Genomic DNA, 115343 nt, shown 5'->3' with positions numbered 1-115343 from the left:
CCCGACCCGGGCCACCCGCAGTTGGCTGCATCCCACCGGCTACGGCACCCTGGGCTACGGCTTGCCGGCGGGCATCGGCGCCAAGCTCGGTGCCCCGGAGCGTCCCGGGCTGGTGCTGGTGGGCGACGGCGGTTTTCTCTACACCGTGCAGGAACTGGCCACGGCGGTGGAGGAGCTGGACAGCCCGCTGGTGGTGCTGCTGTGGAACAACGACGCCCTGGGGCAGATCCGCGACGACATGCTGGAGCTGAACATCGAGCCCATTGGCGTGCTGCCGCGCAATCCGGATTTTGCCGCCCTGGCCCGCGCCTTTGGTTGCAGCGTCAGCCAGCCCGCCAGCCTCGACGAGTTGCAGCAGGCACTGCGCAGCGGCTTTGCCCGCAACGGCGTGAGCCTGATCGAGCTCAAGCACGCCTGTGCGCGCTGACCATCCCTTTTTGCCTGGAGCCTGAGCATGCGCTTTTCTCAACTGACCCAACGTATTGCCGGAGACGGCGCCGCCGCCTGGGACATTCATTACCGGGCCCTGGCCAAACGCGAACGCGGCGAGCAAGTCTGGTTGCTGTCGGTGGGCGACCCGGATTTCGACACCCCCCAGCCCATCGTCCAGGCGGCCATCGACAGCCTGCAGGCCGGCCACACCCATTACGCCGATGTGCGCGGCAAGCGCGCCTTGCGCCAGGCCATTGCCCGGCGTCATCAGCAGCGCAGCGGGCAAGTGGTGGATGCCGAGCAAGTGGTGGTGCTGGCCGGTGCCCAGTGCGCCCTCTACAGCGTGGCCCAATGCCTGCTGGACCCGGGGGACGAAGTGATAGTGGCCGAGCCGATGTACGTTACCTATGAAGCGGTGTTCGGCGCCTGCAATGCCCAGGTGGTGCCGCTGCCGGTGCGGGCCGAGGACGGCTTTCGGGTGCAGCCCGAGGCGGTGGCCGCGCGTATCACCGGCAAGACCCGGGCCCTGGTGCTCAACAGCCCGCACAACCCCACGGGCGCCAGCATCCCCCGGGCCACCTGGGAAGCCCTGGCGGCGCTGTGCATCGAGCATGACCTGTGGCTGATCTGCGACGAGGTCTACAGCGAACTGCTGTACGAGGGCGAGCATGTCAGCCCGGCCAGCCTGCCGGGCATGGCCGAGCGCACCGCGACCCTCAACAGCCTGTCCAAGTCCCACGCCATGACCGGCTGGCGCCTGGGCTGGGTGGTGGCGCCGACGGCCCTGGCCGCGCACCTGGAAAACCTCGCCCTGTGCATGCTCTACGGCTCGCCGGAGTTCATTCAGGACGCCGCCGTGGTGGCCTTGGAACAGCCTTTGCCGCAGTTGCGGGACATGGCCGAGGCCTATCGCCAGCGCCGGGATCTGGTCTGCGACTGTCTGGCCGATTGCCCCGGCGCCCGGCCGCTGAAGCCCGACGGCGGCATGTTCGTCATGGTCGACATTCGTGCCACCGGGCTCAGCGCCCAGGCCTTCAGCGAGCGCCTGCTGGACGAGCAGGGGGTTTCGGTGCTGGCCGGCGAGGCCTTCGGCCCCAGCGCCGCCGGGCATATCCGCCTGGGGCTGGTGCTGCAGCCGGATGACTTGCGCGAAGCCTGTCGGCGCATTGCCCTGTGCGCCGAGCACTGCCTGAGCCGCCGCGTTGCCCCCGCCACTTTGCCCACTGTTTGAGGAGTCTTCATGAAGGTACTGATTGTTCACGCCCACCCCGAGCCGCAATCCTTCACCGCCGCCTTGCGCGACCAGGCCCGCAGCACCCTGGAGGCCCAAGGGCACCAGGTGCAGGTCAGCGACCTGTACGCGATGAACTGGAACCCGGTGGCCAGCGCCGCGGATTTTGCCGCCCGGGACAATCCGGATTATCTGGTGTACGCCCTGGAGCAACGTCTGGGGGTGAAGAACGCCAGCATCGCCGCGGACATCCAGGGCGAGCTGGACAAGCTGCTGTGGGCTGACCTCTTGATCCTCAACTTCCCGGTGTTCTGGTTCTCGGTGCCGGCCATGCTCAAGGGCTGGATCGACCGGGTGCTGGTGTCCGGGGTGTGTTATGGCGGCAAGCGCTTCTATGACCAGGGTGGGCTGGCGGGCAAGAAAGCCCTGGTGACCCTGACCCTGGGCGGGCGCGAGCACATGTTTGGCGAGGGCGCGATCCATGGACCGCTCGAAGAAATGTTGCGCCCTTTGCTGCGGGGCACATTGGCCTATGTTGGCTGTGACGTACTGGAACCGTTCGTGGCCTGGCACGTGCCTTACATCAGCCAGGAAGCCCGAGAAGAGTTCCTGCACAGCTACCGGCAGCGGCTGGAGCATCTTGCAGACGAGCAACCGCTGGTTTTCCCCCGCCTGGAGCAATTCGACGAAGCCCTGCATCCCCTCCCAGCCTGAACGGCCCTGCGGTGGCCCGTTTCACTGCCCCCCGTAGGCGCCGGCTTGCCGGCGAAGAGGCCCGTAAGGCTTGCAGCGCCTGGGCCGACGCCTTCGCTGGCAAGCCAGCTCCTACAGCAGACAGATAGACCGTGCCGTTCCCTGTAGGAGCCGGCTTGCCGGCGAAGAGGCCCGTGAGACATGCAGCGCCTGGGCCGACGCCTTCGCTGGCAAGCCAGCTCCTACAGCAGTCAGATACACCGTGTAGTTCCCCGTAGGGGGGCGGGGATGGGGGATTGGAAAAGGTCGGGGGCTCAGAATCTCAGGGTCGCGCCGGTGGTGAGCCAGCGGTCGCGGTCTTCGGTCAGGTGCTGGCCAACGATCAGGTCCAGGTCCAGGTGCTGCCCCACGTGCAGGCGTGGGCCGGCCTGCCAGCCCTGTTCGCCGCCGCGCTGGCCATAACGCTCGGCAATCAGGGTCAGGCTCGGCATCAGGTCGTATTCCACACCGGTACCCCAGGTCCAGCGATGGTTCTGCTCGCCATCGTCGTAGGCGTGGGTCCAGCCGGCATTGAGGTTCAGCCGCAGGCTGTCGCTGGCGCTGAAGGTCAGGGGCAGGGAGAGGTCGCCGCCGTCGAAGCTGTGGTTGCGGTTCAGGGCCCAGTGGGCAGAGCCGGCCAGGGCCAGTTGCAGGCCCAGGTCTTCGCGGTTCAGCAGTTGGACCTTGATCTGCGGACTGAGCTGGGTTTCGCCGTGATCGTCGGCATGCTGGCGCTGCACCGCGGCGCCCAGTTGCACCCAGGGCAGTTGGCTGAAGGTGCAGGCCGGGGCAATCACGCTGTTGTGGCTGGAGCCTTGGTGCCGGGTGCTCTGGTACCAGACATCGACATTGCATTCCCCGGGGGCGTTGATGGCGCCGTCGTCCACCACGTAGGCGCCGCCGGCGGCCTGGGCTTTGGAGCACAGGGCCAGGGTGGCGGTGGCACCGGCGGTGAGGGCGAGGAACAGCAGGTTGCGTTTGAGCATGCGGCTTTTCGCGGCAGGCAGGGTGTGGCCCCAGGAGGCGGAACGCGAGGAGCGATGTGGGCTGTGCTTGGACATGGCGGATCTCGTTCTGTTGGGGCGCCGGACCGTTTGGTTGGGGAGCCGGCGCGGGTGGGTGCTGCGTGGGGTGTTTACTGGTCGTCGACCGAAAGGGTCTGGATGCCGCGGACCCGGGCCTGGGCCAGCAGCTCTTCGGTGTCTTCCCCGCCGGGCAGGGCGAGGACGATGTCCGGGCGACTGTCGGCCAGCATGAAGCTGTTGCGCAGGCGCTCGGCGTGTTTGCCGTGCAGTTGCCAATTGGGCGGGTAGCGGACGATGTTGGCCCCGGTTTCCCGGGCCCAGTCCTCGATGTGGGCACCGAGGAACTGGCTGCCGCCGTGGATCACCACCCGCACTTCATGCAGGCGCTGGAAGGCTTCCAGGACCCGGCGGCACAGGCGGCTGTCGGCGTAGTAGCGACCGGCGCAGATCAGGACGCGCATGCAGCGTCCTCCTTGGACCCGGCCACGGGATGCTCGGCGCTCGGCGCGTCGGCCAGGGGCTCGCTGAGGTAGCCGTGTTCGATGTCGCGTTCACCGGCCCGCTCCAGGGCCGGGTAGGCCAGGGCGGCGATGTGATGGTGGACCCGGCGATAGTCGCGCAGCAGGCGCTGGAAGATGTCGCCGGATTCGGCCCAGGCGCTCTGGTCTTCCCGCAGTTTGCGAAAGTGCTCACGGCCGGCGGCGGCTTCCAGGCGCCGCACATTTTCCTTGCGTGCCAGCAGTTGGTGGGCGGTGGGCAGGTCTTCGCGCAGGAACACGGTGATGGCCAGGCTCAGGCTGTCCAGCAACTCCTGGTGCAGCGGGTACAGGGTGCCCAGCTCGAAGGCGGAGAAGGCTTCGCCGCGGCGCAGGCGGCGCACTGCCAGTTGCGCCAGGCTGGTGCTGAGGATGTCGCCGGCGTGCTCCAGGTTGATCACCAGCAGCAGGATTTCCTGGGAGCGGTCGGCGTCCTGGTCGCTGATGCCTTCCTTGCCGATGTCCGCCAGGTAGGCGCGGATGGCTGCGCTGAGCAGGTCCAGGGACTGGTCGATGTGCCGCACCTGCTCGGCATGGACCAGGCTTGAAGTGCGAAACAGCTGCAGCACCCGGTCGAGCATGCTTGAGAGCATGTCGGCCATGCGCAGGGCTTCCCGGGCGGCGTTGGACAGGCCGATATTGGCCACTTCCAGGCCGGCTTCGTCCAGGTACAGCGGCATACCCGGGTCGGTGACCGGGGCGGGGGCCGGCAGCAGCCGGGTCAGCAGTTTGCCCAGGGGTTCGGTGAAGCCAATGAACAGCAGGCCGAGGATCAGGCTGAAGGCGCTGTGCAGATAGACCACCAGCAATTCCGCTGGCAGGGCTTGCACCGCATCCAGTTGGGCCAGGGCGGTGATCCAGGGCAGCACCAGGACCACGCCCACCAGGCGCACCAGCAGGTTGCCCAGGGGCAGGCGCCGGGCCACGTTGCCGCTGGCGCCGAGCAGGGACGGCAGGGTGCCGCCCAGGTTGACCCCCAGCACCAGGGCCATGCTGGTGGCCGGGGACAGCAGGCCGGTGCTGGCCAGGGAGGCGATCAGCAGCACCACCGCGACGCTGGAGTGGCACATCCAGGTCAGCAGCATGGCCACCAGCAGGGCCAGCAACAGGTCGCCGTCGAGGCTGGTCATCACCAGCTGGAACACCGGGGTGCTTTCCACCGCGCCCAGGGTGGCACCGAGCATGCCCAGGGCCAGGAGCATCAGGCCCAGGCCGATCAGCGCGCAGCCGATGCTTTCAAAGCGCGAGTCGTCCCGCAGTCGGAAGCTCAGGAAACCCGCCAGCAGCACCACCGGGGTCACCAGCGACAGGTCGAGGCTGAGCAGCTGGACCACCAGGGTCGAGCCGATGTTGGCCCCCAGCATCACCGCCAGGGCGGGGGCCAGGCCCAGGGTGCCGGCGGCGGTAAAGGAGCTGGCCATCAGGCTCACCGCGGTGCTGCTTTGCAGTACGCCGGTGATGCCGACGCCGCACAGCAGCGCCAGCCAGCGGTTGTTCAGGTGTTGCCCGAGCCAGTGCCGCAGCGGGCTGCCGAAGCCTCGCAGCAGTGATCCGCAGATCATTTGCGAGCCCCAGAGCAGCAGCGCGATGGCGCCGGCCAGGTTGATCAGAAGAGTGGTGCCCGACATGAGTATTCTCCCGGGACTGTGACAGGTTCAAGCAATCGCCAGCCGCAGGGAGGCGCGGGTGATGGCGGCGCTGAAACCCAGCAGAAAACGAATTTCAACGGCGCTCAGCAGGCCCCGGACATACAGCCGGATGCTCACCCGGGTAAGCAGGCGGGCGCAGGCGCTGAGGCCGATCACCAGCAGTGCGCGCAGGGCGCGTTGCAACGACGAACAGGCTTTGAGGACCATGGCGATGCTCCTTGCAGGCGAACAGCGTCGCCGTCGGCGAGGCGCTGGCCGCGCCGACGGTGGCATCGTGAATCTTGAGTGTCTGGCGCATCCGGTCTGCACCGCATGCGCCAGGGGTCAGGCCCTTAGAACCACTGCTTGAAGCGGCGGATGTACAGGGTCTTCATGGTCTGGGCGACCACGCAGTAGGCGAGCAGGGTGCCCACCAGCCAAGGGAAGTATTCCCATGGCAGCGGCACCAGGCCGACCATGCTGCCCAGGGGCGAGAAGGGCACGTAGATCCCCAGCGCCATCACCAGGCCTGTGGCCAGCATTACCGGCAAGGCGGCGGTGCTCTGGATGAACGGGATCTTGCGGGTGCGCAGCATGTGCACCACCAGGGTCTGCGAGAGCAGGCCTTCGATGAACCAGCCGGACTGGAACAGGGCGGCCATTTCCACGCTGTTGGCGGCGAACACGTACCACATCAGGGCGAAGGTGGTGATGTCGAAGATCGACGAGGTCGGCCCGATCCACAGCATGAAGCGCCCGATGTTCTTGGCGTCCCACTTGCGTGGCTTGGCCAGGTATTCCTTGTCCATCTTGTCCCACGGCAGCGCCAGTTGGGAGAAGTCGTACATCAGGTTCTGCAGCAGCAGGTGGATCGCCAGCATCGGCAGGAAGGGGATGAAGGCACTGGCCACCAGTACCGAGAACACGTTGCCGAAGTTGGAGCTGGCGGTCATGTTCAGGTACTTCATGATGTTGCCGAAGGTCTCGCGACCCTTGATTACCCCTTCCTCCAGCACCATCAGGCTCTTTTCCAGGAGGATGATGTCCGCCGATTCCTTGGCAATGTCGGTGCCGCTGTCCACCGAGATGCCGACGTCGGCATCGCGCAGGGCCGGGGCGTCATTGATGCCGTCGCCGAGAAAGCCCACGGTGTGGCCGTTGGCCTGCAGGGCCTTGAGCACCCGGGACTTCTGCAGTGGAGTGAGCTTGGCAAACACCGTGCGCTCTTCCACCAGGCGGCCGAGCACTTGGTCATCCATGTGCTCGATGTCGCGACCCAGCAGCGGTTCGCCCGCTTCCAGGCCCACTTCACGGCAGATCTTCGCGGTGACGATGGGGTTGTCGCCGGTCAGCACTTTGACGGTCACGCCGTTGTCACGCAGGGCGGCGATGGCCGGGCCGGCGGTTTCCTTGGGTGGATCGAGGAAGGTCAGGAAGCCTTCGATCACCAGCTCGCGCTCATCGCTGGCGCTGTACTGGCTGCGGGTTTCACCCTTGGGCAGGTCACGGGTGCCCAGCAGCAGCACGCGGAAGCCGTCACGGTTGTAGTCTTCGGCCAGTTGCAGCAAGGCGGCGCGGCGCTCAGCGTCGAGGCTCACGGCAATGCCGTCCTGGCGCACCTGGGTCGCGGTTTCCAGCATCTCTTCCACCGCGCCCTTGCACACCAGCAGGTGGTCGCCGCGGGCATCGGCGAGGATCACCGACAGACGCCGACGGACGAAGTCGAAAGGCAGCTCATCGACCTTGCGCCAGGCGGCGGGCGGAGTGAAGTGCGGGTTTTCCTCGGCGAAGCTGACCACTGCACGGTCCATCAGGTTCTTCATGCCGCTCTGGTGGTGGCTGTTGAGCCAGGCCAGTTGCAGCACGGCATCACAGCGGCTGCCGCTGATGTCGACGTGGTGTTCGAGGATGATCCGGTCCTGGGTCAGGGTGCCGGTCTTGTCGGTGCAGAGCACGTCCATGGCGCCGAAGTTCTGGATCGCGTTGAGGCGCTTGACCACCACCTTGCGCTTGGCCATGGCCGCGGCGCCCTTGGCCAGGTTGGCGCTGACGATCATCGGCAGCATTTCCGGGGTCAGGCCGACGGCCACCGCCAGGGCGAACATGAAGGCTTCGGCCCAGTCGCCCTTGGTGAAGCCGTTGATCAGCAGGACGATGGGCACCATCACCAGCATGAAGCGGATCAGCAGCCAGCTGACGCTATTGACCCCACGGTCGAAGGCGGTCTGGGTACGCGAGCCGACGATGGAGCGGGCCAGGGAGCCGAAGTAGGTGCGCCCGCCGGTGGCCACCACCACGGCAGTGGCGGTGCCGCTGACCACGTTGGTGCCCATGAAGCAGATGTTGGGCAGGTCCAGCAGGTCTTGCTGGTCGGCGGCCACTGCCTTGGCGGATTTTTCCTGCACGGCCCCCAGGGTGTCGTATTTCTCCACTGGCAAGGCTTCGCCGGTGAGCACCGCCTGGCTGATGAACAGGTCGCGGGATTCGATCAGGCGGATGTCGGCCGGGATCATGTCGCCGGCGGACAGCTGGATGATGTCGCCCACTACCAGTTCGCGCATCGGTACTTCGCGAACCCGGGCCTGCATGCCCATCTGCTCGCGGCGCACTACCGCTGCGGTGGTGCGGACCATGGCCTTGAGGGCCTCGGCGGCCTTGGCCGAGCGGTGTTCCTGCCAGAAGCGCATCAGGCCGCTGGCCAGCACCATCACCAGGACGATGATCACGCCGGTCAGATCAGTTTCTTCGCCGGCTTGCAGCGGCAGCCAGAAGTCGGTGAAGAAACTGATACCGGTCAGGGTCATCAGCACATAGATGAAGGGGTTGTTGAAGGCTTGCAGCAATTGCACCAGGGCGTGGGGCGGACGGTCGTGGGCGACCTCGTTGTGGCCATCCCTTTGCAGGCGGCCTTCGGCGTCCAGTTCAGTCAGGCCAGCGGTGCTGGAGTTGACGTTGGCCAGGGTCACGGCCAGGCCGTTCTGGGCTTCGCGGGCGGCACGCATCGACAGTTTGTAGCTGTCGCTGGTGGCGCTGGTGTTGCGGGAAGTTGTGGTTTTTACAGTCATTTCGTGTGCTCCTGCCGCCTGACTACGGCACGACACACCGACAACTCAACTAATTAAAGACGAGCGAAAGTATGTCGAACCGCAGGTTAGCGATCGATTCGGATCTTGGCGTTTTTCAGGTTTTAACGTTCGCTGCCCAAACAATGAAGTTGAATGGGCAGCGAACCTACTACTGGCCTCTTCCATAACTTTCTCCAGCAAGTTTGATTAATTAGAAGGCAATAAGGCGCCGTCAAACTTCCAAGTAGGAAGTTTGTGTGAAAACAACGGAAAGTGACCGTTGACTTATGGGTAAGTGCGCGCCCCGAGGTACAGGCCGAAGATCAGTCCGGCCTGCTGCAAGAGCAGGGCCGCGCCCCGACTCTGCGGGTCCTGGCTGTCATCCAGACTCCAGCGTTGCTGCAGCTGGCCGGTCATGGGGCAGACGCGCCAATTGGCCCGCAGGGCGGTGGCGGCGTTGGGTGAGGAAGAGGAGAACGGCGAGCGTGCGAGAGCCTTGGGCTCACGGCACAGCTTGACCCGCATGGTCGCGGCAAAGGCGCGTACACCGGGCATTACAGAGGAAGTGAAGTGCATAACTTGTGCCTCGCGACCGGACTGGTTCCGGGGAGGCAAGTTACGTTGGAGCGTCAAGCCCTAGCGCAGCTTACCCGACCGCGGAGTCGAGTCCCGTCATTTTCAGGGTTAAGTGCCTGGCTCTGCGCAGCGGCAGTGACCAGACAGCGTCTAGATACTGTGTCCATTGGCTTCTTTAGTGAGTTGAAAAAAGGCCGGATTTCCCGGCCCGCGCAATTTACTCAGGAGGGCCCATCGAGTCAAGGCTAAATTGCCTTGAATCTCTGTTCCGTGATGAAGTTTCAGGCGAGGTTCAGCTTAAGGGATGAGTTCAGGTGTCGGGGGCTGGAGAATATATAAGGGATATAACGAAGAAGTGCTCATGACGGATGGGGCGTCATGAGCACTGAATATAATTTCGCGGATTATCAGTTCAGCAAGTGCCGGGATATATCCTTGTAAGTATTGCTGTCAGTGGCGGCCATCAGTTGCCGCCCATCCTTGAAGGTGCCGATGAAGGTCACTTCGTTTTCCGTGCCTGCCATCAGGTAGCCGGCGATGGCGCCCACTGGCCCCAGCAACATGGCGCCGGCAATGCCATAGCCAAGCGCGTCCTTGTTGGCGATGGGACTTTCAGTCGCGATTTCCAGGCTCTTGAAGGCCGATGCCTTGATCTCGACGCCGGCGCTGTTGAGCACGGTCTTGAGCCTGAAGGTGCCGTGCCGGTACTCGCCGGCACCCTGCAGGAAATCGCCCGATAAAACTTCAATGTTTGCCATGTTGAATCATCCTTATCCAAGCATAACGAGACGGACCATTGGGCCCCTCGTCAGCGGGGGCGTCAACGGAGTTGCGATGAAGGGTGCTACCGCCAGTCAGCGATCTTCATGTCCTGAGCCTCGATCAGGATCCAGCGCTCAATGCTGATCCAGATCAGGGCTGTGAAAGGTTTTAGCAGGCGAGGGCGGGTGGACCTCGATGTTCCGACCAGTGGCGGTCGCGGGCCGTGCGCAGCGGGCTGGGAATGGCGATGTTAAAAAATGTTAGATTGAAAAATCTCTTCACATAATCCGTTCATTGGTGGATGATCGTTCACAGCCAAAGCTCAACCTGATAACAACAGCAACAGGATGGCCAAGATGATCGATTCGCTCCTGCCTCTCTCGGCACCTGTCCAGGGTGCCCTGCACCTTCCGGGCTTGCCGTCTGGCGCTGCGCCTGTTGCCGCTGCCTGTGTTGCATTTGCCGGACCTGCAATCCGGATTTCCCTGTCCTGCCCGGTTCTTGCCCGGCGCCTGTCCGGCGCGGCACAGTCCTGGTCTATTTCTGGAGTCCCCCATGAATAACAACAATGTCGGTGTCATCGGTCTTGGCGCCATGGGCCTGGGCATCGCCCGTTCGCTGTTGCGCAGCGGTTTCAAGGTGCACGCCTGCGACGTCCGTGCAGCGGTCACCGAGCAGTTTGCCGCCGAAGGCGGAGTGGCTTGCGCCTCGGCGGCGCAACTGGCGGGCGCATGCGATGTGATCGTCACCGTGGTGGTCAACGCCGAGCAGACCGAGAGCGTGCTGTTCGGCGAAGGCGGGGCGGTAGCGGCACTGCGCCCCGGCAGCCTGGTGATCGGCTGCGCCACCGTGGCCCCGACCTACGCCGTGGACCTGGGGCAACGCCTGGAGGCCCTGGGCCTGCTCTATCTGGATGCACCGATCTCCGGGGGCGCGGCCAAGGCCGCCGCCGGCGAGATGACCATGATGACCTCCGGCCCGGCGGCCGCCTACGCCAAGGCCGAAGCCATCCTCGGCGGCATGGCCGGCAAGGTCTACCGCCTGGGTGACGCCCACGGGCTGGGCTCCAAGGTCAAGATCATCAACCAGTTGCTGGCCGGGGTGCACATTGCCGCCTCCGCCGAAGCCATGGCCCTGGGCCTGCGCGAAGGGGTGGATGCCGACGCCCTGTACGAGGTGATCACCCACAGCGCCGGCAACTCCTGGATGTTCGAGAACCGCGTGCCCCATATCCTCAAGGCCGACTACACGCCACTGTCCGCGGTGGACATTTTCGTCAAGGACCTGGGCCTGGTGCTGGATACCGCCCGGGCCAGCAAATTCCCCCTGCCGCTGTCGGCCACCGCGCACCAGATGTTCATGCAGGCCTCCAGCTCCGGTTTCGGCCGCGAGGACGACTCGGCGGTGATCAAGATCTTCCCGGGCATCGACCTGCCCGTGGCCAAGCCCGATGCCGTTTGAGGAGCCTGTGATGACGACTTCCAATCCACGCCCGCTACTGGGCTGCATCGCCGACGATTTCACCGGCGCCACCGACCTGGCCAACATGCTGGTGCGCGGCGGTATGCGCACGGTGCAGAGCATTGGCATTCCCAGCACCGAGGTGGCTGCCGGCCTGGACGCCGACGCGGTGGTGATCGCGCTGAAATCCCGCACCACTCCGGTGGGCGAGGCGGTGGCCGAATCCCTGGCGGCGCTGCAGTGGCTGCGGGATCAGGGCTGCGAACAGATTTTCTTCAAGTACTGCTCGACCTTCGACTCCACGGTGGCGGGCAATATCGGCCAGGTCAGCGAAGCGCTGCTCAAGGCCCTGGGTGGCGATTTCACCTTGGCCTGTCCGGCGTTTCCCGAGAATGGCCGGACGATTTTCCGCGGCCACCTGTTTGTCCAGGACCAGTTGCTCAACGAGTCGGGCATGCAGCATCACCCGCTGACGCCCATGACCGACGCCAACCTGGTGCGGGTGCTGCAGGCGCAGACGGCACTGCCGGTGGGCCTGCTGCGCTATGACAGCGTGGCCCAGGGCGTGGACGCGGTGCGGGCGAAGATCGCTGAACTGCGGGGCAAGGGCGTCGCCATGGCGATTGCCGATGCGCTGTCCGACGCCGACCTCTACACCCTCGGCGCGGCCTGTGCCGACCTGCCGCTGTTGACCGGTGGTTCCGGGCTGGCCCTGGGCCTGCCGGAGAACTTCCGCCGCGCCGGCAAGCTGCGGGACCTGGATGCCGCGAGCCTGCCGTCGGTGGGCGGTGGCGAAGTGGTGCTGGCCGGCAGTGCCTCGGCGGCCACCAATGCCCAGGTGGACGCCTGGCTTGAGGCCGAGCGTCCGGCCCTGCGCATCGATCCCCTGGCCCTGGCGGCGGGGGAGCCCGTGGTGGCCCAGGCCCTGGCTTTTGTCCAGGCGCAGCAGGACACCGTGCTGATCTACGCCACCAGCACCCCGGAGCAGGTCAAGGCGGTGCAGCGGCAATTGGGCGTCGAGCGGGCCGGTGCCCTGGTGGAGAACGCTCTGGGCGAGATTGCCCAGGGCCTGCGGGACAACGGCGTGCGGCGCTTTGTGGTGGCCGGCGGCGAAACCTCCGGGGCAGTGGTCAAGGCCTTGGGAGTACGGCTGTTGCAGATCGGTGCACAGATCGATCCCGGGGTGCCGGCCACGGTCAGCAGCGGCGGCGAGCCCCTGGCCCTGGCCCTGAAGTCCGGCAACTTCGGCGGTCGCGACTTCTTCGCCAAGGCCCTGCGCCAACTGGCCGGAGGTCAGCCATGAGCCGCGAAAACGCCCTGCGCGAAGAAATCTGCGACGTCGGCCACAGCCTCTATCAACGGGGCTACACCGTCGGCAGCGCCGGCAACATCAGTGCGCGACTCGACGATGGCTGGCTGATCACCCCCACCGATGTCTGCCTCGGGCGCCTCGATCCGGCGGCCATCGCCAAGGTCAACCTGGCGGGGGAGTGGGTCAGCGGCGACAAGCCGTCCAAGACCCTGGCCCTGCATCGCCAGGTGTATGACCGCAATCCGGGCGTGGGCGGGGTGGTGCACACCCATTCCACTCACCTGGTGGCATTGACCCTGGCCGGGGTCTGGCACGACGACGACATCCTCCCGCCGCTGACCCCGTATCAGGTGATGAAGGTCGGGCACATTCCACTGATCGGCTACCAGCGTCCGGGTTCGCCCAAGGTCGCCGAGCAGGTGGCGCAACTGGCCAACCGGGTGCGTGGAGTGATGCTCGAACGCCTGGGCCCGGTGGTCTGGGAAAGCAGCGTGTCCAAGGCCAGCTATGCCCTGGAAGAACTGGAGGAAACCGCGCGCCTGTGGCTGATGAGCCAGCCGCGACCGGAGCCCCTGGATCAACACGCCCTGGACGAACTGCGGGACGCTTTCGGCGCCGCCTGGTAATCACTGAAAAGGCTTCATGGCAAGCGGCCCTCGGGAGCGCCATCGGGCTCTCGCGGGGAGCGGCTTGCCGGTAAAAAAACAATAACAACAGGACATCCCGAGATGAACGACTGCATAGGCTTTACGGGTTCCAGCGCTCTGTGCCACACACGCCAGCAACCTTGTGGGGGGCTGTCGCTATGAGCCCGCTGATTCTGATGATCACTGCCGGGGCCGGCATCGCCCTGTTGCTGTTCCTGGTGCTCAAGTACAAGTTCCAGCCCTTTGTCGCCCTGATGCTGGTGAGCATCCTGGTGGCCCTGGTGGCCGGGGTGAAACCGGCGGAGCTGGTGGCCACTATCGAAGGCGGCATGGGCAAGACCCTTGGCCACATCGCCATCATCATCGCCCTGGGCGCCATGATCGGCCGCATCATCGAACTGTCCGGGGGCGCCGAGGCCCTGGCCAAGACCCTGATCGAGCGCTTCGGCAACCGCCGTACGCCCCTGGCCCTGACCATGGCCGGCTTCATCATCGGCGTGCCGGTGTTCTTCGAAGTCGGGGTGATCATCCTCATGCCCCTGGCCTACGGCGTGGCCCGCAGTGCGCGCAAGCCGCTGCTGGTGTTCGCCTTGCCGATGTGCGCCGCGTTGCTCACCGTGCACGCCTTCCTGCCGCCCCATCCGGGTGCGGTGGCGGCGGCCAGCCAACTGGGCGCGGACCTGGGGCGGGTGCTGATGTTCGGCCTGCCGCTCACTGCGCTGCTGTGCTACGTCGGCTATCGCGTTGCCGGGCGCATGACCCGACGCAACTACCCGATGACCGACGATATCCGCGCTGAAGTCTACGGTCCTCACGTCACCAATGAAGACCTGGCGGCCTGGAACAACGGCGCCGAACAACCGGCCAGCGCCCAGGCAGTGGCCTCCGTGGCGCACATGGGCCTGGAAGAGTCCACCGGCAGCCTGGCGGCGAAACTGCCGCCGGCGCCGCCACCGGGTTTCGGCCTGATCGTCAGCCTGATCCTGCTGCCCATCGTGTTGATCCTGCTGGGCACCCTGGCCACGTCCTTGCTGCCACTGGAATCCACCCTGCGCGGCGTGTTGACCGTGCTGGGCGCGCCGCTGGTGGCGCTGCTGCTGGACACCTTGCTCTGTGCCTGGCTGCTGGGCTCGCGCCGCGGCTGGAGCCGCAGCCAGGTCTCCGACGTGATCGGCTCGGCGTTGCCCGGGGTGGCCATGGTGATCCTGATCGCCGGTGCCGGCGGGGTGTTCGGCAAGGTCCTGGTGGACACCGGGATCGGTGCCGTGGTCTCCGACATGCTGCGCACCACCGGCCTGCCGGTACTGGCCCTGGGCTTTCTGCTGACCATGCTGCTGCGCGCCGTGCAGGGCTCCACCACCGTGGCCCTGGTGACCACGGCCGGCATCATCGCGCCGCTGATCGCCACCCTCAACCTGAGCCCCAACCACATGGCCCTGCTGTGCCTGGCCATGGGCGGTGGCGGGCTGGCGATGTCCCATATCAACGATGCCGGGTACTGGATCTTCACCAAGCTGGCCGGGCTCAACGTGGCGGACGGCCTGCGCACCTGGACCGTGATCACCACCTTGCTCGGCACCCTGGGGTTCTGTATTACCCTGCTGATCTGGCCGTTTGTCTGACCTTGGATTCTAGGAGTTCACATGCCTCGTTTTGCTGCCAACCTCAGCATGCTCTACCCGCAACACGACTTCCTCGAGCGTTTCGCCGCCGCGGCGGCCGACGGTTTCAGCGCGGTGGAGTACCTGTTTCCCTACGACTACAGCCCCCAGGTGCTCAAGCAGCGCCTGGACGACCACGGCCTGCAGCAAGCGCTGTTCAACGCGCCCCCGGGTGACTGGGCGGCGGGGGAGCGGGGCATCGTTTCCCTGCCCGGGCGCGAGCAGGAGTTCCGCCAGGGGTTCGAACAGGCCCTGGAATACGCCGCGGTGCTGGGCAACTCACGGATTCACGTGATGGCCGGCCTGCTGCCCTCGGAAAGCGACCGCGCCCGTCATCACGCGGTGTACCTGGAGAACCTGGCCCATGCCACGGCCCAGGCGGCCAAGGCCGGGATCACCGTGCTGCTGGAGCCGATCAACACCCGGGACATGCCGGGGTTCTTCCTCAACCGCCAGGACCAGGCCCAGGCCATCTGCAAGGAAGTCGGCGCCGCCAACCTCAAGGTGCAGTTCGACTGCTATCACTGCCAGATCGTTGAGGGCGACCTGGCGGTGAAGCTGCGTCGGGACCTGGCGGGCATCGGCCATATCCAGATCGCCGGGGTGCCGGATCGTCACGAGCCGGACCTGGGGGAGTTGAACTATCCGTACCTGTTCCAATTGATGGACGAGCTCGGCTACGACGGCTGGGTCGGTTGCGAATACCGCCCCCGTGGCGACACCTCCGCCGGCCTGCAATGGCTGCGGGACTGGCAGGCGCGCTAAGCCTGTGCGGCCCCTTTGCGCCGAGCGCGCCAAGGGGCCTTTTCTCCAATAAAAAACAAGGACATTCCCCATGCAGCGTTTTGCCTGCAAGGCCGCGCTCGGCCTGATTCTTGCCCTGGGTGGCGCCTCCCTGGCAGCGGCAGCCAGCCTGCCGACGGCCACTGAGGGCGACTGGGTCGCCCCGCAGTTCAGCTTCCACAACGGTGAACAGCTCGCCAACCTGAAGCTTCACTACATCACCCTGGGCAACCCGAAGCATCCGGCCATCCTTTACCTGCACGGTACTTACCGGCCGGCCAGCGATCTCTTGAGCAAGGATTTTGGCGGTGAGCTGTTTGGCCCGGGACAACCCCTGGATGCCAGCAAGTACTACATCATTGCCACCGACGGCATCGGTGTCGGCCAGTCGAGCAAACCCTCGGACGGCCTGCGGACCCGCTTCCCCCAGTACAACTACGACGACATGGTCCAGGCCCAGTACCGGTTGGTCACCGAGGGGCTGGGGGTCAAGCACCTGCGCCTGATCATCGGCAACTCCATGGGCGGCATGCAGACCTGGATCTGGGGCCAGACCTGGCCGCAGATGATGGACGCCCTGGTGCCCATGGCTTCGCAGCCCACCGAGATGGCGTCGCGCAACTGGATGATGCGCCGCTTGCTGGTGGAGTCGATCAAGCAGGACCCGGCCTGGAACCAGGGCAACTACGTTGTCCAGCCACCGTCCCTGCGTCTGGCCAATGCCCTGTTCGCCACCGGCACCAGTGGCGGCACCCTGGCTTATCAGGCCCTGGCGCCGACCCGGGCCCAGGCCGACAAACTGGTGGATGAACGCCTCAAGGCGCCGCAGACCGCCGATGCCAATGACTTCATCTACCAGTGGCAGTCTTCGGCGGACTACAACGCCGCGCCGGGCCTGGGCAGGATCCAGGCGCCGGTGTTGGTGATCAACTCGGCGGACGATGAGCGCAACCCACCGGAAACCGGCACTCTGCAAGCGGCGCTCAAGCAAGTGAAAGATGCACGCCTGCTGCTGATTCCCGCCAGCGCCGAAACCCGCGGGCATGGCACCACCGGCATGGCCCGGTTGTATGCCAAGGAGTTGGCGCAGTTCATGGCCGAGACCGAGAAACCCCACTAACGGCCACTGCGGTCTCTGCATGGCGAGGGAGCAAGCTCCCTCGCCACGGACTGCTGGGGGTTATCGCTGACTCAGGACTGAGCCGGCAGCAGCAACTCCACCCCGTGCTTGCGAATCCCGTCCGCTGCGGCCGGCGCCAGGGCGGTGTCGCTGATGATGATGTCGAACTGCTCCAGGTCGGCGATCTTGTACATGCTGAAGGTGCCGTACTTGGAGCTGCTGGCCACCAGCACCACCTGGGTCGCCGACTGCATCGCTACCTGCTTGACCTCCACCTTCAGCGCCGACGGCGTGGTGATGCCGCGGCGCAGGTCCCAGGAACTGGTGGAGATAAAGGCCACGTCCGTCACCACTTGGCGCAGAGTCGCCACTGCCAGCCCGCCAACGCAGGAATGGTTGGAATGGTCCAACTGCCCACCGGTGTGGATCACCGTCACTTGGGGCGCGTCCAGCAACGCCTGGACCACGCCGAAATCGTTGGTCACCACGGTCATGCCCGACAGCGCCTTGATGTACGGCACGATTTCCAGGGTGCTGGTGCCGGCATCCAGATAGACCGTCATGTCCGCATGCAGCAGGCGCGCCGCCAGTTTGGCCATGGCCTGTTTCTGCGGCAGCTCCACCACGGCCTTGGACTGATGGCTGGGCTCGCTGTGCAACTGACTGGCGATGCGCACGCCGCCGGTGACCGAATAGGCCCGGCCTTCCTGTTCCAGCAGGGCGATATCGCGACGCACCGTCATGTGCGAGCAGTCGAACATCTCCATCAGCTGATGCACGCTGAGTACCTGATGCTTGCGCAACTGGCGCAGGATCTGCTCACGGCGCTGTTCCGGAATCATCGGGGCGTTGCTGTCAGTGGCGAGGTCCTTGGGACTGGGCATTGGGGCTCCGGATTGGCGGGTCGGCAAAGACAGAAATAGGCTCGTCATAGTAGCGAAACTCGCCGCGGCGGACGAGATTTACTGCCGTTCACGAGTCAGCAAATTCTATCTTGAGGCCGTCGTCAGCTGTCGCTTGAGCAGGCGGGTCAGGAGCGGCCGGGCCTTGCGGCGCCTGAACCGTGACGGGATATGCAGCAGGAAGCTGCGCCAGGGATATCCACCCGGGTCGCGCTCCGTAGACAGCAGGTAATCGTGCAGGGCCAGGGCCCCGCACTGCGGGCAGTCGAGTGCTGGCTGATGGGGCATGGGCAGCCATGGGAGAAGGCTTGTCATGGGCGACTCAATTCATTGATGGGGCGCTGCGGTCGATATGCCAGCGCTGTTTGAGCCGTTGCAGGCTGCCATCGCGTTTCATCGCGTCCAGGGCCCGCTGCCAGCGGGCTACCTGGGCGGCGTCGACTTTAGGGGAAAAGGCGATATAGGCGTCCTGGCGCATCAGCGGCATCTGGTAGCTCAACTGATCGAACGGCAGGCCCGCTTCGGCGGCAAAGGTGCTGACGCTCATGGTGTCGGCCACCAGGTATTGCACCCGTCCCACCTGCAGCAGGCGAATCATGATCTCCGGGCTGTCCACGCCCCACAGGTTGTCCAGCCCCTGTTGCTTGAGGTAGCTGTAGACCAGCCACTTGCGCGGTACGGCAATCTGTCCCCGGGTCTGGTGCAGGTCGGTGACTGCGCTGTGGTCGCTAGTGCGGGCGTAAAGCGCGGTTTCGGTCTGCATCAGCGGCCCCACCCACTGATAGCGCGACTCGCGCTCGGCCGTGCGCAAAATGGTAAACACCGCGGTGTCTTCGGCCTCGCTGGCATCGCGCAAGGCGCGCAACATCGGCCGTTGCTGCACCTGCACCGGATCGCCGGTGCGTTGCGCCAGGGCTTGCACCACCTCCACAGCGAAGCCCGTCATGTGCTGGCCCTGCTGAAAGTGCAGCGGCGGATGATTGTCGGTCAGCATGCGCAGCTCTGCCATGGCGGCGAGGCTCAACAGGGACAGCATGACACCCAGAACCCAGTTCATCGCGATCCTTGAACAGACAAATGAGCAGAGCTTAGTACGCCCCTCTGAAAGGCGTCGCCAGAGAAAATCGGTCGTCATTGGTCGGCACACTGATAGAACAGGGTTTTCGTCTCTTCACACCAACGTCGGCGCAGCAGCCGACTTTCCGTCATCAAGGCCAGGGTCGAGTACAGCCGGTCTTCGGTCAGCCCGGGTCGCCAGGCGTTGTCGGTACCGGGCAACAGGGAAACCAGGCCTTGTTCCTCGAGGCTGATGCGCAGCCTTGGCTTGGCCTCGGTCATGCGGATGGCGGCGATGCCGAAGTGCTGGCTCAGCAGGTTGTTCTCTATCAGGTTGAGGACCAGCTCCGCCAGGCTGATCTGCTGCTTGCGCTGCAGTGACCGAGCCCAGTACTGCAACGACAGCCGAGCCTGGCCGCCCTGGTCCAGATAGGCGCTGTGCTGGGGGCAGGCGCTGAGGTCCTGGGTGATGGCTGCCACCAGAAACAGCAACTGCAAGGCCTCGCTGGCGGCTTGCTCGTCGTGGTTGTCGATGTACCCCTGCAGATTGTCGATGCGCTCGAACAGATCAAGTTCGGCCACCTGCAGCCCTGCCTCCAGCAAGTTGGCTGCCTGCGCAGACAAGGCACGGTAGTGCTCCAGAGCGGCGTGTACCGAGGTGTCGGCCTGCAGTGGGCTGGCGTCGAGGCAGAGCAGTCGGTCGCGCAGTTCCTCACTGCTGTGCAGGCCCTGGGCGATATGCTGTTCCACCCAGCCGAACAGGCTTTCAAAGGCCAGGCGCTGGGCTTGGCGCAACTGCAGGACCCGCCACAGCGCCTGGGTCGGGGCCAGCCCGGCCACCTGCTCGGCCGGGAAGTCGGACATCGGCAGCAGCGCCATGGCCCGACGCAGCGCCGGCAGGCTGGTTTCGCTGCCCAGCACCTGCAACGTGGCGCGGATCAGGTCGATGGAGCACTCTCGGTGGCCGGCCCTGGGGTTCTTCGCCATTCCCGCGGGTGGGTAGAACTCATCGCGAAATACCTGCGCTTCCTTGGCGCTCGGCCGATTGCGATCCCACTGCAGATGCACGGCGCTGGCCTGTTCGACGCTGCCCTGCCGGTCCTCAAGCGAGGTCAGCCACGGATAGAACGCCAGGGTACGCAAACCTTGATCCAGGGCTCGGGCCAGTGCTTCGCCAGCCTCGGTGACGGCGTAAGTGCCGTCGGGTTGCGGCCAGGCCAGGCCCAAGCCAGTGTCGGGCTTGAACGACGGGCCGTACTGCACCGCATCGAACCAGCTGGGGCCGCGATGCCAGGCCTTGAAGTCCAGGGTGAAAGGTCCGTTGCCGGGCGGGCTGTACTGGCCATTGCCGGCCATGTAGGCACCTTCACCCACCAACTGATGGCTCCAGCCGAACAGCACCTCGATCTTTTCCCTGAACCGTTCGAAGCGTTTACCCACGGGCAGCTCGCCCGAATAGGGTTCGCGGTGCCGATTGAAGATCCACACCGCCCAGCACATCACCGAATACGGGCGAATCCACTGGGTGCGGTTGTTGATCCCCGGCATGAACTGGTCCATCAGTTCCAGGTTGGCTTGTCGCAGTCCGAGGTAATCCACGCCGCCGCTCTCACGCACGGACGGGGATACGAAAAAGGCGCGTTGAGGCAATGTGTTCATGGTTCGAGTGACACCATCAGGGCCTGGCAATACTGGCAGTGGTTGATGCGGCGTTGCTTCAGGCGGGCAAGGGCTTCGCGCTCCACCGGGGCGTAGCACCAGCGGGTGTTGGGGCAACTGCTGATGGTGCGATGGTTGACGCGGTAGTAACCCGGCCGGGAGCTGTGGGGGGAGTGGATGTGTTGCAGCGCGATGATCTCTTGCGGGGTGAAACGGTCCGCCGGCAGGCGTTGCTGACGGGCCTGTTGACGATCTTCGATGTAGCTGCAGAGTAGCGCCCGCAAGGTGCTGGTTTGCTGCACCGCGTCCAGGGCCGCCAGGGCTGCGCAGACCCCATGGTCCACCAGTTGTTGCGCCGCTTCCTGGGTGAACCAGCGTTGCGCCAGGTGCCGGGCCTGGACGAAGTCCACGGCCCCCTGGCCGTAGCGCTCCAGGTACTCATGCAACGTGGTGGTGTCCAGCGCCCCCAGGGTTGCCGGGGAAGCCAGCCTGCCCGGCAGCGCCAGGGTGGCGGCCAGGCCGTAGACCGCTTCGTCCACCAGCGGGCGATCTTCGGCGGCCAGTTGGGCGTGGTCCACGCAGTTGAGCCAGCGCTGGGCAAAATCCCGGGCATTGGCCGGCAGGTGCAGGCGACGTAAATAGAAGTCCAGGGCGACATGACACCAGACATACAGCAACTGGGCTTTCTTGCGGCTGCTCAGGCCCTTCAGGTTGACCAGGCTCTGCAGGGTCTGGTTGAACTCGTTGAGCAGGTTGGGAGAGGGCAGCGATTCGAGGTTGGGGTCCGACGCCGGATCGAAGTCGCTGTCGCGGTCTTCTCGACCACTGTCCAGTTCGATGATAGGTGCTGCATCACCGCGCCTCCCGGGTTCTTGCCCGGGTTTGGCGTGGTGCAGCAAGCCAGCGATGGCCTGGAGCAGCGCCCAACTGCCGTCGCGGCCGGCAGCGGCTTTGGCCACGGTCGGCAGCCAGTGGCGAGGGCGCTGGGGCGGCTGTGGCGCAGGCGGCTCAGTGCCGGCTGGCTCGTTGTCAGGCGAAGGGTGTGGCGTCGTGGCGGGCTCAGTGCTTATTGGCGCATCGGGCTCTTCAGGCAGTTTTTGCGCATGCACCACCAGGCAGTTGAGCAGAATCTGCAGATCGCCCTGGGCTTCGTTGCCCCCCAGCAGTCGGCCCAGGGCACCGCACAGGCTGCGAATCGGCAGGGGCATGCTCAGGTAGGCGTCGATGCAGACCCAGCCACGGGCACTCTGTGTTTCGCGCTGCAAGCGCAGTTGCAGCCCTTCGTCCAGTCTGGAGTCCAGGGCCTGCTGCAGCGGCCAGACGAAGCCGCCTTGGGCGGTCAGTTGCAGCGGCGCCACTTCGAGGACTTCTTCGGCGCACTCCAGGGTCGCCAGCCATTCTCCTGCCAGGGGTGGCTGACCGATCAGCCGGCCTTCCAGCTGTTGCTCTTGGTTGAGGCGGGCATAGACGCACAGGGCCGCCTCCTGGTCCTGGCGCTCGAAGGCATCGGCTTCAAAGTGCGGCGCCTCGACGGGCTCCCAGCATTCTTCGGTGGCGCGCTCGAGCTTGCGCAGCACCGCCACTTCCACGTTATCGGTGCTGTCCATGGAGGTCCGGGTGGCATTCACGCTGCCGGTCAGGGTCCAGCTGCCGGCGCCGCGCAACTCCAGCCATTTGGCGTGCAGCCGACGCTGGTTGTGGTCGACCCTGGGGGTCACCCAGTCGATCTCCACCGGCCAGTCCCTGGTCTGCTCCAGGGGAAAGGAGGAGACGCCGTTGCCCGGCACTCCAACGGTGAGCCGAGGGATGCCCAAGGTTTTGAGCAGATGGCCCAGGGACTGTGCATCGCGGCTGTGGAAGGGTGAAAGCAGCAGTAGGCTGTGCCAGCGCTGGCCTGCGGCGCGCTCGATCAATTGCTCGGTGATGGCGGTGTCCAGGGAGTGCAACAATTCCACCGGCTGCGCTGGAGCCTGATCATGAAACTGCTGGCTGAGGGCCCGGGCCCGTTGAATGAAGGGCAAGAGGGCGCTGTCGTCGGCGATCTGCAGGCGCGGCTGGGTGCAGAGATTTTCCAGGAAGTTGGCGAAGTCGGCGAAGGCCCCCGGCTGCTCCCCGGCGCTGAGGACTTCCAGCACCTCGACATTGCGCCCGTGGCCACCAAAGGTCAGGTTGCCGCTGCCGATCATCAGCAGGTCTTGCTCCTCGCCGCGCAGGTAGGTGATCTTCGGGTGGAAAATACCGTCCTGGACCCGCACCGGGATCAAGGCGTAGTCCTTGCCCACATGCCGCGCCCGTAACTCCATCATCGAACCGCGGTAACCCTGGATATCCACCAGCAGGGTGACTTTTTCACAGCCGGCTTCGCGCAGTCGGGGCAGCACGTAGCTTTCGAAGTAGGTCAGGCTCAGGGCATAGGTGGTGAACAGCGCCTCTTTCCAGGGGCTGTTTTCGATGAAGTGCAGTTGCGACGGTCCGTTGGGGCCTGGGGGGTTCGGGGGGGACGCCATCGTGCTCTCCAGTCCATGGGTCGAGGCTCAAGTCGGTGGCTGATTATCGGGCAACGCAGCGCTGTTGCAAGTGTCGGTGATGTCACAGTGCTGGTATGGCTGGTCATGAGGCCGGGAAGGAGGGCGCAGAGGGATTTTTTTCATGAAGGCTTCGTGAGTGAGCAGTCGACGCAGGTATTCTTGCAAAGCCTTTTTTGAATGGAATCGACCCATGTCCGCTCCCTTTGTACGTCCACTGCGGGCCAGTGGCTTGCTGTTGGCTGCCCTGGCCTGTGCCACCGCTGCCCAGGCCAGCAGTTTCGACTGCGCCAAGGCCGCCAGTGCCAGTGAAAAGGCCATCTGCGCCGACCCCTATACCGCCGGGCTGGACAGCCGGCTGGGCAAGGCCTGGACGGCCACCCTGGCCGAAACCAAGGACCCCAAGACGCTGCGCCTGAACCAGCGTGAATGGCTCAAACAGCGCGACCAGTGCCAGGCCGAGCTGGGCTGTCTGCGCAGCCAATATCTGAGCCGGCTGATGGTGCTGCGCTATGTGAATATCCCGTTCAACTGGCAGGGCACCTGGCAGCGGGTGTCGGTCAGCCCGTTCTACGGCGGTGAGCTGGTGATCCGGCGCAGCGGCGAAGATCGTCTGAGCTTCGACCTGTCGGCCATGGGCGGTGCCAATTCCGGTGCGCTCGCGGGCAAGCTGCAGCTCAAGGGCGGCGAAGCCCGCTACGGCGTCGAGGGCTGCAACCTGCGCTTCACCCCGCGCAACGGTCTGTTGCAGGTGACCCAGGAGGGCGACTCCTATGCCTGCGGTGCCGGTTCGGGGGTGTATTACGACGGGCTCTACGTGGCCTCCCGGCAAATCCTGGAAAACCAGTACGATTTGCTGTCCACCGCGCTGGTGCGCACCGAGGAGGAAGATCAGCGAGCCCGGAAGCTGCTGCAAAAGGACTACCAGACCCTGCTCGACAGCGGCTCGGTGTTCTCCCAGGACACCTCGGCCGAGCTCAAGGGCGCCGAGGTTACCGATATGTGGCTGCAGGGGCTGGCCAATACCAATGCGGCGATTTTCGTGCGGGGAACCCAGGGGCAGCTGTGGGTCGCGCTGTTGGCGGTGGTGGGGCCCAAGGATGAAGTACGGGTGCGCTACTACACCACCGAGCCGGAGTGGAAGCACAGCCTGCCGGACGTGGTGCAGAGCTGGTACGAAGAGCGCAGCAAGGGCACGCAGTTGCCCCTGGACATGATGCCTTGAGGCCGCAGCAGCCCCGGCCCGCCAGCGATGAGGCAAGAGGGCCGCAGAAATTTCGCCGGGCGGATGCTGAAGCCGGCCGGTGCAACTGCTAGAGTCTCGGCCCTGGCCGCCTGGATGGCCGCCTGAAGGGCGCGGCACTGGCGCAAGACCCCGGCCTGCCGGGCAAATTCCATTGGTTGGTGACGCGAAGCCATTGCGAGCGTCTACGACTTAGCAAGTGACACTGCCGCCGCCGTTATCGGCGCCTGGCACATTGAAATTGGGAGATTGTAAATGGTCATCAAACCCCGCGTTCGCGGCTTTATCTGTGTGACGACCCATCCGGTGGGTTGCGAAGCCAACGTCAAGCAGCAGATCGATTACGTCACCCAGCAGGGCGCCATCGACGCAGGGCCGAAGAACGTACTGGTCCTCGGCGCCTCCACCGGCTACGGCCTGGCCGCGCGGATCACTGCAGCCTTCGGTTGCGGCGCCAACACCCTCGGGGTGTTCTTCGAACGCGGCAGCGTTGACGGCAAGCTGGGCACCGCCGGCTGGTACAACACCGCGGCGTTCCACAAGTTCGCCGAAGAAAAGGGCCTGTACGCCAAGAGCATCAACGGCGACGCCTTCTCCGACGCGGTCAAGGCCGAGACCATCGAGACCATCAAGCGTGACCTGGGCAAGATCGACCTGGTGGTCTACAGCCTGGCTGCTCCGCGCCGCACCCACCCCAAGACCGGTGAAGTGCTGAGCTCGACCCTCAAGCCTCTGGGCAAGTCCGTGACCCTGCGCGGTGTCGACACCGACAAGGAAATCGTCAAGGAAACCACCCTGCAGCCGGCAACCCAGGAAGAGATCGACGGCACCGTGGCCGTGATGGGCGGCGAAGACTGGCAGATGTGGATCGACGCACTGCACGAAGCCGGTGTCCTGGCTGAAGGCGCGAAAACCACCGCCTTCACCTACCTGGGCGAGAAGCTGACCCACGACATCTACTGGAACGGTTCCATTGGCGAAGCCAAGAAGGACCTGGACCACAAAGTCATCGGCATGCGTGAGCAACTGGCCGACCTGGGCGGCGACGCCCGGGTGTCGGTGCTCAAGGCCGTGGTCACCCAGGCCAGCTCGGCGATCCCGATCATGCCGCTGTACCTGTCGCTGCTGTTCAAGGTGATGAAAGAGCAGGGCAGCCACGAAGGTTGCATCGAACAGGTCTACGGCCTGTACAAGGACAGCCTGTACAACAGCGAGCCGGTGATCGACCAGGAAGGCCGCCTGCGCGCCGACTACAAAGAGCTGCAACCGGCGGTCCAGGACCGGGTCAAGCAGCTGTGGGACCAGGTGACCAGCGAGAACCTCTACGAGATGACCGATTTCGTCGGTTACAAGCAAGAGTTCCTGCGCCTGTTCGGTTTCGAGATCGAAGGTGTCGACTACGAAGCCGACGTCGATCCGGACGTGAAGATCAGCAACCTGATCCAGCTGTAATCCGCTTGTAGCATCAGCCAGCGCCCCTCCTTCGTGAGGGGCGCTGTCGTTTGCGCCACCCTATTTCCCGTAGGAGCCAGCTCCTGCACGGGGCGGTGGGCAATTGCGCAAGATCGTTCAAGCCAGGGGCGCCGGCAGATGGCACAGTCAGCGTCCGTTATCTGTGTGCAGGGTTTTATGTCCAGCGTTCTCTTACCCCGTGCCGCCTTTATTCGCGGCGCCATCGCCATCATGCCGCTGTCCCTGGCCACCGCGCCCTGGGGACTGCTGGCCGGTTCCATGGCCATCGAGGCCAATCTCACCCCGTTGCAGGGCCAGGGGCTGTCGAGCATCGTCTTCGCCGGTGCCGCGCAACTGGTGGCCATCGGCATGCTCAAGGGCGGGGCGGGGATCTTCTCGATCCTCTTGACCACCTTGCTGCTCACGTCCCAGCACCTGCTCTACGGCATGAGCATGCGCTCGGTGATTTCCCCGTTGCCGGGGCGCTGGCGAGTGGGCCTGGGCTTCTTGCTCACCGACGAGCTGTTCGCCCTGACCAGTGCCCACGACAAGCAGCAGTTCGACCGCTGGTACGCCCTGGGCGTGGGCCTGACCTTCTACGTGGCCTGGAACCTGTTCACCTTGCTGGGCATCGTGCTGGGCAAGAGCATTCCTGGCCTGGAACACCTGGGCCTGGACTTTTCCATCGCCGCCACCTTCATCGCGCTGATCACACCGCTGGTGCGCAATGTGCCCACCGTGGTCTGCGTCGCGGTGTCGTTGTGCTGCTCGGTGCTGTTCAGTTACTGGCAGTGGGGCTCGGCCCTGGTGCTGTCGGGCCTGGCAGGGATGGCCGCGGGTTTTGTCTGCAACAAACTGTATCGGGGGCAAGCATGATGGTCTGGGCAGTCATCTTCGGCATGGGCCTGTTGGTCTTTCTCAATCGCTACGTGTTTCTCGAGCCGCGCCTGCCGCTGCGCCTGAGCAGTAACGCCCGGCAGTTCCTCGGTTTCGCGGTGCCGGGCATGCTCACCGCGATCTGCGGGCCGATCGTGTTCATGCCCGATCACCAGTTGAACCTGCACTGGGACAACCCCTACCTGCTGAGTTCGCTGGTGGCCATTGCGCTGGTGATCTACACCCGCAATACCCTGGTCAGCATGCTGCTGAGCATGGGCTTCTTTTTTCTTCTGCGCTGGTGGCTGTGACGGGAGATTGCGGTAGCCTGGGTCGCTTTCGGCCCAGGCCGACTTTCAACCGCAACGGATGCATCGGATGAGCAACTTTCCCCACGATATCGACCTGGACACGTTCTGGGACCGGGCCACCAGCAGCAAGATCAACCAGCCAGCCGCCAGCCCCGCAGTGATCGCCGAGCTGCAGGCGCAACTGGGCTATCGCCTGCCACAGTCCTATGTGGCCTTCATGAATCGCTACAACGGTGGCCGCCCGCACCTCAGCTGTTTTCCCACGGAGCAGGGTACTTCCTGGGCCGAGGACCACTGCGCGATCGACAGCTTCCTGAGCATCGGCTGCGACGGTGACTACTCCCTGGGCGGTGGCCTGGGCAGCCGCTTCATGATCGAGGAATGGGGCTACCCGGACTTGGGGGTGTACATCTGCGATTGCCCGTCCGCCGGGCATGACATGATCGCCCTGGACTACCGCGAGTGCGGCCCCGAGGGTGAACCCCGGGTGGTGCACGTGGACCAGGAGGGCGACTACGAGGTGACTGTCCTGGCGCCGAACTTCGAGGCCTTTGTCCGCGGCTTGGTGTCCTGGGAGGTGTATGACACCTCCGAGCAGGATTACCTCGACGACCTGGACACGGTGGCCAGCGCGCCGTTCTCGCCGCTGCTGAAGGAGCTGCTTGAGCACTTCCCGGACGTGCCTGACCTGGGGCCGCTGATCCGCCAGATCGCCCTGCGCATCGTCCAGGACAAGCGCTACTTTGCGTTGCACGCCGACCCGCTGTCGCACCTGCTGTACGACCTGCAGTTCTGGCTGTACCAGAACCGCCACCCGGTGCCCAACAAAGAGGCCTACCTGGAGGTCTATCAGGACATGATCGCCTTCGCCAAGGGCTTCGGCACTGGCGGCTACGCCCCGGATTTTATCCGCGACTGGTTTCGCGCGCGCCTGGCGGACGGTCATATACGCCAGGCGGCGGGCGGATTTGCCCTGACCCCGGCCTACCGCGCGCAGTTGCTGGAACAATTGTCGGGGTTTCGCCCCGCCGGCCTACACACTCAGGAGCAGCCATGAGCGAGGAAAAGATCCGCATCACCGCCGAAAAGACCCTCTCCGACAACTGGTACGTGCTGAAGAAATACAGCTTCGAACTGCGCCGCCGCGATGGCAGCTGGCAGGCCCAGGAGCGCGAGGTCTATGACCGCGGTAATGGCGCGACGATCCTGCTGTACAACCTGGAGCGGCGCACGGTGCTGCTGACCCGGCAGTTCCGCATGCCGGCGTTCGTCAACGACCACAGCGGCTACCTGATCGAGACCGCCGCCGGCCTGTTGGACAACGCCAGCCCGGAGGTGCGCATCCGTCAGGAAGCGCAAGAGGAAACCGGTTGCCGGGTGGGCGAGGTGCAGAAGGTTTTCGACGCCTTCATGAGCCCGGGCTCGGTGACCGAACGGGTGCATTTCTTCATCGGCCATTACCAGGCGCAAGACCGCATCGATGAAGGTGGCGGCCTGGAGCACGAAGGCGAGGACATCGAGGTCCTGGAACTGGATATCGACCAGGCCCTGGGCATGATCGACAGCGGCGAAATCGCCGACGGCAAGACCATCATGCTCCTGCAGTACCTGCAGCTGCATGTGCTCAAGCCCCGCAGCCTGATGGTGCTGGTGGCCGGTCCTTACCGCTCCGGCACCGGCGACGACCCGGCGCTGCTGGCGCGCAATGTCGAGGCCATGGAACGCTGCGCCGCCCAGGTGCTGGCGGCAGGGCATTTCCCGGTGCTGGGGGAGTGGGTGGCATTGCCCATGACCCGGCTGGCGGGGTCCCAGGCGGTGGGCGATGAGGTCTACAACGCGCAGTTCCACACCTATGCCGAACGCCTGCTGGAACGCTGCGATGCGGTACTGCGCATTGGCGGGGCCTCGGCGGGCTGCGATGCCATGGTGCAGATCGGCCAGCGACTGGGCCTGAGCATCTATCACCGGGTGGAGCAATTGCCGCCTGTGACGCCAAGCGCGCTCCGGGACTGATCCCGGCCGCGATTGGGGGGCGCGGGTGGTCGGATCGCTCGCTCGCGGTGGCCGTCAGCGCCAGCACCGCACCTGCTCCCAATCTCTCACCCATCCCCCTCAATACACCCGCAGCCCTCCGGCACCGGGCTTTTTCAGGCCCGGCGGGAAAATACTGTCTATCGTCAATAGGCAAGCGCGAGCTTCGTCAAGGACTGCGTGGGGCAGGGCCTCATCGGTCAGTTTGTCGCCATGGCGCCTGGAGCAATATGGAAAATCCCGGTCTCGATCCTTCTCAAGGGCGCAGCACCTCCAATCAGGCGCTGACCCGTGCCACCCTGCTGGGATGCTCGGGGCTGCTGCTGGCGCTGTTCCTCTTCACCGGCGTGCTGCTGGTATACATCGCCCTCGACCAGAACCTTGCCGCCGAACAGCACAACCGTCTGGATATCGACAAGGCGCTGCAATCGCTGGACAGCAACGCCCGCACCACGCTCAAGGACTATGCCCTGTGGGGCGACGCCTACCAGCACCTGCACCTGCAGGTCGACCTCGACTGGGCCTTCACCCGGCAGAACTTCGGTCCGACCCTGTACCACGATCTGGGTTTTGACGGCGTGTTCGTGATCAATCCGGCAGGTTTAACCGTGTATTCGCTGGTGGCTGGGCGATTGGAGTCGATGGATGCCCGGGATTGGCTGGGGGAGCAGTTGGCGCCTCTGGTGGACGAGGTGCGCCGGGCGGCCGGCGGCAAGGCCATCAGTCATTACCACTCCATCGCCGGGACGCCGGCGCTGGTGGTCGCCGACCTGTTGAGCCCGGGCAATGACCCGCAAGTGCGCGCCGACAGCGGGCCGCAGTCGGTGCTGATCTTTGTTGCGCGCCTGGACCCGTCGCGGCTGCAGGCCCTGGGCCAGGGGCTGGGCATCGAACAGTTGCAGGTGGCCGGCGCCGGACAGGCCGTTGTACTGCCGTCCCTGACCCTGCCCGATGGCGCCGGAATCCTGCAATGGCAACCGACGCGCCCGGGGCATCAGTTGCTGGTGCTGGTGATGCCGTTGCTGCTGCTGGCGGGCGTGCTGGCGGGCATCATGGCCGGCTTCCTGTTGCGCCGGGCCGGGGCGGCGGCCCGGGTCATGGACGATCAGGTCCAGGCCCTGCGGCTCAGTCGCAGCGCCTTGCAGGCCAGTGAGGAACGCTTTCGCGATGTCGCCGAAGCGGCGTCCGACTGGATCTGGGAGGTGGACCCGCAGTTGCGTTTCACTTACCTGTCCGAGCGTTTCGAGGCGGTCACCGGGCTGCCCCGGGAAGCCGCGCTGGGGCGGCCGATGAATGAGCTGCTGAGCTCCGAGCAGGGGTCACTGCGCAACTGGCTGGCGGCCCCGGAACGGCGCTCCCAGGCAATCGTGCAATGCGCCTACCTGGATGGCCACCGGCAGCCGCGGATCTGTCGCCTTTCGGTGCGGGCCATGGCCGCCGGGGGGTTCCGGGGCACCGCCAGCGACATCACCGAGGAGGTCGCCGCAAGGCGCCGCATCGAGTACCTGTCCCAGCACGATGCCCTCACCGGGCTGGCCAACCGTACGCGCATGCAGGAGTTTCTCGAAGGCAAGCTGTTGGCCCTGCCGACCTTGCAGGAGCCCTTGCTGATGCTCAGCGTCGACCTCGATCGCTTCAAGCCGGTGAACGACTTGCTGGGGCATGCGGCGGGCGATCAGGTGCTGCATGAGGTGTCCCAGCGCCTGGCCCAATGCCTGCGGGGGGAGGATCTGGTGGCCCGGGTCGGGGGCGACGAGTTTGTCCTGGTGGTCCCGGGGCAGGTCGCCCGAACCGAGATCGAAGGCCTGTGCCGGCGCCTGATCGGGCGGATCGAAGAGCCGTTCTACATTGCCGAGCATGAAGTCTTCATCAGCGCCAGCATCGGCATTGCCCGGGCACCGGTTGATGCCAGCCTGGCGGAGGAGCTGCTGCGTTTTGCCGACATCGCCCTGTATGAGGCCAAGGCGGCGGGGCGCAGTACCTGGCGTTTCTATGCCAGCGACATGAATGTGCGGATCATCGAGCGCCGCGGCCTGGAGCGCGACCTGCGCCACGCCATTGAACAGGATCAGTTGCTGTTGCAGTTCCAGCCGCGCTATCGGCTGGCGGACGGGCAACTGGTGGGGGCCGAGGCGGTGGTGCGCTGGCAGCATCCCCAGCGTGGGCTGCTGGGTCCCGAGGTGTTCACGCCGATCGCCGAGGACACCGGGCTGATCCTGCCATTGAGCAACTGGGTGCTGCACGCCGCTTGCCGCGCGGCCCGGGCCTGGCCCGAGCGCCTGCTGCTGGCGGTCAACCTGTCGGCCACCGAGTTCCAGCGCGGGCAACTGGTGGCCAGAATCAGGACCGTGCTTGGCCAGAGCGGACTGACGCCCTCGCGTCTGGTGCTGGAAATGACCGACAAGGCATTGCTGGATGACGGTCGCCAGGTGCTGGAGATCATGCAGGGGCTCAAGTCCCTCGGGGTGCAGCTGCTGATGGACGATTTCGGCAGCGGCTACTCGGCGTTGCAGTACCTGCGGACCTTTCCCCTGGACGGCCTGAAGATCGACAGCAGCCTGGTGGCGGGACTGGGCGGCAATCAGGCCGGGCGCTCGATCGTCCAGGCCATCGTCGACCTGGGGCATGCCCTGAATCTGAAGGTGATTGCCGAAGGCGTGGAAACCCCGGAGCAAATCAAGGCGCTGCATGACATTCAGTGCGATGAGGCCCAGGGGCCGCACCTGAGTCCGCCCCTGGACAGCGACGCCTGGGTGAAGCTCTGCGCCGAACAGTCCCAGGCCAGCCGTTCCATTACCTGAGGCCGGGTTTCAGGGCAGATGGTCGGCGGCGAAATCCGCCTCCGAGCGGGCCTGCAAGCGTCCCTTGCGGCAGGCCTGCTGGAAGCGCTCGAAGTCCCGTTCGTTCTGCGTGGCATAGGCCTGGGCGTAGTGCCACAGCGCCTCGGCCAGGGTCTGGCTCTTGCCGATGTAGCCGCTGATCAGTGCCGCTTGCCCCGAGGCCTTGGCGTGGGCCCGGGCCAGGGCCCGGCCACAGATCCGCGCGTAGGCGGCGAAGGTTTCGGCGTCGAAGGTTTCCAGCTCTGCCGACACTTTCATGTCCCGCAGTTGGCGCACATAGAAATGGCGGCCGTTGGGGCCGGTGGTCCAGCCCAGGAACAGGTCGCTGGCGGACTGCATCAGGCGCTGGCCTTCCACCACCCGCTGGCCGTTGTGCCGCGGTCGCGAGCGCACCCGCACATAGTCGGCAAGCACCGAGCGGCGGGCTTCCTTGAACTGCAGGAACAGCGGTCGCTGCTGGTTGTCGGTGAGCAGCGCCACCAGGCAGCGGGTGCCGACGCTGCCCACGCCCACCACTTTGAAGGCCAGGTCGCAGGGGGTGAAGCGCGCCAGCAGGTTACGCCGGTCGGCCTGCAAGGTGCCGCGATAGTCGGCCATGAAGGTGTCGTACAGCGGTCGCCAGTCTTCCAGGCGCATCCAGTCGTCGTCCGGGTCCAGCAGACTGGTGGTGTTGTGCAGGTGGAAGATCTCCGGCAGATCGTCGCGGATCAGCAAGCGCCCCTGGGCATCGCGCTCGCTGATCTTGGGCAGCAGATGGGCGTGGGTGCGGCGCTCGGCCTTGTCCATGGCCCGTTGCACGTGCTCCAGGGTGGTGCTGTTGGCCCGGGCCTGATGCAGCAGGTCTTCGTAGGTCAGGGCGTCGTACCAGATCTCCAGGGCGCTTTGCTCGGCGCAGGTGGCCATGCTCCGTTGATAGGCCCCCACCAGCTCGCGGCAGACGCTTTCCTCCACCGCTGCACCATGGCGCAGGTCCCGGGCGGCAATCAGGAAACTGGCCACCAGGCGCTTCAGGTCCCATTCCCAGGGGCCGGGGTGGACCTCGTCGAAGTCGTTGACGCTGAATAGCAGATTGCGCTCCGGCGTGGCGAAGCCGCCGAAGTTCATCAGGTGGCAGTCGCCGCAGATGGTCGAGCGCAGGCCCATGTCCGGGGTGGTGGCCAGGTCATGGGCCTGGAGCAGAGCGTTGCCGCGATAGAAAGTGAAGGGCGACACCAGCATACGGCCGTAGCGCAGCGCCACCAGGGACTGGACCCGGCCCTGGCTCGAGGCCTCGATCAGCGGCAGGGGGTCGCGCTTGATCTGGCCGGGGGCGCTGTGGCTGTTGCGGGGGCAGTGCTTGCGTGCGTCCTTGCCCTGTTTGATCGGGTCGTTGGGGCGGCTCATGGCAAGGTCCTGTGGGCGGGTGAGGGAAGGGCGCGGGCGTGCCCGGTTCAGGCCGGGTCCGGTCGATGGGGAGCCTGACGGATCGGCAGCTCCACGCGAAAGGTGCTGCCCACGCCCAACTGGCTGCGGACACTGATCTGTCCGCCGTGTTTCTGGACGATCCCGTAGGACAGCGACAGGCCCAGTCCGGTGCCCTGGCCCACCGGCTTGGTGGTGAAAAAGGGGTCGAAGATCTTCTGCAGGTGCTGCTCGTCGATGCCGCAGCCACTGTCGGTGACTTCCAGCCACACCCGATCGCCTTCCACGCCGTTGCTCAGGGTGATGGTGCCGCGTTCGGGGCCTATGGCCTGGGCGGCATTGACCACCAGGTTCATCACCACCTGATTGAGCTGGGAGGGCAGGCACTCGATCTCTGGCAACGGCTGATAGTGCTTGATCAGGTCGGCCTTGTACTTGAGCTCGTTGGCGACGATGTTCAGGGTCGAGTCGATGCCCTGCTGCAGGTCCGCCATCTGCCATTGCTGGTCACTGTCGACCCGGGAGAAGTTCTTCAGGTCCTTGACGATCTGCTCGACTCGACCGATGCCGTCCTTGGATTCTTTGATCAGCAACGGGATGTCCTCCTGGAGAAAGTCCAGGTCGATGCTTTCCCGCAGACTTTGCAGGCGCTTGCGCAACTCCGGCGCGGCGATGGCCTCTTCACTCTGGCGATAGGCGGTGAGCATCTGGCCGATCTGCTCCAGGTAACCCGCCAGGCTGCCGAGGTTGGAGGCCACGAAGCCGATGGGGTTGTTGATCTCGTGGGCGACCCCGGCCGCCAGTTGCCCGAGGGAGGCCAGCTTCTCCGATTGCACCAGCTGGTTCTCCAGTTGCTTGCGCTCGTCGATTTCCTGCTGCAGGGCCGTGCCGGCCAGCCTCAGGTCTTCGGTGCGCTGTTCCACCAGTTCCTCCAGATGGTGCATCTGCAACAGCGCGCGGGCGGTCATCTCCCATTTGCTGGTGAGGGTGCTGGCCATCTGCTGGACTTCGATATTGTCGAAGGGTTTCTTCAGGATCAGCAGGCGGTTGTGGCCTTGCAGGCGCTCCAGCAGATCCTCCCAGGAATAGTCGGAGTAGGCGGTGCACACCACCACTTGCAGGCGCGGGTCCTCTTGCCAGAGCCGCTCGATGGTCTGGGCCCCGTCCCAGCCCTGGGGCATGCGCATGTCGACAAAGGCCAGGGCATAGGGGCGCTGCTGTTCCAGGGCCTGGCAGACTTTGCTCAAGCCTTCCTGGCCGCCGTAGGCCGAGTCCAGTTCAAAGGGCTGTTGCCGGGGCTTGGCCTGGGCGCCGAACAGCTGCGCTTCCAGATCGTCCAGGCTGCTGTCGTCCGCCGGTGGCGGGGTGAGGATCTTGCGAAAGTCATCGTGGATCGACGGGGTGTCGTCGATCAGCAGAATCCGGCGGTTGCTCAGCTCGTCCATCATTGGCCCTCGGCGCTGATCAGCGGTATGTCCAGAGTAAAGGTCGCACCCAGTCCCGGTCCGTCACTGTGCACGCTGAGCTGCCCGTCCATTTCCATGGCGGCCAGGGCGCAACTGTGCAGGCCGAAGCCGTGCCCTTCCTTGCGGGTGGTGAAACCGTGGGCAAAGATCCGCGTCAGGTTCTCGGCGGCAATGCCCTCGCCACGGTCCTGGACCTGAATGCGCAAGGTCCGGTCATCAATCACATGGGCGCTCAAGGTCAGGGTCCGGGAGTGCTCGTCGAGATCGGACATGGCGTACTTGGCGTTGCTGATCAGGTTGATCAGGATCAGCAGCATGCGGTGCTTGTCGCCCATGACCGGTGGCACGTCGGTGTAGTCCTTGACCACCGTGACCTGATGCCGGGCCAGGGCGCCGGAGTTCATGCGCAGGGCGTCCTCGATCAGTTCGCTGACCCGCAAGGGCTCGATCAGCCGCGAGGCCCCGGCGTAGGACTGCTGGGTGGCGACGATTTCCTTGATGTGGTCGACGCTGCGACCAAGCTGGGCCAGTTCCTCGCTCATGCCCTGTTGCTCGCTGGCAATGGCGTCCACCAGTTGATTGAGGTAGCCGGGGAGCAGCTTGCCCTTTTCATCTTCACTGAAAAAATGCCCCAGATCCTGCTGATGCTGATTGATCAACTGCATCGCCTTGCCCAGGCCCTGGGCCTTGCTGGAGCGCAGTGTGCGGCTGAGGATCTCGCTGGAGATGTTCACGCTGTTGAGCACATTGCCGACGTTGTGCAGGACATTGGTGGCGATTTCCGCCATGCCGGCCTGGCGCGCGGCGTCCAGTAACTCGCTCTGGGCCTCCTTGAGTTCCCGGGTGCGTTCCTCGACCCGCTGCTCCAGGTGTTCATTGGCGCTTTGCAGGGCGGTGTTGAACCGGCGGATGACGGCAAAGCTGCTGATCAGGCGGATGGCCAGATAGAGGATCAGCAGCACCAGCAGCACCGAGAATGCCAGCAGATACTGGTGGGACTTCTGGTCCTGCAGGTCGGACTGGAGCTGGTCGCGGTTGAGCAGGCTGGTGATGTCGTCCAGGCGTTCGGCCACCGGGATCGAGGTGAGCCGCTCCAGCAATTCATTGACCACCGGCTGCTCGCGCAGGATCACTGAAACGTGGTTGCTGAGGATCTCCACCGGCTCGTGCATGACTTGGGGCAGGCGCTCCTTGTTGACCGCCAGTTTGTTCAGCCCCACCAGGATGTCCGCGGCCTTGTCGTCACTGGAGACCTGGGCGAACTCCAGGCTGCTGAGCAGCAGGTCGTAGGTGTCGATGGCAATGTTCTGCTGCGCCAGCCGCTCCTGGTCATCGAGGCTGGCCAACCGACGCTGGATGTCGTCCTCGGCGGTGGGCAGGAACGCCAGGGAATTGCGCAGCACCGAGTTGTGGGACTTGAACCGTTCCACCAGGCCGGCCTTTTCCTGGAAGGCCTCGAGGAACGCCTGGTGACTGGCCTGCCAGGCTGCCGGGTCGCTGTGACCCTGTTGCGAGAGCTGGTCGAAGCGTCGCCACAGCTGGTCGATCTGCTGCACCGGCAGCACCAGTGGATCGTAGTCGTGGGTAATGGCAATGCGCGCCTTGAGCACCTCGGTTTCCCATTGGGCGTTCAACTGCTTGATGTGGCCGATCAGGTCCCGGGACAGGGCGAAGTTCGCGGACTGGCCGATCATCGTCTTGAAGTAGAGAAGCGCCAGCGCCAGGACCAGGCCCAGGGCCACCAGGGTCAGGACCGTGGAGGGCAAGCGGCGGGGCAGCTTCATAGCGGCTTGCCCTGCCATTGCCCGGTGAGGGTCTGGAGAAACTTGACGATCAGGCGGGTGTCCTGGGGGTTGGGGGTACGGCCCAACTGGTACTTGAACATCACCTCCACTGCCTGCTCCAGGGTCTTTGCCGAGCCGTCGTGGAAGTAGGGCGCGGTGACCGCCACATTGCGCAGGCTGGGGACCTTGAACACGTTGCGGTCCTGCTCGTCGCCGGTGATCAGGAAGCGTCCCAGGTCGGCGTCGGTGGGGTTGCCCCGGTCGGCAAAGTAGTCATTCATCACCCCGAACTTCTGGAACATGTTGCCGCCGATATTGACCCCTTGATGGCAGGCGATGCAGCCGTAGTCCTTGAACCGCTGGTAGCCGTACTTCTCTTCCTGGCTGAGGATCTCGGTGTTGCCTTGCAGGTACTGGTCGAAGCGCGAGCCTGCACTGAGCAGCGTCCGTTCATAACTGGCCAGGGCGTCCTGCACGTTGGCCGCGGTGATGGCGTCCGGGTACAGCTCGCCGAAGGTTTGGCGGTAGCCGGCGTCGTCATTCAGGGTGCGCACCAGATTGGGCCAGTTGTTGCCCATTTCGATGGGGCTTTGCACCACGTTGTCGATCTGCGCCTGGAGGGTGTCGACGCGACCGTCCCAGAACTGGCGAAAGTTCAGCGCAGCGTTGAACACGCTAGGAGTGTTGACCCGGGTGAGCTGACCCTTGATGCCCTGGGACTTGTCCAACACGTCGGCCCCGCCCTGTTCCAGCCGATGACAGCTGGCGCAGGAGAGGCTGTTGTCCAGGGACAGGCGCGGTTCGTTGAACAGCCGACGGCCCAACTCCACCCGTTTGGGGTCGAGGTTGGGCACTGTAGGCAGGGGCTTGAGCGGTTCGTCCAGCGGCGCCGGGAAGGCCGGCGGGGCGACACCGAGCAGGGCCCAGAGCAGCAGGCCGAGGAGGCTGTGCAGGCGGCGCCGGTGTGGCGTTGGCGGCTGTTCAGTGGTCATGACCGGTCACCTGGGCCAGGGACGCCTGGGCCCGCAGAAGGAGGGCAAAATCCTCGGCGGGCAGGGCCTTGCTGAAGTAATAGCCCTGGCCTTCCTCGCAGCCCTGTTGCTTGAGGAACGTCAGTTGCTCCAGGGTTTCCACCCCTTCGGCGATGACGTTCAGGTTCAGGTTGCGTCCCAACTGGATAATCGCACTGACCAGGGCGGCGTCCTTGGGTTCGTTGCTCAGGCCCTGGATGAAGGACTGGTCGATCTTCAGCACATCCACCGGGAACTTGCGCAGGTAGCTGAGGCTGGAATAACCGGTGCCGAAATCGTCCACCGCCAGGCTTACCCCCAGGGCTTTGATGGCTTGCAGGGTGGCGAGGGTGGCTTCGACGTTCTGCATCAGCACCCCTTCGGTGATTTCCAGTTCCAGCAGGGTTGGGTCCAGGGCGCTGTCCAGCAGTGCGCCCTGCAACTGCTGGAGCAACTGCGGTTGCCTGAAGTCGCTGGCCGAAAGGTTGACCGACAGGCGGATCGGCACCAGTCCCGCTTGCTGCCAGGTACGGGACTGGCGGGTAGCCTCGCCCAGTACCCACTGGCTGATCCGGTTGATCAGGCCGCTGTCTTCGGCCACAGGAATGAACTGGGCGGGGCTGATCCAGCCCCGTTGCGGGCTGAACCAGCGAATCAGCGCTTCGGCGCCCACCACTTGGCCCGAGGCCAGGTGGATTTTCGGCTGATAATGCAAACACAGCTCCTGGCGCTCCAGGGCCTGGCGAATGCCCGATTCCAGGTGTTGTCGTTCCCGGGCGCGGTGGGTCATGTCTTCGGTAAAGAAACCGTAGCCCCCCGGTGCCTGCTCCTTGCTGTTGCGCATGGCCATCTCGGCCTTCTTGATCAGGCTCAGGGCATCCTGGCCATCTTCGGGGTAGAGGCTGATTCCCAGGCTGGCGGTGACCCGCAGGTCGTGCCCGGCCACATCGTGGGGCTGGCTCACCGTTGCCAGGAATTTTTCCGCGACGCTACGGACCTGGGGCGGTGGCTCCTGATCATGGAGCAGCACCACGAATTCGTCGGAACCGTAGCGGAACACCGAGTCCGATTCCCGCATGCCGTGCTGCAGGCTGTGGGCAATTCTCTTGAGCAGCTCGTCGCCTGCCGGGTAGCCCAGGGCATTGTTGATCCGCTTGAAACGGTCCAGCCCGAGGAACATCACCGCCAGTTGTTGCCCATAACGCCGGGCCCGGGCCATGGCCTGGCCCAGGCGATCGCCGAGCAAGGTGCTGGAGGGCAGACCGGTAAGGGCGTCGTAGTGCAGCAGGTGGGAGACCTTGAGCAGTTCCGCCACCCGCTCCTCGATGGTGCGCTGCAGATCGTCGAGCTTGTGCCGCGCATCCCGGGCCATCTGCCATTTCCAGGTCAGGGCACTGGCCATCTGGCGGATCTCCAGGCTGTCGAAGGGCTTTTTCAGGATCAGCAACTGGTCGCCGAAGGCCAGGCGCTCGGCCATGGTTTCCCACGAATAGTCCGAATAGGCGGTACACAGCGCGATCTGCAGGTCCGGGTCGACCTTCCACAACTGCTCGATGGTTTCCAGGCCATCCCAGCCCGGCGGCATGCGCATGTCGATGAAGGCCATGGCATAGGGCATGTCTCGGGCCAGGGCCGACTCGACCATGGCCAGGGCCTCGCGACCCTGGAACGCCGAATCCAGATTGAACTCCAGGGGGGGGCGGACGTTGACGCTGCCGAACAACTGTTCTTCGGCCCGGCTCAGGGCCAGGCTCTGTGAGGGCATGAGGATCTTGTGGAAGTCTTCGTGAATGGAGAGGCTGTCATCCACAATCAGCACCCGCCGGTTGACGCGCGCAGACGGCGACTCCGAGGGATCTTGCGAACTTGTCTGTGCGTCGCAGCCAGCGTTCATTGACTTTCCCTAGTGTTCTGAGCGTGCGTCCAACGCTGTGAGCATAGTCACTGGAAAACGCGGCGTAAGAGGTTTTTTTCGACGGATATCCCCGGGTGCAAATGAAAAAAATAGCTAGGATTGTCTGGGCTGCAGCGCAGTTGGGCGGTTGCCTGGCCGTGCTGTCCGGGGAACGAGATGCAGGACAGGGAGAACCATCATGGAAGAGTCGCAGCCCGCCGAGCCAGGTCAGCGTCCATGCCTGCTGTTGGTGGATGACGAAGAATCGATTCTCAACAGCTTGCGGCGCCTGTTGCGCAGCCAGCCCTATGAAGTGCTGGTGGCGGACAGCGGTGCCAGGGCCCTGGAGATCCTGGCCCAGCGTCCCGTTGACCTGGTGATGAGCGATGCGCGCATGCCCACTATGGACGGCGCCACCTTGCTGGCCCGGGTGCGCGAGGGCTACCCGGCCACCCGCAGGATCCTGCTCACCGGCTACGCCGACCTGAGCACCATCATCAAGGCCGTCAACGAGGGGCAGATCCACCAGTACCTGAGCAAACCCTGGAACGACGAAGAGTTGCTGCTGATCCTGCGCCAGACCCTGGATCACCAGCATGCCGAACGGGAGCTCAAGCGCCTGCAGCAACTGGTGCTGGCACAGAACCGCCAGCTCAAGGCGAGCAATGCCGATTTGGAAAAGCGCGTTGCCTCCCGTACCTCCGAGTTGCAACAGACCGCCGACATGCTGGACCTGGCCTATGAGGAGCTCAAGCACAGTTATGTGACCGGCACCGAGGTGTTCTCGCTGCTGGCCAACCTGCGCCTGCCGGCGGACAAGCAGACCAACCGCAAGATCATCGAGCTGATCCGCGCCTGTTGCGCAAGCCATGGCCTCGACGAAGCCTCCAGCCGCGACCTGACCATGGCCGCCGCCTTGTACAACATCGGCAAGCTGAGCTGGAGCGACGCCATGCTGGGCGCCCCGTCGGACCTGTTGCGGCACACCGACCATGAGCGCTACCGGGCCTATCCCTCGCAGAGCGAGTCGCTGCTGATGACGCTGGAGCCGATGCAGGATGCGGCGCGGCTGATCCTCCACCATCAGGAACGCTGGGATGGCAGCGGCTTTCCCCAGCATCTGCGGGGCGAGGCGATTCCCTGGGGTTCCCGGCTATTGAAGCTGGCAGTGGACTTTATCGAGTTGCAGTGCGGGTTGATTCTGGAGCGGCGCATGAACAGCGACGAAGCCTTGCTGTTCATTCGCAAATACGCCGGCCGCCTCTATGACCCGAATATGGTGGAAGGCTTTGTCCAGGTCTGTGCCGCCTACCTCAATGACGTGACTGTCGATGATCCGACGGTCCGGGTGCTGGGCACCCGCGAGTTGCAGGCGGGGATGGTCCTGCGGCGCAACCTCAATGCTGACAACGGCATGCTGTTGCTCAATGCCGGCAAGGTGATCAGCGAACCGCTGGTCCAGAAACTGATCGCCTTTGAAGCCATGGAAGGGGGGCACTACAGCATCTTTGTCAGCGTGCCTGACGTCGAGGTGGCGTCCCCGGGCATCGAGCGCTGATCGCCGCCCTTGATCTGTGCCCGGTTGTTCCGTCATCTTTCGCACTGCGCGCCGCAGACCTTGGGTTGCGCGTGGGTGCAGGCCCCCGGTTCGTTACGCGGCGCGGTGGATTTTTCAGGAGTACCACGATGGATGCGGCAACACTGTTTCTCTACATCGTCACCGTCAGCGCGGTGATGATCACTCCCGGGCCCTCGATGCTGCTGGCCCTGAACAACGGCGCGGTCCACGGGATGCGGGTGGCCGGCTGCGGGATCGCCGGTGCGGCGCTGTCCGACCTGCTGCTGATCGGTGCCGTGGGTTGTGGCCTGGGGGCCTTGCTGCAGGCCTCGGAGTCGTTGTTCGTGGTGGTTAAGACCTGCGGCGCGGTCTATCTGCTGTATCTGGCCTGGGGCTTGTGGCGGGCGCCGACCCAGGCCCTGACGAACCGGCTTGATGGCGCCTCGGCCAGCGGTCGCTCGGCGTTCCGCCGGGCCTTGCTGGTGGGCTTGTCCAATCCCAAGGGCTTGCTGTTCTTCTCGGCCTTCGTGCCGCAGTTCGTGCGCCCCGACCAGCCGGTGGCCGAGCAGTACCTGATTCTGGCCCTGGTCAGCGCCCTGGTGGACTGCCTGATGATGAGCCTGTACGCCTTTGGTGGCCGTCGCGCCATGGCGAGCTTTTCCGCGCGGGTCATGGGCTGGGTCAATCGCAGCTGTGCGGGCATGCTGGCGATATTGGCGGTGGGTGTGGGCCTGTACCGCCGCAGTGATAGCCCGGCACTCTAGTCGCTCAATGCCGCTGCGCCTGACCGGTGTTGCCGGGGCACGGCGCGGCGAATGTCATGTTCCTGCAACCCCGGCATGCCAAGAAGGTGAAGCTGCGTTCCGGCAGTTCCACCCCGATGGCGGGGCCAGGACGATCCGATTCCCCAAGGAGAGGTAACGATGAGAAAGTTTTTTGCCCTGATGGCGGCCCTGGTGCTGACCCTGGGGATGGTGGGCATCAGCGACGCACGTCAGCCCAAACAGCAACGGGACTCGGTGGCGGGCACGTTCGACTACTACCTGCTGACCCTGTCCTGGTCACCGACCTTCTGCCTGATGCATCCGGAGAACGAACAGTGCTCGGGCAAGGGCTATGGGTTTGTCCTCCACGGGCTGTGGCCGCAATACGCCAAGGGCGGCTGGCCCGAGTCCTGCCCGCCCTTGACCCCGCTGACCCAGCAGGAGCGTGCCAAGGGCCTGACCCTGTTCCCCACCGCCAAACTGATGAACCACGAATGGACCAAGCACGGCACCTGCAGTGGCCTGGGGGGCATGGGTTACCTGGACGCGGCGGACAAGGCCCTGGCGACGGTGCAGATACCTGAAACGCTGCAGCCTTCGACCACGGTGCGTTACTTGGAAGCCACACAGATTGCCCAGCAGTTTCGCCAGAGCAACCCGGGGATCGCCGAAAACGGCATCGCCATTCTCTGCAGCGGCCCCGAGCTTTCCGAAGTCCGGGTCTGCCTGACCAAGGACCTGGATTTTGGCCCTTGCGGCAAGGGCGTGAAAAACCAGTGCCGCGCCGGCCAGATCCGCATCCCGCCGATCCGCTGAGAGCGTCCGCGCGCCGCCGCGATCGGCGCCGACGGGGCATCGAGATTGTCGTACCCCCGCTCCTACGGGCCGCAGGCACGGCAATTCCGATGATCCGTAGTCAAGGCAAGCCGGCCAGCAGGGTTTGCAGGTGTGTCGCGGTGGCCGCGCTGCAATCCTGCATGGGTGCCCGCAGTTGAGGCTCGATCAGCCCTTGATGAGCCAGCAAGGCTTTCACGGGCGCCGGATTGGGCTCGGCGAACAGCGCTTGAATCAACGGCACCAGTTGCCGGAAGGTGGTCCTGGCAGCGTCCAGTTGCTGGTCCTGGACCTGTCGCTGCAATTGCACGAACAGCTCCGGACGTATATGCGCTGCCGCCGCGATGGCTCCGCTGGCCCCCAGGCACAGGGCGCTGAACAGTTGCAGGTCCTCACCGCACAACACTTGCACCGTGCCACTGGCCAGCAGCGCCAGGGTCTTCTCCAGGTTGCCGCCGCAATCCTTCACCGCTGCGATCCGCGGGTGGCGGACGATGTTGAGCAAGGTGGCCTTGTCCAGGCTGACCCCGGTGCGGTAGGGAATGTCGTAGACAATCAGCGGCACGCTGGAGGCGTCGGCGACGCTGTGGAAGAAGCTTTCCAAGGCCGCCTGGGAGGGCCGGATGTAATAGGGCGCAGGCACCAGCAGGGCTGCCACCGGGCGCTTGAGGATCTCCGTTTGCAGGCTCAGCAGCGATTTCAGGTTGTTGCCCGCCAGGCCCATGATGACCCGCCCGGCGGGGGCCTGTTCGAGCACGGCGTCGAGTACCGCCAGTTGCTCATCCTTGTCCAGGGCCGCGGCTTCGCCGGTGGTGCCGCAGACCACCAGCCCGGCCACACCGCTTTCCAGCAGATGGGCGCTCAGGCGCCGCAGGGCGGCAAAGTCGATGGCGCCGTTGTGAAAAGGCGTGACGATAGGGACCCAGATACCTTGAAACGATGACATGCGTGTTCTCCTGATGGTTGACCGTCGGGTCGTCGTCAGAAGAGTAGAAGGGCGTTAAGCAGGGGGAGGGTGTCCGTAGCGCTTGATGTCCTGTCAGCTCATCTGACGGGACACAGCGCCCCGGTCACATGAGCGACTGTTTCTTCGATTTAGAGTTGCAAGCCACCCAGGCTCGGGCCTTGGCCAACAGGCCAATGGCGCGAGAATCGAGGGTAAGGGCTTGGGACATGGTTCAGGCAGACTCTGAAATCAGGCGCACAGTTTTAAAAGCCGGCGCGGGGTTTGTCAATCCTCGGTGCTGGCGCTTCATGACCCGCCAGGGTGCTGTGATCCTGGGCGCTGAGCCGGTACAGCAGGCTCGGTGGCTGTCCGGGAAAATCCTCCAGCTCACCGTCCACCGTCATCCCCAGCCGTTCCAGGGCCCGCCTGGACGGCAGGTTGTCGGGCCGCACCAGGCCGGTGACTCGGGGCGCAAGCAGTTCGCTGAAGGCCAGTTGCAGGGCCGCCTGGGCCATTTCGTTGGCGAAACCCTGGCCCCAGGCTTCGGGGATGAAGCGAAAGTACAGGTTCAGCCCGGCTTCATGCCCGAAGTGCGCCCGCATGAGGCCGCCGAAGCCGATGATCTGTTGCGGGGCATCCAGTCGGGCGATCGCCCAGTAGCCGAAACCGTACTGCTGCCAATGGGCAATCCAGCTGTGCAGCCGGTCGCTGGTGGCTTCGGCGCTGTCGGGGCCGTTGGGGTTGAAACGGTGGGTCTGCGGGTTGCCGTGGATGGCGCAGGCCTGTGGCAGGTCGGCGAGGGTCGGTGGACGTAACAGCAGGCGCGTGGTGCGGGTGGTGGACGACGACATGGACAAGGCTCTTTGCTTCAGAGGAAGTGGAGCGCCAGGCGGCACGTGGTGGCCATGCCTGTGCGGGTGGCCCCGGAGAAGGTAGGTGATCGGCCCGGACTTTGCCATTGCTGTCAGGGCACGGCCCTCAAAGCCGCGAGCCGGGCGCATCCGGCACAAAACACCGCTTGCTCTTGGTGCCGGTTCAGTCTGGCCAACGGTACAGGCTGGCGGGATAGCCTTGGGCGATGATCGGCGTCGGGTTTTGCCCCGGGAGCATGGCCTGCCAAAAATCCCGGGCGGGCAGGTTGGCGCTGAAGTGCACCACCTGCCAAGGCCCCTTGTAGTGCTCGAACAGCTGTTGTGTCACCTGTCGACCGATGCCCAGGCGGCGAAGTCGTCGAGCGATGAACAGGTAGCCGAGGTTATACCGGGCATCGCTGTCGCAGCGTTGCTGGTCGACGACGGTAAAGCCGGCCAGTTCCCCTGCCACCAGGATCAGCCAGGGATGAGTGGCTGGGTGGCGCCAATAGTCGTCCAGGGCCTGGATGGCGTACAGCCCCTGGGCTGCAAGCTTGAGTGGCAGCCACTGACTGAGTTCATAGAGATAGAACTGCATGAGGTTTTCCAGACAGGGCCAGTCGTCGCGAGCGGCCGGGCGCAGTTCAAGCTGGTCCATCAAGGGCGACTCCAGCCCCGATCAGTCCGAGGCGCAGCGGGTGGCGGAGAAAGGGGATCTGCAGTTGATCAATGGGTGCATGAACGCTTCAACGAATGTGTGCCCCATGTTCGCAACAAGGCGTTTTCTACGGCGCTGAGTATGCTGGAAATAATACTTCTCAATAACTAGAAAGCCAGCTTTCTATTGTTGAGGTAAATGTTGATGTAAGTCATGAAAGTCTTTAATTCGGGCCGTTCAAGTTGAGTGGCTTGATGATTTTTTCACACCTTGATTAATGCTCGAACCTAGACTTGGGCCGACTGGATCGATACTGGCCATTGGCACTAATTCACTTGGCTCAGGGAAGTTCTGCGGGTAAACGGCCATGAACCAGATGGCCTCGTCGATTTCCGAAGTCTCGGTGCATATCCACGACACTGCCTCGGCCGCCGATCAGGTCAACAATCTGACCCAGGTGGGTTCCCAGGAAGCCCGGAAACCCGGGTGGTGATCGAGAAACTGGCGGACACCGTGGATGCGGTCAGCCACTCTGTGGAAGGCCTGGCCGACGAGGTACGGGCCCTGGCCTCCAAGACCCACGAGTCCACCCAGAGCATCCAGCGCATCATCATCACCTTGCAGGAAGTGGCCACCCAGGCTGTGGAGGTGGCACGCCAGGGCAGCATCGAGGCGCGTTCCGGCGTGGCCCAGGTGATCAGCACCCAGGAAGCCCTGAATGGCATCAACTCGGCGGTGGAGCGCATTCACCAGATGAGCCAGCAAATGGCTGCCGCGTCGGAGCAGCAAGCCCATGTGGCCGAGGAAATATCCGAGCAGATCACCAATATTGCCCGGGTCTCGGACCAGAACGCCGACATCGCTGTGCACTCTTGCTCGGTAGGCGGTGATCTGGAATCTACCGCTCATGAACTTAATGCCTTGGTGACCCGTTTCAACAGTTGATCGCCAACGGCAATCAGCAACTTTCATCTAATCGCCAATTGATCCAGTTGATCAGGGCAGGGGGTGGGTCTGTCGGTGGTATGTGACGTGGCCCATGTTCGCCGTGTATCCCTACCCCAAGGCAGCGGCCTGGACAATTACCTGACAGCGCTGACCCGGGTCGGCGAGCAACGGGTGGAGATCATCGTGCGAGGGCAGTTTTCTTCAATACCGGCGGTGTGCCTTGGCCTAACTTGTCCCGCGGTTGTTCCGACCAAGACAAGAGAGGCAAGCAATGAACGTAGTGTTTTCCATGGCGGCCTTTGCCCTGGCCGCGTCTATCACCCCGGGGCCGGTGAATATCGTGGCCCTGGGCAGTGGCGCACGGTTTGGCTTCAGGGCCAGTTTGCGCCACGTGGCCGGGGCCACCCTGGGTTTTGTCCTGTTGCTGGTGCTGATCGGCCTGGGGTTGCATGAACTGTTGCGCCAGTGGCCGCTGTTGACCCAGGGCATTCGCCTATTCGGTGTGGCCTTTCTGTTGTACATGGCCTGGAAGCTGGCCCGGGACGATGGTCGCCTGGATACCGACGCTGCAGCCCGGGCGCCGTCGGCCTGGTACGGCGCGCTGATGCAGTGGCTCAACCCCAAGGCCTGGCTGGCCTGCGTGGCGGGCATGGGCGCCTTCGCCGCCGACGGGGACCTGGGCCTGGTGTGGTTGTTCGCCGGGTTGTATTTGCTGATCTGCTACCTGTCGATTGCCTGCTGGGCCTATGCCGGCAGTTGCTTGCGGCATTACCTGAGCAACCCGGCGCAGATGCGTCTGTTCAACCGCAGCATGGCCGCGCTGCTGGCCGCCAGTGCGGTCTATCTGTGGGTCTAGCGTTGGCCGCGGTATTGACCTGGAGTGGCCGCCAGATGCTGTTTGAAGGCCCGCTGGAAATGCGCCTGATCGGCAAAACCGGCCTCCAGCGCCACTTCGGCGATGGGTGCGCCGCTGCGCAGGCGGGCCTGGGCGAACTGCACCCGCTGGTTGACCAGAAAGGCGTGGGGCGGCATGCCGAATTGCTGCTTGAAGGCGCGGATCAGGTAGGACGGGGAAAGCTCGGCGACCCGGCAGATATCCTCCAGTCCCAGGGCTTGGGTGCAGTGCTGACGGATGTACTGCGCCGCTTGCAGCAGCTTTGCATTGCTGACCCGTGGCGGCCGCTCGGCGGGGTTCAGGCGTTGCTGCAGGTCGCTGAAGAAGATCACTGCACAGCTGTGCTTGTGCAGGGGCTCGGCGTCGGGGTCCACCAGGGTCAGGTACAGCTGTTCAAACTCGGCAAACAGCTGGGGGTCCTGGCTGTGGGTTGCGCTGAACGGACGAAAGTCCAGCTCCGGGCTGAAGCCCAGGTCGTGCTGCAGGGCGGTGAGCCAGGGCGTATCGACGTACAGCATGCGGTAGGACCAGGGCAGGTCGTCGATGGGATTGCAGGCATGCACCACCCCGGGGTTCATCAGCACCACGGTGCCGGCGCTGACCCGCCAGCGGGATTGCTCGCTGAGGTAGGTGCTCTGGCCGGCGGTGATACTGCCGATGGAAAACTGTTCATGGGCGTGGCGGCTGTAGCAGACCTTGCGGCCATCGGCGATGGTGCGGGCCTCGATGAACGGCAAGGCCGGATCGCGCCAGAACTGCGGCGCCTGGTCGGGGGGCAGGGCAGGTTTCATCCTGAAGGTTCCATCAGCGGGAGCTGGCGCTGAGTGTATTAGCTCTTGCCGTCAAAGGCCCGTTGCAGTGGGTCGATATCCAGTTTTTTATCCCCGGCAGGGCCTGCATCATCCGTTGCGAGCGGCTTGGGTCGGGGGCGCAGATCATCTGCGCCTGGTGGTTGAACCACAGGCAGGGGGTGAGGGTTTGAATGCGCGGCATGGTGTCGGTCCTCTGCGGGTTGATCACGCTGGAACAAGCGTAGTCAACCCGGCACAGGGGCGGTGCACCGCAGATCGGCTGTCGGGCGCGGCCTCAGAAGTCCCAGCGGGTGGTCAGTTGCAGGCTGCGGGGTTCACCGTAGAAACCGGTGCCGAAGTTGCCCAGGCCCGTGTAGTACTGCTTGTCGAACAGGTTCTTCACATTCAGGGTCGAGCTCAGGTGCGAGTTGAACTGGTAGCGGGCCATGGCATCCACCAGGTAGTAGCTGTCCTGGGTGATGCGTGAATCGTGTCCGCCATTGACCGGATCGTTGGGATCGGGCTGGAACACCTTGCCGAAGAAGTCGCTCTGCCAGTTGACCCCGCCCCCCAGTGTCAGGCGTTCCCAGGCTCCGGACAGGCGATACGTGGTGAACAGTCGGGCCACCTGTTGTGGCGCGGTGGTTTGCAGGACCGAGCCGTAGACATAGTCGTTGTTGGCGTCCCGGGTGTGGTTGTAGCTGTAGCCGGCGGACAGGTTCCAGCCCTCACGCAGCTCGCCGGCCACCTCGACCTCGAAGCCTTTGGTGGTGGAGCCTTCGATCGGCTTGTAGATGCCCTCGGTGCCCCAGCCGCTGACCAGTTGCGCGACGTTGTCCTGCTCGATGCGAAACACCGCGAAGCTGGCATTGACCCGGCCGTCCAGGTACTCGGCCTTGATCCCCGCCTCGTAGCTGTCGCCTTCCACCGGGTCGAGCAACTTGCCGTTGACGTCCTTGCTCATCTGCGGCTGGTAGATGTTGGTGTAGCTGGTGTAGACCGAGTAGGTGTCATTCAGGTCATAGATCAGCCCGGCATAGGGGGTGACCACACCTGTCTGCTGATAGCGCAGGCGTACGTCGGCCCTGGTTGGATCGATGTAGTGGGTGTTGTCGATGCCCTTGAAGTCGCTGACCCGAGTACCGAGGATCACCGCCAGGTCGTCGGTAGGCTTGAGTCGGGTGGCCAGGTAGGCGCCGGTCTGGCGCTGGAGGATGTCGTTGTCGCCGATCTTCGGGATGTCCGGCTTGGCGAACTCGCCGCGCCACTGGTAAATGCTGCCGCCCACCGGCGGGTACACCGAGCCGTGGACCGGGATGTCCTGCTTGGCGTTCATCAGCATGAAGCCGGCGATCAGCTCGTGCTCGCGGCCGAACAGGCTGAAGGGCCCATGCAGGTTGATGTCCAGGTTGTCCTGAATCTGCTCGCCCTTGAACTTGCCCATGTACATGAACATGCCGTCGCCGGTGGTCGGGTTCGGATTGCCGCCGCTGGCGGAGCCCAACAGGGTGTCGTGCTGGCGGCGCAGGCGGTCGTAGCTGACCTTCAGGGTCCAGTCATGGGCCAGTTGCTGTTCCAGGGAGGTGAACAGGGTCTGATTGTTGAAGTCGCGGCGGCTCCAGTCGGTGGCCGGGTTGAACGAGCGCGAGAAGCGGGTGCGCGAGCCGTCGCTGAAGTACATCGGGAAGCCGGTCCAGGTGGCGCCCCGGGAACGGGTGTTCTGCTGGTCGAGGCCGAAGGTCAGCAGGGTGTCCGGGGTCAGGTCGGCTTCGAGAATGCCGTAGGCGATGTCCTTGGTGTTCTGGTAGTGGTCCAGGTACGAGCTGCGATCCTGATAGACCCCGACAAAGCGCCCGCGCAGGTTGCCGCTTGCGGTCAGGGGCCCTGAGATATCGCCTTCGCTGCGGTAATTGTCCCAGGAGCCGACGGTGCCGGTGACCGAGGCCTTGAACTCTTTCGTCGGGCGTTTGCGGATCAGGTTGACGGTGGCCGAAGGGTCGCCGGAGCCGGTCATCAGGCCGGTGGCGCCCTTGATGATCTCCACCCGGTCGAAGGTCGCCATGTCGGTGCTGGTGGTGCCGTAGTCGTAGACCCCGTCGTAGGTGGCGTTGACGCCGTCGTACTGGAAGTTGGTGATGGGCATGCCGCGGCTGGAGAACTCCCAGCGCTCGCTGTCGTAGTTCTGCACGCTGACCCCGGGGGCCCGGCGCAGGGTATCGGCAATGCTGCTGGTGCCCTGGTCGTCCATCTGCTGGCGGGTGATCACGGTTACCGATTGCGGGGTTTCCCGCAGTGACAGGTTGAGGCCGGTGGCCGAGGCGCTGGCGCCGGTGGTGTAGCTGTGGCTGTCCTCGGTGACGGCGCCCAGGCCCTGGGCCGAGACCTGGGTGGTGCCCAGTTGCAGCGGGCCGCTGTGGGCCGGGAGAGCTTGCAGCACATAGCCGCCGCTGACGGCCTGGGCTTGCAGGCCGCTGCCTTGCAGCAGCTGTTGCAGGGCTTGCTCGATGCTGTAGCGGCCCCGCAGACCGGGACTCTGTTTGCCGGCGGCGAGGTCATTGTGGCCGGCGACAAAGACCGCGCTCTGTTCGGCGAAGCGATTGAGCACGGTCACCAGCGGGCCGGGGCCGATGTTGTAGGTCTGGCGCTGGCTGTCCGCCTGGTGGCTGGCGGGATTTTCGGCGGCCTGGGCCCAGGGTGCGGGCAGGCACAGAAGGGCGCTGCACAGGGTCAGGGGACGCAGGGGCAGGCGCAGGCGGGGACGGCTGGGTGTTGGCATGAGGTTCCCTTGTGGATCGGCAATGTGAGAGCTGTTGCCGGGTTAACCGAACCAGAAAGACAAAAGGGAACCGGGATCTGAAATTTTTTTTCCCGAGGGTTCAGGCGCGCGGTTCAAGGGTCACCCACCAGGAGGCAAGACGTTTGACGCGCACCGGCAGGGCGGCCTCCAGCAGCGCCAGGGCCTGGTCCGAGTCGTGCAGGGGAAAGGCCCCCATCACCGGCAAGCGGCCAATGGCCGGGTCACAACCCAGGTGCCCCGGGCGATAGCGTCCCAACTCATCGAGCAGGTGCTCCAGCGGCAGGTTGTCGGCCAGCAGCAGACCGCGGCTCCAGGCCTCGCGGGCCGCGCTGGCGCCCAGCAGCGGGCCCAGTGCATGGGCGTCGAAAGCCAGTTGCTGGCCGGCGTTGACCACCTGCACCTGGCCCCCTTCGGCGTTGCGTACTTGCACTGCCCCGGCGTAGACATTGAGCAGGGTGCGTTGCGCGTCCCGGCGCACGCTGAAGCGAGTGCCCAGGGCCTGCAGCCGTCCGTGCTCGGTGTCCACCATGAAGGGCCGCTGCGGGTCCTTGGCCGTATCGATGAGGACTTCTCCCTGGTGCAGCAGCAACAGGCGCTCCAGAGCGCTGTAGCGCACATCCAGCGCACTCAGGGCATTGAGCCAGAGGTGAGTGCCATCGCTGAGGCGGGCATCGCGAACTTCCCCGGTGCCGGTGGCGTAGTCTGCTCGCCAGCGGCCCAGTGCCTGGGGCAGCGGCGTGCCACGCCAGGTGCCCCAGCCCAGGCCGATCAACAACAGGCCGCCGAGCACCTGGCGTCGCGCCAGCGCCGGGCGCCGGCCACCACGCAAGGCCTGGCCAGCGGCTTGCTGGGCTGCGGCGTCCTGCAACGGCAGCAGGCGCTGGCTGACCCGCTGCACATAGCCCCAGGCCTGGCGGTGTTCCGCGGTTTGCTCGAACCAGGCCTGCCAATGACGACGCTGCTCGTCGCTGACGGCTTCGTCCTGCAGTTGCACGTACCAATGGGCGGCCTGTTGCAGGCTGGCGTGGCTCAACCGGTTGCCGGTGTGTTCGCTCATGCCGTTCTACTCCACCAGCAGGCCGTCGAGTTCGGCCTCCAGCAGTGCGCAATGCACCAGGGCCTGGGCCAGGTACTTCTTCACCATGCGCTCGGAGACGCCCAGCTCAACGGCAATCTCTCTGTAGGGGCGGTCGTGCAGTTGCGCCAGGATAAAGGCCTCGCGCACCCGCTGGGGCAGGCGGCCGAGCATGGCGTCCACTTCGTGCAGGGTCTCGACGATGATTGCCCGTTGCTCCGGGGATGGTTGCAGCGCCTGGGGCCGCGCCGCCAGGGCCTGGAGCCAGGCCTGTTCCAGTTGCCGGCGGCGCCAGTGATCGATGCACAGACCTCGGGCAATGGTGGCCAGGTAGGAACGTTGCTGGACCTCGCCATCGAGTTGGGGCGGGCGCTTGAGCACACGGACGAAGATCTCGTGGGCCAGGTCGGCGGCGTCCCAGGCATGGTTCAGGCGTCGCCGCAGCAACTCGTAGAGCCAGCGGTGATGGGCGTCATACAGGTGATGGACCAAAGCGGGGCTGGCGGGCGGCGTCGAGGGCAAGGGTGTGGTCCGGTGGCAGGCTGGGTTGTAAATGGGAATTGATCGCGATTAAAGCAAAAGCCCGAATGCCCTGCAAATGATATCGATTCGCCCTTGTGTGCTTGCCGCTGGGGCCCGAACCCTGGAAAAAGGCATCAAGTCTGGCGCCGTGGAGGCGATAAAGCACTCAGGACCCCTGTATTCAATGCTTGCTGACAGGGGTTTCTTCAGTGGTATCTTCGCCTGCATCCCATTGTCATGGCTGGGAGCCGCAACCCGCTTGCCAGGTTGTGACAGGGGCCGTCTGCGGGGTGGCGGGCATGCAGTGGCAGAGGGGAGAGGCTGATGCGGCAACCGGGGTTCAAGCTGTTTTTCACCCACCGCCTGGCGCTCCTGGCGGGCGCCGAGTCCTTGCGTTCGATACGAGAAGGCCTGCTCTGGCTGTTGCCCTGTCTGCTGGTTTCGGCGGTCTTCCTGATATTGGCTCAATGCGCCCAGGCCCTGGGTGCTCCCAGTGCCCTGGTGGACCTGCTGGCCGGGCTGCACAACCGCATCAGTTCGATCATTCCCTTGCTGGTGGCGGCGTCCATCGGCTACATGCTGGCGATCCAGTACCGTTTGCCCCAGCTGCCGGTGGCCTTTCTCTGCCTGTCCCATGTGGTGATCGCCATCTACCTGCTGCGGGACTATCCGCTGGCGTCGGCGACATTCGTGCTGTTCATCGCCATTGCCTCGCCTCTGGTCAATGTGCCGACCATGGCCTGGCTGCATCGCCGACGCTGGACCCGGCTGGTGGACGAGGGGCTGGTGGGGCACAACCTCAAGGGCACCATCAATATGGTGCTGCCGGGGGTGCTGACTTCTTTGGTGCTGGTGGCGGTGCTGCAGTCGCTGTTGCAGGTCCACGACTTTGCCTACGTGCAGGGCCCGATCGACATCGACAGCCTGGACCATCCCTACCTCAACGCGATCCTCCTGACCTCGACCAACTCCCTGCTGTGGTTCTTCGGCATTCACGGCACCTACGCCATGCAGCCGTTGATGGAGGTAATGGATCAGGCGGTGGCCCTGAATGCAGCCGATCACGCCGCCGGGCAACCCCTGCGCTATGCCCTCAACACGGGCTTGCTGGGCTGCTTCGCCTTTATCGGCGGTTCCGGTGGCTCCCTGGCCCTGGTGCTGGCGATCCTCGGTTTTTCCAGGAACCGTTCCATGCGCCTGCTGGCGCTGGCGAGCCTGGCGCTGTCGCTGTTCAACGTCAACGAACTGCTGCTGTTCGGCCTGCCGATCATCCTCAACCCGCGCCTGCTGGTGCCGTTCATGCTGGTGCCCATGGTCAATGCCTGCCTGGCGCTGCTGGTGGTGCAACTGGGCTGGGTGACCCCGGCCCTGGTCAGCGTGCCCTTTACCTCACCGGTGCTGCTCAATGCCTACCTGAGTACCCAGGGCGATTGGGCTGCGGTGCTTCTGCAACTGGTGCTGCTGGGGGTCGGTACGCTGATCTACATGCCTTATGTGCGCAGCATCCAGCGCCAGGGCGAAGGCAACGAGCAGGTGTACCTGAAGACCTTCGACACCACCTTCCGCGGCCTTGAGGAGCGGGGCCGGCTGTTCGAGCTGGACCCGGTGGTGGCGGCCTACAAGCAGGCGGCCCAGCAGTCCTTGCAACTGGCGCGTATCCAGCAGTTGAGCGAGTACGACTTCCATCTGGAGTACCAGCCCCAGGTGGCCAAGGGCAGTGGCCTGTGCATCGGCTGCGAGGCCCTGATCCGTGCCCGGGACCGCGACGGCCAGGTGCAGTCGCCCTGGGAACTGCTGCAATGGTTGGGGCAGGCGGGGCTGATGCCCGAGGTGGATTTCTGGGTGGCGTCCCAGGCGGTGCGCCAACACCTGGCCTGGAGCAAGATCGGGTTCGAGTTGCCCATCACCATCAATATCTCCAGTGCCACCCTGGCCTCGGCGGAGCATGGCCAGCGCCTGCTGGAGATTCTGGCCCGGGCCCATGGCCAGGTTTCGGTGGAGATCACCGAAGACGCCCTGGTGGGGGATGCGCTGCTGACCCAGCAATGGATCGGCAAGCTGCATGCATTGGGCGCACGTGTCTATATCGACGACTTCGGTACCGGTTTCTCGGCCTTGAGCTACCTGCATCAGTTTCCGGTGGACGGGATCAAGATCGACCGCAGCTTTGTCCTGGCCCAGCGCGAGCCCAAGGGCGCCCAGGTGCTCAACGGTCTGCTGCGCTTTTGCGAAACCCTCAAGCTCAAGGTGGTGGTGGAAGGGGTGGAGACCCGGGAGCAACTGGACTTTTTGCAGTCCAGTTCGGAGTTGATCATCCAGGGCTGGTACTTCAGCAAGTCCTTGCCCGGGGAGCAGATTCCCGGCTTTGTCAGCCAGCGGGCGCGCAGTGCCCTGGCGGCCAGCGAGGACTGAGCCGCAGCTTCAAGGGGGCGACTTGCTGAAGGCCGGGTGATGCGGGCGCGGCAACGCCTGCCAGGCGCTCGCCTGGGCCTGGTCGGCAGCGCACAGCCAGAGGCCCTGGTGTTCTTGCAGGGGGGCGGCGGGCAGGCGCAGCAACTCGGCCAATCCCAGGCTCAGGCCTCGACCCGGATCGGGGTCGTCCGCCGCTTCCCAGTCCCGTTCGAACAGGCGCAACTCCAGGTCCTGCCCATCGAAGTGCTGGAACAGCGGTCGATGACGCAGCCACTGGGGCGCGATCCGCAGGCTGCGTTCCTCGACATCCAGCAACAACAGCTGCCAGGCGCGGTAGCTGTCCTCGACGTCGAGCTGCAGCCGGGTCAAGGCCAGGTAGCGGGCATCGGGGGACCAGATCATCGACGGCGCGAGGTTCGCCAGGGCGCAGCCGCTGGCGGTGAGCAGGTGAGCACCGAGTCGCGGGCTGGTTTCCCGCAACCAGCTGTCGGCGTATTCGGTTTCACTGCCGAACAGCCAGGCGGCATCCCGGCCTCCGGGTGCCGGCTGGATAAAGTCGCCCTCGGCGATGGCGGCCTGGGGGCGATCCACCAAGCGCCAGTCGGCGATCGGCAGCAGTTGCTGCTCGGTGACCGCAAAGCGCTGGCGTTGATAACAGAGCTGGGAATCGTCCCGGTCGGTACAAAACGCCGCAGCGTGGTCCGGCGCGGGCGCGCTCTGATTGAAGCGTTGCAGGGGGCTGCCGGACGGCCCCTGGTCGAGGCGTCCGACGATGACCGCGAGGCTCAGTTGGCCATCGCGAAAATCCAGCAGGCGCGCCGCCAGCAAGGCCGGGCTGTGCAGCAGGCGTTGCTGCTGCAGGTCGGCCACCACCGCTCGGCCACTGACCTGTGGGGCCTCGGCAAACGGCAGCAAGGCCAGGTAGCGCTGGCAATCGGATACCCGGTGATCCAGCAGCCAGCGCCCGGGCAACTGCCAGTCGCCGATCCGGCAGGCGTAGGCGCCCAGGCCCTGATCGTCGTCAGCCAGCCAGCTCAGCAGCGCCCGCTGGCCGCCCAGCATCGGCGCCGACTCGATCTGGCTGTCACCGCGCAGGCCGGCACTGTCCAGAGGTTGCAGCACCTGGGTGCGGGCCAGGGGCAGTTCGGCCACTTGCAGGCGGCCTTGGGGGTCGTGGCCGCTGCCGGTCTCGGTGTCGCTGTGGATGCTGTGCAGGCGATAGCCGAAGCGGCCCCGGTCCGGTTCGGCGCAGTCCAGGTAGGCGCCATGGCGCAGGTGCTGTGAGTCCAGGCTCAGTAACGGGCCGGTAGAGAAGGACGGCTCCGTCGGGCTGGCGACCCAGGGCGCGGGCAAGAGTCGCCAACCCTGGCCTGCTTGCCAGAGCCAGCAACCTTCTGCGTCCGCCTGATCCTCTTGGCGGGCCACGCAGGCCAGGGACCGGCCGTCGGCGCTCCAGCAGCGCGCAGCATCGGCGCGAATCAACAGGCCGCTGGGCTGGCCGTCGAGGCTCAGTCGATAGGGCGCGGCCTGCAGGGGTTCCAGGGGCTGGGGCAGGTCTCTGACACTGGCGGGCAGGGCCAGTTGCGCCTGGAGTCGGTGGCGCGCGTCCGGGGAGGATTCCTCGAAGCATTGCCGGGACAGGGCCGCCATCCAGTCGCCGGGTTCCAGCCAGAGATCGGCGATGGCCACCAGTTCGACGGATTCGGCGTCCTGGAGCAGTGCAGCCAGGCTGGCGTGGCGCGGGCCATTGTCCACCAAGGGGCTGTGGCGTCCGCTCAGGGTGCCCTCGGCGAAGGCGTCCAGCTCCCAGAACTCGCCGTGGTCGCAGCGGTACAGCCGGCGCAACGAGCGGTCGAGGATCGCCAGGCCCCACTGTTGGCGCGAAGGCAGCGGGGCGGCGAAATAGCGCCCGTCACTGGAGAACCGTGCCGAGGAACCCAGCCCTTGCAACAGCACACCGTCCGGGAACAGATAATCGCAATAGGTGGGGCCGCCCATGGCGATCTCGCCGTGGTTGAACACCCGGATCGGCAGGCCTTCCGGGGTTTGCTGCGGTTCGCCGCCACCCCAGGCGCTGACGGCAGTGGCAGGAGGCTGCACCAGGCCCAGGCGGCGTTCCAGATGGCTGACCGCTGCCAGCCCGGCAAAGATGCTGGCGAAGGCTGCCGCGATGTCCCAGTACGCCGGCAGGGCCCGGCCCAGGCTGAAACCCAGGCCAAACGCCGCACTGATCATCAGTCGGGCCATGGCGCGAGCGGTTCTGAGCCAACCCAGGCGCGCCGCCAGGGCCATGCACGCGGCACAACCGAGCACCACGGCCAGGGCCAGGGGCGGGGGCAGCAAGGTGACGAAGAAAATCGGTACCAGCAGGGCGCACAACTGCCAGAGCAACTCCAGCAACAGGCGCGACAGGCTTTTCTCGGGCGAAACGCGAGAGGTGGAGGGCAACGAAGACATCCTTGTGCGGCAGAGGGGCTGGGGATGCCAATCTACGCTGGCGGCGGGAAAAACGCAGCTGGGAATTGGCGGTCATATTGACTTGATTGGTGTCTTAATGACCTTTTTCGATCGTTGTCAAAAAGACTGATCAAGACCCAGGTCCCCAGTTTGCGGCAGGTCTGGCGCTGGCATGAATCGTGATGGGGATGGGTTATATCGCCACTGATTGGCCGAGGAGCCCCACGATGATCCGCTACTGCAATTGGCCACTGTCTGTCCTGAACCCGGGGAGGGCTGCCTGTGTCCTTGCCTGAACGTTGGCGGCGATGGGCCGCACAGCCGTTGTGGAGCCTGGGCTTCCGGCCGTTTTTCCTGACGGGGGCCGCCTTCGCTTGTATCGCCCTGATGGGTTGGGGCCTGTGGCTGCACGGTGGCTGGAGCGGGCGCCAGCCGGTGGGCGGGATGCTGGCCTGGCACCGCCACGAGATGCTGTTCGGTTTTTCCGTGGCCATCATTGCCGGGTTCCTGCTGACGGCGGTGGCCAACTGGACCGGGCGTCCGGGCCTCAGTCGCACGCCGTTGATCCTGCTGTGGCTGGTTTGGCTGCTGGCGCGGCTGGCTTGGTGGCTGCCGGTACCGGCGCCACTGTTCCTGGTGCTGCAAGTGGCGTTCATGCCGGCGCTGGCCGGGGTGGTGGGGCACGAACTGTGGCGCGCCGGCAAGCGTGACAACTACCCCATCGTGCTGATCCTGGGGTTGCTGACGGTGTTTCAGGGGCTGGCCTTGTGGGGGCTGCTGGGCCACCAAGAGCTATGGCAGCGGCGCGGCGAACTGGGGGCGTTGTGGCTGGTGGCGACCCTGATGACGGTGATCGGTGGCCGGGTCATCCCGTTCTTTATCCAGCGCGGGCTCAATCTGCCGCCGACACCGGCCGGGTCGCCCTGGCCGACCCGACTGTTACTGGTCGGTAGCCTACTGGCGGCCCTGTCCATGGCCCTGGGCGGCGGTGACGGGCCGCAGCTCTGGCTGGCCCCGTTGTTCGTCCTGCTGGCGGCCTTGCATCTGTGGCGCCTGTGGCGCTGGCACCGGCCGGGCGTGTGGCGTCTGCCGTTGCTCTGGTCGCTGTACCTGGCGTACCTGTGGCTGGCCCTGGCCACCCTGGGCATGGCCCTGTGGCACCTGGGCTGGCCGCTGCAACAGAGCCTGGCGACCCATGCTCTGGCGGTGGGCGGCCTGGGCGGGTTGGTGCTGGGGATGATCGCCCGGGTCAGCCTTGGCCACAGCGGTCGGCCGCTGCAGGTGACCCGGGCCATGGCCGGGGCTTTTGCCTTGTTGTTCCTGGCGGCGGTGTGCCGGGTCCTGCTGGTGCCGTTCAGCAGCTTGGGGTTGGGGCTCTCGGCGGTGCTGGGGGCGCTGGCGTTTGCCCTGTTCGTTGGCGGATATGCGCGGATTCTGCTGACGCCACGGCTTTGAGAGGCATCAATCAGGGACATCGAGCAACATCGCTACAAGGGAGGCAGTGGTCAAACTGGACTACGCTTGCGGTCTTAGCCGCGAATGGAGTCAGCGATGTTGTACCCAAGCAAACCCAACAATGAGGCCCTGCGAGTTCAGACCCTGAGGGAGCTGAATGTCCTCGATACTTCGCCGGAAGAGCGCTTCGACCGCCTGACCCGGCTGGCCAAGCGCCTGTTCAATGTACCGATCGCCCTGGTCAGCCTGGTGGACACCGACCGGCAGTGGTTCAAGTCCTGCGTGGGATTGAGCGCCACGCAAACCCCGCGGGACATTTCCTTCTGCGGCCACGCGATTCTCGGCGACCAGATCCTCACCGTTTGCGACGCCGAGCTGGACGAGCGTTTCCATGACAACCCGCTGGTGATCGGCGAGCCGGGGATTCGCTTCTATGCCGGTTGCCCATTGACCGTGCCCAACGGCAGCAAGTTGGGCACCCTGTGCCTGATCGACGTCAAGCCCCGGGACCTGGACGACGAGGAGCGCACCCTGCTGCGGGACCTGGCGCGCATGGCCGAGCAGGAGTTGGCTGCGGTACAGATGGCCAGCATGGATGAGATGACCCTGCTGTCCAATCGTCGCGGCTTCGAAGCCCTGGCCCGACACGCCCTTGGGGTCTGCAAGCGCCTGGAGAAGCCGGCGACCCTGCTGTTTTTCGACCTCAACGAGTTCAAGCAGATCAACGACAGCTACGGCCATGCCGAAGGCGACGGGGCATTGAAGACCTTTGCCGATGTGCTGCGCATTGCCTTTCGCGAGAGCGATGTGATCGGCCGCCTGGGCGGCGATGAGTTCGTGGCCCTGCTGACCGCTGCCGATCACGTCGAGACTTCGGCGATCATGGCGCGCCTCGGTGAAATCCTCGATGAACGCAACGCCACCCTGAAACGCGGCTACGACATCCGCTTCAGCGTGGGGCAGATCGAGTACGACCCCGAGCGCCACGCCGGTATCGAAGAACTCTTGGCCGATGCCGACAAAGCCATGTATCTGCACAAGCAGGCCGGCAAGCGCGCCCATTGAGTTTTGCAGCAGACAAGCCCCGGACCCTGGAGCGGGGCTGCGACAAAAGGATATTGCATGCCGCTACTCGCTGCGTTCCATGAGCGGTGGCTCATATCCTTCCTCGATGTTCACCCCGGCGGCCCTGGCTCGAGTTTCCGCTTGCGAACGACGTTGCAGCAGTGCTTTCAACTGAGCCGGTAGCCGTGTTTTCCATTGTGCTCGTTGTTCCTCGGCAAAATCGCCGGCCCAGAACGTATCCAGTGACATCAGGTTTATGCTGATCAGGTAGACACCGGTTTCCAAGGGTGCGCTTTTCGAGTCGTAGCGCAGGGCTCGGACATGGGCAATGTAGTTGCCGTGATAGAGATACCAGTCATAAAACGTAGAGACGCCGAGCCATTCTTCAAGGCTCATTTCACGGTTGGCATCGAACAGCGGGTGGCTGAGCGGGTTGGTACCCAAGAGACTGTTTTTCCAGTCGAGTTTATTCAGTTCAGAACCGGGTATTCGTGGGTCCGAAGGGTAGTAGTACTTTTGCCATCCAGCGCTCTTCAACTCCCTGATGAGGCGATAGATCAGGTCCTTGTTTTGCTGATGGGGGCTGTTGTCCGGCAGGCCGCGAAGGTCGATGTTCAATGCCTGGATGTTGCTCGATGCCTTGCCATCAACGGCAATGCTCAAACCGGCTACCTGATCCAGCTCAAGAGTGCCCTCAGGCTCAGAGAGGCTCAGGTTCAGCAGCACGCCTCGCCGATCCGCTTCATACCAGCACATGTCGAGCGCATCCAGGCAGTCGGCGGTAAAGCTCACCGGGCTGTTTTTGAGGAATTGAGCAACCGGTGCGCCTAAACGGATATGAAGGCTTGCGAGGTTGCCCGGAGTCTTATTCGGGTCTTTATCTTGTGTGCTGTCGCAGCCGGCTAGAAAGATCAACAGCAACAGATAGCACCACTTCATGTTGGACTGTTCCCACGGGCGATCTTTGCGGTTTCATTTTCCATATGATTTTTTACGTCGAGCATCCGTTCCTGTTGCAGATTATTCGGCGCTTGCCGGAGCCAGGAAGGCGGCTTCCAGTAATTGCCGTGTGTACGGATGTTGTGGGAGGGCAAAGATGCTGCGCGCGTCGCCCTGTTCCACCACCTGGCCGTGCTTGATCACCATCAACTGGTGGCTCAGGGCCTTGACCACCGCCAGGTCATGGCTGATGAACAGGTAGGTCAGGTTGTACTTGCTCTGCAGCTTGCGCAGCAGTTCCACCACCTGGCGCTGCACGGTGCGATCCAGGGCTGAGGTCGGCTCGTCCAACAGGATCAGCCGCGGCTTGAGCACTAGGGCCCGGGCGATGGCAATGCGCTGGCGTTGGCCACCGGAAAACTCATGGGGGTAGCGGTGCCGGGTTTGTGGGTCCAGGCCCACCTCCTCGAGCGCTTCGATGATCGCTTGTTCCTGCTCCTGTTCGCTGCCGATCTTGTGGATGCGCAAGCCTTCGCCAACGATCTGGCTCACGCTCATGCGCGGGCTGAGGCTGCCAAAGGGGTCCTGGAACACCACCTGCATTTCCCGCCGCAGCGGCCGTACCTGTTGCTGGGACAGGGCGTCCAGCTGCTGTCCCTCGAACCGAATCCCGCCCTGGCTGGAGATCAGGCGCAGGATCGCCAGGCCCAGGGTCGACTTGCCCGAGCCGCTTTCACCGACGATGCCCAGGGTCTGGCCCTGGGGCAGGCTGAAGTGGATGCCGTCCACGGCCTTGACGTGATCCACGGTGCTGCGCAGCAGGCCTTTCTTGATCGGGAACCAGACCTTGAGGTTGTTCACTTCCAGCAACGGCGGGCCGATCGGGTTGTTCGCCGGGGTGCCGCTGGGCTCCGCCGCCAGCAGTTCCCGGGTATAGGGATGCTGCGGCGCACGGAACAGATCCTCACAGGACGCCTGTTCGACGATGCAACCCTTCTGCATCACGCAGACCCGGTGGGCAATGCGCCGCACCAGATTCAGGTCGTGGCTGATCAGCAGCAGCGCCATCCCCAGGCGTGCCTGCAACTCCTTGAGCAGCTCGAGGATCTTCAACTGCACGGTGACGTCCAGGGCCGTGGTGGGTTCGTCGGCAATCAGCAGCTCCGGCTCGTTGGCCAGGGCCATGGCGATCATCACCCGTTGCCGCTGGCCGCCGGACAGCTCATGGGGCAGGGCCTTGAGGCGCTTGTGGGGTTCGGGGATGCCCACCAGTTCCAGCAGTTCCAGGGTGCGCTTGCTGGCGACCTTGCCGGTCAGGCCCTTGTGAATGCCCAGCACTTCGTTGATCTGCTTCTCGATGCTGTGCAGCGGGTTCAGCGAAGTCATGGGCTCCTGGAAGATCATGGCAATGCGGTTGCCGCGAATGTGGCGAATGGTCTTCTCGTTGAGGGTCAGCAGGTCATGCCCGGAGTAGTGGATGCTGCCGGACGGATGCTGGGCCAGGGGGTAGGGCAAAAGGCGCAGGATGGAGTGGGCGGTCACCGATTTGCCGGAGCCGCTTTCCCCTACCAGGGCCAGGGTTTCGCCGCGCTTGATGTCGAAGCTGATGCCTTCCACCACCCGCTGGCGATGCTCGCCGGCCACGAACTCGACAGCCAGGTCGCGGACTTCGATCAGATTGTCCTGGGTCATGTCATTTCCTCGGGTCGAAGGCATCGCGGGCGGACTCGCCGATAAACACCAGCAGGCTGAGCATCAGGGCCAGCACGGCAAACGCGCTCATGCCCAGCCAGGGCGCCTGCAGGTTGGATTTGCCCTGGGCCACCAGCTCGCCCAGGGACGGCGCGCCGGGGGGCAGGCCGAAGCCGAGGAAGTCCAGGGCGGTGAGGGTGCCGATGGCGCCCGTGAGGATGAAGGGCATGAAGGTCATGGTGGAGACCATGGCATTGGGCAGGATGTGACGGAACATGATGGCGCCGTTCTGCATGCCCAGGGCCCTGGCCGCGCGCACGTATTCCAGGTTGCGCCCGCGCAGGAACTCGGCGCGCACCACGTCCACCAGGCTCATCCAGGAGAACAGCAGCATGATCCCCAGCAACCACCAGAAGTTGGGCTGCACGAAGCTGGCCAGGATGATCAGCAGGTAGAGCACCGGCAGCCCGGACCAGATCTCCAGGAAACGTTGCCCGGCAAGGTCTACCCAGCCGCCGTAGAAGCCCTGCAGGGCGCCGGCGATGACCCCGATGATCGAGCTGAGGATGGTCAGGGTCAGGGCGAACAGCACCGAGATGCGAAAGCCGTAGATGACCCGGGCCAGCACATCACGGCCCTGGTCGTCGGTGCCCAGCAGGTTGTCCGCCGAGGGCGGCGCCGGCGCCGGCACCCGCAGGTCGTAGTTGATGCTCTGGTAGCTGAAGGGGATCGGCGCCCAGAGCACCCAGGCATCCTTCTGCGCCAGCAGCTCGCGGATATAGGGGCTCTTGTAGTTGGCCTCCAGGGGAAACTCGCCGCCGAAGGTGGTTTCCGGGTAGCGCTTGAGGGCCGGGAAGTACCAGCCGCCTTCGTAGTGCACCACCAACGGCTTGTCGTTGGCGATCAGTTCGGCGCCCAGGCTGAGGATGAACAGCACCAGGAACAGCCAGAGTGACCACCAGCCGCGTTTATTGGCCTTGAAGCGCTCGAAGCGCCGACGATTGAGGGGGGACAGGTTCATCTCAATGCTCCCGGCTGTCGAAGTCGATGCGCGGATCGACCAGGGTGTAGGTCAGGTCGCCGATCAGTTTCACCACCAATCCCAGCAGGGTGAAGATGAATAGGGTGCCGAACACCACCGGGTAGTCGCGGTTGATCGCCGCCTCGAAGCTCATCAGGCCCAGGCCGTCGAGGGAGAAGATCACTTCCACCAACAGGGACCCGGTGAAGAAGATGCCGATGAAGGCCGAGGGGAAGCCGGCGATCACCAGCAGCATGGCGTTGCGGAACACATGGCCGTAGAGCACGCGACGCTGGGTCAGGCCCTTGGCCTTGGCAGTGATCACGTATTGCTTGTTGATCTCGTCGAGGAAGCTGTTCTTGGTCAGCAGGGTCATGGTGGCGAAGTGGCCAATCACCAGGGCGGTGACCGGCAGCGCCAGGTGCCAGAAGTAGTCGAGGATCTTGCGGCCCCAGCTCAACTGGTCGAAGTCGTTGGAGGTCAGGCCGCGCAGGGGGAACCAGTTGAAATAGCTGCCGCCGGCGAACACCACGATCAGCAGGATGGCGAACAGGAAGGCCGGGATTGCATAGCCGACGATGATCGCCGAGCTGGTCCAGACGTCGAAGTGGCTGCCGTGGCGGGTGGCCTTGGCGATCCCCAGGGGGATCGACACCAGGTACATGATCAGGGTGCTCCACAGCCCCAGGGAAATGGACACCGGCATCTTTTCCTTGATCAGGTCCACCACCTTGGCGTCACGGAAGAAGCTGTTGCCGAAATCCAGGGTGGCGTAGTTCTTGATCATGATCCACAAGCGTTCCGGCGCCGATTTGTCGAAGCCGTACATGTGCTCGATTTCCTTGATCAGGGCCGGGTCCAGGCCCTGGGCGCCGCGGTAGCTGCTGCCTGCCACCGAGACTTCGGCACCGCCGCCGGCGATGCGGCTGGTGGCGCCGTCGAAACCTTCGAGCTTGGCGATCATCTGCTCCACCGGGCCACCGGGCGCGGCCTGGATGATCACGAAGTTGATCAGCAGGATGCCCAGCAGGGTGGGGATGATCAGCAGCAGTCGGCGAACGATATAGGCCAGCATGTCATTGCACCCTGTCGGCCGCGGCCGCCTGGTCCGGGGCCGGTTCTACGGCGGGCTTGGCATCGGGTTTGATCCACCAGGTGTTGATGCCGATGTCGTACTTGGGCGCGACTTTCGGGTGGCCGATGTGGTCCCAGTAGGCCACGCGCCAGGTCTTGATGTGCCAGTTGGGGATCACGTAGTAGCCCCATTGCAGCACGCGGTCCAGGGCCTTGGCATGGGCCACCAGGCTGTTGCGCGAGTCGGCGTTGATCAGGCTTTCCACCAGGCTGTCGATGGCCGGGTCCTTGAGGCCGATGTAGTTGCGGCTGCCGGGCTTGTCGGCGCTGGAAGACATCCAGAACTCGCGTTGCTCGTTACCCGGGGAGTTGGACTGGGGGAAGCTGCCGACGATCATGTCGAAGTCCCGGGAACGCACCCGGGTGATGTACTGGGACACGTCGACCCGGCGGATCACCAGCTCGATCCCCAGGTCGGCCAGGTTGCGCTTGAACGGCAGCAGCACCCGTTCGAACTCGGTCTGGGCCAGGAGGAATTCTATCACCAGCGGCTTGCCCTGGGCGTCGACCATCTTGTCGTCGACGATGCGCCAGCCGGCTTCCTGCAGCAGTTGGTAGGCCCGGCGTTGCTGGGCGCGGATCATGCCGCTGCCGTCGCACTGGGACGGCGCGAAGGCCTCGTCGAACACCTGCTCGGGAATCTTGTCGCGCAAGGGTTCGAGGATGGCCAGCTCGTCGGGGCCCGGCAGGCCGGTGGCGGCCATCTCCGAGTTCTCGAAGTAGCTGCGGGTGCGGGTGTAGGCGCCATTGAACAGCTGCTTGTTGCTCCATTCGAAGTCCAACAGCAGGCTCAGGGCATGACGCACCCGCACGTCCTGGAATATCGGCCGGCGGGTGTTGAAGACAAAACCCTGCATGCCGGTGGGGTTGCCGTTGGCGATCTGTTCCTTGATCAAGCGTCCCTGGGCCACGGCCGGGGTGTTGTAGGCGTTGGCCCAGTTCTTCGCGCTCATCTCCAGCCAATAGTCGAACTGGCCGGCCTTGAGGGCCTCCAGCGCCACGGTGTTGTCACGGTAGTAATCGCTGGTCATCACGTCGAAGTTGTAGAAGCCGCGGTTGACCGGCAGGTCCCTGGCCCAGTAGTCCTTGACCCGCTCGTAGCGGATCGAGCGTCCGGCCTTGACTTCGGTCACCCGGTAGGGGCCGCTGCCCAGGGGCACTTCCAGGTTGCTCTTGGCAAAGTCCCGATGTTCCCACCAGTGCTTGGGCAGGACCGTCAGTTGGCCGAGGATCAACGGCAGCTCGCGGTTGTTGCTGTGCTTGAACTTGAACAGCACCCGCAGCGGGTCTTCGGCGATCACCTGATCAACGTCGGCGTAGTAGCCACGGTACAGCGGCGAACCGGCGCTCATCAGGGTCTGGAAGCTGAACACCACGTCCTCGGCGCGAATCGGCTGGCCGTCGTTGAAGCGAGCCTCCGGGCGCAGGTAGAAACGCACCCAGCTGTTGTCCGGGGCTTTCTCGATCTTGCCCGCCACCAGGCCGTACTCGGTGAAGGGTTCGTCCAGGCTCTGGGTCATCAGGGTGTCGTAGATCAGACCGATGTTGAGCTCGGGCACGCCTTTGCTGATGAACGGATTGAGGCTGTCGAAGCTGCCGAAGCCGGCCATGCGGAAGGTGCCGCCCTTGGGGGCCTGGGGGTCGACGAAGTCGAAGTGCTGGAAGTTCGCCGGGTATTTCGGCGCTTCGTTGTACAGGGTCAGGGCATGTTGCGGCGCAGCCTGGGCACAGCAGGCGATGACGCCGAACAACAGGCCGCTGGTGCGCAGGAGCAGGGCACGCAGAGGCATCATTGGGTGTTCTCCAGGGACTTCAGCCACCAGGCATTCAAGCCCAGGTTGTAGGGCGGCGTGGTGACGAAGGCGAACCGGTTACGGTAGGCCAGACGGTGATGGTTGAGGTACCAGTTGGGAATCATGTAGTGCTGCCACAGCAGTACCCGGTCCAGGGCGCGGCCGGCGGCCAGTTGTTCGTCCCGGCTCTGGGCGGCCAGCAGTTGTTCCAGCAGGTGATCGACAATCGGATTGTTGATGCCTGCGTAGTTCTTGCTGCCCTTGACCGAGACCTGGCTGGAGTGGAAGTACTGCCATTGCTCCAGGCCCGGGCTCAGGGTCTGGTTGAGAGTCATGAGAATCATGTCGTAGTCGAACTGATCCAGGCGTTGCTTGTACTGCGCTCGGTCCACGGTGCGCAGGCGGGCGTCGATGCCGATGCTGGCCAGGTTCTCCACATAAGGTTGGAGAATGCGCTCCAGGTTGGGGTTGACCAGCATCAGTTCCAGGCGCAGTGGCTGTCCGGCGCTGTTCTGCAGGCGCTGGCCATTGAGCTTCCAGCCGGCTTCGGCCAGCAGCGCCAGGGCGCGACGCAGGGTCTGGCGGGGGATGCCCCGGCCTTCGGTGCGCGGCAGGCTGAAGGCCTGGGTGAAGAGGTTGGGGGGCAGTTGTTCGCGGTAGGGCGAGAGCAGCAGCCACTCATGCCCCACCGGCAGGCCCGTGGCGGAGAACTCGCTGTTGGGGTAGTAGCTCAGGGTGCGCTGGTAGGCGCCGCTGAACAGGGTGCGGTTGGTCCATTCGAAGTCGAACATCAGGCCCAGGGCCTCACGCACGCGAACGTCGGCGAAGAGGCTGCGCCGGGTATTCATGAACAGGCCCTGGGTCTGGGTCGGAATCTGGTGCGCCACCTGGGCCTTGATCACCTCGCCGCGCGTGACCGCCGGGAAGTTGTAGCCATTGGCCCAGTTCTTGGCCTGGTGCTCGATGTAGATGTCGAACTCACCGGCCTTGAAGGCTTCGAAAGCCACATCGCTGTCGCGGTAGAACTCCACCTCGACCCGGTCGAAGTTGTTGAAGCCGCGGTTGACCGGCAAGTCCTTGCCCCAGTAGTCCTTGACCCGTTCGAACACCAGTTGGCGTCCGGGCTGGACCTGGGTGATGCGATAGGGGCCGCTGCCCAGGGGCGGGGTGAAGGTGGTGGCCTTGAAGTCGCGGTCTTTCCAGTAGTGCTGGGGCAGGACCGGCAACTCTCCCAGGCGCAGGATCAGCAGGGGGTTGCCGGCGCGCTTGAACACGAAGCGGATGCGCTGCGGGCCGAGGATGTCCACCCGCTGCACTTCCTGCAGGTTGGTGCGGTATTGCGGGTGGCCGTCCTTGAGCAGCAGGCGATAGGAAAACGCCACGTCGTAGGCGGTGATCGGCTGGCCATCGTGAAAGCGCGCCTCGGGGCGCAGGTTGAACACCACCCAGCTGCGGTCCTCGCTGTACTCCACGGAGCGGGCGATCAGGCCATAGCTGGAGGTGGGTTCATCGCCGGAGGGCGCGTAGAGGCCGGTGCCGACCATCAACGGCTCGTTGAGCTCGTTGACGCCGTATTGCAGGAAGTTCGGCGTGGCTACCGGGCTGATGCCCTTGAAGGTATAGGGGTTGAGGGTGTCGAACGTGCCAAAGGCCATGACCCGCAAGGTGCCGCCTTTGGGCGCCACGGGATTGACCCAGTCGAAGTGGGTGAACTTGGCCGGGTACTTGAGCGTGCCAAACTGCGCATAACCATGACTTTCAGTGATCGTTGCGCTTGCGGGAAAGCTCAAGGCCAGACTGATGAAGAACAGAAGGAGGGGACGCATCGAGTCAGAGATCCGATCCAGGCGGCTTGGGCTTTGTGCTCCGTACAGTAACAGCTTGTATCAGCAGGAAAAAGCTCGCTGGCGCGCGCTTTGTGCAATTGAAATCTCCTGTAGGAGCCGGCTTGCCGGCGAAGGCTGTTCGCCGGCAAGCCAGCTCCTACAGGGGCGGATTTCAGTGCGGCAGGTAAACCGTCAGCATCTGGCCGGGCTTGAGGGCCTGGGCCGCGCGCGGGTTCCAGCGCTTGAGGTGCTGCATCTCGACGTTGAAGCGCTTGGCCACGATGTACAGCGAGTCGCCTTGCTTGACCTTGTACTGGGTCGACTTCTGCTTGCCGCTGCTGGCGACAGTGGTTTTCTTGCCGGCGGTCTTTCGGGTGTCCTGCATCACCAGGGTCTGGCCGACCTTGAGGTTCTTGCCGCTGAGCTTGTTCCAGCGTTGCAGGTCCTGCACATCCACCTTGTTGGCCTTGGCGATCAGGGTCAGGTTGTCGCCGTTCTTGACCCGGTAGATGCGCTTGGGCCGCAGCGAGTCGCGGCCTTCATCGCGGTCGAAGACCGGCTTGAGGGAGCGTTTGCTGATCAGCTCTTCGGGCTTCATGGTGGACAGGCTGGTGGTCAGCAGCTGGGCCTTGGACGTCGGCACCAGCAGGTGTTGCGGACCATCGACGGTGGTGCGCTGCTTGAACGCCGGATTGAGCTGGAACAGCTCGTCCTCGTCGATGTTGGCCACCGCCGCGACCTTGGACAGGTCCATGCGCTGGTTGATCTCCACCACCTGGAAGTAGGGTTCGTTGGCGATGGGGTTGAGATTGACGCCGTAGGCTTGCGGGGCCAGCACCACCTGGGACAGGGCCAGCAGCTTGGGTACATAGGCCTGGGTTTCCGTCGGCAGCGGCAGGTTCCAGTAGTCGGTGGGCAGGCCGAGCTTCTCGTTGCGCTCAATGGCCCGGCTGACCGTACCTTCACCGGCGTTGTAGGCGGCCAGCGCCAGTAGCCAGTCGCCGTTGAACATGTCGTGCAGGCGGGTCAGGTAGTCCAAGGCCGCGGTGGTCGATGCGGTGATGTCGCGTCGACCATCGTAGAAGCGGGTCTGGCGCAGGTTGAAGTAGCGACCGGTGGCCGGAACGAACTGCCAGAGGCCTACCGCATCGGCCCGGGAATAGGCCAGCGGGTTGTAGGCGCTCTCGATCACCGGCAGCAGGGCCAGTTCCAGCGGCATGTTGCGCTCTTCGAGACGTTCGACGATGTAGTGGATATAGAGGCTGCCGCGCTCGCCGGCATTTTCCAGGAAGGAAGGGTTGCTGGCGAACCACAGGCGCTGCTGTTCAATACGCGGGTTGACGCCCAGGCCTTCTTGCAGTTGGAACCCTTGGCGCATGCGTTCCCAGACGTCCTGGGGTATTTGCGGGCTTGGCTGGGTGCTCAGCCAGATGGGTTTCTGCTTGATGCGGGCGTTGAAATTCTGTGTGTGTGTCGCGTCGCTCTGCGGGGCATGGCCGGTGCTTTGGCAGCCCGCAAGAGTCGCTGACACAGCTACCGCGATGGCCTGGGCCAAGCGCGTCAATGCGTCTGAACTGATGGAATAACGAATAGATGACGACATTGGCTGGAAGTAAGTTCCGGGCAAAAATGTCGGGCGATTCTAGAAAGCACCCGGGGTGCGGTCAACCATTCAGAATTTTTGTGCCAATAGTTAGCCTGCTTAGAACTTATCTTTCCAGGCCCTCAGGGCCGCAAAGACCGCACTCTGCGACGGGTTATCCTGGCCATTCCGTTCGTCCGCTTTTTGTTTAACGGATGTTTCACCGGTACGCAAAAAGGGGTTGGTCAGTTTCTCCAGGGCCAGGGTCGATGGCAGGGTCATGTGCCCGTGCTCGCGCATTTGCGTGACTTTTTCCAGGCGCTGGGCGATGTCCGGATTGGCAGGTTCCACCGCCTGGGCGAAGCGCAGGTTGCTCAGGGTGTATTCGTGGGTGCAGTAGATCAGGGTGTCGTCCGGCAGCGCGGCGAGGCGGCTGAGGGACTGGTGCATCTGCTCCGGGGTGCCTTCGAACAGACGGCCGCAACCGGCGGCGAACAGGGTGTCACCACAGAACAGCAGGCCGTGGTGGTAGTAGGCGATATGCCCCAGGGTGTGGCCCGGCACGGCGAACACTTCGAAGTCCCAGCCGAGGATGCTGGCGTGGTCGTTGGCGTCCAGGGCCACGTCGCGCCCGGGGATCTTTTCCTGTGCCGGGCCGTAGACCGTGGCGCCGCTGTGCTGTTTCAGGCGCTCGACACCACCGACATGATCGTGGTGATGGTGGGTCACCAGGATGTCGCTCAGGCTCCAGCCCGGGTGCTGTTCCAGCCAGGCCAGTACCGGCGCCGCATCCCCGGGATCGACAACTGCGCAGCGCTGGCTGCGATGATCTTGTAACAACCAGATGTAGTTGTCGGTGAAGGCGGGCAGGGCACTGATCTGTATCATCTTCGGATTCGCCAAGCGGAAAACATTGGCGCATCTTAGAGCTTCTTGGCGTGTTGGAGAATGCAATGACCGATAAAGCCTTCGCTCAGGCAGATCCCGACTGGCTGGCCCTGATCAGTGCGGCCCGGGACTGGTTGTCCGGCCCTCTGGGGCAGTTTCTGCTGGATGAAGAACGACGCATGCTTGAAGAGGAGCTGGGGCGTTTCTTCGGCGGTTATCTGGTGCACTACGGACCTTCGGCGCAGACCCCGCCGGCGGCGCCCCAGGTGCAGCGCAACGTACGCCTGGGCGCGCCATTGCCCGGGGTCGAGATTGTCTGTGAGGAACAGGCCTGGCCTCTGAGCGAACATGCTGCCGATGTGGTGGTGCTGCAGCACGGTCTGGATTTCTGCCTGTCACCCCACGGTCTGCTGCGAGAGGCGGCCAGCAGCGTAAGGCCCGGTGGCCACTTGCTGATTATCGGTATCAACCCCTGGAGCGCCTGGGGCCTGCGTCATGTTTTCGCCCATGACGCCTTGCGCCAGGCCCGTTGCATCTCGCCGTCGCGGGTGGGCGACTGGCTCAACCTGCTGGGGTTCGCGCTGGAGAAACGCCGCTTCGGGTGCTATCGTCCGCCGCTTGCGTCGGCAGCATGGCAGGCACGACTGGCGGGCTGGGAGCGCAAGGCCGGGCAGTGGCAACTGTCTGGGGGCGGCTTCTATCTATTGGTGGCTCGCAAGATCGTCGTAGGCCTGCGCCCGGTGCGCCAGGTCCGGCGCGAACCGATGGGCAAGCTGGTACCGCTGCCCATGGCCAAGGTCAATCGCCGTAACAGCGAACCTTGATGACCTGTTGATACCTTCTTTTTATATGGACCGGCCGGGTTTTCCCGGCCCTGGGCATTGTCGATTCCAAGCGGCGGGCCACTGGCAATTTTCTGATGGAAGGCGTGGATGAGCGATAGCGTAGAAATCTTTACCGACGGTGCCTGCAAGGGCAATCCCGGCCCGGGTGGCTGGGGCGCTTTGTTGGTATGCAAGGGTGTCGAGAAGGAACTCTGGGGCGGCGAAGCCAACACCACCAACAATCGCATGGAACTGATGGCGGCGATTCGCGGCCTGGAAGAACTCAAGCGTGAATGCGATGTGTTGCTGGTCACCGACTCGCAGTATGTGATGAAGGGCATCAACGAGTGGATGGCCAACTGGAAGAAGCGCGGCTGGAAGACCGCGGCCAAGGAGCCGGTGAAGAACGCCGACCTGTGGCAGCAACTGGATGAACAGGTCAACCGCCACAACGTGAGCTGGAAATGGGTGCGCGGTCACACCGGCCATCACGGCAACGAGCGTGCCGACCAGTTGGCCAACCGTGGTGTGGACGAGGTCCGCGGCTACAAGGGCTGACGGCGTTACAGGGTGAGGATCGCCGCAGCCAGTTGGGTGTCGCTGTAGGGCGGGTTGTGCAGCACCTGGCGGATCCGCTGTAGCGCCGATGTCAGGCGCGCGCCGTGAATTGCCCCGTCGCTGGCGACAAAGGTCGCGGCATCGCTGCGGGCCTCCAGCACCAGTTTGTCGTCCTTGAAGGAACTACTGATTTTCGCTGTCCGCTCGCTGCTGGTCAGCAGGCCGCTCATGCTCAGATCGGTGCTGATCACCAGGCCGGTGGCGTGGCTGGCGCTGCTGAACAGGGCGATACACAGCAGGCATTGCAGGCGGCGAAGACCAGTCGACATGAGGCAGCGCGTCCAGAAGAAAGAAGGCGGCACCCTAGCAGCCGGCCCCTGGGCGATCCTCATGAGCTTTGCAAACAACTGTTAAAAAGTGCGTGGCAGCGACATGACCGGTGCGCGCACAGTCCATGGGTTGGGCATGCTAAAATCCCACCCTTTGCCAGATTGAGAACGGACCACTGATGGCCAACAGATCTGTTGTACTCGATACCGAAACCACCGGTATGCCGGTGACCGACGGTCACCGGATCATTGAAATCGGTTGCGTCGAGTTGATCGGTCGGCGCCTGACCGGGCGGCACTTCCACGTTTACCTGCAACCGGATCGCGAGAGCGATGAAGGCGCCATCGGCGTCCACGGCATCACCAACGAATTCCTGGTGGGCAAGCCGCGTTTCGCCGAAGTCGCCGACGAGTTCTTCGACTTTATCCAGGGCGCGCAGCTGATCATCCACAACGCGGCGTTCGACGTTGGCTTCATCAACAACGAATTCGCCTTGATGGGTCAGCACGAGCGGGCCGACATCACCCAGCACTGCACCATCCTCGACACCCTGATGATGGCCCGTGAGCGGCACCCGGGGCAGCGCAACAGCCTCGACGCCCTGTGCAAACGCTACGGTGTCGACAACTCCGGCCGTGAATTGCACGGCGCCTTGCTCGACTCGGAGATCCTGGCCGACGTCTACCTGACCATGACCGGTGGCCAGACCAGCCTGTCCCTGGCGGGCAACGCCTCGGATGGCAACGGTTCTGGCGAGGGTGCCGGCCGGGCCTCGGAGATCCGCCGCTTGCCGGCCGATCGTCCGCGGGGGCGGATCATCCAGGCCAGCGAAGCCGAGTTGGCCGAGCACCAGACGCGCCTGGAGATCATCGCCAAGTCTGCCGGCGGCCCGGCACTGTGGACCCAATTGCTCGAAGCCCAGCAGTAAACCCCGCACCCCTGGCCTCCGCTGCAGGCTGTTGCGCTGCAGCCAGGGGCCAATTGTTCCAGTGCGACGTTTTGTTACACCGTGCCCCTGCCTGGGATGACACGAAGCGTCAGGAGCTTCTACCCTGAGTCCATTGGCGGGACCCATCCGCCGTCTCAGGACAGCCTGCCCCATGTATAAAGACCTGCAGTTTCCGATCCTGATCGTGCACCGCGATATCAAGGCCGACACGGTGGCGGGAGACCGGGTGCGGGGCATTGCCCGGGAGCTGGAAAAGGATGGATTCAGCATCTTTTCCGCAGTCAACTACGCCGAGGGGCGGCTAGTGGCCTCGACCCATCACGGCCTCGCTTGCATGCTGATCGCTGCCGAGGGCGCTGGGGAAAACACCCATCTTCTGCAAAACATGGTGGAGCTGATCCGCCTGGCCCGGGTGCGCGCGCCCTTGTTGCCGATCTTCGCCCTGGGGGAGCAGATGACCCTGGAAAACGCCCCCGCCGATGCCATGAGCGAACTCAATCAGCTACGAGGCATTCTCTACCTGTTCGAGGACACGGTGCCCTTCCTGGCCCGGCAAGTGGCCCGGGCCGCGCGCAATTATCTCGACGGCCTGCTGCCACCCTTCTTCAAGGCCCTGGTGCAGCACACCGCCGACTCCAACTATTCCTGGCACACCCCGGGGCACGGCGGTGGCGTGGCCTATCGCAAGAGCCCGGTGGGTCAGGCGTTCCACCAGTTCTTCGGAGAGAACACTTTGCGTTCGGACCTCTCGGTGTCCGTGCCGGAGCTGGGCTCGCTGCTGGACCACACCGGGCCCCTGGCGGAAGCCGAGGCCCGGGCGGCGCGCAATTTCGGCGCCGACCACACCTTCTTCGTGATCAATGGCACCTCCACCGCCAACAAGATTGTCTGGCATTCCATGGTGGGGCGCGATGACCTGGTGCTGGTGGATCGCAACTGTCACAAGTCGGTGCTGCACTCGATCATCATGACCGGGGCCATCCCCTTGTACCTGTGTCCCGAACGCAATGAACTGGGGATCATCGGGCCGATTCCCTTGAGCGAGTTCAGCCCCGAGTCGATCCAGGCCAAGATCGACGCCAGCCCGCTGACCCGCGGTCGGCCACCCAAGGTCAAGCTGGCGGTGGTCACCAACTCCACCTATGACGGGCTCTGCTACAACGCCGAGCTGATCAAGCAAAGCCTGGGCAACAGCGTCGAGGTGCTGCATTTCGACGAGGCCTGGTATGCCTATGCGGCCTTCCACGAATTCTTCGCCGGGCGCTACGGCATGGGCACCTCGCGCTCCGCTGACAGTCCGCTGGTGTTCACCACCCACTCCACCCACAAGCTGTTGGCGGCTTTCAGCCAGGCGTCGATGATCCATGTGCAGGACGGCGGCGCCCGGCAACTGGATCGGGACCGCTTCAACGAAGCCTTCATGATGCATATCTCGACGTCGCCCCAGTACAGCATCATCGCGTCCCTGGATGTGGCCTCGGCGATGATGGAAGGGCCGGCGGGACGTTCGCTGTTGCAGGAGATGTTCGATGAGGCCCTGAGCTTTCGCCGGGCCCTGGCCAATCTGCGGCAGAACATTGCCGCCGATGACTGGTGGTTCTCGATTTGGCAGCCGGAGCGGGTTGAAGGCATCGATCAGGTGCGCACCGGTGACTGGTTGCTTGAGCCGGAAGGCGAGTGGCACGGTTTTACCGGAGTCACCGATGATTATGTGCTGCTCGATCCGATCAAGGTGACCCTGGTAATGCCTGGTCTGACCGCCGGCGGGGCCTTGAGCGAACACGGGATTCCCGCTGCGGTGGTCAGCAAGTTCCTCTGGGAGCGCGGACTGGTGGTGGAAAAGACCGGGCTCTATTCGTTCCTGGTGCTGTTCTCCATGGGCATCACCAAGGGCAAGTGGAGCACGCTGCTCACCGAACTCCTGGAGTTCAAGCGCAACTACGACGCCAATGTCAGTCTGGCCAGCTGCCTGCCCAGCGTGGCCGGGCAGGACCCGCAGCGCTATCAGGGCATGGGGTTGCAGGATCTGTGCGACCAGTTGCACGCCTGCTACCGCAGCAACGCCACGGCCAAGCACCTCAAACGCATGTACACGGTGCTGCCGGAGGTGGCGATGAAGCCCGCCGACGCCTATGACCATCTGGTGCGCGGTGAAGTGGAGGCGGTGTCCATCGATCAACTGCAGGGGCGTATCGCGGCGGTGATGCTGGTGCCATACCCGCCGGGCATCCCGCTGATCATGCCCGGTGAGCGGTTCACCGAGTCGACCCGTTCGATCATCGACTACCTGGCCTTTGCCCGAGCCTTCGACAGCAGTTTCCCAGGGTTCGTCGCCGATGTGCATGGCCTGCAGCATGACGATCAGGGCAATGGACGGCAGTACACCGTCGATTGCGTCAAGGCATGAGGAGTTTTCCCGCTATGCAGCCTGTTGTGAATCCCAAGTATCCGGGGCTGGCGATCCGTGTGGCCGACGAGGGTTTCGCCGCCTACATCTGGGGCAGCGACTTCAGCTTCGAAGTCAGCGCCTACGCCGAGGCCGGGCGGGGCATGCCGGTGGCGGACTGGCCGCTGCGCAGGATAGTGCCTTACCGCAAGTGCTACGGCATCGATCCCGAAGAGTTCAGCAGTTACCGCAACGCCGCGGACAGCGAAATTTTCATGGCCTACCTTGACGACCAGCCCGTGGGGCATGTGGTGGTCAGCACCAATTGGAACGGCTACGGGCATATCGACGAGTTGGCGGTGCATGCGCCGGCCCGACGGCATGGCGTCGCCAAGGCGCTGCTGGAGGTGGCGCAGTTCTGGAGTCGCAAGAAGCAGTTGCCGGGGGTGATGCTGGAAACCCAGAACAACAATCTTGGGGCCTGTCGCCTGTATGAGCGCTGCGGCTACGTGGTGGGCGGGGTGGATCACCTGCGTTATCGCGGCATCGATCCGAACACTTGCGAAGTGGCGATCTTCTGGTACCGGCTGTTTGCCGATGAGCCTCAGGGGTAACGGTCCTAGCCGGCCAGCAGCGCCTCGGCCTGTTCAGTCAGCAGTTCCAGCAGGGCGCTGAGCAGGGGCGAGACCTCGCCGGCACTGCGGCGCAAGGCGTACAGCGTGACACTGATGGGGGGCGATAAGGGGCAGGCATCGAGCCCGGCGCTACGGGCGCCCACGGCTGTGAAAGGGTCGACGATGGCCAGGCCTTCACCGGCTTCCACCAGGCTGCGCATCATCTGATAGGTCTGTACCCGGGTCTGGATCACCGGGCTTGGCCGCAGATTCTGCAGCTTGCTGGCAAGTATCACGCTCAGCGGGTCCTGGCCCTCCAGGCCAACCATGGCCTGGCCGGCCAGTTCCTGCAGGGCCACGTACTTCTGTTTGGGTTGCAGCCAGCCATGGGGCGCCAGCAGGAACAGCTTGCCCTGAGCCAGGGCCTGGCTGTGGATGTCCGGGTGTTCGGGGTCATGCAGGCTCAGGCCCAGGTCACAGTCGTGCAGCAGCAGGCTGCGGACCATGTCGCGGGTGCTTTGACTGAGGAGGCTGCAGGGCGTATCGGCGAAGCGCCGGCGCAGGGCCGCGATGCACTGGGGCAACAGTTGCTGGACCAGAGGGGGCGTGCCGACGATGCGCAAAGGTGGAGCCTGATGAAACCTCAGGCTGTCGGCCAGGCGTTGTACCGGCTCGAAAGCGTCGTACACCCGGTTGATTGCCGGTTGCAGTTCCCGGGCTTCGCGGGTGGCCTGCAAGCGCCCGCGAACACTGGCGAACAGCATGAACCCCAACTGGCTTTCGGCATCGCGCAGCAAGGCCTCGACTTCAGCCACCGAGAGTTGCAGCAGTTCGGCGGCGGTGCCCAGGTGGGCGGTTTGCAGGAGCGCCTGAATCACTTCGATATGACGTAAACGCATGCTTGAAGTCCATGTCCAGCCGGTTAGGGAGTCAAGCGTTGAATCCTACCCCAAGTCCGGGCCGGCGGGCATGATCACTCACTTACATAGGTTTCCGGCTCCCGCACGATGGTGACGTCCGATTGCACCAGCAGGAACTGATTGTCATCGAGTTTCTTGACCCGGTCGCCAATGGCCAGGCGGTAGGTGGTAACGGGCTCCGAGCTGGCCAGGTCGCCCTCTGCGGGCATGGATTCCTGGAACTCGTGCACTGAGTACACCCGTCCCTCGGCATCTCTTGCATGGAATTGTCCGACAAGTACTGCAGCCATCTTTAGAGCCTCTGGAGATAAAACACGCAAATTCGGTGCTGTAGACCCGACGTGTGCAAGGTAAGTTTTGCTGGCCGGAAAAAATAATCCGCCGTCGCGGCAGACGGCGCCTCAGGTCCCGCAGGTTATGCCGGGAAATGGCGGGTGTGGGGTAGCAGGCGACCCCCAGGCTCATCTATAACTAACACCTTCTTCAAGCCAAGGGTTGGAATGCAATGAGCAATGTCTACAAAGTCGCAGTGCTGGTCGGCAGTCTGAGAAAACAATCCCTGAATCGCAAGGTGGCCCTGGCGCTGGCCGAGCTGGCGCCGGCGAACCTGCAGTTGAGCATCGTCGAGATTGGCGATCTGGCGCTGTACAACGAAGACATCGACGTGACGCCTCCTGCGGCCTACACCCGCTTTCGCGAGCAGATCGGCGCTGCCGATGCCGTACTGTTCGTCACTCCGGAATACAACCGCTCGGTACCGGCAGCCCTGAAGAACGCCATTGACGTCGGTTCGCGTCCCTATGGCAAAAGTGCCTGGAGCGGCAAGCCGGGAGCGGTGATCAGCGTTTCCCCGGGGGCCATCGGCGGCTTCGGTGCCAACCACCATCTGCGCCAGTCTCTGGTGTTCCTCAATGTGCCGTGCATGCAGCAGCCTGAAGCTTACCTGGGCGGTGCCGGCTCGGCATTCGACGAAGCGGGCAAACTGTCGGACGCTACCCGGCCGTTCCTGCAGAACTTCATCACGGCCTACGGCCAATGGGTCGAGCAGCACAAGAAAGCCTGACACCCCAACATCCCCCAGCTGTCGTAGGAGCCGGCTTGCCGGCGAACAGGCCCTTGAGTCTGGTGGCGCCCTGTGGGGCGCCTTCGCCGGCAAGCCGGCTCCTGCATAATCAAGAACCGCGCTCATGTTGATTGCAGTATCGATTTTCTTGCTGACCATTACCCTGGTGATCTGGCAGCCCAAAGGCCTGGGCGTCGGCTGGAGTGCGATGTTCGGCGCGCTCCTGGCGCTGCTCTGCGGCGTGGTGCAACTGGCCGATATCCCGGTGGTGTGGCAGATCATCTGGAACGCTACCGGCACCTTCGTCGCGCTGATCATCATCAGCCTGCTGCTGGATGAAGCCGGATTCTTCGCCTGGGCGGCCCTGCATGTGGCGCGCTGGGGCCGGGGCAGGGGGCGACGCCTGTTTGCCTTCATGGTGCTGCTGGGAGCCCTGGTGTCGGCACTGTTCGCTAACGACGGCGCGGCGCTGATCCTCACGCCCATCGTCATCTCCATGCTTCTGGCCTTGCGCTTTTCTGCCGCCACCACTCTGGCTTTCGTCATGGGTGCCGGATTCATCGCCGACACCGCGAGCTTGCCGCTGGTGGTGTCGAACCTGGTGAACATCGTCTCGGCGGATTTTTTCAAGATAGGTTTCAACCGGTATGCGGCGGTGATGCTGCCGGTCAATCTGGTGAGCGTCGCCGCGACCCTCGCGGTGCTGCTGTGGTTTTTTCGCCGGGACATCCCCGAACAATACGATCCGCATCAATTGGCCGAACCCGACAGCGCCATCCATGACCGGGCAACCTTCATCGCCGGCTGGTGGGTGCTGCTGATCCTGCTGCTGGGCTGTTTTGCCCTGGAGCCTCTGGGGATTCCCATCAGCGCCATTTCTGCCGTCTGTGCGACCTTGCTGCTGGTGATTGCGGCTCGCGGACAGCGGATTTCCACCCGCAAGGTGCTCAAGGAGGCACCGTGGCAGATCGTGATTTTCTCCCTGGGCATGTATCTGGTGGTTTATGGCTTGCGTAATGCCGGGCTGACCGGACACTTGGCAGGATGGCTCGACGGCTTTGCCGCTGGCGGGGTCTGGGGGGCGGCGCTGGGCACCGGATTGCTCACGGCGGGGCTGTCGTCGGTGATGAACAATTTGCCCACGGTGCTGATCGCTGCCTTGTCCATCGATGCCAGCCAGGCCACGGGGGTGGTCAAGGAGGCGATGATCTACGCCAATGTGATCGGCAGCGACCTGGGACCGAAGATCACCCCCATCGGCAGCCTGGCAACCTTGCTCTGGCTGCATGTGCTGGAGCGCAAGGGCATTCATATCGGCTGGGGGTATTACTTCCGGGTCGGCATCGTGCTGACACTGCCAGTGCTGCTGGTCACCCTGGCGGCGTTGGCGCTGCGCCTGTCTCTGATGTAGGAGCCGGCTTGCCGGCGAAGAGGCCTTCACGCCTTGTGCCGCCCCCGGCATCGCCTTCGCTGGCAAGCCAGCTCCTACCGTAGCTTGTCAGGGCTGCTGCGCGGGGACATGGGGCCAGAGATCGGCCACCAGAAACAGCCGCTCGACTTCTTCCCAGCCACCTTCAGGGGTTTCCTCGAGCCGCACCAGCAACTGCGCCGGTGCCTGGGGATCAAGCTCCGCCAGCCATTGCTGCAATTGCACGGCGGTCCAGGCCTGCTCCACCGAGTAGTGGGCGGGCGCCAGCCAGGCGTGGCGGGGCAGGGGCTGCCAGCGTCCGAGTGCGCTCTGGGCGATGAAGGCGGGCCAGTCGCGCTGATGCAGCCAGCGCCCCTGCAGGTGTTGTGGGTGAGCGCCTTGGGGCGGTTCGGCGTGGCCCGGCCAGGGATAAAGCAGGTAGCCCCCCAGCCACAGGTGGGCGCTGAACTGCTGGATATCCAGCGCTGCCAGGGCTTCGCGGCTTTCGGCCCGGGCGGAAATCGGCAGTTGGTGCTCGTCCAGGTGCGCCAGCTTGCGGTCCAGGCGGTCGTGGCAGCCCGGGCCAAGCCATTGTGCGCTGTCGCTGCCGTCGCCGTGCTGCGGGCCCAGGTACAGCTTGATCGCCAGTTCAAGGTGATGCACGCCTTCGCGGTCGCGCAGCAGCATGTCCAGTTCACCGAGGGTGTGTCCCTCACGGCGGATCGGCAGATTGGCTGCCAGCAGCTCCACTCCCGGCGCATGCCGCACGGCAAATTGCCAGAGGCGTTCGTAGTACAGGCCCAGGCGCCGGGTCCGACCCTGAGTCAGCCAATGGCGCAAGGCGCGGCTGTCCAGATCCTGGCATCGCAGCCAGTGGGCCAGCAGTTGCGGCGCCTGCACCCAGTCGCTGCCGGCCAGGGGGTGGCGCTGTGGCCAGGGCGTCTGGCTGAGCATCGGCGGCGCGAGGATGACCCAGGCGAGGTCGCGGACTTCAGGTTGACGCAACTGGCGGGGGAGGCTGAGCAAATCCGGGAACAGGAGCATCTTGCGAGCATAGACGCAAACCTGTGCCGTTCGCGATAAATGCGTGCCACTCGCAGTTGCGTCGGCTGCTCCCAAGCGCCCGTGGCTGAAAGGATTTTGTCTAACGCCGGGTTTCGCCCATAATCCTCCGTTTCGCCCGTACCCGAATTCCGCAGGAGCCCCATGGAGCAGTTTCGCAATATCGGCATTATCGGTCGCCTGGGCAGTTCCCAGGTGCTGGACACAGTTCGCCGACTGAAGAAGTTTCTGCTGGCGCGCCACCTGCACGTGATCCTTGAAGACACCATCGCCGAAGTCCTGCCGGGCCACGGTCTGCAGACCTCCTCGCGCAAGCTGCTGGGCGAGGTCTGCGACATGGTGATCGTGGTGGGCGGCGACGGTAGCCTGCTGGGCGCCGCGCGGGCCCTGGCCCGGCACAATATTCCGGTGCTGGGGATCAACCGCGGCAGTCTGGGCTTTCTCACCGACATCCGCCCCGATGAGCTGGAAGTCAAGGTCGCCGAGGTGCTCGACGGCCACTACCTGGTGGAAAACCGCTTCCTGCTGCAGGCCGAAGTCCGGCGCCATGCCGAGGCCATCGGTCAGGGCGACGCGCTGAACGACGTGGTGCTGCACCCGGGCAAGTCGACGCGGATGATCGAGTTCGAGATCTACATCGACGGCCAGTTCGTCTGCAGCCAGAAGGCCGACGGCCTGATCGTCGCCACGCCCACCGGTTCCACGGCCTATGCGCTGTCCGCCGGCGGACCGATCATGCATCCCAAGCTCGATGCCATTGTGATTGTGCCGATGTACCCCCATACCTTGTCTGGAAGGCCGATCGTGGTCGATGGCAATAGTGAGCTGAAAATCGTCGTGTCCAAAGATATGCAGATCTATCCGCAAGTCTCCTGTGACGGGCAGAACCACTTCACCTGTGCCCCGGGCGACACCATCACGGTCAGCAAGAAGGCGCAGAAACTGCGCCTGATCCATCCGCTGGACCACAACTACTACGAGGTCTGCCGGACCAAACTCGGCTGGGGCAGCCGACTGGGTGGTGGAGGCGACTGATGCTCGATCCCGCGCGTAGCTACGACCTGATCGGTGACGTGCACGGTTGCGCCCTGACCCTGGAGCACTTGCTGGATCGGCTCGGTTATCACAAGCAGGGCGGCGTCTGGCGGCACCCGTCGCGCATGGCCGTGTTCCTCGGCGACATCATCGACCGCGGCCCGCGAATCCGTGAATCCCTGCATATCGTCCACGACATGGTCGTGGCCGGCCAGGCGTTGTGCATCATGGGCAACCATGAGTTCAACGCCCTGGGCTGGAGCACCCCGGCGGCGGCTGGCAGTGGCAAGCAGTTCGTGCGCGAACATACCCCGCGCCATGCCCGGCTGATCCACGAAACCCTGACCCAGTTCGAACAGCACCCCGGCGACTGGCACGACTTCCTCGAGTGGTTCTATGAACTGCCGCTGTTCGTCGACGCCGGCCGTTTCCGTGTGGTGCACGCTTGCTGGGATGCCGGCCTGATCGCGCCCCTGCGCCAGCAGTATCCGGACGGTTGCATCGATCGAGCCTTCCTCCAGGCTTCGGCGCTGCCCGACAGTTTTGCCAGCACGGCTTTCGATCGCCTGCTGCGGGGCACGGACATGCGTTTGCCCCATGGCCTGACCATGACCAGCGGCGACGGCCTGACCCGGGCGTTCTTCCGCACCAAGTTCTGGGAAGACGACCCGCAGACCTACGGCGACATCGTCTTTCAGCCCGATGCCTTGCCCGATCCGGTGGCGCGCACGCCGTTGTCCCCGGCCGAGAAAAACAGCCTGCTGCGCTACGGCGCCGACGAACCGATGTTGTTCGTCGGCCACTACTGGCGCAGCGGCAAGCCGGCGCCGATCCGGCCCAACCTGGCGTGCCTGGATTACAGTGCGGTGCTCTACGGCAAGCTCGCCGCGTATCGGCTGGACCAGGAAACCCGCCTGGACCCGAATAAATTTGTCTGGGTCGACGTCGAGCGCCCCGAGGTATTGCGATGAGCGCGGTAGCGGTTTTGCGTCTGCCCCTGGCCACGGATCTGAGTGGTTTCGTCAAGCTGCTGCAACGGATGCAGGTGCCCCACCGGGTCAGTGAAGAGGCCGGCGAGCAGGTGCTCTGGGTGCCGGAATCCATCAGTGAGGATGTGCGGGGCCTGTACCAGCGCTTTCCCCAGGGCGATCCCGAACAGCAACTGGACATCCCGCAACCTGCGACCCCGGCCCGCGTCGGTCTGGGGCAACAGTTGCGCCGCAGCCCGATTACCGCGCTGATCCTGCTGCTGAGCCTGGCGGTGTGCGGCATCACCCTGCTGGGGGACAACCTGCAAACCCTGAGCTGGTTCACCTTCCTCGAGTTCCGCGTGGTCGGCGACTACATCCAGTTCAGCTCCCTGGCCGACAGCCTGGCGGCGGGGCAGTGGTGGCGCCTGGTGACACCGATGCTGATCCACTTCGGCATCCTGCATATCGCCATGAACGGCATGTGGTACTGGGAACTGGGGCGGCGCATCGAGTTGCGCCAGGGCAGCATCAACCTGCTGGGCTTGACCCTGCTGTTCAGCCTGGTGTCCAACTACGCCCAATACTATTTCAGTGGCCCGACCCTGTTCGGCGGCCTGTCCGGGGTGCTCTACGGTCTGCTCGGGCATTGCTGGATCTACCAATTATTGTCCCCCAACCCCATCTACCGCCTGCCTCGGGGCGTGCTGGTGATGATGCTGGTGTGGCTGCTGCTGTGCCTGTCCGGGCTGGTGTCGATGATCGGTTTCGGCGAAATCGCCAACGCCGCCCACGTCGGCGGGTTGCTCGTCGGTTGCCTCACCGGCTTGTTGGGCGGCTTGTACAGTCGCCGTAAACTGACCCTTTAAATGCTGGAGTCTTGTATGTCGTCCTTTGTCGAAATGATCGAAAACATCACCCCCGAGATCTACCAGAGCCTGAAACTGGCGGTAGAGATCGGCAAATGGTCCGATGGCCGCAAGCTCACCGCCGAGCAGCGCGAACTGTCCCTGCAGGCGATGATCGCCTGGGAAATGCACAACCTGCCCGAGGAACAACGTACCGGCTACATGGGCCCGCAGGAATGCGCCTCGAAGTCGGCGCCTGTGCCGAACATCCTGTTCAAGTCGGATGCCATCCATTGATCGAGATTGGCCGCGGTTCCATCAGCAAAATGTCGGCACGCCTGGACGGGCCGAATGTTCAGTACGCTTTTCGCCTGGGTGACACCGAGGTGCCGGTCAATCCCATGATCGGCACCCAGGTGCGCCTGGAATACCTGGGGGCGATCCACTGCACCCACTGCGGACGCAAGACCAAGACCAGTTTCAGCCAAGGCTACTGCTATCCCTGCATGACCAAGCTGGCCCAGTGCGATATCTGCATCATGAGTCCGGAACGCTGCCACTACGACGCCGGCACCTGCCGCGAGCCGTCCTGGGGCGAGCAGTTCTGCATGACCGATCATGTGGTCTATTTGGCCAACTCCTCGGGGATCAAGGTCGGCATCACCCGTGCCACCCAGTTGCCCACCCGCTGGCTTGACCAGGGCGCCAGCCAGGCGCTGCCAATCATGCGCGTGGCGACCCGCCAGCAATCGGGCTTCGTCGAGGACCTGTTCCGTTCCCAGGTGGCCGACAAGACCAACTGGCGCGCCTTGCTCAAGGGCGATGCGGTGGCGGTGGACCTGGTCCAGGTGCGCGAGCAACTGTTCGAATCCTGCGCCGAGGGCCTGCTGGCCCTGCAGGAACGTTTTGGCCTGCAGGCCATCCAGCCGGTGCGTGATATCGAGCCTCTGGAGATGCGTTATCCGGTCGAGCAGTACCCGGCCAAGATCGTCAGCTTCAACCTGGACAAGAACCCGATTGCCGAAGGCACGCTGCTGGGGATCAAGGGCCAGTACCTGATCTTCGACACCGGCGTGATCAACATTCGTAAGTACACGGCCTACCAGCTCGCCGTGCATCAGTAGAAGGAATTCGTCATGCGCACCGATCAACCGAAGATGATCTACCTGAAGGACTATCAGGCCCCCGAGTACCTGATCGACGAGACCCACCTGACCTTCGAGTTGTTCGAGGACCACAGCCTGGTCCATGCGCAGCTGGTGATGCGGCGCAATCCGGCTCGTGGCGCCGGGCTGCCACCGCTGGTGCTGGATGGCCAGCAGCTGGAACTGCTGTCGGTGAGCCTCGCCGATCAGCAACTGAGTGCTGATGACTACCAGCTCGACGACAGCCACCTGACCCTGCACCCCACCAGTGCCAGCTTCACCCTGGATACCAGTGTGAAGATCCACCCGGAAAGCAACACCGCCCTGGAAGGCCTGTACAAGTCCAGCGGCATGTTCTGCACCCAGTGCGAGGCCGAAGGCTTTCGCAAGATCACCTATTACCTCGATCGCCCGGATGTGATGAGCAAGTTCACCACCACCGTGGTGGCCGAGCAGCACAGCTATCCGGTATTGCTCTCCAACGGTAACCCGATCGCCAGCGGCCCCGGTGAAGACGGCCGGCACTGGGCGACCTGGGAAGACCCGTTCATGAAGCCGGCCTACCTGTTCGCCCTGGTGGCCGGTGACCTGTGGTGCGTCGAAGACAGCTTCCGCACCCAGAGCGGCCGCGATGTGGCGCTGCGTATCTATGTCGAGCCGGAAAACATCGACAAGTGCCAGCACGCCATGAACAGCCTGAAGAAGTCCATGCGCTGGGACGAAGAAACCTACGGCCGCGAGTACGACCTGGACATCTTCATGATCGTCGCGGTGAACGACTTCAACATGGGCGCCATGGAAAACAAGGGCCTGAACATCTTCAACTCCAGCGCCGTGCTGGCCCGCGCCGAAACCGCCACCGACGCCGCCCACCAGCGGGTCGAGGCCATTGTCGCCCACGAATACTTCCACAACTGGTCGGGCAACCGCGTGACCTGCCGCGACTGGTTCCAGCTGTCGCTCAAGGAAGGTTTCACAGTGTTCCGCGATGCCGGTTTCTCCTCGGACATGAACTCGCGCACCGTCAAGCGCATTCAGGACGTGGCCTACCTGCGGACCCACCAGTTCGCCGAAGACGCCGGCCCCATGGCCCATGCCGTGCGCCCGGAAAGCTTTATCGAGATTTCCAACTTCTACACCCTGACCGTGTACGAAAAGGGCTCGGAAGTGGTGGGCATGATCCACACTTTGCTCGGGGCTGCCGGCTTCCGTAAGGGCAGCGACCTGTACTTCGAGCGCCATGACGGTCAGGCCGTGACCTGCGACGACTTCGTCAAGGCCATGGAAGACGCCAATGGCGTCGATCTGACCCAGTTCAAGCGCTGGTACAGCCAGGCCGGTACGCCACGGCTGGCGGTGAGCGAGTCCTACGACGCCGCCGCCAAGACCTACAGCCTGACCTTCCGCCAGAGCTGCCCGCAAACCCCGGACAAGGTGGAAAAACTGCCGTTCGTGATCCCGGTGGAACTGGGCCTGCTGGACTCCAAAGGGGCAGGCATCGCCTTGCGCCTGTCCGGCGAAAGCGCCGCCCAGGGGACTTCCCGGGTGATCTCGGTGACCGAGGCCGAGCAGACCTTCACCTTTGTCGATATTGCTGAACACCCGCTGCCGTCGCTGCTGCGGGGCTTCTCGGCGCCGGTGAAGCTGAGCTTCCCTTACAACCGCGATCAACTGATGTTCCTCATGCAGCACGACAGCGACGGTTTCAACCGTTGGGACGCCGGTCAGCAGTTGGCCGTGCAAGTGTTGCAAGAACTGATCGCCCAGCATCAGCAGGGTCAGGCACTGGTGATGGACGAACGTCTGGTGACCGCCCTGGGCACCGTGCTGGCGGATGACAGCCTGGACCAGGCCATGGTCGCGGAGATGCTGTCCCTGCCGGGCGAGGCCTATCTGACCGAAATCAGCGAAGTGGCGGATGTCGAGGCGATCCACGCGGCTCGCGAGTTTGCCCGTCAGCAACTGGCTGACAGCCTGTTTGACGCGCTATGGAAGCGTTATCAGGCCAACCGGGCAGTGTCCAAGGCCACGGCCTATGTGGCCGAGTCCGAGCACTTCGCCCGTCGTGCGTTGCAGAACATTGCCCTGTCGTACCTGATGTTGACCCGCAAGCCCGAAGTGCTGGCGGTGGCCATCGAACAGTTCGACAGCGCCGACAACATGACCGAGCGTCTCACCGCCCTGGCGGTCCTGGTCAACTCGCCGTTCGAGGCCGAGAAGGCCCAGGCCCTGGCAGTGTTCGCCGAGAACTTCAAGGACAATGCCCTGGTCATGGACCAGTGGTTCAGCGTCCAGGCCGGCAGTCCGTTGCCGGGCGGTCTGGCGCGGGTCCAGGCGCTGATGCAGCACCCGGCGTTCAACCTCAAGAACCCGAACAAGGTGCGGGCATTGGTGGGGGCGTTTGCCGGGCAGAACCTGATCAACTTCCACGCGGCCGACGGCTCGGGTTATCGCTTCCTGGCGGATCTGGTGATCCAGCTCAACGGCTTCAACCCGCAGATTGCCTCGCGGCAACTGGCGCCGCTGACTCGCTGGCGCAAATACGACAGCGCCCGCCAGGCGTTGATGAAAGGCGAACTGGAGCGCATCCGCGCCTCCGGCGAGCTCTCCAGCGATGTCTTTGAAGTGGTGAGCAAAAGCCTCGCCTGAGGCTTGTATCGCCCCCGGCATCGCCTTCGCTGGCAAGCCAGCTCCTACGGTGACCCAAGCACCGCCCCCTCGTAGGAGCCGGCTTGCCGGCGAAGCGGCCCTCAAGCCTTGTACCGCCCCGGCATCGCCTTCGCTGGCAAGCCAGCTCTACGGTGGCTCAAGCTACCGCACACCCCGTGTAGGAGCCGGCTTGCCGGCGAAGAGGCCCTCAAGCCTTGCACCGCCCCTGGCATCGCCTTCGCTGGCAAACCAGCCCCTACGAGAACGGCGGTGGTGTGGGGGCGGGGGGGATTTCGCTCTGTAACGCTTCGCTCAAGTCGCGGTGATAGTTCTGCGCGCCAATGGCGTGCAGGATGCCCACTCGCTCAAGCTTGGCGTGAACCTTCAGGTTGGCTTCGCACAGTTTCACCACGATCCCACGCTTGTGCAGCTGGCCAATCACTTCCTCCAGGGTCTGCAGCCCAGTGATATCCATGAACGGCACATGCTTGAGGCGGATGATCAGCAGCCTCGGATCGCTGTGGGTCTGGGCCAGGGCCCGTTCAAAGGTTTCTGCCGCGCCAAAGAACAACGGTCCTTCGATGGTGTAGATCAGCACCCCCGGTGGCAGGTGCCCGCGCCCTTTGTCGCGCAGTTCGTTTTCCAGATCCTCTCCCACCACCTGCTGCACCTCCACCGAGGAGGCCATGCGCCGCAGGAAATGCAGCATCGCCAGGATCACTCCGATGTTCACCGCGATCACCAGATCACTGAACACCGTCAACACAAAGGTACACAGCAGGATCGCCACATCCGCCCGGGGCGCGCGTTGCACCATGCGCTTGAAGTGGTGCAGCTCACTCATGTTGTAGGCCACCACGAACAGGATCGCCGCCAGGGCGCATAACGGGATATCCGCCGCCAGTGGCGCAAGAAACAGGATGATCAGCACCAGCACCACGGCGTGGGTGATGCCGGCCAGCGGGCTGCTGCCGCCGTTGCGGATGTTGGTGGCGGTGCGGGCAATGGCGCCGGTGGCGGCGAACCCGCCAAACAGCGGCGTGGCCAGGTTGGCGATGCCCTGGCCGATCAGTTCCTGGTTGGAGTCATGGCGGGTGCCGGCCATGCCGTCGGCCACCACCGCCGACAACAGCGATTCGATGGCTCCGAGCATGGCGATGGCGAAGGCCGGTCCTATCAGGTCGAGTATTCGTGGCAGGCTGATGTCGGGCAGTTGCAGGGTCGGCAAGCCCTGGGGAATACCGCCAAAGGCACTGCCGATGGTGGCCACGCCCTGGAACTGGAACAGTGACTGCAAGGCGGTGGCCAGGATCATGGCCACCAGCGGCGCCGGCAGGCGCTTGAGCGCCGGGATTTTCGGTACCCACAACAGCAGCGCCAGGCTGAGCAGGGCCAGCAAGGTGGTGGCCAGATGCAGGTCGGGCAGGGCTTGCAGCAGGTGCCAGAGCTTCTGGTGGAAGTGTTCGCCCTGGACGGCGGGCAGGCCAAAGAAGTCTTTCCACTGGCTGACCCAGATGATCACGCCGATCCCGGCGGTGAAGCCGAGAATCACCGGGTCGGGAATGAACTTGATCAAGGCGCCCAGGCGGCTGATGCCCAGCAGGAACAGGATGATCCCGGCCATCATGGTAGCCAGTTGCAGGCCGTCGACTCCGTACTTGGCGGTGACCCCGGCGAGAATCACGATAAAGGCCCCGGTGGGTCCGGCGATCTGCAAGCGGCTGCCGCCGAACAGCGACACCAGCAGGCCACCGACGATGGCGGTGTAGATGCCCTGTTCCGGCTTGACCCCGGAGGCAATGGCAAACGCCATGGCCAGGGGCAGCGCCACCACGCCGACAATGACCCCGGCCACCAGATTGCGGCCCCAGTGCCGGGGGCCGAGCAGGCCAGCCTTCCACGCCTCGCGTATGGCAATCATGCGTCACTCCTGAAGGTCATCGGGCTCGCCACCCACGCCGCTCATCATAGTCAACGGCGGGTAGCGGCGGCCTATGCCCTGGATCAGTCTTTGGTCGTGTGCCGGCGGCATTCAGCTAAATCGGCGAGGTTTTCGTACCCGTCTCAACGACTCACGGCCCGCTGCATACGAGTATCGATCAGCCCAGCGAATGCCCGGGCATTCAGGGGCTTCGCTGTGGGCGGTGATTAACAAAAGATAACGTGGCGTTGATTGTCAGACCTTTCGAAAGCCCGATAGGATAGCCCGCAGCCGAAGGGGCTCTAGATTGCAGGTTTCAGGACGATCGTCGCGATCGATCCAGGCATCGCAAACCCCTGAAGGCGCCCTGAGAGGTCAAGTGACCTGACAATAATAATGGGGGAATGGTCTATGAGTGAGCCTGTCATGGGTGTGGTTGTTGGCCGCCCGCCGGCACTGCGCACGTTCGCATTGCTGGCTACAGCGCTCTCGCTGTTGGGTGTCGTGACGCTGTCGACACCGGTACTGGCCGCTGCCACCGCAGCGGATACTGTCTATTCCATCGAATCGCCCAAGGCGGCGAAAAGCCTGATGCTCGATGTAGTCCACGCCGGCAAGCGCCTGGTCGCGGTGGGCGATCGCGGGCACATTCTCTATTCCGACGATCAGGGAGCATCCTGGGTCCAGGCCAAGGTGCCGACCCGGCAGTTGCTGACCGCGGTGTATTTCGTCGATGACCAGCACGGCTGGGCGGTGGGGCATGATGCCCAGGTCCTGGCCAGCACCGATGGCGGCGTCACCTGGAGCCAGCAGTTCCAGGACCTCAAGCGTGAAGCGCCCTTGCTCGATGTGTGGTTCAAGGACACCCGCAGCGGCTTCGCCGTCGGTGCCTATGGTGCCTTGCTGGAAACCACCGACGCTGGCCAGCACTGGGAGGATGTCAGCGACCGCCTGGACAACGAAGACCAGTTCCACCTCAACGCCATTGCCGAGGTCAAGGGTTCCGGGTTGTTCATCGTCGGCGAGCAGGGCAGCATGTTCCGCTCCACCGATGACGGGCAGACCTGGGAGCGCCTCGAAGGCCCCTATGAAGGCTCGCTGTTCGGCGTGATCGCTACCGGCCAGCCGGCGACCCTGCTGGTCTACGGCCTGCGGGGCAATCTCTATCGTTCCACGGATTTCGGCAGCACCTGGGAGCAGGTGGAGTTGAACGCTGCCCGCGGCGCCCTGGAGTTCGGTCTGTCCGGTGCCACCTTGCTCGATGACGGCTCGTTGGTGATTGTCGGCAACGGCGGCAGCGTGATCCGCAGCAGCGATCACGGCCAGACGTTCAGCGTGTTCAACCGCCAGGACCGCATCTCGCTGTCGTCGGTGGCCGCTGCCGGCAATGGCAACCTGATCCTGGCCGGGCAGGGCGGGGTACGGGTCTCTGCGGCAACCGGCGCTGAAGTCGGCAAATAAGCCGGGCACATAATAAGAAGGTGGGGAATTCCATGAGCAGTCATCACCAGGACAAGGCGAACTTTCTCGAACGCCTGATTTTCAACAACCGCCCGGCAGTGATCTTCATCTGCCTCTTGGTCAGCGCTTTCCTGTTCTGGCAAGCAACCCTGATCCGCCCGTCCACCAGTTTCGAAAAGATGATCCCGCTCAAGCACCCGTTCATCGAACGGATGATGGAGCACCGCAACGACCTGGCCAACCTGGGCAATACCGTGCGCATCTCGGTGGAGGCCCGCGACGGCGACATCTTCACCCAGGAGTACATGGAGACCCTGCGGCAGATCAACGACGAGGTGTTCTACATCTCCGGCGTCGATCGCTCCGGGCTCAAGTCGCTGTGGAGCCCCAGCGTGCGCTGGACCGAGGTGACCGAAGAAGGCTTCGCCGGTGGCGAGGTGATCCCCCAGAGCTACAACGGCTCTGCCGAAAGCCTCGACAAGTTGCGCAACAACGTCCTCAAGTCCGGCCAGGTCGGGCGTCTGGTGGCCAACGATTTCAAATCCAGCATCGTCGACATCCCGTTGCTGGAGTCCTACCCGGACCCTCAGGACCAGGGCAAGCTGCTGGCCCTGGACTACCAGAAGTTCTCCCACCAGCTGGAAGAGAAGATCCGCGACAAGTTCGAGGCGCAGAACCCCAATGTGAAGATCCACATTGTCGGCTTCGCCAAGAAGGTCGGCGACCTGATCGATGGCCTGATCATGGTGGTGATGTTCTTCGGCGTGGCCTTCATCATCACCCTGGTGCTGCTGTACTGGTTCACCTGGTGCATCCGCAGCACCATCGCGGTGCTGATCACCACCCTGGTGGCGGTGGTCTGGCAGTTGGGGCTGATGCACGCCTTCGGCTTTGGCCTGGACCCGTATTCGATGCTGGTGCCGTTCCTGATCTTCGCCATCGGCATCTCCCACGGGGTGCAGAAGATCAACGGTATCGCCCTGCAGTCCAGTGACGCCGACAACGCCCTGACCGCGGCGCGGCGTACCTTCCGCCAACTGTTCCTGCCGGGGATGATCGCGATCCTCGCCGACGCCGTGGGTTTCATCACCTTGCTGATCATCGATATCGGGGTGATCCGCGAGCTGGCCATCGGTGCCTCCATCGGCGTGGCGGTGATCGTGTTCACCAACCTGATCCTGCTGCCGGTAGCGATTTCCTACGTCGGTATCAGCAAGCGCGCCGTGGAGCGCAGCAAGAAGGACGCGTCCCGCGAGCATCCGTTCTGGCGCCTGCTGTCCAACTTCGCCAGTCCCAAAGTGGCACCGATCTCCATCGCCCTGGCCCTGGTAGCCTTTGGCGGCGGCCTCTGGTACAGCCAGAACCTGAAGATCGGCGACCTCGACCAGGGCGCACCGGAGCTGCGTCCCGACTCGCGCTACAACAAGGACAACAACTTCATCATCAGCAATTATTCCACCAGCTCCGACGTGCTGGTGGTGATGGTCAAGACCGCGTCCGAAGGCTGCTCGCGCTATGAAGCCATGGCCCCCATCGACGAGCTGATGTGGAAGATGCAGAACACCGAGGGCGTGCAGTCGGCGATCTCCCTGGTGACCGTGTCCAAGCAGATGATCAAGGGCATGAACGAGGGCAACCTGAAATGGGAAACCCTGTCGCGCAACCCCGACGTGCTCAACAACTCCATCGCCCGGGCCGACGGCCTGTACAACAACAACTGCTCCCTGGCGCCGGTGCTGGTGTTCCTCAACGACCACAAGGCCGCGACCCTGGACCGTGCGGTACATGCAGTGCAGGAGTTCGCCACCGAACACAACAAGGACGGCCTGGAGTTCATCCTCGCCGCCGGTAACGCCGGGATCGAGGCGGCCACCAACGAAGTGATCAAGGAGTCCGAGCTGACCATCCTGATCCTGGTGTACATCTGTGTGGCCGGCATGTGCATGATCACCTTCCGCTCCTGGGCGGCGACCCTGTGCATCGTCCTGCCGCTGGTGCTGACTTCGGTGCTGGGCAACGCGCTGATGGCCTTCATGGGCATCGGCGTCAAGGTCGCGACCTTGCCGGTGGTAGCGCTGGGGGTGGGGATCGGTGTCGACTACGGCATCTATATCTACAGCCGCCTGGAAAGCTTCCTGCGGGCCGGACTGCCATTGCAGGAGGCCTACTACCAGACCCTGCGCTCCACCGGTAAGGCGGTGCTGTTCACCGGCCTGTGCCTGGCCATCGGCGTGTGCACCTGGATCTTCTCGGCGATCAAGTTCCAGGCCGACATGGGGTTGATGCTGACCTTCATGCTGCTGTGGAACATGTTCGGCGCTCTGTGGCTGCTGCCGGCCCTGGCGCGGTTCCTGATCAAGCCGGAGAAGCTGGCGGGGCAGAAGGGCAACTCGCTGTTCGCTCACTGATCCCGTTGCGTGAATACCCAGCCGCACCCTCGGGTGCGGCTTTTTCATGCCCGGCGTGCAGAGGGAAAAGCCGGTGGTGCTGAAGAACCGGGCGGCCCCGGCGGAGGGTGTACTTGGGACAGTCGCCTGCGCGGCGCAATGCTGGCCCAACCCGCTTGCGCCAATCAGCTATCATTGCGCCTTTCCAATTGATGATTGATCGCTATGACCGCTGCTACCGACACCTTGCTCACTGCCCTTGAAGCCTGCGACATGCTGGAAATCGACGGCCTGCACGCCTTCGATTTCGCCCTCGACGAGCAGCGCCTGCTGATCGAGTGCATGGATGGTCGCGCCGCCAAGCGCTGGAGCTTCACCCTGGCCCAGGTGCAGGCCGCGACTTTTGATCAGGCGCTGCAGAGCTGGACCCTGGTCGGTGACTCCGGCGAGCACCGCCTGGTGTGCATGAGCGCGTTCAGTGCCCGTGACGAAGAGGAGAGTGAGCATGAAGATGCGTAATTTCTGGCCGCTGTTGATGGCCGGCAGTGTCGGCGCCATGGCGGTCCAGGCCGCTCCGGCGGATACCCAGGAACTGCTGGTGGGCTCCTACACCCAGGGGCAGAGTCAGGGCCTGTATCGCCTGCATTTCAACGAGCGTACCGGGCAGATCGATGCCAAGCCGCTGCAAGTGGTGAAGAGCTCCAACCCGTCCTGGCTGACCCTGTCCAAGGACCAGAAATTCGTCTTCGCGGTGAATGAAAACAGCCCGGGGCAGGTTGACCCCATCGGTCGGGTCAGCAGCTACAGCCTGGCGCCCAAGACCCATCAACTGAACCTGATCAACCAGGTACAGAGCCAGGGCAACGAGCCCACTCACTCCAGCCTGAGCGCCGACGGCAACTACCTGTTCGTCAGCAACTATTCGGTGGATGTGGACCCGGGCGGCAGCCTGGCAGTGGTGCCGGTCAGCGCCGACGGTCACCTGTCGCCGGTGGTGCAACTCACCAGCCATCCGGCCAGCCGGGTCGATCCCGAGCGCCAGCAGTCGGCCCACGTGCATTCGTCGGTGTCGTCCCCGGACGGCCGGTTCGTGTTCGCCAACGACCTGGGGGCGGACAAGATCTTTGTCTACCGCTATGACCCCAAGGCCAATCCGGAGCACCCGCTGGTACCGGCTGACCCGGCCTTCGTCCAGTTGCCTGCGGGCAGTGGTCCGCGTCACTTGCTGTTCAGTGCCGATGGCAAACATGCCTACCTGACCATGGAAATGAGCGCCCAGGTGGCGGTCTTCGACTATCAGGACGGCAAGCTGACCCAGCGTCAGCTGGTGGATCTGGCGGCCAACGGCTCCAGGGAGAAAAAGGCCGCTGCGGCCCTGCATGCCTCCAAGGACGGTCAGTACCTCTATGTCAGCAACCGTGGCACCGCCAACCAGTTGCTGGTGTTCGCCATCGATCAGAGCAATGGCCAGCTCAAGGAGATCCAGCGCCGTTCCGTGGAGGGCGATCACCCCCGAGAGTTCAGCCTGGACCCGAGCAACCGCTACGTGCTGATCGGCAACCAGAAAAGCAATGAAATCGTGGTGATCGAACGCGACGCCAAGACCGGTTTCCTGGGCAAGACGGTGCAGAAACTGCCCTTCGAAGCCCCCAGCGACATCAAGTTCCTGGTGCGTCAATAAGCCACAGGCCCCGTCGTTCGGGGCCTGACTGCTTCTATCAATGACGCTGATAATGGCTACTGCCGCAAAGAATTTTTTCCCGCCAACCCTCGGGAGTAAGTTTGCTTCACGGCCCACACGGGCAAGCAAGCCAACTGAATCCGAGGGTTACACCGATGAACTTCAATCTCTTCTCCGTGATCGCAGCCTCAGCCATTTCCGCCAGCGTGGTTCTGCCAGCCAGTGCCAACGTGGAAATCAGCCAGAAGAAATCCTCCACCAACACCTACACCCAGAAATACCTGCAACAAAGCGCCAACTTCTACGCCGCCCTGGACCACAAGAGCCACGGCTGATCGGCTAGCTTTACGCCTATGCTGGCTAGCCAGCTGGCATGTCCAGCGCGCTATCTACGTTGCCCCGTAGCCACTGAGTTCCTCACACGATTTGCGCCCAAGCCTGCATGGCTTGCCGACCTTATGATCGATAAGGTCTGCTCCATGTCATAGGGGAGGGCGCAAGGGGAAAGGTTGGTCTGGTGTTAGTAACTGGCTGCTTTCGGCCAGACGCAGACGATCGGCCCTGATCTGCTTATGGCTACAGAAGCCAAGGAGTCAGCTCGATTCGTTCTAAACCGTCTCAGATGCGCTTTCGAATTGGGGCGGCGGGATGCCCACTCCGTCACGATTGACTGAACGTCGTCAACTCGCCTTGCGATAGCGTATCGGACTGATGCCGTTCCAAGCGGTGAAGGCACGGACAAACGAGTTACCGTCCTGGAAACCCAGGAGAAAGGCGATTTCCCCAGACGACAAGGTCGAGTTGCTCAGATAATGCCGGGCCAGCTCGGCACGGGTGGCGCCAAGAATGCCTTGGAAGTTGGCGGCTTCGGCACTCAAAGCCCGCTGCAGACTGCGTTTGCTCATGGCCAGGTGACTGGCTACGGCCTCGATGGAACCCAGCCCGCTGGGTAGCATTTGCAGCAGTGCCACCCGCACACGCTCAGCGATGCCAGCCTCGGCATCCAGCATCGACAGACGCTGGCGCAGGTTGCTCGCAAAGAAGTCCCACATCTGCACATCCTCGGTTAGAAACGGCCGCACCGCATCTGCGGCGCAAAAACGGATGCGATTGCTCGTGCCGGCGCTGACAGGCACGCCGAAGAAGTCTTGATAGGCTTCGGCCTGCTGTGGCGGCTGCACCAGCGTCACAGCCAATGGCACGATCGCCTGGCGGGTAGCCAGCCGCGCCAGCTGGGTGAAGAACACCAGCTCCGCGGTACACAGCGCGCGCGGCAACGCACCGCTATAGCCGTAGCAGTTCAGTTCGACCGTGGTGGCGTCGGCAGTGATCTCCTGCAACAGGTGCATTGGCCCGATCAGGCGTTTGAACTCGCTCAGGCGCTGCAGGGCGACGTTCAGATTGGGGCTGCACAGGCTGGCGAAAATCGGAGGATCAAAAACTTCCACCGAGAGTGCCTGGGCAATCGCCAGTGGCAGCTCCAGATCGCCTGCAGCTGTCTCCAAGCCACGCCACAAGGCAAAGTAATCGGCCGGTGTGAGGCTGGCGTCGGCGCGACTGAATAGATCTCCCGGCAAACCGGCCAGAGCCAGGACGTCGGCCGGCTGCAGCCCCAGGTCGGTGATCAACAGTCTCCAGCCGCGGTGGACACTAAAACGACTCGCCTGTTTCACGGTGTACCCTTACTTAACGGTCGACAGCACCAGTTTGTCGAAAAGCCGGTCACCAAACCACTTGCGGATGAACAGCATCGGTCGTGCGTATTTGCCAGCGATATAGCGCGTTTTCGGGCGTCGGGCACGGACTGCATGCAGGATCAGCGAGCTGATCACCTGCGGATCAGAACCACCGCCACTGGCATAGCTGCTCCGGGTGGCGGCGGCCGTAGCCCGGGCCATGGGTGCGTAGGCGCCACTGCCGGAGCGCTGCAGCAGGGGGGTGACCATGACCTCACCAAACTCGGTGGAAATGACTCCTGGTTCGATGATCACCACGTCGATGCCAAAGGGCCCCAGTTCCAGACGCAAGCAGTCCGACCAACCCTCCAGGGCATGTTTGCTGGCGTGGTACCAACTACCCAGCGGCGTGTAGAGGCGGCCGCCCATCGACGAAATATTGATGATCCGCCCGCCACGCCGCTCGCGCATCGCCGGTAACAGCAGCTGAGTCAGGCGCGCCAGACCGAACAGATTGACCTCGAACTGATAGCGCGCCTCATCGATGCCAGTCTCTTCCATGGCGCCATACAGACCGAAGCCGGCATTGTTGATCAATACATCGACTGCGCCATGCCGGCCCTGAATGCGCTCGACGGCCGCCCGTACTTGCTCATCGCAGGTGATGTCCATCTGCAACGTATGTACGCCAAGCTGTCGCAAATCGTCCATCTGTTCCAGGCGACGAGCGACGGCATAGACCACCAGTCCCTCATCGTGCAATGCCTTGGCGAAAGCCTTGCCCATACCTGAAGAGGCACCGGTAACCAGGGCCACTCGTGTGGGTGAATTGTGCGCGGTCATCTGCTTTCTCCTCGATTGGAATGCATTCGATGCTACGCAGCCATACTCCGGGAGTAACTCGCAGATCACGCCAATTTCAATGCCGATGGTGCCGGTTGCCAGCCCATCACTCCCAATAGGTCGCAACTGTCACGCAGCAGAATCGCCGCTGCGTTGGAGATATGTTGCAGATCGGTGTCGTCAGCACTCTTGAGCTCTGCGCGGGAGAGGCTTTCCAGTGGAGTCACTGCCGGTAAACGTGCGGCACCGTTGGCGTGTAGCCAGAGCCAAAGCAAATGGCGGCCTTTCGGTCTGGCCTTTCTCCTATAGAAGCTGGCCGAGCGGTGTTGCGCTTGCCGGCGAATAGGCCCTCAAGGCATGCGCCGCCATTGATGACGCAAATGGGTAGGGTGTTTGCGACGCAATCCACACACCAGGCAAATTTTACTTGGTAGTGTCACATAGCCATGTGTTTAAATTTGACGCTGAATTATTGACTCTTTCCCGAGCAAGGATCGATAGCATGGTGATGCGTCTGGCCGTGGTTCTGCTGTTGCTCTATTCCACCCCCATCCTGTCTTCTGCGCAGCCTGTCGAAGGTGAGCCAGAGACCTCTCGTGAGCGTTTGACCAGCCTGTTGCAGGACTGACGCTCGAGGCTGGATTCAGCGTGGCAAGCAAGGAAGGAACGGGCCCCGGAACCGGGGCCCGTGTGCCTGGGTTCAGTTCTTGGACGAACCGCGTCTTACCAGTTTCATGACTACGACGAAGAACACCGGGACGAAGATCACCGCCAGTGTCGCGGTGATCATGCCGCCGATCACGCCGGTACCGATGGCCTGCTGGCTGGCGGAACTGGCGCCGGTGGCAATGGCCAGGGGCACCACGCCGAGGATGAAGGCCAGGGACGTCATGACGATCGGCCGCAGACGCAGGCGTGCTGCCTGCACCGTGGCGTCGATCAGGTCGTGGCCTTCGTCGTACAGGCTCTTGGCGAACTCGATGATCAGGATCGCGTTCTTCGCCGACAGGCCGATGATGGTGATCAGGCCCACCTTGAAGAACACGTCGTTGGGCATCCCGCGCAAGCTCACCGCCAGCACCGCACCCAGCACCCCGAGGGGCACCACCAGCAGCACCGAAGTTGGAATCGACCAGCTCTCGTAGAGCGCCGCCAGGCACAGGAACACGATCAGCAGCGACAGGCCCAGCAACAGCGGCGCCTGACTGCCTGAGAGGCGTTCCTGCAAGGACAGACCGGTCCACTCCAGGCCCAGGCCGGCCGGCAATTGGCTCACCAGGCGCTCGACTTCCTGCATCGCTTCACCGGTGCTGTGGCCCGGAGCCGGCTCGCCGGAAATGGCGATCGCCGGGTAGCCGTTGTAGCGGGTCAGCTGGGCCGGCCCCAGGCTCCAGGTGGCGCGGACGAAGGCTGACAGCGGCACCATCTTGCCGGCGCTGTTGCGCACGTTCATCCGCAGCAGGTCCTCGACCTGGCTGCGTTGATCGCCTTCAGCCTGGACCACCACCCGCTGCATACGTCCCTGGTTGGGGAAGTCGTTGATATAGGCCGAGCCCAGGGCGGTGGACAGCAGGTTGCCAATGTCGGCGAAGGACACGCCCAGGGCGTTGGCCTGCTTGCGGTCAACTTCCAGCTGTACCTGGGGTGCCTCGGCCAGGGCGCTCTCGCGGACGTTGGCCAGGATCGGGCTCTTCTCTGCATTCTTCAGCAGCTCGGTTCGGGCTTGCATCAGGGCCGCGTGGCCGACGCCACCACGGTCCTGCAGGCGGAACTCGAAGCCGCTGGAGGTGCCCAGGCCATCGATCGGCGGCGGCAGTACGGCGTACACCACGGCGTCCTTGATCGCACTCAGGGCGCCGTTGGCGCGGTCGGCGATGGCCATGGCCGAGTCGTCGCTGCCCCGTTGCGACCAGTCCTTGAGGGTGGTGAAGGCCAGGGCGGCGTTCTGTCCACTGCCGGAGAAGCTGAAGCCGAGGATGATGGTGCTGTCGCCCACCCCCGGTTCGCCGGCGTTGTGTGCCTCGATCTGCTCCACCACCTTGATCGTGCGGTTCTGGCTGGCCCCGGGAGGCAGCTGGATATCGGTGATGGTGTAGCCCTGGTCCTCCACCGGCAGGAACGAGGAGGGCAGGCGGCTGAACAGCAGCGCCATGATCGCCAGCAGTGCGGCGTAGATCAGCAAGTAGCGACCGGTGCGTTTGAGGGCATAGCTCACGCCACCCTCGTAGCGGTTGCTCAGGCTTTCGAAACGCCGGTTGAACCAGCCGAAGAAACCTGTGCGCTCATGGTGCTCGCCCTTGGCAATGGGCTTGAGCAGGGTGGCGCACAGGGCCGGGGTCAGGGTCAGGGCGAGGAACGCCGAGAACAGGATCGAGGTGGCCATGGACAGCGAGAACTGCTGGTAGATCACCCCCACCGAACCGGGCATGAAGGCCATGGGAATGAACACCGCGACCAGCACCAGGGTGATGCCGATGATGGCCCCGGTGATCTGCTTCATGGCCTTGCGCGTGGCCTCCTTGGGCGACAGGCCCTCGGTGGCCATGATCCGCTCGACGTTCTCCACCACCACAATGGCATCGTCCACCAGGATGCCGATGGCCAGCACCATGCCGAACATGGTCAGCACGTTGATGGAGAAACCCAGGGCCAGCATGGTGGCGAAGGTCCCCATCAGCGCCACCGGCACCACCAGGGTCGGGATCAGGGTGTAACGGATGTTCTGCAGGAACAGGAACATCACCAGGAACACCAGGGCCATGGCTTCCAGCAGGGTGTAGATCACTTTGGTGATCGAGACCTTGACGAAGGGCGAGGTGTCATAGGGGATCTTGTATTCCACGCCGGCGGGGAAGTAGCGCGACAGCTCGTCCATCTTCGCCCGGATCAGGGTCGCGGTATTCAGCGCGTTGGCCCCGGGGGACAGCTGCACGCCGACCGCGGTGGAGGGCTTGCCGTTCAGGCGTGTGCCGAACTGGTATTCCTGGCTGCCGACTTCGACCCGCGCCACATCGCCGATGCGCACCGTGGAGCCGTCGGGATTGGCCCGCAGGACAATGTCGGCGAACTCTTCGGGGGTGGTCAGCTGGCCCTTGACCAGGATGGTGGCGGTGATTTCCTGGCTGGACGGATTGGGCAGATCGCCGATGCTGCCTGCCGGCACCTGGGCGTTCTGCGCGCTGATGGCAGCATTGACGTCCGCCGGGGTCAGGTTGAAACCGATCAGCTTCTGCGGGTCGAGCCAGATGCGCATGGCCCGCTCGGCGCCATACAGCTGGGCCTTGCCGACCCCGTCCACGCGGCGGATCTCGTTCATCACGTTGCGCGCCAGGTAGTCGCTGAGGGCCACATCGTTGAGGCGCCCGTCATTGGAGGTCAGGGTGATCAGCAGCAGGAAGCCGGCGGAGACTTTCTCCACCTGCAGGCCTTGCTGGGTCACGGCCTGGGGCAGGCGCGGCTCCACCGCCTTGAGGCGGTTTTGCACGTCCACCTGGGCCAGCTCCGGGTTGGTGCCGGGCTGGAAGGTGGCGGTGATGGTGGCGCTGCCCAGGCTGCTCTGGGAGGAGAAGTACAGCAGGTGGTCGGCACCGTTGAGTTCCTGCTCGATCAGGCTGACCACCGACTCGTCCAGGGTCTGCGCCGAGGCGCCCGGATAGACCGCGTAGATCTCGATCTGCGGCGGCGCCACGGTGGGGTACTGCGCCACCGGCAGTTGGGGAATCGCCAGGGCGCCACCCAACAGGATGAAGAAGGCGACCACCCAGGCGAATACCGGGCGGTCAATAAAGAATTGCGGCATGTCGTACTACCTACTGGCCAGGATTCTGGGCGAGCGGAAGGGGAGTGTCGTCGATTTCCACTGGCTCGCCCGGACGGGCGTGCTGCAGACCTTCGACGATGATGCGATCACCGGGCTTGAGCCCTTCGGTCACGATCCAGCGGTCTTTCTGTACCCCACCCAGTTGCACCGGGTGTTGCACCACAAGGTTTTCGGCATTCACCAGCAACACCTGGGCGATACCGGCGCTGTCACGCGCGATGGCTCGCTGCGGCACGCTGATGCCCTGCTGGTTGACCGCCTGCTCCAGGCGCACGCGCACGAAGCTGCCGGGCAAGAGGTCGAGGTCCGGGTTGGGGAACTCGCTGCGCAGGATGATCTGCCCGGTGCCCGGATCGACGCTGATATCGGCGAACAGCAGTTTGCCCGGCAACGGATAGAGGCTGCCGTCGTCCTGGATCAGGGTGGCCTTGGCCTGGTCCTTGCCCACCTGTTGCAACTGTCCGGCCCGGAAGGCGCGGCGCAGTTCATTGAGCTCACGGGTGGACTGGGTCAGGTCGGCGTGGATCGGGTTCAGTTGCTGGATCAGCGCCAGGGGCGTGGTTTCGTTCTGACCCACCAGGGCGCCTTCGGTCACCAGGGCGCGGCCGACGCGGCCGGAAATCGGCGCGGTAACCGTAGCATAACCGAGGTTGAGCTTGGCCCGCTGTACCGCGGCCTGGTTGGCGGCGACGTCGGCGCTGGCCTGGCGTGCGGCGGCCCGGGCATTGTCGTATTCCTGGCCACTGATGGCCTGGTCGGCGATCAGCTTGGAATAGCGCTGTTCCTGCAGCTGGGCCTGGAAGGCAGTGGCCTCGGCCTTGCGCAGACTGGCCTGGGCACTGTCCAGGTCAGCCTTGAACGGCGCCGGGTCGATGCGGAACAGCACGTCGCCCTGCTTGACGTCGGAGCCTTCGCGGAAGGTCCGTTGCAGCACCACCCCGGCCACCCGGGCACGGACTTCGGCGATCCGCGGTGCGGCGATGCGCCCGCTGAGTTCGCTGGTGATGGACAGGGCCTGGCTCTGGATCGTCTCGATCCGCACCTTGGCGGTCGGTGGTGTCTGTTCGCCTTCGGTTTTGCCGCAGGCGCTCAGCGCCGCTGCCAGAACCATCAGGCAGAGTGGCGCAAAGAGTTTATTCGACATGCTGATACCCCAATAATGACCTCGGCATGCTAAGGGCATGGGTCAAGGCCCGCTGTGAAGCTGTGTAGGTGCTGTGTGAAAAAGTGTGAAGCAGGCGCGCCCGGGCTGCCGCTGTTGTATATCCTTGGCGCCTTGCTGGTTGTGCCCGGTGCTCTATAAGGAACGCCGGTACTCTGTATTTCTTCAATAAAGACCTCAGCTCATGCCCAATATTCTTCTCGTCGAAGACGACTCCGCGCTCTCGGAACTGATTGCCAGTTATCTGGAACGCAATGGCTATCAAGTCAGTGTGATCAGTCGTGGCGATCAGGTGCGGGAGCGGGCCAAGGCCAATCCGCCGGACCTGGTGATCCTCGACCTGATGTTGCCGGGGCTGGACGGTTTGCAGGTCTGCCGTTTGTTGCGCGCCGACTCGGCGACTTTGCCGATCCTGATGCTGACCGCGCGCGATGATAGCCATGATCAGGTCCTGGGTCTGGAAATGGGCGCCGACGACTATGTGACAAAACCTTGCGAACCGCGAGTGCTGTTGGCGCGAGTGCGAACCTTGTTGCGCCGCAGCAGCCTGAGTGAACCCCAGACCGCCAGCGACCAGATCCTCATGGGCAACCTGTGCATCGACCTCTCCGAGCGCACCGTGACCTGGCGCGAGCAGTTGGTGGAACTGTCCAGCGGTGAGTACAACCTGCTGGTGGTGCTGGCCCGACATGCCGGTGAAGTGCTGAGTCGCGATCAGATCCTCCAGCGCCTGCGGGGCATCGAGTTCAACGGCACCGATCGCTCGGTGGACGTGGCCATCTCCAAGCTGCGACGCAAGTTCGACGACCACGCCGGCGAGGCGCGCAAGATCAAGACCGTGTGGGGCAAGGGCTATCTGTTCAGCCGTTCCGAGTGGGAATGCTGACCCCATGCTGCGCATCCTGATCCGGCTGTACCTGATCACCATCGTCGCCTTCAGTGCGGCGATCTACCTGATTCCCGATCTGGTGATCAAGGTCTTCCACGAGCGTTTCCTGGACTACAACCTGGATCAGTCCCGGGGCCTGCAGAGCTTGATCGTCAAGCAGTTCCGCGCCTTGCCGCCGGCCCAGTGGCCGACCCTGGTCAAGGAAATGGACGAGGAGTTCCACCCGCTGCAGGTGGCCCTGGTGCGTATCGACGACCCGGACTTCAGCCTTTACGAGCGTGAGCGCCTGGAACGTGGCGAGAAGGTCGTGCGCCTGGGGGATTGGGGCTGGCGCACCCTGGCGGTGTCGCCGCTGGATGACCAGCTGGCCGTGAAGCTGGTGGTGCCCCCGGACCCCCTGGACGTCAACCTGCTGTACTGGAGCATCAACGTGCTGATCGTCGCGGTGCTGCTGGCCTGCCTGCTGCTTTGGGTCAGGCCCCACTGGCGTGACCTGGAGCGCTTGAAGCGCACCGCCGAACGCTTCGGCAAGGGTCACTTGAGTGAGCGCACGCAACTGCCCGGCAGCTCCAACATCGGTAGCCTGGCCCATGTGTTCGACACCATGGCCGGGGATATCGAGAAACTCCTCAACCAGCAGCGGGACTTGCTCAATGCGGTGTCCCACGAGTTGCGCACGCCGTTGACCCGACTGGATTTCGGCCTGGCCCTGGTGCTCTCCGACGACTTGCCTGCCGCCAGCCGCGAGCGTCTGCAGGGGCTGGTGGCGCATATTCGTGAACTGGATGAACTGGTGCTGGAACTGCTGTCCTACAGCCGTCTGCAGAACCCGGCCTGCCTGCCGGAGCAGATCGAAGTGTCCCTGGACGAGTTCATCGACAGCATCCTCGGCAGCGTCGACGATGAACTGGAATCGGACATCGTCATCGATGTCCTGCTGCACGGCGCCCTGGAGCGTTTCACCCTGGACCCGCGGCTGACCGCCCGTGCCCTGCAGAACCTGCTGCGCAATGCCACCCGTTACTGCGAGAAGCGCATCCAGGTGGGCGTGCTGGTGAGCGAGCAGGGTTGTGAAATCTGGGTCGACGACGACGGCATCGGCATTCCCGATGATGAGCGCGAACGGGTGTTCGAGCCTTTCTATCGCCTGGACCGCAGCCGTGATCGCGCCACGGGTGGTTTTGGCCTGGGCCTGGCCATCAGCCGCCGCGCCCTGGAAGCCCAGGACGGCACCCTGACGGTCGAGGCCTCGCCACTGGGCGGCGCGCGCTTCCGTCTGAGCCTGCCGCCCCCGCCCAGGGCCTGAATCCACGGCACACGCCCGTAGGAGCCGGCTTGCCAGCGAAGAGGCCCTCAATCCGGCAAAGGACCAGGGCCCTGTGCGCCCGCCAGCCGGCTCCCGCCGGGACCGGTGCTCCAGTCCCGCTTTTGGCCAATGCGCTGCCTTACGGGGCGGCGCCGCCACTTGCTATAGTTCGGCCCTCATTTTTCGCCCAGTAAAGGATCACTGCCATGTCCGAATACCAAGCCTTTCGCGTCGAACTCGCTGACAACATCGCTCATGTGCAGATCAATCGTCCGGAAAAGATCAATGCCATGAACGCCGCGTTCTGGAGCGAGATCGTCGAGATCTTCCGCTGGATCGATGACACCGATGCGGTGCGGGTGGTGGTGCTCAGCGGCGCCGGCAAGCATTTCTCTTCGGGCATCGACCTGATGCTGCTGGCCGGCGTGGCCAACGAACTGGGCAAGGATGTGGGCCGTAACGCCCGTCTGCTGCGGCGCAAGATTCTCCAGCTGCAATCCTCCTTCACTGCCGTGGACAACTGCCGCAAGCCGGTGCTGGCGGCGATCCAGGGCTACTGCCTGGGGGGCGCCATCGACCTGATCAGTGCCTGCGACATGCGCTATGCCGCTGACGATGCCCAGTTCTCCATCAAGGAAATCGATATCGGCATGGCGGCGGATGTCGGCACATTGCAACGTTTGCCACGTATCATCGGCGACGGCATGCTGCGTGAGCTGGCCTACACTGGGCGCACCTTCGGTGCCGAGGAAGCGCGCAGCATCGGCCTGGTCAATCGCACTTACAGTGACGCCTCCAGCCTGCTGGACGGGGTCATGGAGATTGCCCGGGAGATTGCCGCCAAATCGCCGATCGCGATCAGCGGAACCAAGGAAATGCTCAGCTACATGCGCGACCACCGGATCGATGACGGCCTGGAATATGTCGCTACCTGGAACGCCGCCATGCTGCAGTCCAACGACTTGCGTGTGGCCATCGCCGCCCATATGAGCAAACAGAAACCCGAATTTCTGGATTGATTGAAGATGATTGCACGCTGGACCACCGCAGTACTGGATACCGAACTTCCCGGCGGCTGGGCCGTGGCACGCGGCCCGGACGGTTTTCTCTATGACGACAACGGCGCGCTGTTTCCCCGGCACTGGCTCAAGGGCCAGGACCTGCCGCTGCTGGCCGAGCACGGCATTGGCCACCTCGATGGTGAGCCGGTGTACCTGCTGGAGCTGAGTGGCCGCGCCGAGGTGCCGGGCTGCGGCTGGAAAGGCCTGCGGGCCTTCATGCTGGAGGGCGATCACACCCTGTACAAGGTGCTGGGCTATGCCGCACAGATCGGCACCTGGGCCCGGGAGCATCGTTTCTGTGGCAGTTGCGGTCGGGCCATGGTGCAAGTGCCGGGGGAGCGAGCGATGTATTGCGAACCCTGCGATCTGCGGGCCTATCCGCGCATTTCACCAAGCATGATCGTACTAATCACCCGGGGCGACGAGATTCTCCTGGCCCGTTCACCGCGCTTCGTCACCGGGGTCTACAGCACCCTGGCGGGTTTTGCCGAGCCGGGCGAGTCGGCGGAGGATTGCCTGATCCGCGAAGTGCGGGAGGAGGTGAGCATCGAGGTCAGGAACATCCAGTACGTGGGCAGTCAGTGCTGGCCGTTCCCGCACTCGATGATGCTGGGCTTCCATGCCGAATACGCCGGCGGCGAGATCATCCCCCAGGAGGACGAGATCGAGGATGCCCAGTGGTTCAACGTGCACGCACTGCCGCCGTTGCCGGCCTCGCGCTCGATTGCCCGCTACCTGATCGACCTCTACGTGGCGCGCCGCTTAGGTCACGCTGAACCAGTGCTGCCAGGCTAGGCGCACCGTCAACCCCAGGACCACGGTGATGAACACCGGGCGAATGAACTTGGCACCACCGCTGATGGCGGTGCGTGCGCCGAAGAACGCCCCGACCATCACCGACAGGCCCATGCTCAGGCCGATGATCCAGTCCACCTGCCCGGAGAACACGAACACCGACAGCGCCGCAATGTTGCTGACGAAGTTCATGCTGCGGGCCACACCGCTGGCCTTGACCAGGTCGATGGGGTAGAGCAGCAGGCTGCTTACGGTCCAGAACGCTCCGGTACCCGGCCCGGCCACGCCGTCGTAGAAGCCCAGGCTGAAGCCCTGGCTCGATTGCCACTTCTTCTTGATCGGTGCATCGCTGTCCAGGGGAGCCTTGGGGGTGCCACCGAACAGCAGGTACAGGCCACAGGCGAAGACGATCACCGGGAGCATCTTGTTCAGCCATTCCGCCGGCAGGTAATGGGCGACGATGGCCCCGGTCAGTGCCCCCACCAGCGTGCCGACAATGGCGTGTGTCCATTGCCGGGGGTGGAACAGCTTGCGGCGATAGAAGGTGAAGCTGGCAGTGGCGGAACCGAAGGTCGAACTGAGCTTGTTGGTGCCCAGCACCAAGTGCGGCGGCAGTCCGGCGGTCAGCAGGGCCGGAGTGGTGAGCAGCCCGCCGCCGCCGGCGATGGCGTCGATGAAACCGGCGACGAAAGCCACGAGGGCAAGAATGGCGAGGGTGGTCAGGTCTACGCTGAGTTCGAAAGGCATGGATTCGGCTTATTGTTCGGCGGGAAGCGCAAAGGGGGCTGCGCGAAAGACCGCCATATTACCCGCAACCCCGCCCGCTGCGCGACCGCCTCGACCTTGGTCTGATGCCGCTTGAGCCGAGCGCCCGTGCAGAAAACGCCTTCGCTGGCAAGCCAGCTCCTACAGAACGGTACAGCGCAGATTCATTGCAGGAGCCGGGCCTGAGGTCAGCGCCGGGGGCCGTTGCCGATCTGCCAGACAAAAGGCGGTTCGCTGCCGTTGATACGCCAGTCACCGACAATCCGTGCCTTGTAGATCACCGGGTTGTGCGACGACACGGTCCGCGCATTGCGCCAATGCCGGTCCAGGGCCTTGCCCTGGCGTATGTCCGAAGCCCCCAGGGCATTGAACAGTTCGCTGGTGGCGCGCTGGATCAGTTCAGTCACCGCGACCTGGGCTGTGGCCGATTCGATTTCCGCGGCCACATTGGCTTCACGCTCCTGCACCTCATCGCCGGCAAAGCGTGCCAGGTATGCCCGTTGCGCCGGCGCCGCAGCTCGTACAGTCGCCGCCTCGGCGGCATACACCAGAGCCGCAATCTCGCCCACCACCTGCTGCACCTGGGCGTCGGCACTGACCTGCTGCGCGTTGCCATGGCTGTAGATGCGCTTGCGCACCCGCACTTCGTGAGCCACGTCGCGTAGCGCAGCGCGGCCGATCCCGGCCAGGGTCGCCAGCAGCACCAGTTGGTAGAACGCGGTCTGGTACTTGAAGCGGGTGGCGAAGTCGATGAGGTTCTCGGCCTCCACTTCGGCGTCGGTAAAACGCGAAGTGCCACTGCCGGTGGTGCGTTGGCCAAAACCGTCCCAGTCATCGCTCTGCTGGATGCCGCTCTGGCGAGTACGAACGGCGGCGATCACATCGCCGCCGGTATCGCTGCGCTGGGCGTAGACATCGATCCAGTCGGAAAAAATGCTGCCGGTGCTGTAGAACTTCTCGCCGTTGAGGCGCCATTTTTCGCCGTCCGGCGTCACCTTGGTAATGACCTGGCCAATCTCCACCGCGCCGATTTCAGTCCAGGCGCAGCCGACGATATCGCCCTCGACAAAGCGCTTGAACCACAGGTCCCGGGCCGGGCCGGGGGGAGCATTGAGGCGATCCTCGGCAAAGGCGAAGTGCCCGCGCAAGGCCTGGGGCACGTTGGCATCGGCTTCGGCCAGCTCGATCAGCAGTTGAAATAATTGGGGCAGGGAGGCGCCGCCGCCGCCGTATTCCACCGGCACCCGCAGCGCGCCGAACCCCGACTCCTTGAGCCACTGGATAGGTTCATAGGGCAGGCTGCGGCTGTGCTCGCGCTCCACGGCACCGGCGGCGATCTTCTGGAAGATCGGCCGGAACCGTTCGGCCAGGGCCTCGTAGTCGACGCCTACGGACAGCGGATTGATTACCTGATGTTCGGTCATGGTGTTGCTCCTGGGGTCGGCATAAAAACAGTCGGCAGAAAAAACAGTCAGTGCCGAGGCTGATTGCACACAGCATGCCGAAGTCCCGAGTGCCGGTTTGCCTGGGCATGGGCGGGGGCGAGCGTCTGGCAACTGTTGTCCGGGCAACAGTTCATCAACAAATCGCCTGATTGCGGAGTTTTCGAGCCCCCTGTAACCGCTGTTGCAAGCGGCGCTCGCGGGGGGGGCTGCGAGGCAACCCTTGCACCCCCGGCAAACGGCTGCGAGCCCGGCCCAGCGCTGCCGGCCAGTACCTTGCCCAGCCGTCGGTGCGAGGTTTGCGCCGAGGGTGCCGGGCGCTGGCACGCTTGCTGCTCTGGTCCTTGCACCTTTACCTGTCCCGAGGACCGAACCATGAGTCAGCAAGCCGTCAAATTTGCTTATTGGGTGCCTAACGTCAGCGGCGGGCTGGTGGTGAGCAAGATCGAACAGCGCACCCACTGGGGCATCGACTACAACCGTAAGCTGGCGCAGATCGCCGAAGCGGCGGGCTTTGAATATGCCCTGACGCAGATCCGCTTCACCGCCGGCTACGGCGCCGAATACCAGCATGAGTCGGTGGCCTTCAGTCACGCGTTGTTGGCGGCTACCGACAAGCTCAAGGTGATCGCAGCGATCCTGCCCGGGCCCTGGCAACCCGCCCTGGCGGCCAAGCAGCTGGCCACCATCGATCAACTGACTAATGGCCGCATCGCGGTGAACATTGTCAGCGGCTGGTTCAAGGGTGAGTTCCAGGCCATCGGTGAGCACTGGCTCGAACACGATGAGCGCTATCGCCGCTCCGAGGAGTTCATCCGGTCCCTGCGCGGGATCTGGAGTCAGGACCACTTCACCTTCAAGGGTGACTTCTATCGCTTCGACCACTACAGCCTCAAACCCAAGCCCCTGGGGCAACCGGAAATCTTCCAGGGCGGCAGCTCGCGGGCGGCCCGGGACATGGCCGCCAGGGTGTCGGACTGGTACTTCACCAATGGCAACAGCGTGGAGGGCATCAAGGCCCAGGTTGACGATATCCGTGCCAAGGCCGCTGCCAACCAGCATTCGGTGAAAGTTGGGGTGAATGCCTTTGTGATCGCCCGGGACACCGAGGAAGAAGCCCGGGCGGTGCTGGCAGAAATCATCGACAAGGCCGATCCGGAGGCGGTGAATGCCTTTGGCGATGCGGCCAAGCAGGCCGGCAAGGCCTCACCGGAGGGTGAGGGCAACTGGGCCAAGTCCAGCTTCGAGGATCTGGTGCAATACAACGACGGCTTCAAGACCAACCTGATTGGCACCCCGCAGCAGATTGCCCAACGGATTGTCGACTTGAAGGCAGTGGGGGTGGACCTGGTCCTGGCGGGCTTCCTGCATTTCCAGGAAGAGGTGGAGTATTTCGGCAAGCGCGTACTGCCCTTGGTGCGCGAACTGGAAGCCCAGGCCCGGCTCAAGGAGCAAGAAGCCGCGGCTTGAACGGCGCGTTGCTTGCCGGCGAAGAAGCCCGCAAGCCTTGCATCGCCCTCAAGGACGCCTTCGCTGGCAAGCCAGCTCCTACAGGCAGACAGACGAATTCCATGTAGGAGCCGGCTTGCCGGCGAAGAGGCCCGCAAGCCTTGCATCGCCCTCGAAGACGCCTTCGCTGGCAAGCCAGCTCCTACAGGCAGGCAGACGAATTCCATGTAGGAGCCGGCTTGCCGGCGAAGAGGCCGGCAAGCCTTGCATCGCCCTCGAGGACGCCTTCGCTGGCAAGCCAGCTCCTACAGGCAGGCAGACGAATTCCATGTAGGAGTCGGCTTGCCGGCGAAGAGGCCGGCAAGCCTTGCATCGCCCTCGGAGACGCCTTCGCTGGCAAGCCAGCTCCTACGGTGGGGCGGGTGGGTTACAGGCCCAGGTCACTGAGGCCCGGATGATCATCCGGGCGCCGGCCCAGGGGCCAGTGGAATTTGCGCTCGGTTTCCTTGATCGGCATGTCGTTGACGCAGGCAAAACGCCGGGCCATCAGTCCCTGCTCGTCGAACTCCCAGTTCTCATTGCCGTAGGAGCGGTACCAGTTGCCCGAGTCGTCATGCCATTCATAGGCGTAGCGCACGGCGATGCGGTTGTCGGTAAAAGCCCAGAGCTCCTTGATCAGGCGGTAATCCAGTTCCTTGGCCCATTTGCGGGCGAGGAAGGCCTTGGCTTCTTCGCGGTTGTGGGCGAACTCGGCGCGGTTGCGCCATTGGGTATCCAGGGTATACGCCAGGGATACCCGCTCCGGGTCCCGGGAGTTCCAGCCATCTTCGGCCAGCCGGATCTTTTCAATCGCCGACTCGCGAGTGAAAGGCGGAAGAGGCGGGCGCACTTGAGCGTTAGACGACATGATCTGTCTCCAATGAAAGTTGCTGTTCAAACAAAGAAGTTGCTCTTGTTTAAAACAATCAGAGGTCCAATAACTTTCGCGCCATGCATTGCGCATTATCAGCAGCACTGTGATCGCCCATGACAAGGGCAACGGTAATGGCGCCATCGATCAGGATCAGCAGTTGCGCTGCCCGTTCCTCGGGATGTTGCACGCCATGTTCCTGGCAAAGCTCGGTCACGTAGTCGAGCAGTTTCTGTTTATGTTGTTTCGCCACCTGGCGCACCGGATCCTGAGCATCGCCGGTCTCGCCGCTGGTGTTGATAAAGGCGCAGCCGCGGAAACCTTCAGACCCGAACCAGTCCTTGAGTACGCTGAACAGCGCCAGCAATCGCTGGGCAGTACCTTCGGCCTTGCTCACTTCGGTCTTGTACCAGTGCATCCAGCGCTGGTCGCGACGTTCCAGGGCGGCTACCACCAGTTCGTCCTTGTTGCTGAAATAGCGATAGACGCTCTTTCTCGATACCCCGGCGGTCTTCACCAACAGATCCATGCCAGTGGCGGCAATGCCGCTCTTGTAGATCAGCTTCTCGGTGACGTCGAGGATGATGTCGCGTGTTTCAGAGGGAGTGATTTCGTTCATGGGGCAAAGAGTAGAACGATCGTTCTCCTTGGTCAATCCTGTTGTCCGGATTTTTATATTCAGCGGTATTTCTCGTAGGCGCTGGCTTGCCGGCCAAGGTGATTTCCGGGGCAGCGCAAGACTCAAGGTGCTTTTCGCCAGCCAGCCGGTTACTCCAGAGTGGGCTGACAGGGGACTCAGCCTGTTCCATGGTGTAAGCTCTTGCGCTCTTTGGATTTGAGCCACTGCGAGCCCTATGCCGTCGCTTTTCAAACGTTCCTTGCTGCCCAAACTGCGCAGCTTCCCCCTGGCTGCCGAAGCCTTCACCACTCTGACTGGCGCTGCGGAATTTCGTCGCACTCTGCTGGAGCAAATTGCCCAGGCCAGCCGGCGCATCTATATCGTCGCGTTGTACCTGCAGCAGGATGAAGCCGGTCAGGAAATCCTCGATGCCCTGCATGCCGCCAAGGCCGCCCGACCGGAACTCGAGGTGGTTGTGGTGGTGGACTGGCTGCGGGCCCAGCGCGGCCTGATCGGTGCCGGCAAGCAGCCGGGCAACTCGGCCTGGTATCAGGAAATGACCCGTACCCACGCCAGCGAAGTGCCGATCTACGGCGTGCCGGTGCAGACCCGGGAGCTGTTCGGGGTCCTGCACCTCAAGGGCTTCGTGATCGACGATTGCGTACTCTACAGCGGCGCCAGCCTGAACAACGTGTACTTGCACAAGTTCGACAAGTACCGATTCGACCGTTACCACCTGCTGCACAACCGCGCCCTGGCCGACTCCATGCACCATCTGGTGCAGCACGGTCTGGTGGAGTCGCGGGCGGTCCATCGCCTGGACCTGCCGAACCTGCCGACCACCCGTAGCCTGCGCAACGACATCGGCGACCTGCGCAGTCGCCTCAAGCACGCCACCTATGACACCACCGCCGGTGGCCTGGACAAGAGCGGGCTGTCGGTCAGTCCGTTGCTCGGGGTCGGCAAGGGCAACCCGCTGAACCGGGTGATCTGCGAGCTGATCGCCGGGGCCCAGCAGCAACTGACCATTTGCACCCCGTATTTCAACCTGCCCTTGATGGTGACCCGGGAAATCAACCGGGCCCTGGAGCGCGGGGTGAAGATCGACATCATTGTCGGCGACAAGACCGCCAACGACTTCTACATCCCGCCCAGCGAGCCGTTCAAGGTCATCGCGGCCCTGCCTTACCTGTACGAGATCAGCCTGCGACGCTTTGCCAAGCGTCACCAGAAAGTCATCGACAGTGGCCTGCTGAACCTGCACCTGTGGCGTGATGGCGACAACACCTATCACCTCAAGGGCATGTGGGTGGATGAACGCTACACCTTGCTCACCGGCAACAACCTCAATCCCCGGGCCTTCCGCCTGGACCTGGAGAACGCCCTGTTGCTGGACGACCCCAAGGGCGAGTTGCTGCAGGCGCGCAGCGCCGAACAGGCCGAGATCTACCGGCATACCCGGCGTATCGAGCATTTCCAGTACCTGGACAGCCTGGTGGACTACCCCGAGGCAGTGGGCAAGTTCCTGCGCCGGGTCAGCCGTGTGCGCATCGAGCGTCTGCTCTATCGCATGCTGTAAACCGCTGCCCTGAACTGCTGCCTGGATCGGCTGCGAGCCATGAGGCCCCTTAGGGGCCTGTCGCAGCCTGCGGCAGTGGCTACAGGTCTTTGGGCTGAGGGTTTGGCCAGATGGCGATCAGCACCAGCAGCACCGCCGCCAGCAGGTAGGGCAGGCGCGGTTCGATGGCGTAGATCAGGCTGCCGGCCATGGGCCCGATGACCACGCCCAGGCCCTGGGCGGCGCCGATGCTGCCGGCAGTCGCGCCCTGTTCCGAGGCCTTTACGGCATTCGCCGCCAGGGCCGAGAACGATGGAAACACTCCACCCATGCCCGCCGCCGAGACAAAGAACGCCAGCCACAGGCCCCAGGCGCTGTCCACCAGCATGCTGCCGGCATAGCCCAGCGCCGAGAGCAGAGCGCCGTAGCGGATCATCCGTAGCGGCGGCCATTCCAGCTTGCGCACCACCAACTGCGCGCAGATCAGCGCCACGCCGACCATGGCCAGGGCCACCCCGGCCGTCTGGGCGGCATCGGCGGGGCTCATGCGCAGCCGGTCCAGGGCATAGAAGCTGACGGTGATCTGGGCAATCGACACGCACAGCATGGCAACAAAGGCCACCACCATGGGCCGGCGCAGCCGTGGGTCGCCCAGGCGCACTCGGGTCGGGGCCTGGGCCAGGTGCAGTTCCTGGCGGGGCAGTTGGTAGCGCAGCACCAGGAATGCCAGCAACGGCAGTACCGCCATGGCGTAGAACGGCAGGCTCAGGCTGTAGCGGGCCAGCAAGGCGGCCACTGCGGGACCCAGTACCAGGCCCACGGCATTGGCGGCGCCCAGGGTGGCCATGGCGCGGGCGCGATGCTGGGGCTCGACGTTATCGGCGATCAGGGCGAAGCCGCCCACCGGGATCGCCGCATAGAAGGCGCCGATCAGGCCGCGGCCGAGCATCAGGCCGAGAAAGGCCATGGCGACGCTCGGCAGCGACTGCAGCGACAGGTCGATGAACAGGCACAGGGCCCAGTAGGCGAGGGTGAAGCCGGCGGTGCCCAGCAACAGCACCCGGCGTCGACCGAAACGGTCGCTGGCCTGGCCCCAGGGGCGTGCCAGGAGCATCCAGATCACCCCGGAAACGGTGACGGCGGCGCCGGCGTGCCAGGTTTGCAGATGCAGGGCCCGAGAGATCGGGCCGATCAGCGAGACGAAGGCCATCATCGACATGGTGCAGGCCATGTAGGCGGCCATCAGAGGAACCAGGGAGAAGGGTCTGGCGGTCAGCGGCGCGCTGGCGGCTGTGGAGCGAGGCATGAAGGGTCTTCCATGAAAGCCGATGGGCCGTGAACGTTAACGGTATAACGGGCAACAGCCCAGCCTTATCTGCACCCGTGATGGCAACACCCTGTATCAGCCGGCTTGCCGGCCAAGAGGGCCTTGAGGCGGGAGTTGAGTTCAAGATCGCTTTCGCTGGCAAGCCAGCTCCTAGAGGTGCAACGGCTGTTGTTCTGCTTGCGTAGGAGCCGGCTTGCCGGCGAAGAGGGGCTTGAGGCAGGGGTTGAGCTCAAGATCGCTTTCGCTGGCAAGCCAGCTCCTACAGTGGGGGCGGGTTGGGTTTTGGGATCAGTTAAGGCCCAGTTTGCCGCGCAGGGTGGAGAGGTCTTCGGCCAGGGTGTTGACCGGACCGACCAGGGCCTTGCGGTCGTTTTCCTTGACCTTGTCGTAGGTCATGAAGCCGCCGTCAGGGGTTTTGTACTTGGCGAGGATCTTGTTCACCGCGGCGAAGTTCTTGTCCACCTTGGCAACAAAGGCCTTGTCCTGTTTCTCGATCTGCCCACGGAACAGGTCGACGATTTTCTTCGCACCGTCGATGTTGCCCTGGAAGTCGTAGAGGTCGGTGTGGCTGTAGCGGTCCTCTTCACCGGAGATCTTGGTCGCGGCCACTTCTTCCAGCAGCGCAGCAGCGCCACCCACGACTTTTTCCGGCGGGAAGGTCAGGCCGGCGACGCGGGTCTGCAGGTCCTTGACGTCCTTGTTCAAGCCATCGGCCAGCTCGCCCAGGCCTTCGGTGCTGTTTTCCGAGAACAGCGAGTATTCCAGGCGGTGGAAGCCGGTGAAGTCTTCGGCCTTGACGCCTTTCTCGTGGTCGTCGACCCGGGAGTCGATGGAGGCGTCGAGGTCGCTGAAGAGTTCGGCAATCGGTTCGATCGACTCGTAGTAGACCCGGGTCGGCGCGTAGAGCTTCCTGGCGCTGGCCAGGTCGCCCTTTTTCACCGCATCGGTGAACTGCTGGGTGTGGCTGGCCAGCTCATCGAGTTGCTCGGTGACGTAGATCTTGTAGTCGGAGATCGGCCCCACCAGCTCCAGGGGCGCAGTGGCGGCGAACGCCGAAAGCGGTGCGTGGAGCAAGCCAAGGGTCAGCAACACAGCGAGAGGCGACTTTTTCATGGGACTTTTCCGTGGGGGTTGGGGTGTCATGGGGGTTAGGCCGTGGTGTTCGGTCGGGTGGCTTCGAGCAACGAG

At 64.0% G+C, this 115343-nt stretch carries 100 protein-coding genes (2 of these 100 only partly in view); 50 read left to right on the top strand and 50 right to left on the bottom strand.

What is annotated here, in order from left to right:
- The 3 genes in view from FW796_RS21405 to FW796_RS21395 are tightly spaced (at most 27 nt apart) and all read left to right on the top strand, a layout consistent with a single transcriptional unit that may run on beyond the window.
- A protein-coding gene (locus FW796_RS21405) for a 5-guanidino-2-oxopentanoate decarboxylase (protein WP_446439970.1) crosses the window boundary here: on the top strand, nt 1-427 show its 3' portion. The gene continues 1181 nt to the left of window position 1, outside the view; only the last 427 of its 1608 coding nucleotides appear in the window; its start codon lies off the left edge, out of view; the stop codon is at nt 425-427.
- 27 nt (nt 428-454) lie between these two features.
- Nucleotides 455-1663: a pyridoxal phosphate-dependent aminotransferase gene (locus tag FW796_RS21400; protein ID WP_446439969.1), complete on the top strand. Its 1209-nt coding sequence runs from the start codon at nt 455-457 to the stop codon at nt 1661-1663.
- Between the two features lie 9 nt (nt 1664-1672).
- Complete coding sequence (locus FW796_RS21395; RefSeq protein ID WP_404939647.1) at nt 1673-2377, top strand: NAD(P)H-dependent oxidoreductase; 705 nt, start codon at nt 1673-1675, stop codon at nt 2375-2377.
- Between the two features lie 293 nt (nt 2378-2670).
- On the opposite strand, the gene FW796_RS21390 is transcribed toward FW796_RS21395, so the two are convergent.
- The 7 genes from FW796_RS21390 to FW796_RS21360 form a co-directional block, all read right to left on the bottom strand.
- Nucleotides 2671-3456, bottom strand: coding sequence for a hypothetical protein (locus FW796_RS21390; RefSeq protein ID WP_346632721.1), 786 nt, complete (start codon nt 3454-3456; stop codon nt 2671-2673).
- Between the two features lie 74 nt (nt 3457-3530).
- Complete coding sequence (locus FW796_RS21385) at nt 3531-3881, bottom strand: DUF2493 domain-containing protein (protein ID WP_253130548.1); 351 nt, start codon at nt 3879-3881, stop codon at nt 3531-3533.
- Nucleotides 3869-5584, bottom strand: coding sequence for a Na/Pi cotransporter family protein (locus FW796_RS21380; RefSeq protein WP_346632722.1), 1716 nt, complete (start codon nt 5582-5584; stop codon nt 3869-3871). Before FW796_RS21380 ends, FW796_RS21385 begins: the two co-directional genes overlap by 13 nt.
- 27 nt (nt 5585-5611) lie before the next feature.
- Entirely contained in the window at nt 5612-5812 is a 201-nt protein-coding gene (locus tag FW796_RS21375; RefSeq protein WP_346632723.1) for a hypothetical protein, read from the bottom strand.
- A 125-nt stretch (nt 5813-5937) separates the two neighbouring features.
- The gene (mgtA, locus tag FW796_RS21370) at nt 5938-8649 is read right to left on the bottom strand and encodes a magnesium-translocating P-type ATPase (RefSeq protein ID WP_446439968.1); all 2712 of its coding nucleotides are present in this window, start codon (nt 8647-8649) and stop codon (nt 5938-5940) included.
- Nucleotides 8650-8934: 285 nt separating this feature from the next.
- Nucleotides 8935-9225 (bottom strand): hypothetical protein, encoded by a 291-nt coding sequence (locus tag FW796_RS21365; RefSeq protein WP_346632725.1) that lies wholly within the window; start codon nt 9223-9225, stop codon nt 8935-8937.
- A gap of 407 nt (nt 9226-9632) precedes the next feature.
- On the bottom strand, nt 9633-9983 hold the full coding sequence (locus FW796_RS21360; protein WP_346632726.1) for a hypothetical protein: 351 nt from the start codon (nt 9981-9983) through the stop codon (nt 9633-9635).
- A gap of 559 nt (nt 9984-10542) precedes the next feature.
- Between FW796_RS21360 and ltnD the strand changes: the two genes are divergently transcribed.
- The 6 genes from ltnD (at nt 10543) to FW796_RS21330 (ending at nt 16971) form a co-directional block, all read left to right on the top strand.
- A complete protein-coding gene (gene ltnD / locus FW796_RS21355; protein WP_446439967.1) occupies nt 10543-11448 on the top strand; it encodes an L-threonate dehydrogenase in 906 nt (301 codons plus the stop codon).
- A 10-nt stretch (nt 11449-11458) separates the two neighbouring features.
- Entirely contained in the window at nt 11459-12751 is a 1293-nt protein-coding gene (gene otnK, locus FW796_RS21350) for a 3-oxo-tetronate kinase (RefSeq protein ID WP_446439966.1), read from the top strand.
- Entirely contained in the window at nt 12748-13386 is a 639-nt protein-coding gene (otnC, locus tag FW796_RS21345; protein WP_446439965.1) for a 3-oxo-tetronate 4-phosphate decarboxylase, read from the top strand. The genes otnK and otnC overlap by 4 nt, the downstream gene beginning before the upstream one ends.
- A gap of 179 nt (nt 13387-13565) precedes the next feature.
- Nucleotides 13566-15029: a GntT/GntP/DsdX family permease gene (locus tag FW796_RS21340; protein ID WP_446439964.1), complete on the top strand. Its 1464-nt coding sequence runs from the start codon at nt 13566-13568 to the stop codon at nt 15027-15029.
- 21 nt (nt 15030-15050) lie between these two features.
- Nucleotides 15051-15833, top strand: coding sequence for a 2-oxo-tetronate isomerase (gene otnI, locus FW796_RS21335; RefSeq protein ID WP_404939649.1), 783 nt, complete (start codon nt 15051-15053; stop codon nt 15831-15833).
- 70 nt (nt 15834-15903) lie between these two features.
- A complete protein-coding gene (locus tag FW796_RS21330; protein ID WP_404939651.1) occupies nt 15904-16971 on the top strand; it encodes an alpha/beta fold hydrolase in 1068 nt (355 codons plus the stop codon).
- A 71-nt stretch (nt 16972-17042) separates the two neighbouring features.
- Here the strand turns inward: FW796_RS21330 and FW796_RS21325 are convergent, their stop codons facing one another.
- The 5 genes from FW796_RS21325 to FW796_RS21305 form a co-directional block, all read right to left on the bottom strand.
- Complete coding sequence (locus FW796_RS21325) at nt 17043-17855, bottom strand: DeoR/GlpR family DNA-binding transcription regulator (protein ID WP_404939653.1); 813 nt, start codon at nt 17853-17855, stop codon at nt 17043-17045.
- 105 nt (nt 17856-17960) lie between these two features.
- A complete protein-coding gene (locus FW796_RS21320; protein ID WP_446439963.1) occupies nt 17961-18188 on the bottom strand; it encodes a hypothetical protein in 228 nt (75 codons plus the stop codon).
- A gap of 7 nt (nt 18189-18195) precedes the next feature.
- Nucleotides 18196-18930: a substrate-binding periplasmic protein gene (locus tag FW796_RS21315; protein WP_404939657.1), complete on the bottom strand. Its 735-nt coding sequence runs from the start codon at nt 18928-18930 to the stop codon at nt 18196-18198.
- Between the two features lie 74 nt (nt 18931-19004).
- Entirely contained in the window at nt 19005-20588 is a 1584-nt protein-coding gene (locus FW796_RS21310) for a hypothetical protein (RefSeq protein WP_446439962.1), read from the bottom strand.
- Nucleotides 20585-23095 (bottom strand): hypothetical protein, encoded by a 2511-nt coding sequence (locus tag FW796_RS21305; protein ID WP_404939661.1) that lies wholly within the window; start codon nt 23093-23095, stop codon nt 20585-20587. Before FW796_RS21305 ends, FW796_RS21310 begins: the two co-directional genes overlap by 4 nt.
- A gap of 211 nt (nt 23096-23306) precedes the next feature.
- On the opposite strand from FW796_RS21305, the gene FW796_RS21300 reads away from it, so the two are divergent.
- The 7 genes from FW796_RS21300 to FW796_RS21270 all read left to right on the top strand — a co-directional run bounded on the left by FW796_RS21300 (nt 23307) and on the right by FW796_RS21270 (nt 31827).
- Nucleotides 23307-24338 carry a lysozyme inhibitor LprI family protein gene (locus tag FW796_RS21300; RefSeq protein WP_446439961.1) on the top strand — a complete coding sequence of 344 codons (1032 nt, stop codon included), beginning with the start codon at nt 23307-23309 and terminating at the stop codon, nt 24336-24338.
- 273 nt (nt 24339-24611) lie between these two features.
- Nucleotides 24612-25808: an enoyl-ACP reductase FabV gene (fabV, locus tag FW796_RS21295; protein ID WP_404939663.1), complete on the top strand. Its 1197-nt coding sequence runs from the start codon at nt 24612-24614 to the stop codon at nt 25806-25808.
- 177 nt (nt 25809-25985) lie between these two features.
- Nucleotides 25986-26684: an AzlC family ABC transporter permease gene (locus tag FW796_RS21290; protein WP_346632739.1), complete on the top strand. Its 699-nt coding sequence runs from the start codon at nt 25986-25988 to the stop codon at nt 26682-26684.
- Nucleotides 26684-26995 (top strand): AzlD domain-containing protein, encoded by a 312-nt coding sequence (locus tag FW796_RS21285; RefSeq protein WP_346633056.1) that lies wholly within the window; start codon nt 26684-26686, stop codon nt 26993-26995. The genes FW796_RS21290 and FW796_RS21285 overlap by 1 nt, the downstream gene beginning before the upstream one ends.
- 67 nt (nt 26996-27062) lie before the next feature.
- A complete protein-coding gene (locus tag FW796_RS21280; protein WP_446439960.1) occupies nt 27063-28052 on the top strand; it encodes an SMI1/KNR4 family protein in 990 nt (329 codons plus the stop codon).
- Entirely contained in the window at nt 28049-29008 is a 960-nt protein-coding gene (nudK, locus tag FW796_RS21275) for a GDP-mannose pyrophosphatase NudK (RefSeq protein ID WP_446439959.1), read from the top strand. The genes FW796_RS21280 and nudK overlap by 4 nt, the downstream gene beginning before the upstream one ends.
- A gap of 248 nt (nt 29009-29256) precedes the next feature.
- Nucleotides 29257-31827 (top strand): bifunctional diguanylate cyclase/phosphodiesterase, encoded by a 2571-nt coding sequence (locus tag FW796_RS21270; protein WP_404939667.1) that lies wholly within the window; start codon nt 29257-29259, stop codon nt 31825-31827.
- Between the two features lie 9 nt (nt 31828-31836).
- Here FW796_RS21270 and FW796_RS21265 read toward each other — a convergent pair whose 3' ends face one another.
- Genes FW796_RS21265 through FW796_RS21245 form a run of 5 tightly spaced genes read right to left on the bottom strand, consistent with a single transcriptional unit; the run spans nt 31837 to nt 39421 of the window.
- Nucleotides 31837-33249, bottom strand: coding sequence for a DUF2252 domain-containing protein (locus FW796_RS21265; RefSeq protein ID WP_446439958.1), 1413 nt, complete (start codon nt 33247-33249; stop codon nt 31837-31839).
- A 47-nt stretch (nt 33250-33296) separates the two neighbouring features.
- Nucleotides 33297-34712 (bottom strand): ATP-binding protein, encoded by a 1416-nt coding sequence (locus tag FW796_RS21260; RefSeq protein ID WP_446439976.1) that lies wholly within the window; start codon nt 34710-34712, stop codon nt 33297-33299.
- Nucleotides 34712-36517, bottom strand: a complete 1806-nt coding sequence (locus FW796_RS21255; protein WP_446439957.1) for a DAHL domain-containing protein — start codon at nt 36515-36517, stop codon at nt 34712-34714. The genes FW796_RS21260 and FW796_RS21255 overlap by 1 nt, the downstream gene beginning before the upstream one ends.
- Entirely contained in the window at nt 36514-37509 is a 996-nt protein-coding gene (locus tag FW796_RS21250; RefSeq protein WP_446439956.1) for a cytochrome-c peroxidase, read from the bottom strand. Before FW796_RS21250 ends, FW796_RS21255 begins: the two co-directional genes overlap by 4 nt.
- Nucleotides 37499-39421 carry a putative bifunctional diguanylate cyclase/phosphodiesterase gene (locus FW796_RS21245; protein ID WP_346632746.1) on the bottom strand — a complete coding sequence of 641 codons (1923 nt, stop codon included), beginning with the start codon at nt 39419-39421 and terminating at the stop codon, nt 37499-37501. Before FW796_RS21245 ends, FW796_RS21250 begins: the two co-directional genes overlap by 11 nt.
- 199 nt (nt 39422-39620) lie before the next feature.
- Between FW796_RS21245 and FW796_RS21240 the strand changes: the two genes are divergently transcribed.
- The 3 genes from FW796_RS21240 to FW796_RS21230 all read left to right on the top strand — a co-directional run bounded on the left by FW796_RS21240 (nt 39621) and on the right by FW796_RS21230 (nt 42559).
- The gene (locus FW796_RS21240; RefSeq protein ID WP_346632747.1) at nt 39621-40979 is read left to right on the top strand and encodes an HD domain-containing phosphohydrolase; all 1359 of its coding nucleotides are present in this window, start codon (nt 39621-39623) and stop codon (nt 40977-40979) included.
- 128 nt (nt 40980-41107) lie between these two features.
- Nucleotides 41108-41743 (top strand): LysE family translocator, encoded by a 636-nt coding sequence (locus tag FW796_RS21235; RefSeq protein ID WP_346632748.1) that lies wholly within the window; start codon nt 41108-41110, stop codon nt 41741-41743.
- A 159-nt stretch (nt 41744-41902) separates the two neighbouring features.
- Nucleotides 41903-42559, top strand: coding sequence for a ribonuclease T2 family protein (locus FW796_RS21230; protein WP_404939671.1), 657 nt, complete (start codon nt 41903-41905; stop codon nt 42557-42559).
- A gap of 100 nt (nt 42560-42659) precedes the next feature.
- Here the strand turns inward: FW796_RS21230 and dapA are convergent, their stop codons facing one another.
- The 3 genes from dapA to FW796_RS21215 all read right to left on the bottom strand — a co-directional run bounded on the left by dapA (nt 42660) and on the right by FW796_RS21215 (nt 45032).
- Complete coding sequence (dapA, locus tag FW796_RS21225; RefSeq protein WP_346632750.1) at nt 42660-43523, bottom strand: 4-hydroxy-tetrahydrodipicolinate synthase; 864 nt, start codon at nt 43521-43523, stop codon at nt 42660-42662.
- A 263-nt stretch (nt 43524-43786) separates the two neighbouring features.
- Complete coding sequence (locus tag FW796_RS21220) at nt 43787-44374, bottom strand: GNAT family N-acetyltransferase (RefSeq protein ID WP_346632751.1); 588 nt, start codon at nt 44372-44374, stop codon at nt 43787-43789.
- A gap of 184 nt (nt 44375-44558) precedes the next feature.
- Nucleotides 44559-45032, bottom strand: a complete 474-nt coding sequence (locus tag FW796_RS21215) for a GNAT family N-acetyltransferase (protein ID WP_404939673.1) — start codon at nt 45030-45032, stop codon at nt 44559-44561.
- 367 nt (nt 45033-45399) lie between these two features.
- Between FW796_RS21215 and FW796_RS21210 the strand changes: the two genes are divergently transcribed.
- From FW796_RS21210 to FW796_RS21200, 3 genes are all read left to right on the top strand, one after another.
- On the top strand, nt 45400-45525 hold the full coding sequence (locus tag FW796_RS21210) for a hypothetical protein (RefSeq protein WP_404939675.1): 126 nt from the start codon (nt 45400-45402) through the stop codon (nt 45523-45525).
- Entirely contained in the window at nt 45522-45977 is a 456-nt protein-coding gene (locus FW796_RS21205) for a methyl-accepting chemotaxis protein (RefSeq protein ID WP_446439955.1), read from the top strand. Before FW796_RS21210 ends, FW796_RS21205 begins: the two co-directional genes overlap by 4 nt.
- Before the next feature lie 274 nt (nt 45978-46251).
- A complete protein-coding gene (locus FW796_RS21200; protein WP_446439954.1) occupies nt 46252-46836 on the top strand; it encodes a LysE family translocator in 585 nt (194 codons plus the stop codon).
- Here FW796_RS21200 and FW796_RS21195 read toward each other — a convergent pair.
- The 4 genes from FW796_RS21195 to FW796_RS21180 form a co-directional block, all read right to left on the bottom strand.
- Complete coding sequence (locus FW796_RS21195; RefSeq protein WP_346632755.1) at nt 46833-47666, bottom strand: AraC family transcriptional regulator; 834 nt, start codon at nt 47664-47666, stop codon at nt 46833-46835. The genes FW796_RS21200 and FW796_RS21195 overlap by 4 nt on opposite strands.
- A gap of 295 nt (nt 47667-47961) precedes the next feature.
- Nucleotides 47962-50442, bottom strand: a complete 2481-nt coding sequence (locus FW796_RS21190) for a TonB-dependent siderophore receptor (protein WP_446439953.1) — start codon at nt 50440-50442, stop codon at nt 47962-47964.
- A 100-nt stretch (nt 50443-50542) separates the two neighbouring features.
- Nucleotides 50543-51520 carry a FecR domain-containing protein gene (locus tag FW796_RS21185; protein ID WP_404939683.1) on the bottom strand — a complete coding sequence of 326 codons (978 nt, stop codon included), beginning with the start codon at nt 51518-51520 and terminating at the stop codon, nt 50543-50545.
- A 6-nt stretch (nt 51521-51526) separates the two neighbouring features.
- Nucleotides 51527-52060 carry a sigma-70 family RNA polymerase sigma factor gene (locus FW796_RS21180; RefSeq protein WP_346632759.1) on the bottom strand — a complete coding sequence of 178 codons (534 nt, stop codon included), beginning with the start codon at nt 52058-52060 and terminating at the stop codon, nt 51527-51529.
- Nucleotides 52061-52384: 324 nt separating this feature from the next.
- Between FW796_RS21180 and FW796_RS21175 the strand changes: the two genes are divergently transcribed.
- On the top strand, nt 52385-54472 hold the full coding sequence (locus FW796_RS21175) for an EAL domain-containing protein (protein WP_346632760.1): 2088 nt from the start codon (nt 52385-52387) through the stop codon (nt 54470-54472).
- A gap of 9 nt (nt 54473-54481) precedes the next feature.
- Here FW796_RS21175 and FW796_RS21170 read toward each other — a convergent pair whose 3' ends face one another.
- Nucleotides 54482-56920, bottom strand: a complete 2439-nt coding sequence (locus FW796_RS21170) for a hypothetical protein (RefSeq protein WP_446439952.1) — start codon at nt 56918-56920, stop codon at nt 54482-54484.
- Between the two features lie 291 nt (nt 56921-57211).
- On the opposite strand from FW796_RS21170, the gene FW796_RS21165 reads away from it, so the two are divergent.
- Both FW796_RS21165 and FW796_RS21160 read left to right on the top strand, forming a co-directional pair.
- A complete protein-coding gene (locus FW796_RS21165; RefSeq protein ID WP_446439951.1) occupies nt 57212-58384 on the top strand; it encodes an NnrS family protein in 1173 nt (390 codons plus the stop codon).
- A gap of 96 nt (nt 58385-58480) precedes the next feature.
- Nucleotides 58481-59449 (top strand): sensor domain-containing diguanylate cyclase, encoded by a 969-nt coding sequence (locus tag FW796_RS21160; protein ID WP_346632763.1) that lies wholly within the window; start codon nt 58481-58483, stop codon nt 59447-59449.
- A gap of 63 nt (nt 59450-59512) precedes the next feature.
- Here the strand turns inward: FW796_RS21160 and FW796_RS21155 are convergent, their stop codons facing one another.
- The 8 genes from FW796_RS21155 to gloB form a co-directional block, all read right to left on the bottom strand.
- Nucleotides 59513-60388 carry a hypothetical protein gene (locus FW796_RS21155; protein ID WP_404939691.1) on the bottom strand — a complete coding sequence of 292 codons (876 nt, stop codon included), beginning with the start codon at nt 60386-60388 and terminating at the stop codon, nt 59513-59515.
- Nucleotides 60389-60469: 81 nt separating this feature from the next.
- Entirely contained in the window at nt 60470-62080 is a 1611-nt protein-coding gene (locus FW796_RS21150; protein ID WP_446439950.1) for an ABC transporter ATP-binding protein, read from the bottom strand.
- A 1-nt stretch (nt 62081) separates the two neighbouring features.
- Nucleotides 62082-63101: a microcin C ABC transporter permease gene (locus tag FW796_RS21145; RefSeq protein ID WP_199009713.1), complete on the bottom strand. Its 1020-nt coding sequence runs from the start codon at nt 63099-63101 to the stop codon at nt 62082-62084.
- Nucleotide 63102: 1 nt separating this feature from the next.
- Nucleotides 63103-64176, bottom strand: a complete 1074-nt coding sequence (locus FW796_RS21140; RefSeq protein ID WP_025128323.1) for a microcin C ABC transporter permease YejB — start codon at nt 64174-64176, stop codon at nt 63103-63105.
- Nucleotide 64177: 1 nt separating this feature from the next.
- Nucleotides 64178-66028: an extracellular solute-binding protein gene (locus tag FW796_RS21135; RefSeq protein WP_446439949.1), complete on the bottom strand. Its 1851-nt coding sequence runs from the start codon at nt 66026-66028 to the stop codon at nt 64178-64180.
- Entirely contained in the window at nt 66025-67854 is a 1830-nt protein-coding gene (locus FW796_RS21130; protein ID WP_346632767.1) for an extracellular solute-binding protein, read from the bottom strand. The genes FW796_RS21135 and FW796_RS21130 overlap by 4 nt, the downstream gene beginning before the upstream one ends.
- A gap of 172 nt (nt 67855-68026) precedes the next feature.
- Nucleotides 68027-69457 (bottom strand): transglycosylase SLT domain-containing protein, encoded by a 1431-nt coding sequence (locus FW796_RS21125; RefSeq protein ID WP_446439948.1) that lies wholly within the window; start codon nt 69455-69457, stop codon nt 68027-68029.
- 99 nt (nt 69458-69556) lie between these two features.
- Complete coding sequence (gloB, locus tag FW796_RS21120) at nt 69557-70324, bottom strand: hydroxyacylglutathione hydrolase (protein WP_404939701.1); 768 nt, start codon at nt 70322-70324, stop codon at nt 69557-69559.
- A gap of 65 nt (nt 70325-70389) precedes the next feature.
- Between gloB and FW796_RS21115 the strand changes: the two genes are divergently transcribed.
- Nucleotides 70390-71148, top strand: coding sequence for a methyltransferase domain-containing protein (locus FW796_RS21115; RefSeq protein WP_446439947.1), 759 nt, complete (start codon nt 70390-70392; stop codon nt 71146-71148).
- 108 nt (nt 71149-71256) lie between these two features.
- Entirely contained in the window at nt 71257-71706 is a 450-nt protein-coding gene (gene rnhA, locus FW796_RS21110; protein WP_346632771.1) for a ribonuclease HI, read from the top strand.
- 5 nt (nt 71707-71711) lie between these two features.
- On the opposite strand, the gene FW796_RS21105 is transcribed toward rnhA, so the two are convergent.
- Nucleotides 71712-72035 (bottom strand): DUF2388 domain-containing protein, encoded by a 324-nt coding sequence (locus tag FW796_RS21105; RefSeq protein ID WP_404939705.1) that lies wholly within the window; start codon nt 72033-72035, stop codon nt 71712-71714.
- A gap of 179 nt (nt 72036-72214) precedes the next feature.
- Between FW796_RS21105 and dnaQ the strand changes: the two genes are divergently transcribed.
- From dnaQ to FW796_RS21090, 3 genes are all read left to right on the top strand, one after another.
- A complete protein-coding gene (dnaQ, locus tag FW796_RS21100; RefSeq protein ID WP_346632773.1) occupies nt 72215-72964 on the top strand; it encodes a DNA polymerase III subunit epsilon in 750 nt (249 codons plus the stop codon).
- A 172-nt stretch (nt 72965-73136) separates the two neighbouring features.
- On the top strand, nt 73137-75392 hold the full coding sequence (locus tag FW796_RS21095) for an arginine/lysine/ornithine decarboxylase (protein ID WP_346632774.1): 2256 nt from the start codon (nt 73137-73139) through the stop codon (nt 75390-75392).
- Nucleotides 75393-75406: 14 nt separating this feature from the next.
- Nucleotides 75407-75985 carry a GNAT family N-acetyltransferase gene (locus FW796_RS21090; protein WP_346632775.1) on the top strand — a complete coding sequence of 193 codons (579 nt, stop codon included), beginning with the start codon at nt 75407-75409 and terminating at the stop codon, nt 75983-75985.
- A 5-nt stretch (nt 75986-75990) separates the two neighbouring features.
- Here the strand turns inward: FW796_RS21090 and FW796_RS21085 are convergent, their stop codons facing one another.
- A complete protein-coding gene (locus FW796_RS21085; RefSeq protein WP_346632776.1) occupies nt 75991-76884 on the bottom strand; it encodes a LysR family transcriptional regulator in 894 nt (297 codons plus the stop codon).
- Between the two features lie 74 nt (nt 76885-76958).
- Nucleotides 76959-77195 carry a hypothetical protein gene (locus tag FW796_RS21080; RefSeq protein ID WP_346632777.1) on the bottom strand — a complete coding sequence of 79 codons (237 nt, stop codon included), beginning with the start codon at nt 77193-77195 and terminating at the stop codon, nt 76959-76961.
- A 215-nt stretch (nt 77196-77410) separates the two neighbouring features.
- On the opposite strand from FW796_RS21080, the gene FW796_RS21075 reads away from it, so the two are divergent.
- Both FW796_RS21075 and FW796_RS21070 read left to right on the top strand, forming a co-directional pair.
- The gene (locus FW796_RS21075; RefSeq protein ID WP_296410717.1) at nt 77411-77968 is read left to right on the top strand and encodes an NADPH-dependent FMN reductase; all 558 of its coding nucleotides are present in this window, start codon (nt 77411-77413) and stop codon (nt 77966-77968) included.
- Nucleotides 77969-78092: 124 nt separating this feature from the next.
- On the top strand, nt 78093-79379 hold the full coding sequence (locus tag FW796_RS21070; RefSeq protein WP_404939709.1) for an arsenic transporter: 1287 nt from the start codon (nt 78093-78095) through the stop codon (nt 79377-79379).
- Between the two features lie 87 nt (nt 79380-79466).
- On the opposite strand, the gene FW796_RS21065 is transcribed toward FW796_RS21070, so the two are convergent.
- Entirely contained in the window at nt 79467-80420 is a 954-nt protein-coding gene (locus FW796_RS21065) for a DUF1853 family protein (protein ID WP_446439946.1), read from the bottom strand.
- A gap of 162 nt (nt 80421-80582) precedes the next feature.
- Between FW796_RS21065 and FW796_RS21060 the strand changes: the two genes are divergently transcribed.
- The 6 genes from FW796_RS21060 to pepN are packed head-to-tail and all read left to right on the top strand — an operon-like array spanning nt 80583 to nt 87083.
- Nucleotides 80583-81473: an NAD(+) kinase gene (locus FW796_RS21060; protein WP_007920913.1), complete on the top strand. Its 891-nt coding sequence runs from the start codon at nt 80583-80585 to the stop codon at nt 81471-81473.
- Complete coding sequence (locus tag FW796_RS21055; protein WP_185073803.1) at nt 81470-82444, top strand: metallophosphoesterase; 975 nt, start codon at nt 81470-81472, stop codon at nt 82442-82444. Before FW796_RS21060 ends, FW796_RS21055 begins: the two co-directional genes overlap by 4 nt.
- Nucleotides 82441-83310, top strand: coding sequence for a rhomboid family intramembrane serine protease (locus FW796_RS21050; protein ID WP_346632780.1), 870 nt, complete (start codon nt 82441-82443; stop codon nt 83308-83310). The genes FW796_RS21055 and FW796_RS21050 overlap by 4 nt, the downstream gene beginning before the upstream one ends.
- A 15-nt stretch (nt 83311-83325) precedes the next feature.
- A complete protein-coding gene (locus tag FW796_RS21045; RefSeq protein ID WP_346632781.1) occupies nt 83326-83586 on the top strand; it encodes a YeaC family protein in 261 nt (86 codons plus the stop codon).
- On the top strand, nt 83583-84413 hold the full coding sequence (locus FW796_RS21040; RefSeq protein ID WP_346632782.1) for a DUF2797 domain-containing protein: 831 nt from the start codon (nt 83583-83585) through the stop codon (nt 84411-84413). The genes FW796_RS21045 and FW796_RS21040 overlap by 4 nt, the downstream gene beginning before the upstream one ends.
- Nucleotides 84414-84425: 12 nt before the next feature.
- Nucleotides 84426-87083, top strand: coding sequence for an aminopeptidase N (gene pepN / locus FW796_RS21035; protein ID WP_446439945.1), 2658 nt, complete (start codon nt 84426-84428; stop codon nt 87081-87083).
- A gap of 256 nt (nt 87084-87339) precedes the next feature.
- Here pepN and FW796_RS21030 read toward each other — a convergent pair whose 3' ends face one another.
- Nucleotides 87340-89004: a SulP family inorganic anion transporter gene (locus FW796_RS21030; RefSeq protein ID WP_346632784.1), complete on the bottom strand. Its 1665-nt coding sequence runs from the start codon at nt 89002-89004 to the stop codon at nt 87340-87342.
- Between the two features lie 411 nt (nt 89005-89415).
- Between FW796_RS21030 and FW796_RS21025 the strand changes: the two genes are divergently transcribed.
- From FW796_RS21025 to FW796_RS21005, 5 genes are all read left to right on the top strand, one after another.
- On the top strand, nt 89416-90465 hold the full coding sequence (locus FW796_RS21025) for a WD40/YVTN/BNR-like repeat-containing protein (protein WP_346632785.1): 1050 nt from the start codon (nt 89416-89418) through the stop codon (nt 90463-90465).
- A gap of 32 nt (nt 90466-90497) precedes the next feature.
- The gene (locus tag FW796_RS21020) at nt 90498-92873 is read left to right on the top strand and encodes an efflux RND transporter permease subunit (RefSeq protein WP_346632786.1); all 2376 of its coding nucleotides are present in this window, start codon (nt 90498-90500) and stop codon (nt 92871-92873) included.
- 204 nt (nt 92874-93077) lie between these two features.
- Nucleotides 93078-93371, top strand: coding sequence for a DUF5629 family protein (locus tag FW796_RS21015; protein WP_346632787.1), 294 nt, complete (start codon nt 93078-93080; stop codon nt 93369-93371).
- A complete protein-coding gene (locus FW796_RS21010) occupies nt 93358-94533 on the top strand; it encodes a lactonase family protein (RefSeq protein ID WP_346632788.1) in 1176 nt (391 codons plus the stop codon). Before FW796_RS21015 ends, FW796_RS21010 begins: the two co-directional genes overlap by 14 nt.
- Before the next feature lie 155 nt (nt 94534-94688).
- The gene (locus FW796_RS21005; RefSeq protein WP_346632789.1) at nt 94689-94868 is read left to right on the top strand and encodes a hypothetical protein; all 180 of its coding nucleotides are present in this window, start codon (nt 94689-94691) and stop codon (nt 94866-94868) included.
- A gap of 345 nt (nt 94869-95213) precedes the next feature.
- Here FW796_RS21005 and FW796_RS21000 read toward each other — a convergent pair whose 3' ends face one another.
- The 3 genes from FW796_RS21000 to FW796_RS20990 form a co-directional block, all read right to left on the bottom strand.
- Nucleotides 95214-96206, bottom strand: coding sequence for an AraC family transcriptional regulator ligand-binding domain-containing protein (locus FW796_RS21000; protein ID WP_446439944.1), 993 nt, complete (start codon nt 96204-96206; stop codon nt 95214-95216).
- 9 nt (nt 96207-96215) lie between these two features.
- On the bottom strand, nt 96216-97052 hold the full coding sequence (locus FW796_RS20995; protein WP_446439943.1) for an oxidoreductase: 837 nt from the start codon (nt 97050-97052) through the stop codon (nt 96216-96218).
- Nucleotides 97053-97117: 65 nt separating this feature from the next.
- Nucleotides 97118-97279 (bottom strand): hypothetical protein, encoded by a 162-nt coding sequence (locus FW796_RS20990; protein WP_446439942.1) that lies wholly within the window; start codon nt 97277-97279, stop codon nt 97118-97120.
- Between the two features lie 275 nt (nt 97280-97554).
- Here FW796_RS20990 and FW796_RS20985 point away from each other — a divergent pair, with 275 nt between their 5' ends.
- Entirely contained in the window at nt 97555-97680 is a 126-nt protein-coding gene (locus FW796_RS20985) for a hypothetical protein (protein ID WP_256674552.1), read from the top strand.
- Between the two features lie 72 nt (nt 97681-97752).
- Here the strand turns inward: FW796_RS20985 and FW796_RS20980 are convergent, their stop codons facing one another.
- Nucleotides 97753-100851 (bottom strand): efflux RND transporter permease subunit, encoded by a 3099-nt coding sequence (locus FW796_RS20980; protein WP_346632793.1) that lies wholly within the window; start codon nt 100849-100851, stop codon nt 97753-97755.
- Nucleotides 100852-100861: 10 nt separating this feature from the next.
- A complete protein-coding gene (locus FW796_RS20975) occupies nt 100862-102016 on the bottom strand; it encodes an efflux RND transporter periplasmic adaptor subunit (protein ID WP_404939717.1) in 1155 nt (384 codons plus the stop codon).
- A gap of 202 nt (nt 102017-102218) precedes the next feature.
- Here FW796_RS20975 and FW796_RS20970 point away from each other — a divergent pair, with 202 nt between their 5' ends.
- From FW796_RS20970 to nudC, 4 genes are all read left to right on the top strand, one after another.
- A complete protein-coding gene (locus FW796_RS20970; RefSeq protein WP_221808158.1) occupies nt 102219-102920 on the top strand; it encodes a response regulator transcription factor in 702 nt (233 codons plus the stop codon).
- 4 nt (nt 102921-102924) lie between these two features.
- Nucleotides 102925-104229 carry an ATP-binding protein gene (locus FW796_RS20965; RefSeq protein ID WP_346632795.1) on the top strand — a complete coding sequence of 435 codons (1305 nt, stop codon included), beginning with the start codon at nt 102925-102927 and terminating at the stop codon, nt 104227-104229.
- Nucleotides 104230-104435: 206 nt separating this feature from the next.
- Nucleotides 104436-105248 carry a crotonase/enoyl-CoA hydratase family protein gene (locus tag FW796_RS20960; protein WP_346632797.1) on the top strand — a complete coding sequence of 271 codons (813 nt, stop codon included), beginning with the start codon at nt 104436-104438 and terminating at the stop codon, nt 105246-105248.
- A gap of 6 nt (nt 105249-105254) precedes the next feature.
- Entirely contained in the window at nt 105255-106085 is an 831-nt protein-coding gene (gene nudC / locus FW796_RS20955; RefSeq protein WP_346632798.1) for an NAD(+) diphosphatase, read from the top strand.
- Here the strand turns inward: nudC and FW796_RS20950 are convergent.
- Both FW796_RS20950 and FW796_RS20945 read right to left on the bottom strand, forming a co-directional pair.
- The gene (locus FW796_RS20950) at nt 106053-106832 is read right to left on the bottom strand and encodes a TSUP family transporter (RefSeq protein WP_346632799.1); all 780 of its coding nucleotides are present in this window, start codon (nt 106830-106832) and stop codon (nt 106053-106055) included. The genes nudC and FW796_RS20950 overlap by 33 nt on opposite strands.
- A 206-nt stretch (nt 106833-107038) precedes the next feature.
- Entirely contained in the window at nt 107039-108274 is a 1236-nt protein-coding gene (locus FW796_RS20945) for an acyl-CoA dehydrogenase family protein (RefSeq protein WP_346632800.1), read from the bottom strand.
- A gap of 393 nt (nt 108275-108667) precedes the next feature.
- Between FW796_RS20945 and sfnG the strand changes: the two genes are divergently transcribed.
- Nucleotides 108668-109762: a dimethylsulfone monooxygenase SfnG gene (gene sfnG / locus FW796_RS20940; RefSeq protein WP_446439941.1), complete on the top strand. Its 1095-nt coding sequence runs from the start codon at nt 108668-108670 to the stop codon at nt 109760-109762.
- Between the two features lie 406 nt (nt 109763-110168).
- Here the strand turns inward: sfnG and FW796_RS20935 are convergent, their stop codons facing one another.
- A complete protein-coding gene (locus FW796_RS20935) occupies nt 110169-110648 on the bottom strand; it encodes a nuclear transport factor 2 family protein (protein WP_346632802.1) in 480 nt (159 codons plus the stop codon).
- A gap of 58 nt (nt 110649-110706) precedes the next feature.
- A complete protein-coding gene (locus tag FW796_RS20930; RefSeq protein WP_446439940.1) occupies nt 110707-111270 on the bottom strand; it encodes a TetR/AcrR family transcriptional regulator in 564 nt (187 codons plus the stop codon).
- A gap of 235 nt (nt 111271-111505) precedes the next feature.
- Between FW796_RS20930 and pssA the strand changes: the two genes are divergently transcribed.
- Nucleotides 111506-112849, top strand: coding sequence for a CDP-diacylglycerol--serine O-phosphatidyltransferase (gene pssA / locus FW796_RS20925; protein WP_346632803.1), 1344 nt, complete (start codon nt 111506-111508; stop codon nt 112847-112849).
- Between the two features lie 79 nt (nt 112850-112928).
- On the opposite strand, the gene FW796_RS20920 is transcribed toward pssA, so the two are convergent.
- The 3 genes from FW796_RS20920 to efeB all read right to left on the bottom strand — a co-directional run.
- Complete coding sequence (locus FW796_RS20920; protein ID WP_346632804.1) at nt 112929-114134, bottom strand: MFS transporter; 1206 nt, start codon at nt 114132-114134, stop codon at nt 112929-112931.
- A 309-nt stretch (nt 114135-114443) separates the two neighbouring features.
- Nucleotides 114444-115268 carry an iron uptake system protein EfeO gene (gene efeO / locus FW796_RS20915; RefSeq protein WP_446439939.1) on the bottom strand — a complete coding sequence of 275 codons (825 nt, stop codon included), beginning with the start codon at nt 115266-115268 and terminating at the stop codon, nt 114444-114446.
- Nucleotides 115269-115303: 35 nt separating this feature from the next.
- A protein-coding gene (gene efeB, locus FW796_RS20910) for an iron uptake transporter deferrochelatase/peroxidase subunit (RefSeq protein WP_346632806.1) crosses the window boundary here: on the bottom strand, nt 115304-115343 show its end. 1274 nt of this gene lie beyond the right edge of the window; the window shows 40 of its 1314 coding nt (coding positions 1275-1314); its start codon lies off the right edge, out of view — the gene reads right to left on this strand; the stop codon is at nt 115304-115306.

This window comes from Pseudomonas sp. 910_21 (assembly GCF_052850735.1).
The sequence above is the reverse complement of the archived record's forward strand: the minus strand, read 5'-3'. Positions and strand labels throughout refer to the sequence as shown.

Coding starts and splice junctions, on each gene's coding strand:
- FW796_RS21395 (WP_404939647.1), top strand. CDS start 1,673: ATGAAGGTACTGATTGTTCACGCCCACCCCGAGCCGCAATCCTTCACC.
- FW796_RS21145 (WP_199009713.1), bottom strand. CDS start 63,101: ATGAACCTGTCCCCCCTCAATCGTCGGCGCTTCGAGCGCTTCAAGGCC.
- FW796_RS20930 (WP_446439940.1), bottom strand. CDS start 111,270: ATGAACGAAATCACTCCCTCTGAAACACGCGACATCATCCTCGACGTC.
- gloB (WP_404939701.1), bottom strand. CDS start 70,324: ATGATACAGATCAGTGCCCTGCCCGCCTTCACCGACAACTACATCTGG.
- FW796_RS20965 (WP_346632795.1), top strand. CDS start 102,925: ATGCTGCGCATCCTGATCCGGCTGTACCTGATCACCATCGTCGCCTTC.
- otnC (WP_446439965.1), top strand. CDS start 12,748: ATGAGCCGCGAAAACGCCCTGCGCGAAGAAATCTGCGACGTCGGCCAC.
- FW796_RS21050 (WP_346632780.1), top strand. CDS start 82,441: ATGAGCGCGGTAGCGGTTTTGCGTCTGCCCCTGGCCACGGATCTGAGT.
- nudC (WP_346632798.1), top strand. CDS start 105,255: ATGATTGCACGCTGGACCACCGCAGTACTGGATACCGAACTTCCCGGC.
- FW796_RS21190 (WP_446439953.1), bottom strand. CDS start 50,442: ATGCCAACACCCAGCCGTCCCCGCCTGCGCCTGCCCCTGCGTCCCCTG.
- FW796_RS21150 (WP_446439950.1), bottom strand. CDS start 62,080: ATGACCCAGGACAATCTGATCGAAGTCCGCGACCTGGCTGTCGAGTTC.
- FW796_RS21305 (WP_404939661.1), bottom strand. CDS start 23,095: ATGGCGTCCCCCCCGAACCCCCCAGGCCCCAACGGACCGTCGCAACTG.
- ltnD (WP_446439967.1), top strand. CDS start 10,543: ATGAATAACAACAATGTCGGTGTCATCGGTCTTGGCGCCATGGGCCTG.
- FW796_RS21310 (WP_446439962.1), bottom strand. CDS start 20,588: ATGAACACATTGCCTCAACGCGCCTTTTTCGTATCCCCGTCCGTGCGT.
- FW796_RS21045 (WP_346632781.1), top strand. CDS start 83,326: ATGTCGTCCTTTGTCGAAATGATCGAAAACATCACCCCCGAGATCTAC.
- FW796_RS21095 (WP_346632774.1), top strand. CDS start 73,137: ATGTATAAAGACCTGCAGTTTCCGATCCTGATCGTGCACCGCGATATC.
- FW796_RS21060 (WP_007920913.1), top strand. CDS start 80,583: ATGGAGCAGTTTCGCAATATCGGCATTATCGGTCGCCTGGGCAGTTCC.
- FW796_RS21075 (WP_296410717.1), top strand. CDS start 77,411: ATGAGCAATGTCTACAAAGTCGCAGTGCTGGTCGGCAGTCTGAGAAAA.
- FW796_RS20985 (WP_256674552.1), top strand. CDS start 97,555: ATGGTGATGCGTCTGGCCGTGGTTCTGCTGTTGCTCTATTCCACCCCC.
- FW796_RS21290 (WP_346632739.1), top strand. CDS start 25,986: ATGTCCAGCGTTCTCTTACCCCGTGCCGCCTTTATTCGCGGCGCCATC.
- FW796_RS21125 (WP_446439948.1), bottom strand. CDS start 69,457: ATGTCGTCATCTATTCGTTATTCCATCAGTTCAGACGCATTGACGCGC.
- FW796_RS20975 (WP_404939717.1), bottom strand. CDS start 102,016: ATGTCGAATAAACTCTTTGCGCCACTCTGCCTGATGGTTCTGGCAGCG.
- FW796_RS20970 (WP_221808158.1), top strand. CDS start 102,219: ATGCCCAATATTCTTCTCGTCGAAGACGACTCCGCGCTCTCGGAACTG.
- FW796_RS20995 (WP_446439943.1), bottom strand. CDS start 97,052: ATGACCGCGCACAATTCACCCACACGAGTGGCCCTGGTTACCGGTGCC.
- FW796_RS21085 (WP_346632776.1), bottom strand. CDS start 76,884: ATGCGTTTACGTCATATCGAAGTGATTCAGGCGCTCCTGCAAACCGCC.
- FW796_RS20950 (WP_346632799.1), bottom strand. CDS start 106,832: ATGCCTTTCGAACTCAGCGTAGACCTGACCACCCTCGCCATTCTTGCC.
- FW796_RS21005 (WP_346632789.1), top strand. CDS start 94,689: ATGAACTTCAATCTCTTCTCCGTGATCGCAGCCTCAGCCATTTCCGCC.
- FW796_RS21020 (WP_346632786.1), top strand. CDS start 90,498: ATGAGCAGTCATCACCAGGACAAGGCGAACTTTCTCGAACGCCTGATT.
- FW796_RS21185 (WP_404939683.1), bottom strand. CDS start 51,520: ATGAGCGAACACACCGGCAACCGGTTGAGCCACGCCAGCCTGCAACAG.
- FW796_RS21135 (WP_446439949.1), bottom strand. CDS start 66,028: ATGATGCCTCTGCGTGCCCTGCTCCTGCGCACCAGCGGCCTGTTGTTC.
- FW796_RS21235 (WP_346632748.1), top strand. CDS start 41,108: ATGGATGCGGCAACACTGTTTCTCTACATCGTCACCGTCAGCGCGGTG.
- FW796_RS21155 (WP_404939691.1), bottom strand. CDS start 60,388: ATGAAGTGGTGCTATCTGTTGCTGTTGATCTTTCTAGCCGGCTGCGAC.
- FW796_RS21280 (WP_446439960.1), top strand. CDS start 27,063: ATGAGCAACTTTCCCCACGATATCGACCTGGACACGTTCTGGGACCGG.
- FW796_RS21210 (WP_404939675.1), top strand. CDS start 45,400: ATGAACCAGATGGCCTCGTCGATTTCCGAAGTCTCGGTGCATATCCAC.
- FW796_RS20945 (WP_346632800.1), bottom strand. CDS start 108,274: ATGACCGAACATCAGGTAATCAATCCGCTGTCCGTAGGCGTCGACTAC.
- FW796_RS21030 (WP_346632784.1), bottom strand. CDS start 89,004: ATGATTGCCATACGCGAGGCGTGGAAGGCTGGCCTGCTCGGCCCCCGG.
- FW796_RS21285 (WP_346633056.1), top strand. CDS start 26,684: ATGGTCTGGGCAGTCATCTTCGGCATGGGCCTGTTGGTCTTTCTCAAT.
- FW796_RS21375 (WP_346632723.1), bottom strand. CDS start 5,812: ATGGTCCTCAAAGCCTGTTCGTCGTTGCAACGCGCCCTGCGCGCACTG.
- FW796_RS21025 (WP_346632785.1), top strand. CDS start 89,416: ATGAGTGAGCCTGTCATGGGTGTGGTTGTTGGCCGCCCGCCGGCACTG.
- rnhA (WP_346632771.1), top strand. CDS start 71,257: ATGAGCGATAGCGTAGAAATCTTTACCGACGGTGCCTGCAAGGGCAAT.
- FW796_RS21255 (WP_446439957.1), bottom strand. CDS start 36,517: ATGAAGCTGCCCCGCCGCTTGCCCTCCACGGTCCTGACCCTGGTGGCC.
- FW796_RS21130 (WP_346632767.1), bottom strand. CDS start 67,854: ATGCGTCCCCTCCTTCTGTTCTTCATCAGTCTGGCCTTGAGCTTTCCC.
- FW796_RS21340 (WP_446439964.1), top strand. CDS start 13,566: ATGAGCCCGCTGATTCTGATGATCACTGCCGGGGCCGGCATCGCCCTG.
- FW796_RS21315 (WP_404939657.1), bottom strand. CDS start 18,930: ATGAACTGGGTTCTGGGTGTCATGCTGTCCCTGTTGAGCCTCGCCGCC.
- FW796_RS21320 (WP_446439963.1), bottom strand. CDS start 18,188: ATGACAAGCCTTCTCCCATGGCTGCCCATGCCCCATCAGCCAGCACTC.
- FW796_RS21010 (WP_346632788.1), top strand. CDS start 93,358: ATGAAGATGCGTAATTTCTGGCCGCTGTTGATGGCCGGCAGTGTCGGC.
- FW796_RS20980 (WP_346632793.1), bottom strand. CDS start 100,851: ATGCCGCAATTCTTTATTGACCGCCCGGTATTCGCCTGGGTGGTCGCC.
- FW796_RS20960 (WP_346632797.1), top strand. CDS start 104,436: ATGTCCGAATACCAAGCCTTTCGCGTCGAACTCGCTGACAACATCGCT.
- mgtA (WP_446439968.1), bottom strand. CDS start 8,649: ATGACTGTAAAAACCACAACTTCCCGCAACACCAGCGCCACCAGCGAC.
- FW796_RS21270 (WP_404939667.1), top strand. CDS start 29,257: ATGGAAAATCCCGGTCTCGATCCTTCTCAAGGGCGCAGCACCTCCAAT.
- FW796_RS21160 (WP_346632763.1), top strand. CDS start 58,481: ATGTTGTACCCAAGCAAACCCAACAATGAGGCCCTGCGAGTTCAGACC.
- FW796_RS21220 (WP_346632751.1), bottom strand. CDS start 44,374: ATGTCGTCGTCCACCACCCGCACCACGCGCCTGCTGTTACGTCCACCG.
- efeO (WP_446439939.1), bottom strand. CDS start 115,268: ATGAAAAAGTCGCCTCTCGCTGTGTTGCTGACCCTTGGCTTGCTCCAC.
- FW796_RS21365 (WP_346632725.1), bottom strand. CDS start 9,225: ATGCACTTCACTTCCTCTGTAATGCCCGGTGTACGCGCCTTTGCCGCG.
- FW796_RS21240 (WP_346632747.1), top strand. CDS start 39,621: ATGGAAGAGTCGCAGCCCGCCGAGCCAGGTCAGCGTCCATGCCTGCTG.
- FW796_RS20935 (WP_346632802.1), bottom strand. CDS start 110,648: ATGTCGTCTAACGCTCAAGTGCGCCCGCCTCTTCCGCCTTTCACTCGC.
- dnaQ (WP_346632773.1), top strand. CDS start 72,215: ATGGCCAACAGATCTGTTGTACTCGATACCGAAACCACCGGTATGCCG.
- pssA (WP_346632803.1), top strand. CDS start 111,506: ATGCCGTCGCTTTTCAAACGTTCCTTGCTGCCCAAACTGCGCAGCTTC.
- FW796_RS21090 (WP_346632775.1), top strand. CDS start 75,407: ATGCAGCCTGTTGTGAATCCCAAGTATCCGGGGCTGGCGATCCGTGTG.
- FW796_RS21070 (WP_404939709.1), top strand. CDS start 78,093: ATGTTGATTGCAGTATCGATTTTCTTGCTGACCATTACCCTGGTGATC.
- FW796_RS21260 (WP_446439976.1), bottom strand. CDS start 34,712: ATGGACGAGCTGAGCAACCGCCGGATTCTGCTGATCGACGACACCCCG.
- FW796_RS21200 (WP_446439954.1), top strand. CDS start 46,252: ATGAACGTAGTGTTTTCCATGGCGGCCTTTGCCCTGGCCGCGTCTATC.
- dapA (WP_346632750.1), bottom strand. CDS start 43,523: ATGTCATCGTTTCAAGGTATCTGGGTCCCTATCGTCACGCCTTTTCAC.
- FW796_RS21175 (WP_346632760.1), top strand. CDS start 52,385: ATGCGGCAACCGGGGTTCAAGCTGTTTTTCACCCACCGCCTGGCGCTC.
- FW796_RS21140 (WP_025128323.1), bottom strand. CDS start 64,176: ATGCTGGCCTATATCGTTCGCCGACTGCTGCTGATCATCCCCACCCTG.
- FW796_RS21215 (WP_404939673.1), bottom strand. CDS start 45,032: ATGGACCAGCTTGAACTGCGCCCGGCCGCTCGCGACGACTGGCCCTGT.
- FW796_RS21330 (WP_404939651.1), top strand. CDS start 15,904: ATGCAGCGTTTTGCCTGCAAGGCCGCGCTCGGCCTGATTCTTGCCCTG.
- FW796_RS20920 (WP_346632804.1), bottom strand. CDS start 114,134: ATGCCTCGCTCCACAGCCGCCAGCGCGCCGCTGACCGCCAGACCCTTC.
- FW796_RS21245 (WP_346632746.1), bottom strand. CDS start 39,421: ATGAACGCTGGCTGCGACGCACAGACAAGTTCGCAAGATCCCTCGGAG.
- FW796_RS21390 (WP_346632721.1), bottom strand. CDS start 3,456: ATGTCCAAGCACAGCCCACATCGCTCCTCGCGTTCCGCCTCCTGGGGC.
- FW796_RS21380 (WP_346632722.1), bottom strand. CDS start 5,584: ATGTCGGGCACCACTCTTCTGATCAACCTGGCCGGCGCCATCGCGCTG.
- otnI (WP_404939649.1), top strand. CDS start 15,051: ATGCCTCGTTTTGCTGCCAACCTCAGCATGCTCTACCCGCAACACGAC.
- FW796_RS21080 (WP_346632777.1), bottom strand. CDS start 77,195: ATGGCTGCAGTACTTGTCGGACAATTCCATGCAAGAGATGCCGAGGGA.
- FW796_RS21195 (WP_346632755.1), bottom strand. CDS start 47,666: ATGAAACCTGCCCTGCCCCCCGACCAGGCGCCGCAGTTCTGGCGCGAT.
- sfnG (WP_446439941.1), top strand. CDS start 108,668: ATGAGTCAGCAAGCCGTCAAATTTGCTTATTGGGTGCCTAACGTCAGC.
- nudK (WP_446439959.1), top strand. CDS start 28,049: ATGAGCGAGGAAAAGATCCGCATCACCGCCGAAAAGACCCTCTCCGAC.
- FW796_RS21400 (WP_446439969.1), top strand. CDS start 455: ATGCGCTTTTCTCAACTGACCCAACGTATTGCCGGAGACGGCGCCGCC.
- FW796_RS21015 (WP_346632787.1), top strand. CDS start 93,078: ATGACCGCTGCTACCGACACCTTGCTCACTGCCCTTGAAGCCTGCGAC.
- FW796_RS21325 (WP_404939653.1), bottom strand. CDS start 17,855: ATGCCCAGTCCCAAGGACCTCGCCACTGACAGCAACGCCCCGATGATT.
- pepN (WP_446439945.1), top strand. CDS start 84,426: ATGCGCACCGATCAACCGAAGATGATCTACCTGAAGGACTATCAGGCC.
- FW796_RS21250 (WP_446439956.1), bottom strand. CDS start 37,509: ATGACCACTGAACAGCCGCCAACGCCACACCGGCGCCGCCTGCACAGC.
- fabV (WP_404939663.1), top strand. CDS start 24,612: ATGGTCATCAAACCCCGCGTTCGCGGCTTTATCTGTGTGACGACCCAT.
- FW796_RS21115 (WP_446439947.1), top strand. CDS start 70,390: ATGACCGATAAAGCCTTCGCTCAGGCAGATCCCGACTGGCTGGCCCTG.
- FW796_RS21065 (WP_446439946.1), bottom strand. CDS start 80,420: ATGCTCCTGTTCCCGGATTTGCTCAGCCTCCCCCGCCAGTTGCGTCAA.
- otnK (WP_446439966.1), top strand. CDS start 11,459: ATGACGACTTCCAATCCACGCCCGCTACTGGGCTGCATCGCCGACGAT.
- FW796_RS21385 (WP_253130548.1), bottom strand. CDS start 3,881: ATGCGCGTCCTGATCTGCGCCGGTCGCTACTACGCCGACAGCCGCCTG.
- FW796_RS21360 (WP_346632726.1), bottom strand. CDS start 9,983: ATGGCAAACATTGAAGTTTTATCGGGCGATTTCCTGCAGGGTGCCGGC.
- FW796_RS21300 (WP_446439961.1), top strand. CDS start 23,307: ATGTCCGCTCCCTTTGTACGTCCACTGCGGGCCAGTGGCTTGCTGTTG.
- FW796_RS21265 (WP_446439958.1), bottom strand. CDS start 33,249: ATGAGCCGCCCCAACGACCCGATCAAACAGGGCAAGGACGCACGCAAG.
- FW796_RS21105 (WP_404939705.1), bottom strand. CDS start 72,035: ATGTCGACTGGTCTTCGCCGCCTGCAATGCCTGCTGTGTATCGCCCTG.
- FW796_RS21230 (WP_404939671.1), top strand. CDS start 41,903: ATGAGAAAGTTTTTTGCCCTGATGGCGGCCCTGGTGCTGACCCTGGGG.